Consider the following 115,343-nt stretch of genomic DNA (forward strand, 5'->3'; position numbering starts at 1 on the left):
TCATACCGAAAAGACAGTATATCGAGCATAAGATTAAAAATATCTTTGAATAGTTTGAGTATAAATTATAACTATAAAAAATCTGCTCGAAGTGAGTTAAGCGTATTTCGAGAACTTATGAGTTATACAGATATATTGCAAAAACCGAATTTACCTATAAAGTAATAGATTAACTTGATAGATACTGGAGCCTGAAGATGATTGCTGAATTACAAGGCAGTGAGTTAACCAAAGCAATCTTGGAAAATGTCAGCAACTATGTATGGTGCGCTGTCAGCAACGTTAGCGATGATTATGCTATCGCAACCATAGATAATGGTTACTACGAATTATTGGTTCCTATAGTAGCTTTCAATAACGACCAGTTCGTTTGTGATAAAGGTGATCTATGGGAGTACGCTGTCTCAGTAAAGAGAGTGGCACTTACTCATGATGATGTAGGGCTGTAACTCATTATCAATATAATGACTGTTACGTTCTACATACAGATTAGTTTTACAGCCTATTCATGAAAATCTGCCATCTGTCTACAACTTCTTGTTCTAGCTGACAATACATCTGTACTATCTATTTATAAGCTCATCTGTCTAACCACCAATATTTTGCAACGATAGACAAAACAGGTTCGAAGATGCTCAAGTAATTGCTGTTACAAAACCGCTTGTTTAGCTTACTAATCATTGTCATTGAATAGGAGTAACAACATGGATACGGTAATTGTTGGAAGCGAACTAACTCGTTCAATGCTTGAGGACGGTCATAAAAATATATGGTGTGCTGTAAGTGATGAGAGTGATGAGAATGCTCTAGAAGATCAGGTAGGTAATGACTTCACATCTCGCATTGTGGCTTTTGAAGATGGCCAGTTCTATTGTACGGGCGGTATGCCTTGGAAGTATGCAGTGCCAATTGAGATCGTTGCATTGACGCGATATGACTTTTCTCTTTAGTGAACAATATAACTTAGATAAGTTTGGATAGTCATCGCCGAAAGTAAATCCTAATATTAAGATATTTAGTTAAATAAAATGCGCGACTGACAAGGCCATTCAAGCGATGCAACATAAAGCTTGAATGGCCTTTTGTGTTTTAGAGCCATTTTGAAAGCTATTTATTATTTTAAAAATTCAGGGCGCATAAAGGCTGGGTTTGGATACGTATAAAATCCTTCACCAGTCGCGAATCCTAGTTTGTTTTGATCGATTAATTGCTCTTTTAAATATTGAGCAGCCTTGAATCTCACAGGATTTTGAGTTTTTTCAGCAGATAGTTTTGTGATGTTGTAGGCAGTGTTGATACCGATAGTGTCCAATATGGCAAAGGGGCCTGACGGCGCGCCAGTTACTATCATCCACGTTTTATCTATCGTATGTGGATCGGCAACCTCTTTTGCAACCAATTGCAAAGCTGCATCTATAAAAGGCGCCAACAAACTGTTCATGATATAGCCGGGTTGCTCTTTATCCAGCGGCATTGCCACCATACCGATGGCAGTAGCAAAAGCAACAACCTCATCAAATACGTTAGGATCTGTGCCAGGATGTCCCATGATTTCGGCGACATTATGCATCCAAATTTTATTGGCAAAGTGTAGCGCTAAAAACTGCGCAGGTCGTCCTGTTGATTCTGCAAACTGACTAGGAAGTAAGGTTGAGGTATTGGTCGCAAAGATGGTTTTCTCTGGCGCTAATTTGGCAAGTTTTTCATAAAATTCGATTTTAATTTCAGGAATCTCGGGAATGGCTTCAATCATCAGGTCAGCATCTTTGACCGCTTCTGCTAAGTCTGAGGTATAGCTTAGATTGTCAAAGGCCTTATCCAACTGCTCTTGAGTTGCCCTCAAATCCTTTCGAAAAGCCTTGCACATCAATTGAAATTTTGACTTTGCTTTTTCTAAAACCTCATCATTGATGTCATAGACACTGACATTAAAACCATGAAATGCGGCCTGAAAAGCAATCTGATAGCCTAGGATGCCGCTTCCCGCGACAGTTACATTTTTATACGTCATTGTATTTATTTCCTAATAGTAGTGGATATAAGTTGCTAGATAAATGTCTAGAACTTATAGATCTATTATTAGATGGTTTTACCTTATTATTCAACCTTCATTTTTATAAAAACATTTAAGAGAATCCAAAAATCTCGCTATGCAGGTGTCAGATAAGTCCACACCACTTGACTTATTATATTATTAACTAATTCAACAGCTTGCTAGTAATATTACTAACTTTACACTTAATGATTTTATGATAATTGAAGACTAATTTAATATCATAACGACATTTTTAATGACTGTTGATGTCAAAATCTTGTCGACGAGGTTGTAAAGGAGGGCATAAACAGTGATGTAGGATGAAAGTCGTATTTAACGCATTAAACATGCAAGGCAGGCTATTATCACTATTATTATTCTTACGTATGAATCTGTTGCCACATTCGAAGGTTTACACCTGTATCATGCACCATTTCTCAACTGTGCCATGCGCGTAAGGATTACATTAGTGGAGAAGCAGCTAGAGTGGACAAGCCTATTGGTCTGTCTAAAGGTTATTAGCAGTAATAAGCCTGTTTTTGATGTAATGATTCCCGCAGATGCGCTACAAGCAGTTTTAACTTTTGGTCCGGTTGCCGTGCCTTGGGGTAAACCGCATACATCCCCATTTTCTTTCGTGTAAAGCGCTGCAAAATCTGGGTGAGCGTATTTTGCTGCATCTCTTCATAAACAAGTGCTTGTGGTAAAAAGGCGATACCTAGGTCGCTGAGAGTCGCTTGTTTAATCGCATTAAGATGATTGCTATGAAACCGCCCCTGTACAGGAAGCAATTGCTCTGTACCATCTATATATAGCGGCCATATACCATTCGCCGTATGATCAAACTTATAGACCAAACACTCATGACTCCGTAATTGTTCAGGGGTTTGAGGTGTACCGTGTCGCTCTAAATAGTCTGGTGTTGCACATATGACCCATTGGCTATCTATAAGGCGTCTTGCAATGAGTGATGAGTCTTCAAGCTCTGCTGTCCTTATCGCTAGATCAAACCCTTCTTCTATCAAATCAACCAATCGATTGGTAATCTGTAAATCTACTGATATTTCTGGGTGTTGTTTACAGAATTCGGCAATGGATTCGCTCAATATTAGATTTGCAGAGACCGCTGGCATGGTTATACGTATGTTGCCTTTCATGTCCTCACCATAGCCTGTTACGGCATTTTCAGCTTCCTGAAAGGCAAATTTAGCGATTTTAGCTTTGTTATAAAGCGTCCTTCCTGCATCAGTTAAGCTTAACTTTCTGGTTGTCCTATAAAGCAGCTGTGCATTTAAGCTTTCTTCTAATCTTGCAATGCGTTTGCTTACCACTGAATTCGTTAATGACAGCTTTTCAGCGACCCGAGAAAATGAGCCTTCATCAACCACTTGGACGAATAAAACCATATCGTCAGCTTTGCCCATACTTGTTCCCCAATTGGTGTAATACGTTTTGGATTATAGCAAAAAAAGAAAATAACATTGTCCTTTGATGCAATATATCAATGTATTGACAAGGCGTAGAATATTTTAGGGAATTTTAAGCATTTAATCGATACACTGATGAGCAATGACTGTGTATGGCGGCTTGAAAGGTTCTAATCACTATTTTACCTACCATCTATTATGTGTTGTTCTGCGGGATTATCGTCATGGCTGCCATTTACCTCCTTGGTTTTCAAGGGCCTTTAGCATCATGAGTGACACACAATCACCAAATAAAGAGCGTCATATGCCGTTATTAAATAGAGCTTCATCAAACCTTTTTTCATCAAACATAGTGCATCAAGATCAAGATACACTCCGTCCTGAGCAAGTGTTAGATAAGCTAACCAATTTACTGGGAGCCAGCAATGTACAGGCCGATCCAGAAAAAAACGAACACTATAGAATGGGGTGGCGCTCTGGTGGCGGCAATGCTTTGGCTGTTTTGTTTCCACAAACGTTGCTGGAGATTTGGCGTAGTCTAGAAATATGTGTGGAAGGCGACTGCATTATTATCATGCAAGCAGCAAAAACAGGACTGACTGAAGGTTCAACCCCGAGCGGTAATGACTACGATAGACCGGTGGTTGTGATTAATACCCTTGCAATGAATCAGTTGTATTTGGTGAATGACAACGAGCAAGTGATTAGCTTACCTGGCGCTACGTTACATCAGTTGCAAAGTGAGCTTAAAGCTGTAAATAGAGCGCCTCACTCGGTCATCGGTTCATCGACGTTGGGTGCATCAATTATTGGCGGTGTCTCTAACAATTCAGGTGGGGCACTGGTTAAAAGAGGGCCTGCTTATACCGAGCTTGCTTTGTTTGCCCAAATAGACAAGCACGGTCAACTAGTATTGGTTAATCACCTAGATGTAGAGTTGGGAGATACTCCAGAAGAAATACTCACTAACTTACAAACAGGTAATTTTGATAAAAGAGCATTACCTGATACTGGTAAGATGGCATCTGACAAAGAGTACATTGCTAGAGTAAAAGATGTTGATGCAAGCACACCAAGTCGTTTTAATGCGGATAAGCGAAAACTTTATGAAGCCAGTGGCTGCGCTGGCAAGCTTGCCGTGTTTGCAGTGCGTCTTGATACCTATCCAACGGCTGTAAAAGAGAAAACCTTTTATATAGGTACCAACAGTGTGAGTGAGCTTGCACAGCTCAGAAGGCAAATGTTATCGAGCTTCGATAATATCCCTGAAGTGGGTGAGTATATGCATCGTGATATATTTGATGTATCTGCTAAGTATGGTAAGGACACGTTCCTGAGTATTAAGCATCTCGGTACCAATGCCTTACCTAGATTGTTTTCTATCAAAGGTGCTATGGATGCAAAATTCCATAAATGGTCATGGATGCCAAAGCATTTCACTGACAAAGTCATGCAGTTCGTCGCCAATATATTTCCAAAGCATTTACCGAAGCGAATGCTAGAGTATCGCGACCAATATGAGCATCATCTCATCTTAAAAATGAGTGATGATGGCATAGCAGAAGCACAGGATTTTCTGAAGGTATTTTTCGACGCTTCAAATACGGGTAGCTATTTTGAATGTAGTCAAGAAGAATCGGAAAGCGCTTTTTTACATCGCTTTGCCGCTGCAGGTGCCGCACTAAGGTATGAAGTCATACATGAAAAAGACGTCGGCGATATATTGGCATTGGATATTGCTATACCACGTAACGAATTAGAATGGCTCGAAACGTTACCTAAAGACATTGAACAACATTTGGAAAAGAAACTCTATTATGGACACTTCTTTTGTTATGTATTTCATCAAGACTATATTCTGAAGAAGGGTAGTGATGCACATCTTGTTAAAAAAATGATGTTAGAGCTACTGAGCGCACGCGGAGCCAAATATCCTGCTGAGCATAATGTCGGGCATCTATACGAAGCAGAACCTGATTTGCAAAACTTTTATCAAAGTCTAGACCCAACCAATACCTTTAATCCAGGTATTGGTAAAATGTCGAAAACCAAACGCAATTGCTCGTGTTGTTTATAACTGAACTTTAAAACTGGCAGTGGGCTGATTATTTATCAGTTGCTAAGCTAAGTAGCTAAGTTGCTGGATAGTTCAGTGTTTGTCTATTATAAATTGTTCAATACATCCTCAGAAGCACTGCCGATTGGTAGTGCTTTTTTATTATTTCTCGGTAAATGTATCAGCAGCCTCGAGTTCAGAAGCACATTTATTCAAAATGATTTTGTTATCTATTGTTAAATACCAGTCGATGCTATGTATAATGCAGCACTAGCATAGCTTTCACTCAGTATGGCTTTCACTCATATGCCTTTAATAAGAAGATTACATTATGTCAAACAAGCGTCCTTTATATATTCCTGTTGCTGGACCCGCTCTTTTAGAGACACCTTTATTGAATAAAGGTAGTGCTTTTTCATCAGAAGAACGTAGTAGCTTTAATTTAACGGGGCTATTACCTCATAATATTGAAACGATTGAGGAGCAATCATTACGTGCTTATCATCAACTAAGCTCATTCACTGATGCGATGGATAAGCATATTTACTTGCGTAACATCCAAGATACCAATGAAACCTTATTTCATCATTTAATTGAGCAGCATATCGAAGAAGTGATGCCGCTCATTTATACCCCAACCGTTGGTCAGGCGTGTGAAAAATTCTCGCAAATCTATCGTCGTAAACGGGGTTTGTTTATCTCATATCCTGAGCGTCACAAAATCGACGACATGCTACAAAATGCCACCAAACAAAACGTTAAAGTGATCGTTGTTACTGACGGTGAACGTATATTGGGCCTAGGAGATCAGGGTATTGGCGGTATGGGCATTCCAATCGGTAAGTTGTCTTTATATACGGCTTGTGGTGGTATTAGCCCAGCTTATTGTCTACCTATTTTACTGGATGTCGGCACCAATAACCAACAGTTGCTTGATGATCCTATGTATATGGGCTGGAGAAATCCGCGCATCTCTGGCGATGAATATAATGAATTTGTGGACTTATTTATTCAAGCCGTTAAGCGTCGTTGGCCAGAAGTGTTATTGCAATTTGAAGATTTTGCTCAGGAAAACGCGACCCCGTTATTGAATAAATATCGTGATCAGCTATGCTGCTTTAATGATGATATTCAAGGGACTGCTGCGGTTTCAGTCGGCACTTTGATTGCAGCGTGTCTAAATAAAGGTCAAAAACTTAGTCAACAGAATATCGCATTTTTAGGCGCAGGATCTGCGGGTTGCGGTATTGCTGAGCATATTATTCGCCAAATGCAGCGTGAAGGATTGACTGAAGAGCAAGCTCGTAGTCAAGTATTCATGGTTGACCGTTATGGCTTGCTAACAGATGGCATGACAGAACTGCAAAAATTCCAAGAACCATTAGTACAAAAGGAATCAGCTATTGCCAGCTGGGATAAAAGTAAGAAGCTTGGTTTAGCGCAAGTGGTTAAACAAGCAAAAATCACCGTATTATTTGGTGTTAGCGGACAAAAAGGTCTGTTCACCCAAGAAGTGATCGAATCGCTATGTGCTAATACTGAGCACCCAATTGTACTACCACTTTCAAATCCAACGTCTCGTGTGGAAGCTACGCCGCAAGAAGTCATGAATTGGAGTAAAGGTAAGGCAATTGTTGCGACGGGTAGTCCGTTTCCTCATACCACTTATAACGGTCAGTCTTTTGAGGTTTCTCAGTGTAATAACAGCTATATTTTCCCTGGTATTGGTCTGGGTGTCTTAGCAGCACGTGCGACAGGTATCAGCGATAATATGCTAACGGCAGCAAGCCAAGCCCTTGCAGATATATCAATGGAATACGAAAAGGCACCTGGTGCCATCTTACCGCCGATCAAAGTTATCAGAGAGATCAGTGAAAAAATAGCGTATGCAGTGGCTTTACAAGCGGCTCAAGATAAGCTAGCACTACCTATCACATCGGAGAATTTACAACGCCGATTAAAAGCGAATTTTTGGTTACCTGAATATCGTAACTATCGCCGTACTTCTTTCTAGATTAGATATAAAAATTCCTAATATTAGGTACATTATCTAAATAAAGTACTGAATAAAAGAAGGTTGCTAGCGCTATATTACATATAGTGTTGGCAACCTTTTTTATTTCTATCAAAGTTCATTAGTTTATCAAGTTTACTTCTACCATTCCTTCAGTATAGCTAAGCTTAAGTATTCAAGCATGCATCTGCTTAAAGAAAAAGGTGTTAATTAACCGTTGAAGTTAGAAGTAATCCCAATTATTGATTCAACTTTATACGTAAGATATGGTATGGCTTCACAGAGCCCTCTTCACCTTGATTTAACGCAGGGTTAAGATGTAGTGAGTTTTGAGTGATGTATAAGTAGCCATTTTGAATTGAAAACCCATCAGCCCATGATAGTAGACTGTCATCTTGAGCAAAGGTCTTGAAGCCATCTTTAGTCACGATGCTGACGGCATTTTTTTCAATATCTCCAACGTAGATATCTCCATTATTCGCCATAATCATCCCATCACTAGGACGTTTTTCACCATAAAACTCTATGGTTTTACTCAGTTGGCTGTCTGTTAAATTATCATTAGCAAGTGATGAGGCAGGCAAGCGGTAAATTACACTACCATTCACTGTACCGAAATATACCCATTCATTTTGGGCATCCATAGTGATTGGGTTTAAACTTAGGTAAATTGCATCAGAACTACCATTTTCACGCTTAGTTGCCATTAATGACCCATCAATAATAAGGTCATGCTCAGGTGCTAAAAGTGCTTTATTTGCTTGAAGAACACGGCGAGAGTTACCTGTGTCTAAGTCAACAACTACAAAGGCAGGTGCAGGTGCTCCTGACAAATTACCGAGACTAGTATCAGCTATGTATATTTTATTGCGCTTAGTATCGATCACAAAGTCTTGTAAGAACGAGTTGTCTACAGTAGCATCACTATCGATCTCAATGCGTTTAAAGAGTCTGTTATTTAAGGTATCCCAAGCTACGATTTGAGCAGGCGAATTTTTGCTACCCATATCTAGAATCCAAACCACTCCATCTGGAGTGCTTTCAATACCAATAACTGAAGCAAATCCAACATCTCCTTTATCTGGACCGTCAGCCCAGTCTACGTTTGGAAAAGGTTTAGTTAAGCCATCACTCATCAATTCAACCACACGGTATTCAGGGTTATCTAGGGGTTGCATGGACAAAAATGTTCGTCCTTGTTGAGTTACCGTGATATTACCAGGGCGAGTATCATCTATTTGTGCAACGACCTCAATATTGTTGGCATGAGCTGTGCCTAATATCAATGCAGCACTTATAGCCAGTAGTGACTTTACATATTTCATTTGAATCTCCTGTATTTATTGATGTATATAGGTACTCAAGCATAATATTGAGTGTATGACGTTTAGCACCTAATACTATTTATTCACTAATAGTTATTAATATCTTTTATTTGATGTCAGTTACCCAATAACGATCATTTTATTCAAAGTGAATTTTTCTATTGCACCTTTAGTGGCTTTTGAGTAATCGTCAAAATGTTTATTACTCATATGAGCCTGTCAAAGTTCACGTGACGCCCAATTTTCGTAGAATATAAAATGAGCAGGATTTTTATTATCTTGATGTAAGTCGTAATTGATACACACTTTTTTAGTGCGAGTAACACCAATAAGTTTTATCAATTCTGTTTTGACCGTTTCGATTTGGTTTGGCCATGATATTAGCAACGATGGTTAATCTAGCCATAATAGAATTATTTTTAACCACTAATGTTAAACTTTATCAAGTCAAAAGATATCGTTAGTTAATCGACTGCTTTAAAACGATTATATATAGCTAGTTATAGTAGAGGTAGAGGCTTAACTCAAGAAACACTTTCAATGTTATCTTGAAAGTAGTTGTTTATCATAATTAATGCTGCCAAAATTCTTATTGACCAAACCGCGGTATTGATAACAAGGCCTAGGAAAACTAAACTACATATCTGAGCACTTTATACTTATAGCTAATAGCATTCAGGCGTTGTTGCCTTGATTAAAGCGAAGCTGATATATATGGGTATTATCAATATTGCAAACACTATGATATTGAGAGAGCTATTACCTAAAAAATTACGGTTAAAGTTAATACTTTTCTGCTTGAATTGTCATGAATGTAGTATTAGAAGGATGACTTATATCGTGCTTATTTCTTGAAAAAGCAGTTTCTCAAACCCAAAAAAATCACCTTAACTTGAACAGTTAGGGTGATTTTTTTATCTATGTAGTGATATAAAACTATAAGGTCTGTATGGTCGCTTAGCTTGTTTTAGTTATGTGTAAATCAATATACGTAAAAAAACCCTTGTTGCTCCAGGCTTACAAGGGTTTAAATAATTAATACTCATATCTTAACTGGTGTGCTTACTCAGAGTAAGCTGTGGGCTCAATGGTTTTTTATACCAAGCTATATTTCGTGGAATTGTTGAAAGTTCATTTCGTATACACGTCTATAGTTAGTTCTCTATAATGGCGAACGGTACAATAAAAATGCTGCATCGAACAGTAATATAGCATTTCTGTTTGATGCAGCGTTGTGTTATGTGTCTCTGTACCACTCGTGTTTTAGCTTAGAAACTGATTGATATGCTCACCAATTTCATCAGGTTTCTCATCAATCAACCAATGAGCGACATCTTTAATCCAGACAAGCTCTGCATTTGGAATCGCTTCTGCCAGCTTTGGTGCATATTCCGGTTTTTGGAAAGGGTCTTTATCACCCCACATAATGAACGTCTGATGTGGAAGGTTGCTAAGTTCGTCAGTAATGGCCTGAGTATATTCTTTATTCAACCGTCTGAGATTGCGAAAGAAGGCGTGCTTGCCGTCTTCAGTTGACCAAGGTTCAAGATACATCTCGATAAGCTCATCAGTCATGACACTGTTATCGTATACCCCTTTTGGCAAGAAGCCTCGCATCATGCTTAAAAAGTCCTCTAGACTCATCTCTGACTCAGCACCAGGTTCCTGTAGCGGCTCAAAATCTGGGATAGGCCATGAATCGAAGCAAATGCTATCTATCAAAATAAGCTTTCGAACTTTCTCTGGATAATTGACAGCTATCAACTGAGCAACGCCTCCACCAATATCATGTCCAACAATATCTGCTTGCCGCGCACCTAGGATATCCATGAGTTTTACAATCATGTTGCTTTGCGCATTAATGGACACATCTGCGCTTTTTGGTTTTGCAGATTTCCCATAGTTGAGAAGGTCAGGGGCGATGACCCGATGTGTTTTTGCAAGTTGTGGAATAATATTTCGCCACATGAGGCTATTGGTTGGAATCCCGTGCAGCAGGATTATTGGACTACCTGAACCTTGTTCCAGAAATGCAATCTTATGCCCGTCAATGTAGGTATAATTTTCTGTTATTTGAGTGCTCATAGCATACTCCTAAAGATGAATTTTAATAATCGTGAAATCGTTCTACGGAAAGGGGAGACAGATTTTTCAGTTAAGATAAGGCAGTAACTGACCCAACGTTATAATAGTAATGTGAAGGAATTCTTCAGGAGGTATACGGTCTCAGTGATCAACGTCAACACGTCTATCAAAAATAATACTAACTGTTTATGGATCTTTATTGATGAGAAGCTTATTCTCATCACACTATTTCTTCTGCTCGCTTAGTTAAAAGCCTAATGAGATGGCTTTATTGAAATAACGCGACTGTACCAAAGACTGTTGCATTGAAGGTCGTGCTGAAGCTAGATAAACCAACCTGATGGAAGTGATATTAATCATACATTAATAACAAAATCATTATGGCTTCAGCCGTTATAGGTTTGTAGCTCAACCGTTATTAATCGTTAACTACCGTGTATTAGAAGTAATAAAAAACCCCACAGCGTATAGGCCATGGGGTTTTTTATTACTTCTAATATTGTTTGATGGTGCGCCCACCAAGACTCGAACTCGGATCGATCGCTTAGGAGGCAACTGCTCTATCCTGTTGAGCTATAGGCGCATTATGGAGTGACATTGTAGAAAAAAGCAGTCATAAAAGCAATCAACAAAAGATAAATAAAGACAATTTATCCTTACTCACCATTGCTAAGCGCGTCAGTGACATCTACAGCATGATCACCTGATGCATTTTTTGCCTGTGAGGTTGGTTTAAATAAGTCATTTACACTGTTCTTATAACCACTAATGTTCTCATAATCATATTTTTTTAGTATATCTTGACCTGTGCTCGATAGTAAGAAATTACGGAAGTTAATAGCAGTTGTATCGTCTGTCAGGATGACACCTTCAAGCGCTTGTTCATCTTTTAGCGCATAGTTAAAGGGGTTTAGAGTGCGTATCTTTTTATCTTTATCATGCGTACTATTATCGCTATTTTTATCAGAAGCGCCATTTATACCAGAACCCTCAGTACTCTTCTGATTTTGACCATTTCTATCTTGTGCCTGTTGCAATTCTGACTGTAGGAGTGATACCCGTTCTGTAGATAGGCTATCGTCATTGGTAATAATCATATCTGTATCAAAGACAAAGTCAGAGAGTTTGTCTTTGATAGAACCACTACTTGGTACTGTGAGAAGGTCATTAGAGGGGACATAGCTCGCTAGCACTTGCACGTGCGGATAACGAGATTCAAAGCTCACAATGATATCGTCCAAAGGTATCTGTAACTTCTCCTCTGCTCGAATGTATAAAACACTGTCAGCAATCTCTCTTGATTCATCACCTTTCGTACTAGGGTCTGCTTCACTTTCACTTGCCATGATTGGCAATGGGTCTGTGTTTTTTCGATTACTGGTCCACAACCAAATGAAGACCGCGATAAAGATTGTGAGCAGTAGCAAAATTAGCCCAGCCAGCAGTAGTTTGTAGTCTTTCATATATTACTGCTCTTTTATTATTAGTTGATTCATAGCAAAGTTTATATACAGGGTGGTATCTAGTTTTAAAGCTTTTGTTCTAGTACTTCATCGGTTAATTCAGCCAACATGTCTGCAAAGATATCCGTGTCTGCAGAAGGGGTAGATACTTGTTCTTCATTAACTTCACTACTTTCATCAGTATGGTCATTGGTTTGGCGATTTATTAGAGAATCAGATCGGTCATTTAATACTTTGGCAAGCGTAGTAGTTTGATGCGCTGCTAACGGCGATTCACCGGTTAACAATCTGTCTTTTAACCATCTAAACCCATGTGCCTCCCACCATGCTTCAAAACGTGGCAACGTGCTACCACGTACTGCTACAGGGAGATCTAGCGTTCTCAATTTCTGCGCAAGTGCAGGGTCGCTGATAGCTTGATGAATGCTCAAATAAAGTGAGCTACTATCATCCGTATAGGGTCGTCTGTTTTGCCATGATCTGTCATCGATTTTCATACGTGGCAGTTGCCACAACTCACCGCGATAATACACGACGTATAAGCGTTGTTTTGGATGGACAAAAATGGCATCAATGGGACGCAATGGCATAATATTAAGTAATCCCGTCAATAGAAAGTATTATTTAGATACAGGTTGTAAAGGCCAATTTAAAAACCACAATGAGATTATTTCATAGTAAATATGAATGATAGTATAAAACGACACTAAATGTCGCAAGCTTATTATAATATCGGCATCTACACTAGTAAACGATAACCATCAGTGGCACACTGATAGCAAATTTGGCATGTCAACGTTATCAATGGATATGTAGAGTTTGCTACTATGATTGTTTTTGTTTACGGCCCTCATGCTAGCAGAAATGCATCATAGTAACGACCATCAAACATGGATTGATGAGTATCGATTTTTGTTTTGTCTAGATATTTTATGGTGTTTTTGACATTGGATACAGACATCTCATCTACAAGTGAAGCCTTTTTTATTAATCCTAATACCTCACCTTTATTGCAATCAGATTATTGTCTATGTTCACTATTATTCAGTCGCACCGTACCGAAAACCTCGTTGATCAATTGCTTGTACAATACCAGTCCAAGGATCAGCCGGTTTTTGAACCATTCATTGTCATTGTACCGTCAATGGTATTGGGTGATTGGTTGGATAAAACTATTGCTAGCCGTGCTGGTATTAGTACCTTGGTGCGTACTAAATTTTGGGGTCAGTATCAATGGACGCTGATGCAAGATGTATTGACTCGCCATAATGCATACTTACTGGCGCAAAACCCTGAAGCGACAACTCTAAATGTACCCGAAGTGGCGGTGTTATCACCGACAGTAATGCAGTGGCGATTGTTTGGGTATTTAACTTATTATCAAGAGACAATCGTTGCAGATGAAAAGCATCCAGTTCATCCATTGTTAGCGTCTTTGATTGATGACCCACAGGTAAGTGCTCAACAGGACAGCTTACAACAGGACAGTTTGCGACAAGATAAGGCGCAACAAGATGCGCGTATTTGGCAGTTAGCAAGTGATTTGGCAAGGGTGTTTAACCGCTATTTGACCCATCGTGAGGATTGGTTGGCATTATGGTCACAAAACAAGCCGTTGAACGTAAGTGAGTTGATAGCAGATAAAGACGCCTTATCCCTGCGCTTTGATAAGTATGCGCGCGGCACGCCTGAGTGGTTGGTCGAGCATTATGTTGAGTTAGAAATCGCCCAACGATTCTTATGGTCACATTTGTTTGCCGATGTTCATCTACACCGTGTGGCACTAGAGCGTGCGTTTTGGTCAGCTTTAGAAGGTAACAAGGCGAATGAGCGCGATCAGTTACCCAAAGTATTGCGTATATTTACTATTCAGCAACTGCCACAGACCGAGCTTGATTTTCTACAGCGCTTGTCGCAATACATGAATATCACGCTATTGCACTACAATCCATCAAAGCTGTTTTGGGCGGATATCGTTGATAAATCATGGTTACAGCGTCAGCAGATTATCAACCCTGAGAGTGTGTTCTTGCGTGATTATGGTCATAGTTTGCTATCGCGTTTAGGCAAGCAGTCTCGCGATGCGTTTGCCATGCTTGCCAACTTATCAGGTAATGAGCAATACGACGATGCGCTAGTCGAATGGCAAGATAACTTTGATAATGGTGTAGATAATGCGGTCGTTCAAGGTGTGTATGAAAGCATAGATGCTGCTGATGACGCTGTCAGTACTCAAGATGCGCAAGGTAACCTGAGCTTATTAAAGCGTTTGCAAAATGATGTGTTGATGCTTGATGAGCAATCTACTCAGCAAGCAACGGCTGCTACAGTCTCACAAGCAGTAAGCAAGCAACTAGAGTCAAGCTTTGATGAAGCTAAGCCAGCAACGGCTTGGTATGAAGATGAAGCGTTAGAGAATAAGCGTTTTGAGAAAGACCGTTTTTGGGCAATCTCTTCTCAAGATAATAGCCTAAGCATTCATTCGTGTCATAGTTTGCAGCGTCAGCTTGAAGTGCTGCGTATTATGATTGGTCGTTGGCTGAACGAACCTATCAAACTAGGTGAAAAGAAACGCCATATCTCCGACATTGTTGTACTGCTACCTGATGTTGAACGTCATCATGCATTGATTGGCTCTATCTTCGTCAATGGTAAAGGTCAAGACGGTTTGACTTTGCCTGCTAAAGTGACTGGTGTTGTTGATGCCGACATTCGCCAGTTATGGGAAGCGATTATCGGTTTTTACAAACTATTGGGTAGCCATAGTGCCCGTTTTGAAGCAGCTGAAGTCTTAGACTGGTTGATGTTACCGCCCTTGTTTGAAAGCTTTGGACTGACTCATGAGCAAATGAGCCGTGGCTGTGATTTATTGGTAGAGGCGGGCTTTATTCGCGGTTTTGACGAGCTGCATCTTAAGCAAACTTTAGACAGTAATGACTACGACTATCGCTTCAGCTTTGCACAGGCATTAGACAGATTGACCCTAGGTCTGGTCATGCCAGAGGCTGAGTTGAGCGACTGCTTATATGATCTAAATGACGATGAATGGCCAAGCACTGCGTTACCAGAAATGACCTTGCCGTTACCACAAGTGAGCCTAAATGATGCGTTGATTGTTGAAGCGCTTTGCCGCATTTATACCGGCTTGGTCGCACGACGTGATGATCATACACAAAAAATGAAAGCGGAAGATTGGCTCGATCAGATTGAGACACAAGTTATCCATCGCTACTTTGGCGATGTGGATCAAACGCGTACCATGCGCGCCATCTACAACGCGATGAATGGCTTTAAATCAAGTCTGCGAGCCAATCGTCACTATAGGCAGTACGCTAGTGGTGATGTCGACAACAGAGAAGTAGAGCAGAGGCTGGCAGGTGTGGAGCAGTTGCCGCTTAAGCTGAGCTTTATGCTAGACAGTATTGAAGCAGAGCTTGAAAGTCAGCAGGTCAGTGCCGAGCCGACAGGTGTGATTACCTTTGGTCGATTCGGTGCACTCAGAAACGTGCCGTTTGAGTTGGTGGTGATGCTCAATATGGATCTCTCTGAGTTTCCTGGGCGTGACCGTGATAACCGCTATGATTTGATGAAAGCGACCAATGCCCGCCGTGGTGACAGAGTCAGTGAAGATGATGACAACGGCGCATTTTTAGATGCGCTACTGTGCGCGCGCAGTGCATGCTGGATGTTCTATAACGGTCAAAGCTTGACGGATACCCATGAGCATTTGCCAGCCAACCCAGTGAGTGAGCTATTGCAGTTTTTGCAAGGCGAGGTGCAATGGCAGGTGAACTCGCTTGAGACATTACCTGAGAATATTGATCCCACCACCGAGAGTCTCAAGCGTTACTTACCTAAATTGATTAAGCAGTGGCTAGTGACTGAGCATCCTGCACTGCCTTTTCATGAGAGTCTGTTTGAAACTGCAATCGAAGGCAATGATATTTTTGAGCAAGCGTCTCCTGATATTGATGACAATGCTAATGCCAACATTAATATCAATGCTCAGGATACCAGCCCTGTCGATATGATTGATGAGCTGGATACTTTATTAAATACAGCCATGCGCAAAACCAAACTGGCTCAGAAAAAACAGTTTCCGCCTGCGCCGCTTTGGCAAGCGGTGTTTGACACATTAAAAGGCCGAATATCTAGTGAGCATAAAGAGTTGGTGGGCTTACCTACGAAGGCGCAGTATGAGTCAATCGCTCAGGTGTTGGGTCAAGGCTTGGGTCAGCTAGGTCAAGTAGACAATCAAACCTTGTCTGCAGTGGCTAATATGCTAGCGCTAGATACGGTTGTCGATACTAGCAATGTCAATAGCATGACAGAGGTACTCATCCAAGTGTTATCCGATAGTATATTTAACATCGGAGAGATAGATATTGAAGGATCATTGGCTTACCAAGTACGCCATCCTGCCAAAGCATTCTTACGGTCTCAAAAGGTGCATGTGGTACAAGGTGAAGAGGCGCTATCGCACCAAGAGCCGCTATTCTTAGACAGTTTAACTACCTATCAAATTAAAGATCATTTGATTAAACAGTTGGTTACTGATGAGAATAAGAAGAATGGTAGTGATGCAGCGGATGAAACCACTACACCAATCCTGATGTATCAAAAAATTATGCCTGCTGGTGTCGCTCGCCAAACCACGCTACCCAATCAACAGAAGAAACTGCAACAGCAATGTTTAGAGTTTAAAGAGCAGCTAATTGCTAATGGCTTTGATGAAAGAAGCATTCTCAACAAGAGTGCGGCAGATATCAGCAGTGTATTACAGCTACTGACCCCAACCGCCGAATATCCTGTTCAGATAGAGCTAAAAAATATACTGAATAACACTGATAATGATTCAAAAGACCAGACAGATATAGAGGGTATAGAGACACTGCTTAAGCTGCTGCCGAAAATCATTAAGATCAAAGGCTCAGTACCAATATTAGCACCTATATCAATTATTCAGGCGGGCGTGCCTTATGCTCAGCAATCACCCAAGCAGTGGTTAAACATATTGCCCAATTCTGCCAGTCCTAGGCATTTACTTAAGTTTTGGTTGTCACATTTATATTGGCAAGTGGCTAGACGTACCACTGCCGAGCAAGTAGCCTCAAATGATGGTGTGAGTATTTGGCGTTTTAATAAGCCTAACTCACAAGTTAAAAAGTATGACAAAGCAATCGCATTTAAACTAAGCCCGATCGTGTATGAAGACGCAGTCATTGAGCTGATAAAATGGGCTGTTTTTGGTAAGTTAACGGGTCAAGTGCCTATTACGTTATTACCAGAATATGCACTTAATTACCTTGATAAGTATCTAAAGCCTGAAGAAGATGACGGTAATAGCTACTGGCCAAAACGGGCCGACTTCTCCGACTGGTTAAGACCTAACTATAACTCAGACACGGTATACGATACTTGCTCGCAGCATGCTATTTGGCAATACGTGCTACGTGACCAAGATGCATTCAAAGCGCTATCGGCAGCGTTGACTACATTAGCCCAGCCATTATACGCGCCGATGTTTAATGCGTTAACTAACTTAGATGGTTAGCCCATTATCTAAAGCAGCCCCTAATTAGTTTTTGCTATCTTGTTCTAGGGCGTGTCTTCATTTCAAAAATGGTGATAAAAATGAGATAAATTGCCGTCAAACGAGGAAAATAGTGCAGATAATATCGGGATATTAACCAGCTATTTGACGATGTTTGGCAAAATTTAGCTATTTTTAGCCCATTTAGATAACTATCGAGTGAATTGAAGACACGCCCTAATAAATAATAATTAAAAGTATGCGCCCATATGACAGACCTTAGCGATCCAACCAATACAATTGACTTGTCTACACAACCGAATTTATTTGATGAATATTCAGATGAGCTGCCTTGTTTGTCTGCTATACCTGAACGTAAAGCCGATGTCATACCAGCAGTCGATGTTGACCTAACGGGCAAGCACCTAATTGAAGCCTCAGCCGGTACGGGCAAGACTTGGACGTTGACCGGTATTGTACTACGCCTACTGATCGAAGCGCGACGTGCGCCAGAGCAGATCATTGCCACGACTTTTACTCGAGCTGCCGCTGCCGAAATGCGTCAACGTATTCATGATCGTTTGGTAGATTTTTATCAGCTATTACAATGGGTCAATAGCCTAAGTGCTGATACTGGCAATAAAGAGAGCCTCTATCCCAACATACTGCAAGTTATGCCTGAGGGTAACAATGACGCACAAACAGATAACGACTCAAGTACTGATGCAAATGTTGAAATAGATATTAACGAGTTAAATCAAGACCTTGCTGCTGATAAGCAAGCGGCGGCTGAGAAACGTGAACAAGCAAAAAAAGACCGCGAAGATTGGTTGGTTAATCAGGCCAAATATGTGCGCTTAGACGGCATCATGCAAGATCCTATCAACTTGCATCTTGTCGGTTATTTGCTGGATCACGTGTACAGTTACCCCATGGCGGAAGCTATCAGGCGTACGGCACTGGTACTCACCACATTGGATAAGCTATTTGTAGGTACGCTCGATAGCTTGGCGCAAAAATGGCTGACGGAGTACAGTAGCGAAACTGGTCACCAGCAGGGTATGGGGATTATTGAAGACAGCAGTATTGAGCAGGTTACTGATAGTATTATCCATGATGAGCTGCGTCAGTTTCAAAGCCGTTTGTATTATGAGCAGCCTAAACTTTACGCGCTAATGGATCAGCAAGGTAAGCTGTCTGCGGTAGGCGATCATAAGAAATATGTGACTCGCTCGCTTAATTTTATCTCTGCGCCGATTGATGAGATAAGGATTGAGAAAGGCTTTGACTTTGATGCATACGAAAAGCTAATCAATGAGTTCTCTCAGTTAGATTTAGTAGATATCCAGCCTTACTTAAATCCTGACTATAGAAAGTCTCAAGGGTTTCGTGGTGGTTCTAATCTAACCAAACAGTTTGATGCCATTATTGAGGTTCATCAAAAGATATCAGAGTATCAGCTGACGTTTAATAGCTATTTAAATGAGAGCGAGAATAAGATTTTGACATCATTGCAGGATTCTAGATATCCCGATGAAGATGGCAAAATTAAGAATTTTAATAAGAATAAAGAAAAAGAGCATCAGACGCTTTTTGAGCTAGAAACCATTAGTAAGTTAATGGCTATCTTAGACATGCTTGATAGTTTGAATCAGCATATTTTGTTGGTATTAGCCAATCTTAACCGTCAGATTGTGCTTGCTGTGCGTAACAGGCTACCAGTAATTTTAGAAGAGCGTGGCGAGACGACTTTTAGTCTGCAAATGGTACGCTTAAACCAAGCATTAACTGGTCGTCAAGGGGATAAGCTGGCGCGTTATATTCGTCATCATTATCCAGTGGCGTTGATTGACGAGTCGCAAGATATCAATGGCGAGCAAGCCATTATGATTGAAAGCATTTATTTGCCAAAGAACAAGCGTAAACAGTCGGACAGTGACAAGCAATCAACCACTAAGAAAGCCAATCATGAGTTTCTGCTATTGGTTGGTGATCCGAAACAGGCTATTTATGGGTTTCGTGGTGGCGATGTAGCCAACTACAACTACATGAAAGCCCAGTTTGATAAAAGCGCCCTTTGGACGCTTGATATCAATCGCCGTTCAAATGCCGGTGTGATTAACGCATTGAACTGTTGGTTTGGTATGGCGAATGCAACAACTACTGAGAATAAACTGTCGCAGCTAGGTACTGGTATTCACTACCAACATATCAAAGCAGCAAAACCGGAATATGAGCTGTCTTGGTTTAATGCGTCAAATAGTCTGGATGATGTGCTGGTGACAGAGGTGCTTTCTGCTCAGCCAGTGAGCTTATTGCACCTGCCTTATGACAAGGAAAAAGAGTTTGATTACGATGAGCATGAAATAACAGCTCGCCATATAGTCACTTTGCTTAATAGTGGTCAGACACTTAAAGGTAAGCCGATACAGCCCAGTGATATTGGGGTGCTGGCACGTGCCAAAAAAGATTTGAAGCGAGTTGAAGACGAGCTAGTAAAGCTTAATGTGCCGACTTTGACTACTAGTGATGTCAGTATCTTTGAGACTATTATGGCAGAAGATATGGCAGCATTACTAAGTGCCATACTATATCCATATCGTCATGACATGATTAATCGGGTATTGACCAGTCATCTATATGGACTGAGTATCAAAAACGTCAAAGCCATGATGACGGACCATGAGTCAGGCATTACTGAGGGCAGTAGTACAACAAGCTTTCATTCACAAAACTCTAATTCGAAAGACCTCCCAGCCAATGAAGCTACTGATAATAAAAAGAGCTATCAAGACTTTATTACTTATTTAAAAGAAGGGGCACAGCGTTGGCAGCACTTTGGCATCTTATCAGCGCTACATTATTTATTAGATAAAAGCCCTGTGCAGCCGCAAGGCGTATGGCAAGCCCTAGCTGCTCATCCAGAAGGTGACCGTCATATCATGGACTTGCGTCATGTAATGGACATCTTGGCGCAGTATGGCCTAGGCATGGGTGAGCATGAGCTACTGGCGTGGTTCAGGCAGCATATAGATGCAGCACCCAATAGTGATTGGGCTAAGCAATATCCACTACCGACAGAGTCCGGTGTGCAACTGATGACCATTCATAAGTCAAAAGGGCTTGAGTTCCCTATTGTCTATGTATTGGGAATGGGTGATGCCAGTAGGAAGTCTGGGAATAAGGAAGACTATGGGCTGTATCTATATAACGCGCAACAAGCGCCTTCAGCGCTAGTGCGGCAGTCGATAGAAGTACAGCAGCCGATAGACAGTCAATCGACGGGAAATCAGCGCCGCTTCTCACCACTGCAAGGCTCTGCTACTGTCGAGGATTATTATACTGATATCGAAACACAAGAAGGTTTTGATGAGATAAGACGGCTTGGCTATGTGGCATTTACTCGAGCCAGTGAGCAGCTTTATGTTGTGCTGCAAGATCCGAGCAACAAGACAGGATTTGAGCTAAAGCCAGTGTTCTATTGGTTTGAATCGCCAGAAGCAAAATTTGAGCTGCCGGATAGGCTCAAAGGTATCGTAGGCATGCTTAGAGGTCATAAGGTTAATGAGTTCTATGACAATAATTACGCAAGCAATGATGCTAACTCAGCAGGTATAAATGATAATGTTCAGATGACTGCTACCAAGTCAAATGCTCATAAGCCTACGACAGAGGCTATTGAATACGCGCCCTTTGCCGAGGTTATGAAAACCAATTATTTTTATGGCTGGGCCAAGACCAGTTTTACCGCCTTAGCGCGTCAGCTAGATGAATCTACACAAGCAATGGCGATAGTGGATGAGCGTATTGATGATGCGATAGATTTTGATATGACAGAGTCTTCAGTTTCTGATATTTCGTTACTTAATAACGATGGATCTAGCGAACAAAACAGTGAATTCAGTCCCAAGTTAGAAGATGATATCCGCTTCACCTTTGTAAAGGGTGCCAATGCCGGTACGTTTTTACATGAGATATTTGAACAAATAGACTTTACCAATAAGGCTCAGTGGCCTCAGGTTATTGATAAAGCGATTAGTAGCTATCAATTGCCGCTGATATATAGCAGTGCTGAACAGCAGAGCCGCAGATCACAAGGTAAGAAACAAAGAAATAGCGATGGGTTTGATCTTGATTCAATAGATACAACCAAGCATGAGGCATTAGTTAATTGGATTGAAGAAGTGCTGCATGCGCCACTACTGGCTTCCAATCAACCCTTGATTGCTCTTGATAAAGGTAAGCGATTTGCCGAGTTAGAGTTCAACATGGGATTGTCAGAGAATTTCAAAGCACAGGATATTAGTAAGCTTTTCCAACAGTATTTACCTGACGAGACAGATAAACACGTCACCCTAGTGCCACAAAATAAAGCGCATCTGTATCGTTATTTGCGTGGTGAGATTGACTTGGTGTATGAGCATGCTGGCAAGTATTATGTGGTTGACTATAAGAGTAACTTTTTAGGAAATAGCCTAAGCGATTACAATAAAGATACCCTCAAGAAAGCAATGTCTAAAGCAGGGTATTGGTTACAAGCAGCGATTTATCAAGTAGCATTACATCGATTCCTTGCCATGAGAATCAGTGATTATACAGGCAACGAAGATAAATACTTAGGCGCTGTAGAGTACGTGTTTTTACGCGGTGTATATGACCCGAATGCTCAGACAGCTACTATGCCTACATCGCAAGATAGGGCTCAGTCTAACCACGATAGCTTGAGCAGTAACAGTTGCTATGGATTGGTTACTTGGGATATTCCTATCGACTTTATTAAAGGTTTAGATGCCTTGTTTGGCCTGCCGGACTAATAAACCTTATATAACAATTAGGTAGATAAAAATTGTTATAGCAGTTAATCAGATTGATAAGAGATAAATATACGATGAGTAATAATAACAATAAGAGCAAATCAGCCATTAGTTTACAAGAGAGCTGGGCAAGTAATCTCAGTGATTATATTTTGCTGCGCCGTCAGCAAACGCAGGTAGCATATGACGCGACAGATGCAAAGACAAACGATGAAAATAGAAGAATCGATAAGTCAAAAGATAGCGATTTATTTACGGCTCTATTCGTTATTTTAGCGGCTCATTTGGAAGAAGGGCATACTGTATTAACCATTAATGCAGCCGATCACGAAGCTCCCATGCAAGGTCAGATTAATGGGGAAGTGGTCACGTTATATGCATGGCAGCAGAACTTACTAGAGATACTGGCAACACCAATTTTTGCGCTGATTGATACTCAGATAAAAACGCAACTAGACACGCAACTAGACACGCAACTAGACGATGACACTACAACCGAGACATCGCTATTTGTATTACTGGACACTTTGTTTGGTCAGCGAAATTACCTGTGGGCGCAGCTAGCACTTAGTAATCATGAAAAAGAGACGTTGATCAAACGTTTTGATGCGATAACTACGTTATATCATCGCTTAAAAAATAGCGACTTAAATACTTTCGTTCATTTAATCCATGAACATGCTTTATTTGCTAATGTTAATGCGGACACTAATTGTAACAACAATCAAAATAGCCTAAGCAAAGATAATCAACCAATTATTTATAACATAGCTAAGAATAAAGAAACCCAAGGTTCGAAAATCACATTTTGGCTACACCGCACATGGCAAGCAGAATTTAACTTAGCACAGCATATCAATCATATTTTGAATCAGCAGATAGTACCTTTAGACATTACCATGCCTGAGAACTTAAATGATCAACAGATAGCCGCTATCAATGTGGCGAACAATAATGCATTTAGTATCATTACTGGTGGCCCAGGGACAGGTAAAACCTACACTGTTGCTCAATTGGTTATCGCGTTACAACAGGCGACAGAGAGTAGGGGAGATGAGTCTGAACATATTAGGTTTAGCACAGACAGTGCTAGTCTAGCATTAGCAGCGCCGACGGGTAAGGCAGCCCAGCGTATGCAAGAGTCTCTGCAGGCGGCTTTAGACGACGCAAATGTAGAGCTACAGTTGCAAGAGGCAAAAACCATCCATCGTCTACTAGGTATCGGTCGAACGGGTAGACCGCGCTACGATGCCAATAACCCACTGGGTGAGGATATTATCATCGTTGATGAGGCATCTATGCTCGGAGTTGAGCTGGCTAACTATCTTGTGAGCGCGGTAAAACCAGGTGCTAGGCTGATATTATTAGGCGATGCTAATCAGTTGGCAGCCGTCGATGCAGGAGCAGTATTGGCGGATCTCTGCCGTATTCCACTATTGCAACCCATACATGCAGAACTAACCGAGAGCCGCCGATTTAGCGCCGACTCAGGTATCGGTAAACTGGCCACTCAAATCAATAAAGCAGAGACAAATCTTCAAGCTATTTGGCAACTACTAAGGCAAGACGCTGCTTTGAGTTTTCAATATGTTAATACGTTACAAGCAGAGTCCATATCAAATAACAAGATAGAAAATAGCCTAAGCAAAGAAAAAATTATTTCAAGAATATCAAATAGTTACCAGTCATACGTAAATAAGGTTAAATATATACTAGAGAACCCAATAGAAAAATCCGTGCCAGAATCAGTTAAAAATACTACCTCTTCGTTAATGGAGGTATTTAATCAATTTAGAATCCTCACTGCTGGCCATAATGGTGAATGGGGCGACCACTATATCAATAACTACCTTACTCAATGGCATCTTGCTGAGCTCAAGCTGCCATTGGGTCAAAATACATGGTTCCATGGACGTCCTGTTATGGTGCTACAAAATAACTATGAGCTTGGGCTATTTAATGGGGATATTGGTTTCTGCTTACAAACATCAGATGAAAGGAGCCAATTAGAGGTATTCTTTGAAAATAAGACACAAGGGATAGCTGTTAATTTGCTAAATGAAGAGGTGATAGCCACGGCGTATGCAATGACTATTCATAAGTCGCAAGGATCCGAATTTGATCATGTTGCTATTACTTTTGATAACAGCCATGCACGGTTACTGAGCAAAGAGCTTATCTATACGGCAGTGACTCGTGCTAAGAAGCAGGTAACGATATATAGTACCAAGCACGCCTTAGAAAAAGCAGTTCAAACACCAACTGAGCGGCATACTGGTTTGGCATTACAGTTTTAACGATTCATTCAAGTTGTTGTCGGCACAATAAGTCAGTGCAATAAAAAAGCATCCAAATTGGATGCTTTTTTAGGACTCAACTATTTTAATCAATTAAGTCTAAGAATTAAACTTTGTCTTCTTTGATTGCATAGATACCTGGCAGGTGACGCAAGTAACCATGGAAATCCATACCACAACCGTAAACATAACGATCTGCAACATCAATACCCACAAAATCTACATCGAAATCTGCAACTTTGCGATTATGTTGCTTGTTAAGCAAGACACAAGACTCAAGTGATAGAGGCTTTTCTTTGCTTAATTCTTCAACAACTGCTTTTAGGGTAATACCTTCGTCAAAGATGTCGTCGATTAACAATACGTGCTCACCTTCGATACTAACATCAGGCTTGAATTTCCAATCAAGCTCATTAGTACCTTCGTTATCACGATAACGGGTCGCATGGATATAATGCATACGATGGTAGAACGTAAGGTGTGTCAGTAGTTGACCAGCTGGAATCAATCCGCCGTTCATCACGACCATAACAATTGGGTTCAGACCAGCATAATGTAGATTGAGCTGAGCGGCCAAACGCTCATAAGCAGCAGCTACTTCGATACTGCTAATAAGGCACTCTGAGTTGCGTAAGGTTTTTTCAATTTCTTGGTTACTGATTTGGGTCATCGGGTGCGCCTTTGGTAAAAAGTGCCGCTTATTTTAGCAAATTTTAGTGAATTTGCCCAACGTCATATGACTTTTGGGACAAAATTAATCCAATTTTTGGGGTTATTCTGGCTTTTCTATAATAAATGGACGGTAATAATTGGCCAATCTATTCAATGAGTCATTTGGTAGGTCAGGTAATAGCTTATTAAGTGCCATACTCATGCCTTTATCAATTGCTGATTTGGCAACTGGAACTGACTTACGCTTGATCATGCCTAGCTTTAATGTCTCAGCATAACGACTGATGAAGTGGGTCAATGTTTCTTCGTTCATGGTTTCAAGTGCCGTTTTAAATTTGGCTCTATCTACATGCTCAGGCGTGATAGCAGCAAAACCTTCAGTGATGGTATTGGCATCTTTTTCTGATAGTTTAAAGCCGACACGTTTAACACCTTCATTATCAATAAAGGTTGCATAATCTCTTAGAAAATGAAAACTTGGTAATACGTCTTTGTTGTTTTCTTTATCCAGTAAGATGTTGAGCAGAGTGTCTGTCGCGCGTTCAATCGTTCCAACAATTTTACGCATAGAGGCTTGGCGCTCAGGGTTCGGAATAATATCTACCAAACCAACCAATAAATTATCAGTAAGATCACGCGCTGTCTGATGAGTAAGGGCATCGCGATAAGGGTAGTACTCTACATTCTCATTTGAAGCAACGACTTGTTCGGCCTCACTGATTAAAGCTTTTAGTTTATCTGAGGGTACGAATCCAAAATAATGTGCCATTGCACTTCCTTTATTTGTTGTTTTTTATGTCTTACTTGCGTTACATTTATCACCAAATCGGTTATTATTCAAACAAAGTTTTAGTCTCAGGCTCATCAAACCAAATGCTGATTAGTGACATGCCCTAGTTATAAGATAAATGACTTTGTTGATTGGTAATAATTTTGCAAATTGCTAGAATTTACCTAAACGATAGATGAGCTGAGTCACTCATCGCACACTAATTTAGCATATTTTTCATATTTTAATTCAAAAAGCTTGAACTTATAAGGCTATTGACTACTTGTCTAGGGAGAGATGAGATGAATAGTGCTATCGTACTACTATTCGCCGTTGCCGCTATGCTCTGCGGCTACGTGTTTTATTCAAAATTTATCGCCACCAAAATTTTAGCATTGGACAACAGCCGTCCTACACCCGCACATACGATGAAAGATGGGATCGATTATGTCCCTACCAATAAGTATGTATTGTGGGGGCATCACTTTACGTCAGTGGCAGGGGCTGCACCAATTATCGGTCCTGCAATTGCAGTTATTTGGGGCTGGGTGCCTGCCATTATTTGGGTAGTAGTAGGTACTATCTTTATGGCTGGCGTACATGATATGTCTGCTATTTGGGCAAGTATGCGTAATAGAGGGCAGTCGATTGGCTCTATCGCTGGTACTGTCATGGGCACACGTGTCCGCAGCTTGATGATGGTTGTCATCTTCTTATTGCTACTGATGGTCAATGCTGTATTTGGTGTAGCTATTGCCAATATGATGATTAAGACGCCATCTGCGGTATTGCCAGTATGGGGTGCCTTAGTAGTTGCCTTTATCATCGGACAGTGTATCTATCGCTACAATATGAATCTGGTCTGGGTGTCCATTATCGGGGTAACAGCCTTGTACGGGCTTATTTATCTTGGCCCTATGTTCCCGATTGTGTTACCTGAGACCGTCATGGGTTTGCCTGATAACGCAGTATGGATCTTGATCTTGTTTGCCTATGCAGCGATTGCGTCGTTGTTGCCCGTATGGATGCTGCTTCAACCTCGTGATTATATTAATGGCTTACAGTTATTTGTCGGTTTGATTTTATTATATGCTGCTATTTTTATTGGCACGCCTAATATTGTCGCGCCAGCGGTTAACACTGCATTGCCAGCCGATACGCCGTCACTGCTGCCATTGTTGTTTGTGACAATTGCTTGTGGTGCCATATCAGGTTTCCATGGTTTGGTCGCCACAGGGACTACCTCTAAGCAGATTGATAAAGAAGAAGACGTTCGTTTCGTTGGTTACTTTGGTGCATTGGGTGAGGGTATGCTAGCACTTGGGGCAATCCTTGCAGCAACCGCAGGTTTTGCGACTCTTGGTGATTGGCAAGCGGTCTATCAAAAGTTTGGTGATGGCTCTATCGGTGCGTTCATTGATGGCGGTGCAACCATCTTGAATGCTGGCGTTGGCATCGATATGGTGCTATCACAGACCATGCTTACGGTAATGGCTGCATTGTTTGCTGGTACGACGATGGATACTGGCGTACGTTTACAACGTTATATTTTCCAAGAATTTGGTGAATTTTATAATTTACCTGTACTCAATAAGAGTGTTGTTGCAACGTTACTTGCTGTCGGAAGCTGTTTGTTATTAGCGTTCGGTGCTGGTGGTATCGATGGCGCGGGTGGTATGATTATTTGGCCACTATTTGGTACAACCAACCAGTTAATGGCTGCTTTAACCTTGATGATCGTTACCATTATCTTGTTACGTAAGGGCAAGCCAGTTTGGTACACCTTAGCACCATTGTCGTTCTTGTTGGTTATGACTGTCTTTGCACTATTGATTCAGCTCAAAACCTTCTTTACTGATGGTAATTGGCTACTTATTATTATGGATATTATTATCTTAATCGCGACCATTTTGGTGACGTTTGAGAGTTTGTCTGTACTACGAAAAGAGTGGTCACTACATAAAGGTAAAAACGGTGAGGTTTAAACGTTAACCCATATTGAGTGTCTGTTTAATAAAAAACGCTAGCAGCAATTGCTGGCGTTTTTTGTATCATATAGGCATGATAGATCATAAGAATTAAGTAAAATACGAGCACATTATGGAAAATAAAAACACATCAAATAATATAGAAAATGTTCAACCACTAGAGAACACTCAACCATGGTGGCAACGGTTTAAGAGTGGATTAAATGAATTTTATCATGCGCCTTATCGTCAGACGATGGCACGCGCGGCACGTGATGAAGAAGATTTTTTTATGTTGCTCATGTTTGCTGAGAGCTTGGGTATTGATAATCCCGCCAGCTTTTATACATTAGAATTGCAACCATTATTTTTAGAGAACTTTCATGAGTGGCATACACGTATGGGCATGGATAGATGTCCATTTGACCACGTTGGGTGCTGCTAACCGTAGTGGATTGACTATATAAAAAAGTAGCTAAGCATTTATTAGATAATGAGACAAAATACGAGATAACGATATGGCATTACACCCTTTACATGGATTGGTAGAGCAGTTAGAGACACAACCGATTATATTTATCGGCGGCAAAGGTGGTGTAGGGAAGACCACCACTGCAGCAGCCCTAGCCAGCTACTATGCAAGCCAGCAGCAAAAAACCTTAATTGTCTCAACCGATCCAGCACATAGTTTGGGCGATGTATTGAATGTACGACTCAATAATGAGACAACGGTAATATCACCTTATCTAGATGCGATTGAGTTAAATTCTGACGTGATTGTCGATGAACATTTTGCTCAAGTCGAACGTACAATTAAAGCTTATGCCAACCCAGATATGATGCCAAAAATTCGTGAGCATCTGAGGTTATCTAAGTCGGCACCTGGCGCTCAAGAAGCCGCGATGCTCGAATCCATGTGTCACCATTTAGTCGAAGCGGCAGATGCTGGGTATGAACACATCATCTTTGATACCGCACCGACAGGTCATACTTTGCGATTATTGGTATTACCAGAAATGATGGGAGCATGGACGGATGGGTTGCTTGCACAGCAGCGACGACAGTCTAAGTTGCGCTCCGTGGCAAACCATTTGGACAGTCACAATCAAAAAAATGATAAAAACGATGTGGCAAATCCGTTTGCCGCAAAAAAATCAGATCGCTGGGAGCAAGCTGTATCCGTATTAGAAAAGCGCAAGCAATTGTTCCGCCAAGCAGGGTTGCTACTACATGACCGTACACAAACAGCGATTGTGTTGGTGATGACCGCTGACGTCTTACCATTGGCTGAGACCAAGCGCGCTATCGAGCAATTGGAAGACAGTAAGCTCATGCCAGCAGCAATCGTCATTAATCAGCTGATATCAACCACGCAGTCGGATGAGTTTTGGCGACGCCGTGCTGAGCGTCAGCAGCATTTGCTGCAGGATATCGAACAAAGCTTTACCAAGTACCCGCTGTATCCAATTTACCTGCAACAGACGGATGTACGTGGTACTGATGCATTAAGTGCGTTGTTAAGTGCATAGGGTGCATAGATAGTTCGCTGGTAATTTATGACTCACGCTTGTACGACTGTAGTTTATCTGACAGAGACCATGCCATGTCTGTGCGTAATAACTGAGCTTGTTCGGACTTGCCGCTGCTAAGCGACGACCATTGCGGTTTACCACGCGCTTTTTTGAGCTCACTTGGTAATTTATGTGCTGGCCATACAGTACTTGGATTATTGTCTTCATCTAAATGGTCACTGTCGTTAGTTAACGACGTTTCAAGGCTATTTTTCTCGCCTTTATATAATAACTGAGTGGCATCTGTAGCAGCATGACCACGATGACGAAGGGCAGTTAGCAGGTCTAATGCTCGTGTTGCTAATAGCGTCAATGTTGCAGGGTCGATATATAAGCGTTTTACCCCAGTAATCCTATCGGCAATACTGCTGGTGTTTGATAGTAACCCGCCTGCAATACCACCTATTGCGGCACCCAATCCCAGAGTCGTACCTAGGGCTGCTGCATCGATACCTAATCCTAGAAGCGCGCCAGCAGCTGCACCAGAAGTGGTGCGAATGCCGTAGCTCTTGAGAAGTTCAGGGTCAAATGGGTCTTGTTGATAGGCTTGCAGCTCAAGCGGTGTTGCTGCGACGGCATTGTCATAAAACTTATAAAGGTTAAGTAAGTTATGCTGCATCGCACGCTCACTTTGCCTAACCGCTTCTTGCATTTGTTCTAAGACAGGAAGTGGGTCGTCATCTTCATTGATCTCGCGTACAAAGGCAGCAACATTTAGTAAAAAATCAGCGATGATGATATTGGCCTCATCATACAGCTGAGCCCAGTCTTCCGTTCGACGTTGCATCAGCTGCTCAAGCATCTCAGAGTGGGTGAGCATGGTGGCTAGGTTTTTCCATAGGCGCATCTCATCCTCAAACTCAAACGCGACCGAATCGAAACGCGTTGAAATATGCAGATTGCGTCTTGCCAGCATCGTCTGCCAGTCGTCGATATTGGCATTCTGGCTGTCGGTAAAATTAAAAACAGGCATCACGGGGATAGCAGCCCAAGACAAAATCGCTAGCTCATCTTTGTATTTACCCAATACAGGCTCACGAGCATCTACTACGTAGATGGCCATATCACTTGTCAGCAGCTGACGAATTACTTTGGCTTCTTGACTATAATCATAGGGCAAGTCATAACTGTCTGAACCTTGAGCGACATCCGCCGCCAAAAACTGTTGCAGACGTTCAATACCATCACGGCGACTGGCGGTGTTGTCCTCTAGCCAGTCCATAAGCCCTGAGGCGTCTTCCAGACCAGGCGTATCGTATAGTGCTACCAGCACCTCACCAGTTCGGCTATCTGTCAATTGAGCCTGCTCGACATGCCGTGTGGTCGCAGCTTCGTTTTTGACTTCACCAAAATATACGTCACGCAGTAATGTGCGCAGTATAGAGGTTTTGCCCGTATTGGTATGACCGACAACGGCTAATTTAAGCGGTTCACCACTGGCGATGGTTTTCTTTGTTATCTTTGCCGTTGGTGCTGATGGCTCAGTTGATAAAGGTTGAGAGTCTTGATTTGGAGAATCAGGAGTGGCCTCATAAGCCTTGTCTGCAAAGAGACCAGCAGATTTATTGTTCTCGTGATTATTTTTTTTATTATCATTATTCATAATAGCGTCTTATATTTATTTATGGCAGAAACACATAGTAGCCATTTATTGTAAAACAAATCTGATTGGGTATCGATTATGAATGCGTATTGTCCATATCATAAATCGTAATCTATGCATTTATAATCATGCTCTAGTCGGTTCAATATACTTTGAATACAAGGAAGACGAGTGAAAGCACTACAAGTAGTAGTCTAAGCGAGACTGACACCGTATCCAATTTATAGAGAATTGACTATCTTAGACAGCACTTGGTGGACGCAGCAGTACCTTGATCTTTTTCTTTAACCCTTTGGCACGAAAGAACCGCTGCCACATACGGTAAAAAACCCCAAGTATTAGACTGACGATATTGTCATGGCTGGTTTCTCCAACGGCACCGTATTGGACGGGGTTATTGACGGTATCTTCTTCTACATAAGTGCCAAACCAGCGATCAAAAATAATGAGAACGCCGCCGTAATTTTGATCAATATATTCGTTATTGGTGCCATGATGGGCACGGTGATTGGATGGGGTATCAAAAACATACTCCACCCATTTTGGAAATTTCCCCACGGTTTCGGTATGGATAAAGAACTGATAAATCAAATCTAACGCATAAAAGAAGAATACCCAGACAGGATGTACGCCCAACATCATCAGCGGGACAAAGAATAACCACCAACCCGTCACTGAGTACAGTAGGCTTTGGCGCATGGCGGTGGACAGGTTCATATGGTCATCTGAATGGTGCACGACATGCGCTGACCAAAACCAATTCATACGGTGTGACGCGCGATGGAACCAGTAGTAGCTAAATTCAACCGCGACGAATATAGGTATGGCGGTGAGCCATGTCACCTCAATAGTAAATAAGCGATATTGATATAACCATAAGCAGATAGGTATGACGATAAGCGCTTGGGCAATCAATTCAAACCCTAGATAAGAGCCGCCCAAACTAAAATTGGTCATCGCACGGCGCCAGCTAAAGTTTTTACCATTGCCACGCTTGGACTGATACAGCCATTCTGCTAAAAATAACAAGAAAAATGGACCGCCAGCCAGCGGTAGTAGCCACTCTTGCCAATACGCAGGTAGAATGCTCTCTAGCATTGGCTGCCATGACTCTGGCGCAGCCGTTAAGATACTTTGGTTTAACGCCTCTCGGTAACCATCCAATAGTTGACCATACTGACCTAGGGTCATGAGGGAATTGTCTGCTGCCATCTTGGGCTCCTAGCCACTATAAAACATCCTTGTCGTCTTGATATGACGTCACAGCTATTAAAACGTATCTTAACAACTGTTATATCAATAAGTCTTTAGACCTGCTTAAGGTGATAGACCTATAATATTTATTTATTGTATATCATGCGAGTCATAATGATAAGTTCATACTTGAGTAACAGGTTAAAAATTAGAATGTATTAAGCATCTATATCAACCAAGCCAATTTTTCGTGCAGAGAGCGCTGTTTGCCACTGCTGATAGCGAACTGCTTGTTTGTCTAATAGCTCATCATCGGTACGTGCATCAGTCAAGCCTGTAGAAACGCTGTTATCACCCAGCAGTTGTACGATAAGCCCATCTTTGGCGTGAGCAGCGATTTGATCGAGCTTACGTAGCGTACCGCGGTCAGGTAGCGCTTTGCTATGAATGCCAAGCAAGACCTGTACAGGATGCGCATCTAAATAGTTTTTGAGTCGTGCCATATCATCACGGTCATCGACGATACCAAAATTCTCAATCTCGCTTAATTTTTCAAGACTATGGCTGCTGCCATCAAGCCCTGACTGCCACCATTTGTCCTGATCTGCAGGGTATTCAAGTAGAGCAACTAACTTCTTGCCCGCACTGACCGTCGCTTTTGGAGCGATAGGGGCTGGTGCCTCAGTAAAGTCATCAGCATCCACCACGTGCCGCTGCCAAAAGTTTAGGATTTTTTGATAATAGGGCTGTTTGATATCCAAACGCATTTTTTTGCGGCGGAACATCAATGCACAGAACGCCCATGCTATCGCTCGCGGTACAATCCCGTACATAAGCAAGCTACCAACCAACAATCCTGCCCACTGCCGTGCAACAGACAACGGCATGGCTTCGGTGACAAGCCTGCTCTGTGCGATCGCTGTACTGTCTGGCACACCAAACCCCACCATACTCGGTAACCAACCTAATACCTGAGTCAAGCTCACTAGCGCCTGATCAGAGAGTAGGGTTGACTCCCAGCTAAAGCTATACTGACGTACAACCAACAAGAATATAATCGCAAGCAGCATACCGGTCAATGTCGCGAGCCACAACTGATGGCTAAACCGCCCCAAATACCAACGCATGCCGCTATGCTGCAACTGGCGCTCATACAGATCGACGGCCGCCTTGGTCACATCGTCCTTACCGCGTATGAGATAACTCGGACTGACAAAGCTCGCAAACCAACTGGGCGATTGCTGATCTCGATTGATAAGGGTCATGACGAGCCACCCACCAAGCATAATGGTATGAAAACCAAGTAGGCAGACCAACACATAAAAGAAATTCACAACATTAGACTGCAATAGCGTGAACAGTCCCAAAAATCCGGAGATACACCACACCACGCTCATAACAATCATAATGCCCTTTATACGGCCGTCAATCTTACCCAGTACACGCGCAAGCGCCCCGTTGCTGTCTATACGTGACGCTCGTCGATGCAGCTTTTGGATAGGCGTACCGTCCTCGCCCTGTAGCTTTTCCGTGATTAATAACGGGTCAGTGGCGAAGACGTGCTGATCGGTCTCTAAGGCACGTACCAGCTCGGTCAGTTGATCTTGGGGTGATAGCATAATGCGATAATATCCGTATGAAGGCGTCAATATAATAAATAGCAATCTAAAAACAGTCGCTTTAATCGTTATAGATTATTGTAGCGTATATAGAATGAGGATGACTTGTATTATTTTTATCATAGTAAACGCTTATAAAGTCAGCCAAAATGAATAAATGAGACCCAATCGTGTCAAAAAACGTATCAAAGAAACCTATCAAAAAAAGGAAAATGCCATATGAATAACGAAATGAATAATAAAACCTATCTTATCATCGGTGGAACAGGCGGCATTGGTCAAGCCATGGTACAGCAGCTAATACAAAAAACGACTACTAATCAAACGGACAGTCAATCTAATCAAAGCCATCGCACACAAGTATTTGCTACTTATCATCGAAATAAGCCGAATATTGAAACGGAAAACCTGCACTGGCTGCCAATGAATGTCAGTGATGAGGACAGCATTAAAAAAGCTGCCGATACCATCAAACAGACGGTCGGTCATGTGGATTGGGTAATCAACTGCGTGGGGTTACTACATACAGAGACAGCGCAGCCAGAAAAGGCCTTGCGACAGATGGAGACGGAGTTCTTTTTGCAAAACATGCAAATCAATGCCCTAGCCAGTTTGCTGATAGCCAAACATATCAAACCGTTGCTCGCCAAGGCTAATCGCAGCGCCAATCATCCTGCTATTTTTGCGACCGTATCAGCCCGCGTCGGTAGCATCACTGACAATCAGCTAGGCGGCTGGTATAGCTATAGAATGAGCAAGGCGGCGTTAAACATGGGGATGAAAAACCTGAGTATCGAATGGGGCAGATCACTTAAAGATGTGTGCGTGGTCGTTATGCAACCAGGCACTGTGAATACTCAGCTGTCTGCACCGTTTCAAGGTAACGTCGCTGAAGGACATTTGTTCTCGCCAGCGTACAGCGCGGAATGCTTATTAGAAGTGCTCTCAGGTATGACTGCAGCTCAATCAGGCAGTTTTGTCGATTGGGCTGGAGAGTCGATACCTTGGTAGTAAATAAGTAATGCCATGATAACGTCAAAATACTAGACTAGTGAGCCATAAACAATGCCATAAACTCATTCACAGGTGTTTGCTCCAGTCTTTCTTGATCGTCGCATAGCTCAACGATCTGCTGACAGCGACTTTCGATAAATCGAGTGGCCAGACTGGCGCGGAACTTTGCTTCCAGTACAGGGATGCCCTCAGCTCGCCGGCGTTTGTGGCCAATAGGATACTCTATAGCCACTTTTTCTGTACTGCTACAATCTATAAAAAATACTTGAATGGCGTTGGCAATAGAGCGTTTACTGGGGTCATGATAGTCTTTTGAATACTGCGCGTTTTCCTCTACGACCATTTTTCTACGTAGCTCATCGATTGATAAATGCTGTTCGTGATAGTCATCCTCGTAGTTCTCTGCCATCAGATCACCTGTCAACAACGGCACAGCGACCATATACTGTAAGCAATGATCTCTATCTGCTGGATTGGCAAGCGCACCTTCTTTTGAGATAATTCGAATCGCTGAGTCATGGGTGGTCAGGACGATTTTGTCGATATCGTCAATTCTGTCTTTGATATGCGGGTGCAGAATAACCGCCGCTTCACAAGCAGTTTGCGCATGAAACTCAGCAGGAAAACTTATTTTAAATAAGATATTTTCCATCACGTAACTACCAAAATCTCGCTGGAATTTAAAGCGACGATCGTCTTCAGGCTTTGTCGCTAGATCCTTATTGGTATGGCTAAATAGCACATCATAGAATCCCCACTGCGGTGCGGTTAATGCGCCAGGAATACCCATTTCACCACGTGCCGTTATATCTACCAGACGTACCGCACGACTGGTTGCATCACCTGCTGCCCATGATTTTCGGCTGCCAGCATTGGGTGCATGCCGATAGGTGCGCAGTGCTTGACCATCGACGATGGCTTGTGAAATCGCTGCCATGATGCGCTCACGGGACAGCTGATATAGCTTGGCGACGACGGCTGTTGATGCCAACTTGACCAAAAATACATGATCGAGCCCCACACGGTTAAATGAGTTTTCGAGTGCCAGTACGCCTTGAATTTCATGCGCCATGATCATGGCTTCAAGCACTGCTCTCATGGTTAATGGTGCTTGTCCTTGGCTGATATTTTTTTGACTAATATAGTCGGCGACTGCCAAGATACTACCCAGATTATCAGAAGGATGGCCCCATTCAGCAGCAAGCCACGTATCGTTATAGTCAAGCCAGCGCACCATGCAGCCAATATCAAAAGCGGCCTTGATGGGGTCTAGTCTATAGGAGGTGCCAGGGACGCGAGCGCCATGCGGCGTTATTTGATCGGGGCAATCAGGCCCCAAGTGCTTGGTGCACTCAGGGAAGCGCAGCGCCAATAGACCGCAGCCAAGCGTGTCCATTAGACAGTGGCGCGCGGTATTCCACGCATCAGTAGGGTTTGGGGATTGCTCGTCTATTGAATAGTTGAGAACGTAATCGGCGATTTTTTGAATTTCATTGTCATATTCTGGACGGACATTACTCTCTACCGTCGCATCGTTTGTATTTGAATTGGCTATATCTACATTGGCTGTATTTGAACGGTTATCTAAGTGATTATTTGACATGGTTAGTTCCTCATCCTGAGTGTGCTACTTCCTTGACTGATTATCTCAGCCATCCTTTTAAAGGAATCATTATTTAAAAGTAGCACACTCAATATGGAACAACCAATTTGAATTATGTTAAGAATTAAGACGTTAGCAACGGTCTAAATCATTAAGTACAACAGACCTAAAACAAACAAAGCGGCCATGATAAACAGCAGGAAACTTAAAACTTTGGTCGTGGTTGACGCAGTGTCTGTGCTCTCTTTTTTGATTTTATTTTTCTTAGCAACGTATAGCACCATTTTTACATGCTCGATATTGTCCTCGAGATAATGCTCGCCTTCAGGTACAAAACCTAACGACTCATAAAAACTAAGTAAGTAAACCTGTGCCGAGATGATAATCGGGCGCTTTTTACCGTACTTTTTGCGGCACTGTGCAATAGCCTGATTCATCATTTGCCGTGCTAGACCATCACCTCTATGCTCTGATAGCACAAGCACTCTACCGATAGCAGGCATCGCAGTGTGGTTGGTCTTAATCGCAGGATCAGCTACTGATAGGTTGGATTTTAGCTTATTAAACTCAGGTGGAATGATACGGCAATAGCCCACCAATGCTGCATTTTGATGAGCGATTAGGTGCAAGCAATCAAAATCCACTTCATCCATATCTTGATAGGCACAGTTTTGTTCGACGACAAACACTTGCGAGCGCGCCTTTAAAATATGGTACAAATCAACTGAGGTCAGCTCGTCAAAGGTTTTTAAAGAAAATTCACAAGTCATAGTGGGCTAGCTTCTGGCAATAGGCAGTAAAAGATTGGCATTATAACGATTTAGGCAGGCATTAACCATTCCTAACCGTTTAGGGTCTGGCTGATTTTATCTAAGTTTAGGCTATCAGACATAGCGCTAAAGATTTCAAAGTATTTGCCGCGTTGGGCATAAAGTACCTCATGTGTACCTGTCTCAACCACTTCGCCATTTTCTATCACCACGAGATCGTCGGCATCGATAATTTGGGCGATATTGTGCGAGACCATAATGACGGTACGGTCTTTTTTGATCAGATCTAGGCTTTTTTTGACCTGTTGACTGGCTATAGCATCTAGACTGGCTGTCGGCTCGTCCAAAAACACAATAGGTGGGTCTTTTAAAAACATCCTTGCCAGCGCAATCCGCTGCTGCTGACCGCCTGATAATGACTTAGTAGTGCTCTCATAGCCATCAGCCAGCCCTATGATCTGCTCGTGGATAGAGGCTTTTTTTGCAGCCACGATGATGTCATCTTCGCTAGCATTCATATCGCCATAACGGATGTTTTCACTGATCGTACCCGAAAAAATATGATTACTCTGTAGTACTAGGCCGATGCGCTGACGCAACTCGTGGGTGTCACAGTCAGCCAAATTATGCCCATCTAGGCAAATCGTGCCAGCGTCTGGCGCATAGAACTTGACTAATAGATTGATAATTGTGCTCTTGCCTGCGCCAGAAAGGCCAACCAACGCGGTGATGCGATTGGGCTTGATAGTAAAGCTGACGTTTTTTAGCGCTTGCGTGCCATTAGGATAGGTAAAATCAACGTTTTTAAGCTCGATATGACCTTTGAGGTTTTCGCTACTGATGCCATCGATGTTTTCGACTTGTTTATCGTCTTCTAAAATATCAAAAAAACCTTCGGCATAGGTCAATGCATTATTTATCTGGTCGTAGATGCGGTGTAATTGACGGATAGGGGCGGCGACGTTCTGAAACAGCATGACATGAAATAAAATCATGCCAATGGTCATCTCGCCTTGTAGCACGAAATAAGCGGTGAGAAGGATGATAACCACCACACCAATCTGCTCGATAAAGGTTTTGATGGCATCATAAACAAAACCAATACTGCGAATGCGTAGCTGATTGTCGGTCATTTCCTTTTGAATGGCTAAGTGCTTTTCAGCTTCAATAGACTCTCGGACAAAGGATTTCACTACACTAATCGAATTAATCAAAGAGATTACCAAACCGCTTTTGGCTTCTCGAAACCCGCGCATCTGCCGACGAAAACCTTGCAGACGGCGTGCTTGCTTTTGACTGATAAAAAAGTAAATGGGTATGATAATAAGACCGACCATGCCAACCCAAAAATTGGTCGAAAACATGATGATAAGTGCCACAATTGCATTGGCAAATAGCGGTAGCATATCGATAAAGAAGTTTTGCACCAGGCTGGTAAGACTGCTGACACCGTAATCGATACGGGTTTGCAATTTACCACTGTCATTTTCACTACTGGTATAAAACGCCATGCGATAGGTAAGGATGCGCTCAATGATTTTTTGAGACAAGTCGCGCGACAAGTTGATACGAATCTTTTCACCAAAAAAACGCTGACCAAAAGAGATAAATATCGACAGGACCTCTTTAGTTAGCAAGACCACGCTAATAATACCTAACATACGCAGACCTGCTTGCCATGGCTCGGCAAGCGTAGCAATTTCGGTCAAGGTATCGACGGTATAACGTAGTACAAATGCATTGACCTGTGCGGTAAAGGAGCCTAAGGCCGTCAGCGCCAAGGTAGCGATAATAAGCAAGCGATAAGGTTTAGCAAATACCGCCAGTTTTTTTAGAATATCCCACAGCAGCGCCCGCCGCTCTTTTTTTTCGACTGGAGGCTTTTTATCTAACTGTACGCGGCGGGATTGGGGAGATGTTGACATATGTAAGTTTTATAATTTTATTTCAAGTTTTTCTAAATTTCAGGATAATCGTCTAGAGGACTTTGACAAAGGGTTATGGTATCGTCTTCGAAGTGTATTGCTATCTTCCTTGCTATTAGCCTCATGCGATGGAAACAAATAATTGCTTCAATTAAAGTTACATCATCTGGATGAGCTTCATGAGTCAGTGTATTCCTTCTATTTGAAATATCCTCATATGCTTTTACCCATTCTTCGGGTATAGGTTCTACACCAAGTTTATTCCAATTATTAACTCTGTTTCTTACGCCCATTCTCTCATGCTTATTTTGCTCACGTTCAAGAATTCCCGCAAGTAGCTTGTCTGAACCCCTATTAAGAATGTCTTTTAAAGAAACTTTCTCATCTAGAAAATTTTCCTTATTTTTATCTAATAATTTTTTATACAAGTCGAATTCATAAGCTTCAAGAAGGCAGAAGTTGTATAGAATTATTTGAGTACCTACTATATGTTCAATAGGTGTAAATTCTTTCTCATGACCAAATTTTACACCGCCATGTTCTGAAATATCAGAGGGTTCAGGTTCTCTAAAGATCAAAGAAATAGTTACACTTAACTCATTTGATAAATCATGTACCAACGGTAATAGTTTTTCATCTAAGTCTGGTCTATTAGCTGCAGTAGACAAACAAGGAGAGGTAGACCATGCTTCTTTATCCCAATTCATCATTTTTTTTGCTGAAATTGCTAAATCCGACGTTCTTACTGCTGAAAGTGTAAACAAATTCATTCGTTCAATGACTTCATTAAATACCATATAATTTTAGCCTTTATTTTATCAATCTAGCTATTGGAGGTTTAAAATATGTCAGAGAAAAATATCATCAAAATTAAAACGCATCCGCTGGCACAAAAACCTCACCAACCATGATACGCCTTGCTGAGCGGCTCATCGACACTTTTTTGGCTTGCCAGCGCCCATCGACTAGTTCAGTTTTTCCACCGACGAGCAATGTACCTGATGGATGGCCAAAACGCACCTCTGTCAGCTCATTACCGCCAGCAGCTTCGTTAACAAGCGTACCTTGTGTGGTTGCCGCGGCGGCAATAGCGACTGCGGCTGTACCCATCATGGCATGATGCAGTTGACCCATACTCATAGCACGTACCACTAAATCAATCTCGTCTGCATCGACCGATTTACCACTAGAGGCGGTATAGCTCTGTGCTGCACCTACCCAAGCGACTTTAGGAATGTGTTGGCTAGTCTGTGCTTCAGAAACGTCTTTAAATAATCCCATCGCCACACCGCCTGTGGCACGGATTTTCTCAAGTTTGGCAAGTAGCTCACCATCGCTATTGATGTCGCCTTGTAATTCAGTACCCGTAAAGCCTAAATCTTCTGCTTTCATAAAGATGGTTGGGATACCAGCGCTAATGAAGGTCGCTTTGACGCTATCAGCCTCTAGACCGCAGCCAGTAACATCGAAGTCATCGACTAAGTTACCAGTAGGGAACATGTCGCTAGTGGCATCTACAGGGTCAATAAACTCAATTTTGACTTCAGCAGCAGGGAAGGTGACACCGTCTAATTCAAAGTCTCCTGTTTCTTGAACTTGTACTTTGTTTTGTGCATCTAAATAGACTGGTACATGGGCAATAATCGTCTTACCGATATTTTCTTGCCAAATGCGTACTTCACAAATCCCGCTTTCAGCATCTTCATCGATGCTGTTATTAATTTTGTCGGCATCGACCAAACCCATATTAATGGCACAGGCACCGACGGCCGCGGTTAAGTTGCCACAGTTACCCGCCCAGTCAATCATTGGTTTGGCGATATTGACTTGTCCGAACAGATAATTCACATCGTGATCTGGTCTGTCAGAGGCCGATAAAATAACCGTTTTTGACGTACTAGAACTGCCATTGCCCAAACCATCAATCTGCTTACCGTAAGGATCTGGGCTGCCGATGACACGTAATAGGAAGTTATCACGTGATTCGCCAGCGACTTGGCAGCGCTCAGGTAGCTCAGATAATTTAAAGAACGTACCTTTGGAGGTACCGCCACGCATATAGGTAGCAGGGATTGATAGTTGGGGGGCGGGGGAAGTGGTGACTTGGATCATCTTTAAAGTTCCTTTTTTATGGTATTTTTTAAAATAAAATCAATTGACTATCGCTTTTTTCTGCAATGACCACGCACTCTAGTACCATTTTTTCTTACATAACCGTTTACCCAAGATTCACTTGCAGTACATTGGTTTGTATAACTTCTTTGATTTTGAAAAACCTCACAAGGAGTGCCATCATTATCGGCATCTAAATTATATGGGTCATAATCTGCATTAAATCCATGTTTCTTGAAAAATTGCATTGCTTCAACTTGGCTATCGAAATTTTTACAGCTGTAATTATCAGGTAAAGGTGTTTCTGCCAAAGTTATTTTTGGGATGTCCAGCTTTGTCTTTAGATAGGGAGTAGCGCTATCTGCCAATAAAAAAACATTAGGACTTACACCTATGAAAATTTCTCTATGTGTCTCTGAAGGGTCAAACGCAACCAATATTTTTGTTTCGTTGAAATAGTAGGCTTTACCATAAAAGTCTATTGTTTCCTCGTCATCACGGGAAACAAACCAGTTAGAGTAGGGTGTGAGCTGATATCCAAGAGATTTTACAAAAGATTCCCAATCAACAATAAAGCGTGATTGATCTTCTCCATAACTACCGCATAGCCATTCGGTTTCAGGGTCTTGAAGTGCGTAAGAGTCACAAGTGGCTACCGAGCTGCCCAAGCTGTTTAGCGCTTTTTTTGAGAAATTATAATAAGTAGCTTCCCTATCCATTTCCTTAGCAAAGCATGAACTGCAAAACATGAGTATTATTAAAAGTAGGTACTTCATGCTTGAACCTTAAATGTGAAATTTATATAAAATTAGATAGATTGAGAGGATGAAGCGACTCCCAACGAGTAATCTTTAAACTTAATAATGATAGCGACAAGAGATAATCGTCAGATAGTTATCATCGACGGCATATACCAACCGATTGGCATCATCGATGCGTCGGGACCAAAATCCTGATAGGTTTTCTTTTAGAGGTTCAGGTTTGCCGATGCCTTCAAACGGATTACGCTTACATTCGGTGATGAGTTTGTTAATACGTTTGAGTGTTTTTTTGTCTTGCGTTTGCCAGTACAGGTAGTCTTTCCACGCAGCATCTGTCCATGCTAGTTGCTCACTCATTATTAGACCCTTTGGATTGATTGAAGCCTTTGAGTTTAAGCACTTTCAATATCGCCATCCGTATGCTCATTATTATCGCTGCTACCATCACCTTTATCACTATCTTCTACCGTATCAATTAGCTCACGCGTAACAGTCTTGCCAGCTTTATATTGGGCAATAGAGTCCGCTAAGTGCGCCGCATTGGCAGGAGATTTTAATAGATAGACGGTTTCCATTAGGCTGTTGTAATAATCAAGTGACATCACAACGGCATCATCAGCGTCACGGCGGGTCACGATAGTGGCGTTGGCATCATCGTTTACCGTGTCTAGAACGGACTTTAGGTGCTTTCTGGCTTCTGAAAAACTAATGACTCTCATGGCTTACTCCTTTCATGACATTCTGCATTACTTGTACAATATATAGTACATATTACGCCATTGGTTAAGTAAACTCAATATTTAGCTATTCTCTAGTACTTAGGAGTAAGTGACAAAACTCAGTGTATAGAACGTAAAAGCAAATAAAAGCCGATGTCATATGAGGTTATACAACATCGGCAACTTTCATACTTTGCTGCTTATCACGCTAAAACCTACAGGATAGCCTTAGACGATATCAAGCGTACCTTCGATAAACTCTTTAGCAAAGCGTTGTAGCATACCACCTGCGTTGTACATTTTTACTTCGTCAGCAGTATCTAAACGGCAGATAATTGGCGTCTCAGTGGTACTACCATCGGTACGATGAATCACTAGAGTCATCAACCCGCCAGCCGAGACTTCACCTGTGACATCAAAGGTTTCTGTACCATCGATATTTAGCGTATGGCGAGTCGTGCCTTCTTCGAACTGTAAAGGCAGCGCGCCCATGCCCACTAAGTTTTGACGATGAATACGCTCAAAATCTTCAGCAACGACGGCTTCTACGCCAGCGAGACGCACGCCTTTGGCAGCCCAGTCACGGCTTGAGCCTTGACCATAGCCATCACCTGCAATGATGATCAGCGGCTGCTCACGGTTCATGTAGGTTTCAATCGCTTCCCACATACGCATGACTTGACCTTCTGGCTCCACTTTGGCCAGTGAGCCTTGAATAATATCACCCTTTTCGTCACGTACCATCTCGTTCAATAGTTTAGGGTTGGCAAAGGTGGCACGTTGCGCGGTTAAATGGTCGCCGCGATGGGTTGCGTATGAGTTATAGTCCTCAGCAGGCAAGCCCATAGTATCGAGATACTCGCCAGCTGCTGATGAGCCCAGAATAGCGTTTGAGGGTGACATATGGTCGGTTGTGATGTTATCACCAAGGACTGCAAGCGGGCGTAGGCCTGTCAGTTTATTTTTCTTAGCCATTTTGCCTTCCCAGTACGGCGGACGGCGAATATAAGTGGTCATTTCACGCCAGTCATATAATGGACTTAACGCCTTACCTGTGTCTTTTTTGGCTTCATCAAACATAGGGATATATACGGCATTAAACTGCTCAGGCTTAACAGCAGCAGCAACAATGGCATCAACCTCTTCATCATCAAACCAGATGTCTTTTAGATACACGTCATTGCCGTCTTGGTCTTTGCCCAATGAGTCTTTTTCGATATCAAAACGGATGTTACCAGCGATGGCGTAAGCGATAACCAGTGGCGGCGATGCCAGGAACGCTTGTTTGGCATATGGATGGATACGACCGTCAAAGTTACGGTTACCAGATAGCACTGCCGTGGTAAATAAATCATTATCGATGATTTCTTTTTCGATATCAGGGTCTAGCGCACCGCTCATCCCATTACAAGTGGTACAAGCAAAACCAACCACATCAAAGCCGATCTCTTGTAGCTCAGGCATCAACCCAGCTTCTTCTAAATACATTTTGACCGTTTTTGAGCCGGGTGCTAATGATGACTTCACCCAAGGTTTACGTAATAAGCCTTTGGCATTCGCATTACGAGCGACAAGGCCTGCGGCGACCATGTTGCGTGGGTTTGAAGTATTGGTGCAGCTGGTAATAGCAGCGATAATAACCGCGCCATCTGGCATGAGACCGTCTTTAGGTTCAGGCAATTTTTCGTCAGCGCCATGAGCGATACCTTTGGCTACCAAATCCGTAGTTGATACACGGGCATGTGGACGCGACGGACCTGCCATATTACGTACCACTGATGACAAATCAAACTCAAGGACGCGTGCGTATTCGGCTTTTTCCATGCCGTCAGCCCATAGGCCCGTTTGCTTGGCGTATTGCTCAACCAGTTTAATCTGTTCCTCAGAGCGACCAGTCAAACGCAGATAATCAGTGGTTTGCTCATCGATATAGAACATCGCGGCAGTGGCACCATATTCAGGTGTCATGTTGGAGATAGAAGCGCGGTCACCGACACTTAGCTGGCGTGCACCGTCACCGAAGAATTCGATATAGGTAGAGACCACACCTGCGTCGCGTAAGAACTCAGTCATCGCCAGTACGAGATCCGTACCAGTGATGCCTTTTTGCAATTTGCCTGTTAATTTAACACCCACATAATCAGGTAGGCGCATATACGACGGGTTACCTAGCATGACGCTTTCGGCCTCTAAGCCGCCCACACCGATCGAGATTACACCTAGTGCATCGACCATCGGCGTATGGCTATCAGTACCAACTAAGGTGTCGGCAAACGCGACTTCTTCACCCGCTTTATTGTGCACGACCTGTACGACAGGTGACATTTTCTCTAGGTTAATCTGATGCATGATGCCGTTACCCGGCGGCACGACGTTTACATTGTCAAAGGCATACTGGCACCAGTTAATAAAGTGAAAACGGTCATCGTTGCGGCGCTCTTCAATCGCACGGTTTTTCTCAAATGCGTCATCTTCGAAGCCTGCGTGCTCAACGGCCAATGAATGGTCAACGATAAGCTGAGTTGGCACGATAGGGTTTACCTTAGACGGATCACCGCCTTGCTCAGCGATAGCATCACGCAAGCCTGCCAAATCAACAAAAGCAGTCTGACCCAAGATATCATGACAAACCACGCGGGCAGGGTACCAAGGAAAATCTAGATCTTGCTTGCCTTCGATATGTTGCTTTAGCGCATCGGTTAACTCTTCTGGTGGGCAACGGCGTACTAGGTTTTCACACAAGACTTTTGAGCAAAATGGTAGCTTGTCATACGCGCCAGCTTCGATACTCTCGACAGCCTCGCGGGTGTCAAAGTAATAAAGATCAGTACCGGGAAGTGGCTTTTTGAATTGTTCGTTCATTGGTTGTACTAGGGCGTTGTCCATAAGTCACCTTTGGCTGTTGGCTAATTATAATAAGTAGTTAAGCGTTGATATTGGGTAAAAATTCATTCCTTTAGCAAAATCATCGTTCGTTCTCATAGGCTTTGCTAAAGAAGCGATATTGGAAGTTAAAAGGGCGTGGTCTATAAAAAAGATAGTGTATGACGATTAAACCTGAAAAACTCATAGCAAGGCTCAATCATCATACCTGTATCAGCTAGCACTGCCGCTAGCTGATAAGATTACTTAGCAAAAATCATCTTAATAATTGCTAAATAACAGCCGTTTAACGCGCGCTCATATCTGGTACTGGGCGTAGATCTTCACCCGTATATTCTGCACTCGGGCGAATGATACGGTTGTTAGCACGTTGCTCAAATACGTGAGCAGCCCAACCAGTCAAGCGTGAACAGACAAAGATAGGGGTGAATAGCTTGGTTGGAATACCCATAAAGTGATAGGCAGAAGCATGGAAAAAGTCAGCATTACAGAATAACTTCTTCTCACGCCACATGACTTCTTCACAGCGTACCGATACTGGGTATAGCACTTCATCACCAACGTCCGCAGCTAGCTTCTCAGCCCAACCTTTAATCACCACGTTACGCGGGTCTGACTCGCTATAAATCGCATGACCAAAGCCCATGATTTTGTCTTTACGAGCCAGCATACCCATCATTTTTTCTTCAGCTTCATCAGGTGAGCTAAAGCCTTCAATCATATCCATCGCCGCTTCATTCGCGCCGCCATGCAATGGACCGCGTAGTGAACCGATTGCACCGGTAATACAAGAATGAATATCAGATAAGGTAGATGCACACACACGAGCGGTAAAGGTCGACGCGTTAAACTCATGCTCTGCATAAAGGATAAGCGAGACGTTCATTACTTTCTCGTGTAGCTCGTTTGGTTTTTCGCCTTTGAGCAAATGTAAGAAATGACCGCCAATGGTGGCATCATCTGTATCGGTCTCGATACGTACATTGTCATGGGTGAAGCGATACCAATAGTTGATAATCGACGGGAAGGCCGCTAGCATACGATCAGTTTGATCGTTTTGCTGAGCAAAATCAGTTTCGGTTTCAAGGTTGCCAAGCATAGAGCAGCCAGTACGTAGCACATCCATTGGATGTGCGTCGGCTGGAATACGTTCAAGCACGTCTTTTAACGCTTGTGGTAGGCCGCGTAAGCTTTTTAGTTTGGCTTGATAGGCGTCAAGCTCGCTTTGAGTAGGCAAGTTGCCGTATAACAGCAAATAAGCCACTTCTTCAAAAATACACTTATCTGCCAGTTCTGATACATCATAACCGCGATAGGTCAGACCAGAGCCTGATTTGCCAACGGTAGATAGAGAGGTTTTACCAGCGACTTGTCCACGTAGACCTGCGCCTGAAAGTTCTTTCTGTGCTGCCATGTTTACATTCCTTTTGTTGGTAGCTTTTTTGAGTGAAAACGGTGTTTCTGATAATAAATTTATTGGTTAATGACTATAGCGCTAGTTTAGGGTTATGCAGGCTGTTCAGGCTGTGGACCGTCTAAATCGACGTTACAACGCTCAAATTCAGCTTCAATAGGGACATTTAAGACTTCCATCGCGCTGCCTTCGCCTTCTGCATTGTTGATCTTCATATACTTGGCACCCAGTGGTGACTCCATAAATGTCTGAATTTCAGTCATTTCTTCTGGGGTAGGGTTAGCCATTGGCGTTGCCACCTCTTCGCCATTCATGACACGTAATTGCTCATTGCCAAAAGCAAGCAGTTTTTTACCCACATCCGACGTATAAAAGTCATCTAACTCTTTTAACTCTGCATCGGTAAACTGACTCTTATAAAAACGATCGACTTCGGCTTTACCCAAGTCTTTGTCGCGAGACTCAAGGCAGCTGACTTGCTCTTCGCTGAGCGCACCGCTATTGATAATTGGTGCAAACAATAAGCTGTTGACGGTATCTAACGTAATCGTCGTCATGATCAAGTCGTTTTGAGCATCAGTCTCTGATGGTGCAGCTTCGCTTTCGCCAACCACAGTTTCGCTCGTATCACTGGCAGTATCGTCAACGGTTTCTGGTGTTTTATCACAGCCCGTCATGAACAACAGCGCCGCAAGCGTGCTACTAAGTAGTGAGGATTTGACAACCGTATGAGCAGTAAAAAATGGCATAAATAACCTAAAGGTAAATAAAGACGGGTTTTGAAACGATAAAGTCCACAGAGATGGTTTATCGTTTCGGCGTTGCTACTTGGCAATTATTAGTTATTAACTACTTATTATCAGCAAATAGCTTGTCTAGTGTCTGCTCAAACTCATGGTAGTTCAAGAAATCATAGAGCTCCATGCGAGTCTGCATGGTATCGACGACTTTGTCTTGTGTACCATCATCTAACAAATGCTGATAAACGTTCAATGCTGCTTTGTTCATAGCGCGGAAAGCGGATAGTGGATATAACACCATCTCAACACCCACACTATACAACTGATCAGTGGTATATAGATCTGTTTGACCAAACTCTGTCATGTTTGCCAGTACTGGAATATCGAGTACATCAGTGAACTTACGATACATCTCGATATCGGTCAGCGCTTCTGCAAAGATCATATCTGCACCCGCTTCTTGAAAGGCGACGGCACGTTCAACAGCAGCGTCTAAACCTTCTACTGATAGGGCATCTGTACGAGCCATCACTACAAAGTCAGGGTCAGTCTTGGCATCCAATGCCGCTTTTAGACGATCAACCATCTCTGAGATACTAACGATTTCTTTGTTAGGGCGATGACCACAACGTTTTTGCGCCACTTGATCTTCGATATGTACTGCCGCGACGCCTGCTTTTTCCATCTTTCTGATAGTTTGAGCGATGTTAAATGCGCCACCAAAGCCTGTATCGATATCGACAAGCAGCGGGGTATCGACGGCATCTGTGATACGGCGAGCATCTTCTAAGACGTTATCAAGGCTGGTCATGCCTAGATCAGGTAAACCAAATGACGCATTGGCCACGCCAGCACCAGAGAGATACAACGCTTGATGACCAACTTGGGTTGCCATCATCGCTGTATAGGCATTGATAGCGCCTGCAATCTGTAATGGTTGGTTGTTATCGTTTTTTTGAGCGAGGGCACTGCGAAAGCGCGCGCCTGCTGAAGATGAAGTCATGTGATTGTCCTTACATGGAGGGAAAATATTCTAATTGTTGTAGCTGATTATACTCAATTATTCATGCCTGAAAAGTTTGGATTCTCAATTAATATTTAATTTAAATAATAATTGAATGTAGTATTTTTAATATTATTCATTATTCAAATAGCATTATGCAGTTATTGGTAATTTCTTATGATAAGTATTCATATTGCTTAAAATCACAGCTTTTATAATCTTCTATTTTTTACATTTAGTTACAATTACTAAAGCTGCCTTGCCTTATTGATATAATTACACTCATTAAAAAGCCCCAACAGCTAGGCTATCAGGGCTTATGTTTTGCTTGAATAAGATTGTTAAGTGCTGAGTTTTAAATTAAGCAAAAGCTTAAGCAAATAAACCTGCCATATTGGCCAAGAACAATAATGCGAAACCTGCCAAGAATATCAAGCCCGCGATAGACAGAGCATTCATACCTGCTGACAGTTTCTTATGCTTTTTAACCAATGAGTAGTTTAACCAACCAAAAATAGGCGCAGAGACGAACGCCGATATCATGGCAAACTTAAGCATAGCGCCTAGTTGTCCTGTGAAGAAAGTGATAATTACTAGACCACCACCGATGGCATAGGTCGTCCAAAAAGCGATTTGCTTTTTATTGATTTCGCTTTCACCTTTTAGCAGGCGCCAGCATTCAGCATTAGCGCGTCCATAGCCATCAGCACAGGTGATGGTCGTGCCAAACATACACATAAAGGCGACGAAAGCGACCAGCAATCTCGACCATTCACCAATGGTTGCGGTATACATATTGATTAACTGGTTGATATAAGCACCGCCGACCAATTCAATATCTTGTCCTGATCCGTACTGGACAAACACACCTAACGATAAGAAGAACAACGCCAATATCGCTGAAACTGCATAGCCAACGTTAAAATCTAACAAGCCTTGGCTATGCGTGGTGTGATCTGCTTTGACTTTGGCAGAGGTCCACATAGAGGTAATCGCTGCAAACTCTAGCGGTGCTGGCATCCAGCCCATGAGTGCTACGATGAAGCCCAACGTGGCTAAATTCCAAGGAGAGGCCGCCACAAAATCTACTGCCATAACGGTTGGCTTGCCAGCAGCAATGATAACTGCAGCAACGGTTGCCGTGGTAAGCGCAATCATAATCCACTTAGTCACACCATCGAGCAACTTGTAATGCCCTGCAATCAAAAAGAACCAAGAGACCGCGACGATAATGAGAGATAACGCCATTGTCGACAGACCAAGTGAGGCTGGCAACATAAAGCCCAAAATTACGGCAGCAATAAGTGAAACCGCACCCGTACTAATAACCGCTGACAAGATAGAAAGAATAAAATATACCCAAAGATATACCTTTGAGCGTTTGGCATAGCCTGCAATCAAACTCTCGCCAGTATCGTAGACGTAGTCAGTTGCAAAGCGAAAAAACGGATACTTAAACACGTTGGCTAATACAATCATAATGGCCAGTTGCCAGCCATAGATAGCGCCGGCCTGTGTTGATGAAATCAAATGCGAACCACCAATGGCAGCAGTCGCCATCAAAATACCTGGACCAAAGATGCGCCAGCTAAAGCCCTCTTGTTGCGAGGCAACGCTATCGTCAGGGGCACTTGGGTTGTTGAGTTGTTGTGTGGACATGAATACCTCGAAATGGTTAAAACAGCAAATTATCACTTACCTGTGTCAGCTTGCCAATGATCAGAAAAGAACGTCCTATAAACCGTCTAAATATAAAACGATTTACATCGTATCGACTTTATCACACCAACACTGTCTAGGAGAATGATTATTCTAGTTATTATTACTATTTGTTTGCATTGCTATTCTTGTTAGTTAGCATACTTATAAAATAATATCAATATTTAAAATGAATTATTTTTGGCGGTTCTTTATAACACAATATTCAACGGATATCTGCCCATTTAGGCCTGTGACACAAAATTTTGCTGCCGATAAGTAATGCCGCGCTGTTCATAGACGTGATAAATGGCTGTGAGCAAGTCAGGTATTTTTGGGTGTACAAAGTCTTTGAGGGTGTGTAAATAAATAGGGGAGGTGACATTTTCATGAACCAAACGTTGGTAGCTGATCTGTTCCGTACGTACGGTTTGCAAGCTGGCAGGCACCAATGTAATACCTTCTCCTGCCGCGACCAGTCCCAATGCTACCTGCAAATCACTGACTGTCGTGGTCATAAAAGGTGAGATGCCATACTGGGCAAAAAGATGTAATAAAGGCTCAGTAATAGGCTCGCTAGATGCTGCTTCGTGAGTAGCAGCACGGTTGACTCTACTTGTAGACAGCTTGTCGTTTGCTTGGGTCGCTGTTTCTGTCGTCACCGTGGACGATACTGGCAAATGTGTTTGATGATATAAAATTAAGCGATTGTTCGCTAGGTCTATCAAGCGTTGCTTACGTACATTGGCAAGCGGGTGTGATTTTGGTAATGCCACCACGTAGCGTTCATGACGTAGCAGAATCTGCTGAATCCATGGATCTTGATGGGCAAATCGGCCAAAGCCAATATCAATCTCACCAGACTTGAGTGCATCTATTTGTTGATATGAGCTGATGTCTTTTAAATTAACGTCGATATCAGGGCTGAACTGTTTAAGCGTGGCAATGATTTCAGGCAGTAGGCCATATAGCACTGAAGGCACAAAACCTATATTTAAAACGCTGCTTGGTGCTGATAGACGCTGAGTCATACTGGTCACCGTATCAATCTCGGTCAGGATAGTGCTTATTTTATCGTAGAAAAAACTGCCCGCTTCAGTCAGATGTAGTGGCCTGTGGTAGCGATCAATAAGCACCACGCCCATGTCAGTCTCTAACTGTTTTAGCAAGCGACTCAGGCTCGGCTGTGACAGTCCTGTTTTGGTGGCGGCAGCGCTAAAGCTGCGCAAATCGGCAACCGCGATAAATGCATTGAGCTGTTTTAAATCCATACTATTGAGCCTGTCATAGTCTATGCTATCTATACATAGAACAGTTCTTAAGATTGGTTTATCATATTATTTAGAATAGTTCTTATCAATATTAGCGCTATCCCATAAATTGTGCTTGAAGATAATAGGTCGAGCAACTATATTGTTGGCTAATAACACTGTTACACTATAGTAAGAAAATTCATTCTAGCAATCATTTAACACCAGTAGAAAAACTGGTTTGGTATTATTCTATGAGCGACGAAAAAAAAGACGCTGGCACCGATTTTGATGAAAAATTGGCTAGAATTATTGACCAAAAGTCGCGTAAGCGTAATAACAACGACATCTATGAACGCTTTATTAATCGAGTCCATGGTTCTGAAGAGAACGATCAGGCTGCGTTTGAAACACTAGAAAGTGCAAAGAACCTTGCCGCTTTCGAACCCTTGAGCACAGAAGAGTTGCAGCTTTTTGAAGATCAAAGCAGTGAGCAAGAGTTATTACTAGAAACAGAAGATGCTACAGTAGCAAACATTCCCTCTAAAGCCTCAAATACAAGTACAGTATTTGAAAATTTATCTGAAAATAATGTGTTGAGTATAGCTAACGATAGCGACAGTATTAGTATCGATGTCAATGATGTCAGTTCAGATACAGAGGCCTCAGAATATATAGATCGCAACAATATAGATAGTAGTAATCAAACAGAGTCACCCTCTACGATTGACCATAGTGAATCTGTCATAACTGAGATATCAGATGATGATTCTTTAAACATCCCTTTAAACATCGAGAATGTGTCTGAATCAGCTATCGAAGAGCCAGTCATAGACAATAAAGTGATCAAAAGCAAGAAATCTCTCATGATGGCTATGGCGATTGGTTTAATCGTATTGGTTGCTATTGCATTAATGCTTGTATTTTCAGGAGTCTTATCTACTTCTGCGGTTGATAGTATAGACAACAGCACTGATGGTAATGTAGAGACAGACAGTACACCAGCTGTTAGTGCTGATCCAGTACTGTCTACTGACAGTCAAACAACTACGGATGGCGTTGACCCTGTAAGTACGCAACCAGCCATTACTCAGCAAGATACTTTGGACAACAATAGACAGGACCTGCCAGCTGTTAGTGAATCAGTGTCAACTTCTGAAGCTCCTACATCAGAGAATGATGCCGCAGTTATAGCTACTGAAGAAGCTGCCATAACTTATGAAGATTTTAGACAAGAGTCGCAGACTACCTTGTACCGCGAAACCAATGATTAAATGGTTTACGTTTTATACCATTTCAGACAGTTAGATAACCGTCTATCAATTTATTCGAGGCGTTCGTACTAGAAATTGTTGCAACACAATATAAAATTCGTATCATTATGTAAAAGGCATGGTTCTGTGCCATTGATGATATGAATTATATGGTACGTAACTATGAACGACTCAGAAAACGTGAATAATGATATCGAGCCAAAAAGCATCAGACCCCGTAGTCTTGTTCTTGCTATTATCAGTGTCATCTGTATTGTTCTAATATCTGCCTTCTATATGTCTAACCGTATCTCTTCCACGCTATCTCAAGCGTCGACGACTAATAACGGTTTAGCAGTCAGCAATATTACTAAAGAAGCTAATGCTAATCAGACTGTACAACAGCATTCGGATAGCCAAAATCAACCTAGCAGACCTATAGTTATTGACGGTCATGAAGATGACACCGCCATTAGCTATCATGACTTCAAGCAAGAAGCGCAAAATGTGCTATTTCGTGAGGAAGAAAAGATCATACAAGCTAAGTACAGTGCACATGGTATAACGCCTGCTGTCAGCGCTGCAGACTTTAGGATAGAAGCACATAAAACCTTATATCGTGAATCCAGTTATTAGGGCTGCTATTAGCGCTATGTTATGTTGATAGCTATAAGTCAGTAAGTGAATAATATTAAGCCCCATTTCTCCTCTCTAAACATGAGAGAAGAGTAATGGGGCTTTTTTATGGGCTTAGTGCTCCATGCTTTAGCTAGCTTGCGGGTCGTGTTAAGCCAGTTGCTTTTTAAGCGTTCGTAAACGGCTTTTAAATTCTGAGCGGTCAACATAACAGCCTTTGAGACGACGCTCACCGACGTTTTCATCAAATGCGTTACGCCCATGCAGGACTCGGCGGTTATCAAAAACCACCATTTGACCAGCCGCTAGTTTTAACTCAATCTTATAGCGACTGTCTTTTAATCGAGCCATCAGCTCTCGATAAGCAAGGTAGTAGTCGTACATAACATCACTTGGCAAATCAAAAACATCTGCAAGATGCGCGTTGTATTTGATTTCGACAATATTGCCAAAGTTGTCTAAATTGATGACGGGATGGTGCTCACGGATATCATGGGCAGTGTCATGAAAACGAAAGGGGATGGCATATTCGGCAAGCAAGCGAAAATACTCAGGCTGCTCTTTTCGCAACCCTTCTAACACCTTTAATCCATCCACGAAAGTAGATTCGCCGCCTATGCTTTCATTACTCAAAAAATGCAAAAATTGATAGCCTGGAGGCAATTCCTGATTTGGCAAGTCGGTGTGCAAAGGTAATGAGAGCGAGGTATACGCCAAATTGATTGGTGATTTTTCTGATATGACATCAAAGGTCATACCGAAATTGGTCTGCCGCAGATAATCAACTCGCATTGCTGTCTGCACACCCGCATCAGCGTCATCTGGCATATTATCAATGATAGTAAGCCCATATTTATCCAGCGCACTCATCCACTCATATAAAGCGCTGTCACTGGTCATGATGCTCTGCTGGTCATACATCGGAATGTGGTCAATAAACGTGCCATCCCAACTTTCATAAGGACTGCTATGGTCCTTGGCCAATGCACTAGAATACCCAAACTCATGTAACCAGCTTTGTTCAAAGTGGCTAATATGCGCTTGTTCTGACCATTCAATCGTTAGCGTTGTATCATCAAAAGAGATGGAGAATGGATGGATATCTTTTGAGACACTCAGCAAATCAAAGCTACGCTCGCCAGTGTTCGGATGAAAAGCCGATGGGCAGTTATCACGCAGCCAGATATAGTGATACGTACTGTCGATACCATCATTCCAGCGTATTTGAATGGCGCGGTCAATAAGCGCAACGGATTCTATTTGATAGTTATTTGCTACTAATACGTCTAGAGATGGTGTTGCTTGAGGCGTTTCCATTGGAGCAGACCCTACATATACATGAAGTAAAAATGTATTTTACGGTATCTTGTTCGGATCGGTTATTCAAACAATGAATTACGAATCACCTAATAGGTAATATCAATCAACGCAGTACTAAACTGCGATTGATACCTGGCGAGATATTTTTTGAAGGGTTTTGAATAATATTAAGGCTTCGCGAACGAAGCCTTAATATTTGCGACAATTGGTATAAGCTTTTTATTTAACCGAAAGCTAATTATCGAAAAGCTACCCTAACCAGTATTTCGTAACCCTGCAGCTAGCGCATTGATACTACGGATTAATGGATCTTCTACATTAAGGTCGCCATGTGCCGAATCGTTCAGGGTGTCCTGTTGTCTAGCACGCTTTAATAGCTCGATTTGGATATAGTTAATCGGGTCTAGATAAGCATCTCGCCATTGCAGGGATGAAGCAAGGTTTTGCTGATTGGACAATAAAGAGTCTTGCTCAAGCAGAGAGTTTAATCCTGAATTGGTCAGCGTGTGTTCATCGGTGACCGCTGTCATGATTTTTTCGCGTAAAGGCTCATCGTCACATAGTTGGCTATAGGCCTCTGCAATATTCATATTGGCTTTGGTAAAGGCCATCTCGATATTACTGATAAATACGCTAAAAAACGGCCAGTGCTTATTCATCTCTTTCATCAATGTTTCGTCTTTTTTGACGCTATCTAGCGCACTACCGACGCCATACCAAGCAGGCAGGGTAAAGCGTGCTAACGACCAGCCAAACACCCAAGGAATCGCTCGCAAGGTGGTCTTACTTGGCAGACCTTTTTTGCGATGGGCTGGACGTGAGCCAATGTTTAATAACGAGATTTCTTGTACAGGGGTGACCTCGGAGTAGAATTTATAAAACCCTTCGGTATGATCAGTCAGCTCGCGATAGCGTTGCTCACCTGCGTCTGCTAAGCGTGCAAACAGCGCTTCATACTCTGGCAACTCAGTCGGTTGTACCACAAACCTTGTTGAGCAGGCTTTGAGTGTACCCGTAATCGCCATGGTCAGCTCAAATACAGCGGTATCTGTATTGGCATACTTGGCATAGAGCACTTCGCCTTGCTCAGTTACCTTAATCTGCCCATGCAGCGTGCCTGCTGGCTGTGCCGCAATGGCTTTGTGCGTTGATCCACCACCACGGCTCACAGAACCGCCACGACCATGGAACAAGCGTGTTTTTATACCATATTGTTCAGCAATGTTATTAATGGTTTGCTGTGCACTATAAAGTTGCCATGCTGAAGTGATAATACCGCCGTCTTTTGATGAGTCCGAATAACCTAGCATAATCTCTTGCGTGTTGTTCGTGTTCCGTAGCAGTCCACGATACAGTGGATTGTCTAATACGGCAGGCAAGATTTTATCGATATTTTTGAGATCTTCGATGGTCTCAAACAACGGCGCAACTGGCAAATCAGCAGACAACTGGCCTTCGTCATCAATTCTGCATAAGCCTGCAAACCGCATGAGCAGCAATACTTCTAGTAGCTGGCTAGCATTATTGGTCATCGAGATCACATAGCTACCAAAAGTAGCCTGTCCCACCAGTTTGCGTAGAGTAGCGACCGAATTCATCAGTGACAATTGCTCACGCGTTTTGTCTGTCAGGTTATCAGTATAGATAAGCGGCGTGCCTGGTTTTTCTAGCAAGCGCGTCAACCACTCTTGACGTTCGGTTTCGCTTAGCGTCTGATAATCAGGCAGGTTGGAGGCACTAGCAAAGATATCTGCAATCACTTCGCCATGGTATGACGACTCTTGACGGATATCGAGCGCTGCCAAATGAAAGCCGCAAGTTTTGACCAAACGAATCACATCTAGCAGTAATCCTTCTGCGTGTGCCGTATCGTGTGTATTGACACTTTGACGGATAATGCGCAGGTCTTCTAGTAATTCTTCTGGATTGGCATAGGCATCTTTTTCAGCTTCGATGTCCGTGCCTTTGCTTTGGATGCGGCGATTGGTGGCTTTGACTTTAGTCAGAATAATAGAGAGTAGTCGACGATATGGCTCATTGCTATAGTCATCGAGGTTATAGTCAAACACACGCTGATCGAGCTCATCATAACTTTTGATCTTGGCATATACGTCAGGTGAAACGGTGACAATAGTGTCACTATGAATCAGCTGTCGGCGCAGTTTTTTGAGTAGCACTTGATAGTGACGCAGCACGGTATCAGCATGCATCAATACGGCAAGCTCTGTGGTCTCAAAAGTCACAAAAGGATTGCCATCTCTATCACCACCAATCCATGAACCAAAGCTCATAAATGCAGGCAGTGGATAGTCTGTGAGCTCTGGATAGATATCGACAATGGCTTTTTTGATATTACGATACACTTTAGGAATGGCATTGAACAAACTGGCATTAAAGTAATGCAGACCGTTATTAATCTCGTCATATACCAATGGCTTGCGGGTGCGCACTTCGTCAGACGACCATAATAGATCAATCGTTTGCGCAGTTTGTTCTTTAGCTTGCTCGTAGGCGAAGCTGTTTTCAGACACGTTATTTAAAGCGTCGCTATGCGTGAATAGACTTTGTAAGATATTCATCGTAGTACGGCGGCGCGCTTCGGTAGGATGCGCCGTAAATACAGGTGTAAACTTTAGCTGATCAATCAGCTCTTGCATTTGAGCGGGCTCGATATTGCGTTCACGACACTCAAGTAAGGTACGACGAAATGATCCTTCCCAGCTTTGCTCAGACTGCATACGCTGCGCATGACGCTGCTCACGCAAGTAATTCTCTTCGCTTAGATTGGCTAGGAAAAAATAGATAGAAAAGCCGCGTATGACGTTTTTTAAGGTTTGATTGTCTAAAGAAGCAATAAAATCGATAAGCTGCTGTTTATGCGCCTCATTCGGCTCACGGCGCTGTTGAATAAAGCCTTTGCGCAGCGTCTCAATCGTATCTAGCGTCTGCTCACCAGATTGGCGAGAAATAGCATCGCCTAATAATGAACCCAACAAGCTGGTGCGTTTACGTAGTACGTTGTTATCTAGTGTCATCTTCAACCTTCCTATCAAATGAGTGGATACAATACTATGGTTATCTTATACATAATATCCTTATGGTTTTTTGCAATTTAACATAAATAGGTGAGGCCTGCTTGATGTTGATAGCAACTTTTTTTGCTAATTAACCTTTATGACACTATTACTAATATATGGCGAAGTCTGTTCTTCAGCAGTTATTAGACAAAACTTATTTAGATTATTTCTCTAACGACTCCGAAGATTATCTATATAATCTGCCCAATCTTGCATCATCTGTACCCTAGTATCGATTTCATCAAGTCTGTTATAAGCTCCGCCATGTGTGTCTTTTATCCTGTGACCTAGCTGTAACTCTGTGAGGATGTCAGAATAGCGTAGCTCAGGCTGTTCCATGAGCAAAGTTTTAGCGGATGCTCGAAATCCATGCGCACACTGCACATCTTTGTATCCAAGCCGGTGGAATATCTGTACCAACGTCGCTTTACTAATATAAGCATTGCTTGAACCGCGCATCGACGCAAATACATGCTCTTTATGCCCTGTAATTGACTGAATGTTTCGTAATCGAGAAATCACTTGCGTGGCCAAAGGAACAACTAAGTGCGAGACCATATCGTCACGACCTTCGCCTTTGGTCGGGGAGAATGCCCATGTATTAGTATCCCAATCGATGTCATCCCAACGCATCGAGCGCAGATCGATACTACGTACAAACACATAAGGTAATAAGTTCATTGCCTCTAATGTAATCTTACTTGCACCTTTAAAAGTGGACATATCCTTTAAGAGAGTCGCAAATTGATCTGGTTTGGTGATGGCTGGCAAGTGATTGCCTGAATTGGCAGGTGCAAGCTCACCACGGGTATCAATTGCCACATTTCTATCGCACAACCCTCGAGCAACAGCGAATGAAAATACCTTTTCAGTATACAAACGAGTGCTAGCACCAACGAAAGTTGCTTGATTTTCATTGTTTTGAATCGACTCACACACGCTTAGTATTATCTCACTGGTGATATCGTTCATTCTCAAGTCGCCAATTTCACGACACATGTATCCGAGACATAAATCCCAAAACTTAAGGGTCGACTCACTAAATGATGGTTTTTTAGATTTGCCTTGTTGGCGACCTGATGTTTTGTGATCTCGCCATGCTTTTGCAATCTCAGAAAATGGTGCGTTTTTTAGGTGAGTATATTTATTGGTTTGTTCTTTTTGCTGGATAGCTTTAGGGTCAGAGCCTTTGGCAACCATATCAAGAATGGTGTCTGCTTTATACTTAACCTCATGGAGACTGACATCCTCAATCTTACCCAACATCATCCTAGGGCGTTTGCCCTCGATATGCGGATGGGAATAACGTAAGTAGTATTCCTTTTTGCCATTTGGATAAATACGCAGACTTAGGCCAGCCACACCTGAGACACTGACAGAATAATCTTTGTCTCGGCATTCGAGCTTATTGATATCGTTTGCAGTGTCGATAGCCATAATGTATATCCGTAATATGATAATTAAGGTTAATGATAGGTTTATGATTGATGACTTATAAAAAGTCTCTTCTGTAGAAAAACATAGAAGTATTGGACACTGTCATGGACACTGGTATTCATTAGTGTTTTTAGTAAAATCTTATAGAGTAATAGTTTTAACACTTAATTATCCCCAAGTGAACCTTGGGGATAATTATAACATAGTGGCCAAATAGTGAGTAGGCCATACGCTGAATGGGTTACACGGCATTTCTACCAGTTATTTCGATACATAGTTAAATGCGATTATGGTGTCCATGATTGATTCGGCAAGGAGTTGAGCATATTCTCTACAAAATACATGCTCCTGTACTCGCACAGAATATAAAAATCAGGGTCATAGTGCTGTCCTGTGCAAATTTAGAATGCACCAATTTTGAGAGGTATATAAGAAATACATAACGAAAGACCAAATATTTTAAAAAATATCAATAGATAGCTTATTCATTTCAAAAATGGCTTGATAACAATAAACAGAGGATGGCTTTTTGTGGGTAGATAAAATTTATCGCTACGCAAAAGAAAACAGCGTCAGTTCTAATTATTTAACAATCTGTCTATGAGTTAAATTTGAAAGGTTATACGTGATGACTTGGGCATAGTGATTGAAGGCTAGATAAGATTAGAAATATTCGAAGGAGTTATATCGTTTGGCTGAGTTTTTGCAATTTAATCTGGGTTGGTGATATTAGAGGATATCTAACCATACAAACGATGGTTATCACAGCTTTTCTATATTAAGAATTTAACCAGCGGACATAGGTAATAAATAAACTATCGTAGACGAGCAGCCATGATCATCTCGAATAAAAAGATAAGAACATATTTGGACGTAGCCATTAGTATTTTATCGAAGCATAGAATATTAATGGCCAATCATATAGAGCATTCAAATCTCAACGCCTAATAAATCGTTAGGTGACCAATGTAATAATATGTTTGTGAGAGATGCTTAGAAGTAAAACTGATCAAGCGTGAACTATCATTCAAAAGATTCGGTTTAATTAACAGGACAGAGTTAGTTGGCGAGAGCTAAACAGTTTAGTAGGGTGTTTATACCTAGCAGTATCAGAAATGCATGATCGTCATGATTCTATAGTTAGTAAGACCTGAGCCTACTACTTAATATACTTTATTTAACATAATATACATTATGCGAAAACAAACCAACGGTTTTAGTAGTTAGACTAAAAACCATTTATACCATATCATTCTTATACATTAGAGCAGATTTAATATGAGTTTGAGTTATAGACTTTTACTAACGACAAGTTTCAAGCAAATGCTGACGCAAAGTTTTGTCAGCCTGATCTAAAACCACATCTGCAACTTGGCAATTTTTATCATTATCGTCACATGACAGCTCATAATAAATATCGCTACCTTGTGCCAAGCTAACCTGAACCAATCCTTGGTCAGTTATTGAAAACTTTTTGTCTTGCGTATAGTCAGGATCTTGCGAACTCCAAAGTACATCGTAATCTATATTGCAGGACGTCTGAGTTTTATCAAAATATTCTTGCTCAAGTTGCATCGCTGCTTGCAAGTCAGCATCAGCATATTGCTGCAGCACTATAGGATTACTCATGCCTTGGTCATCAATATCTTGTTGGTACATTTTCGTGATAGTCGCAATCTTTATATCAGCCATGGCATTTTGTTTCTGATCGACTGTTGATACATCCGCTATAGCGTGACCGACAGTCATCAGTCCTATAGTCAATAGTAATATCAGCGATTTATATGTTGGCATCTTATTCTCTGCGAGCTTTTGTCCTATAAGTGTTACCGACTATTACATCACACCTATATTCGGACTCTGCTGTATTATCGTATCATTCAGGTTTACTTACCAAAATATCTATTACATAGCATTTTTATGGTATTTTTTACCGGTTCCCATGACAATTTATAGTGATATTTCTTTCGCTAATAACTGTGCTAAGGATGATTTTATGATGACATTACCTGCTTTTTTTAAGGAAAAATCTGCGACATTAGCCTCTAGCAGCCTTCTGTTACTCACGCTAGCTGCTACGGGTTGTCAGTCTGCTTCTGAGTCCAGTGAAGCCATTGTGTCTCAGCCAACCAGTAGTTCATCAACACCTATTAATGCTGATATCAGTCAGCAAACCCTTAGACAGCAAGCGTTACGTATACAGCGTGCACTGGCAAATAAGGATTTTTCTCGAATCACTAATGATATCCATCCAACACGTGGCGTTCGTTTTTCGATGTACGCTTATGTACGGCCTAAGTCAGATAAAGTCTTTAGTCGTGGGCAATTTGCACAGTATTTACAGCAGTCCAACATTCAATTTACTTGGGGCGAAAAAGACGGTACTGGCGATCTGTTGGTCACGCCGCTGCCTACTTATTTAGATACTTGGGTGGATGGCAAAAAATTCAATAGTGCTAGTATCAATGTCAATGAATTCAAAAATAATGGTAACTCTATCAATAACTTAAAACAGATATACCAAACATCAGATGTTGTAGAATTTTATTATAAAGGCACGGATGAGTATGATGGTATGGACTGGCGTGTTTTGCGCTTGGTATTTGATGAGTATCAAGGCAAGCGATATCTGGTGGCCATTATTAATGATCAATGGACGGTTTAAGGCGTAGAAAAACGATTGCCCGACAACTTCTATAAGACTTGTTTAAATGGGCAGCCTACTCTATCTGGTTATAAGTGCTGTATATATTCAAGTAAATATATACAGCAGCTTGTGCTACATGGTTTTTGTTATCGTTTTTAATGACAAGCTTTGTTAGTTTTAAGATCGGGACTTTGTGCCGGTTTTTTGATTAATTTTAGCGCTTGTTGTAGCTCGCTTGAGTTTTTATAGAAGCGCTGTTGATTGAGCGTATAGCCTTGTACCAAGTATTCACGTAAGCGCTGCGTTGCCCAACGTCTAAATTGCACACCTTCATGAGATTTGATGCGATAACCGACTGATATAATCACATCTAAGTCATAAAAAATCACCGGACAGTCTGAATTTGCATATTGCTTTTTTTAGCGATTTCTTCATCTTTCATGGCATTGGTGATATGACGAAAAATGACTGGTTGATCACGACCAAACAACTCAGTCATTTATGCTTGTGACAGCCAGACAGTCTCTTGCTCAAAACGTACATCTACTTGCACCTTTCCATCAGTACTTTCATAAATTTCTACTTTTGCCACATTATCACTTATAGTGTTAGTCACCTCAGCTTCCCCAATTGCAATATGCTTATGCTATATTAAATACAGCTTACTATCACCATCTCTATAAATATCATTTATAACGGCGTCTGACGAAAGAATTTCACCATAATCTCATAAATATCTGGATAAGCATCAACCAGCTTTTGTGGCGTTTCAAAAAAAACCTCACTGAGGACGGCAAAAAATTCTGCAGGATTGGTTGCGCCATAACGATCAAGCCCTGACTTGCGATGTGTTTGAAAATCTTCAAAATCGCGGCTCATAATCTGTGTCCAGTTTGCAGGATCCATATCAGGTTGCATCGGTGGAAAACCATTGGCGCGGCCGTTCATCATATCGAGCTTATGTACAAATTCATGAATGACAACGTTGTGTCCATCACGTTCGCCTGAGTGCTTGGCATCTTTCCATGAAAGAATAACAGGCCCTCGCAGCCATGCTTCCCCGCTACGGTGTTGACTGCCTTCGTGAACGATACCAAATTCATCTACCGTGGTGCTAGCACTCTTGTACGAGCCAGGATAAATGATGATGGATGACCAACCAGCATACCAGTCAAGACCTAAGTTCAAGATAGGCAAACAGGCTTGTAGTGCAATAGATTGTCTGACAGCATCGGTAATCTCAAAACCTTGTGCACCAGTGATAGATTTATCAGCCAAAAATAACGTTGCTAGCTCAAATAAATGTGTCATCTCGTCAACACTCAATCTATCGAGTATCACAATACGCTCAGCCGCCTGCATCCAGTTAGCTCGAGTAAATTCGCTGTTGTCTAATATACGCTGTTCACGCCAGTCTTTTATGATGCCAAACATAATTTTCTATCCTTAAACCTTACGACATTGAAATAACTCAGCCTAGCATGCACTCACCTGCTACAAATATACCAATATCGTTATTAAGAACACTTTATAGCATCCAACTGTACTTCAACCACACGAAGTGCCATCGTCTTCCAGTCTAGCTCCAGTCCATCGGCGAACACCACATGGTGACTGATACTGACGTACCCATGTACGATTGCCCAGATATCTAACGCTATTTGCCGACGTTGCGTCACGCTAGCCTCTTCTGATAAATAAGAACCTGCCACCCGCACCAATTTTGAAAACGCGCTGTCTCTTGCTGCAATGGCCTCGATTGAGGGCTGATATCCTGCATCAGATTCCCCAAAAATCAGCCGATAGTGCGCCTCATATTTCTCGCCTACATTGAGATACCCTAGGCACGCCTCTAGCACTTGCTCTTTGTTTGCTCTACCCTCTGGAATGACATCCATGGCTTCACGGACGAGATTAAATCCTTCTATGTACAGCGCATCTAGTATGCCTTGCTTACCTTGGAAGTGACTGTATATACCGATGGTGGACAGTCCTGCCCGCTTGGATATAGCGCGTACGCTCAAGGCGTCCCCGCCCCCTTCTAAGAAAAGCTCAGATGCGGCGTTTAGTATTTTGGTTCTGGCATCCATTAGATTCTCACTATGTCTTGACAATTATAACAGTGTTATTCTAGTATATAACACTGTTATACACAAACAATTATGAATTGATTGTGTTGATAGAAACTCAACTTAGAGTAAGGACGCTATGAGTATTCAACAGCTAGAAACGGATTATCTAATCATTGGTAGTGGCGCGGTGGGCATGGCTTTTGCTGATGTGCTGCTCACAGAAACAGATGCTAATATTATTATCGTCGATAAACATCATAAGCCAGGTGGTCATTGGAACGATGCCTATTCGTTTGTCACCTTACATCAGCCGTCGTCTTTTTATGGCGTTAGCTCACGTGAGCTTTGCGGCGGTATGATTGATAAAATTGGTTTAAATAAAGGCTTGTCCGAGCTGGCGTCAGGCGCAGAAGTCATGGCGTACTTTGATAAAGTCATGAAGCACACGTTTTTACCAAGTGGCCGCGTGAAATACTTCCCGATGTGTGAGTACAAAGGCGACGGCAAGTTTTCATCATTGCTGTCTGATACCAGCTATGAGGTTAAGGTCAATAAGAAAATCATTGATGGCACTTATTTTAAAACTTCAGTACCAGCAACCCATACCCCAAACTTTGAGATTGCTGAAGATGTTAAGTTTGGCCCGTTAAATGATTTGCCAAGTCTAACCAAACTCCGTGATGGTTACGTGATTATCGGCGGCGGAAAAACAGGTATAGATGCGGTTTTATGGCTACTAGAAAACCAAATTGATCCAGACCATATCACGTGGATTATGCCAAGAGATGCTTGGCTGATCGATCGTAAAAACACCCAACCCTCTCGTGATTTTTTCACCCATACTATTGGAGCACAGGCCACTCAGGCAGAAGCGATTGCTGAGGCAGAAAACATCGAAGACCTGTTTAATCGTTTAGAAAAAGGCGGCGTATTAATGCGTATTGATCCAAATGTACGCCCGCAAATGTTCCATGGCGCTACCATTAGCAGTGAAGAGCTCAAGCAGTTACGCCGGGTTAAAAATATTGTGCGTAAAGGGCGCGTGACTCGCTTAGATACTGACAAAATTTACTTTGGTGAGGACAGCATTTCTACCACCCCCAACACCATGCATATCGACTGCTCTGCACGGGCAGTACCAGTGACAGAGACGTACGATGTGTTCAAAGGTGATACTGTGGTGGTACAAACCGTACGTACCTATCAGCCTGTATTTAGTGCCGCATTTATCGCCCACATTGAAGCCAGTTATGATGATGAAACTGTCAAAAATGAGCTATGCCAAGTGGTGCCAATCCCAAATCATGATACGGACTTTTTGGTTGGCCTTGTTAAACAAATGCAGAATCAGATACGTTGGTCAAAAGAGCCTGCGCTACGTGAATGGATGATTAACAATCGCTTAGACGGCTTCACAAAATTGGTACGTGCCAGCGAAGACACCCCGCCTGAAGAGTTAGCCATCCTTAAGCGTTTAAAAGAAGCAGGACCAAAAGCCGCTGCAAACATGCCCAAACTCATGGGTGAAATCATGCAAATTACGGCAGCGCGTCAAGCCAAAACTGCTAATGCTTAATCTGATAACTATAAAGTAAAAAAAGAGGAAATAACCATGCAAGAATTTCAGACCAATAAAGCAAACCTAACCCAAGCTCGCCTGCAAGAGACGCCTGTACATACCCTAGGTGATGGCGAAGTACGTGTCAAAGTTGATCGCTTTGCTTTTACTGCAAATAATATTACTTATGCGGTCATGGGTGACCAATTACGCTATTGGCAGTTTTTCCCGCCAAATGGTGACGAGCCTGAGAAATGGGGTATTATTCCAGTATGGGGATTTGGCGATGTTGTAGAGTCTAATAGCGATGCACTACCTATCGGTGAACGGTTATTCGGTTACTTCCCGCCCGCCAATGAATTGATCATAACACCCAAGCGAGTCACGCAGAGCAGTTTACTTGATGGTAGTGTCCATCGTGCCGAGCTACCACCCGGTTATAACCTATATCAGCGCGTCAATCATGAACGAGGCTATGACCGCATCCATGACGATCAGCGCATGCTGCTGTTTGTCTTGCACCTGACCTCATTTTGCTTACATGATCTATTGAAGGGTAATGATTGGTTTGGTGCAGAGCAAGTGGTGATTATCAGTGCCTCTAGTAAGACCAGTACTGGCTTAGCATATGGCCTAGCTGATGATAAAGATGCACCGCACGTTATCGGTCTGACATCAAACCGTCATGTAGATTTTGTTAAGTCAATTGACGCTTATGACAGTGTGCTTAGCTATGACACGCTAGAGCAAATTGATGCAACTAAGCCGACGGTTATTGTCGATATGTCGGCCAATACTGACGTGCTTAGCCGTCTACATAGACACTTAGGCGATAACATGCGCTATACCAGCAATGTCGGCCTCACGCACTGGGACGAGCCACGTCATACCGAAGGTATCATGCAAGAACGTAGCCAGCAGTTTTTTGCACCCAGTCATGTACAGCAACGTATGAAAGAATGGGGCCCTGAAGAGTTCAATAAACGCTCTATGCACTACATCATGAATAGCACTGCAAAAACTAGTGCCTGGTTAAAGATTCAAGAGCTTGATGGAGTCAATGGCTTACTAGAGGTTTATGAAGACATTTGCGAAGGTAAGATAGCTGCTGATGAAGGTTTGGTAGTCGTCATGGGTGACAGTGAATAGATAGAGTGACTGGGTTATCAACGTCTAACTGTAGAGAGTCTTGTCAATAAACTCTCTACTTTTTTTGTGCGTTATACACTGACTACAGACATACGCCCTACTCATAATCTTTAAGCTTAAAAACTTTTAAACTGTGGTTTAAATTTCGGTTTAGCGCACCCACCCTTCGTCTTTTAGATAATTATGTAGCCCTTCAGCGAACTGTCTATAGCCTGCTGCATTGGCATGAATTTTATCAGATTTCAATGCATCATCTGACAGTACAGTTGACCAGCCATCAGAATACAGAGGTATGCCTTCAGCTTCCGCAATATCTTCATACAGTGGATTATCACTTACCTTTCCAAACAAAGCACTAGTACTGAGATGCGGCTCAGCGATTAGGACAATGTCAATATTGTTGGATTGTAAGGTATCTATAGTCGCGACGATATTAGCCCGCGTGGTATCAGGTGCGATGCACTGCAATACATCATTACCTCCCACACCCAGTAAGACCAAATCTGGGTTTTGCTCAGTGACCTCATTCACTCGAGTCAGTACATCTGCAGAAGTGTCACCATTGACTCCCGCATTAACGACGTTCCATTTGCTTAGCTCTGCTAGCACCATAGGATACGCTGTTTTAGGATTTGCGCCGTAACCATAGGTTAATGAGTCGCCAAGTGCGACCACTGTGCTACCAGCAGGTAAGATATCTTGTTGTGGTTCGCTACCACAGCCAGTCACACTGATAGTCGCTGACAACCCTATACCTGTCAGCATTAAGAACTTACCACGTAGCTTCATGTCTTCTCTCCTACTGTTTCTATTGAGTTAAACTTATTGGAATCAGGTTCAGGTTTTTAAAAATCTATTATTTAACTCTTGTTGTATATTGCTCATTAACCGTTGTATAGTCCATACAGGAGATAGACTACCTGTTGGGCGCAGTACAAGTGCTACTCTACTTAGCATAGACAGTGTATTCATCATAAAGTATAACTTTACCAAGGATACGTGAGGTATTTATGAATAAAACAGCATCTCAAAGTCAGTCTAAGGATGGAAACCCAGACAAAGAAAAATCTGCAAATCAAAGCCAGAGTCAGAGTCAATCCATCAAAGTGCTCAATGACAATACTAAAAGTCCCGCGTCAACACCGACCGAAGATACCTTAACGAAAGACACTTCAGAAAAACCTGAGAAAAAACCACAAAGTTTCGATGAATTGCAGATAAGTAAGGGTAAGTATCGCCCAGTGGCACAAGCTGTTGGCCATTGGCTTGACAACATCAACATGGATGCCCTCAATTATCTAAACGAACAAGCAGAAAATATCTTTTACCGTAAAGGGGTCACCTTTACCGTCTATAGCGATGCCAAAAACATCGAGCGTATGATTCCGTTTGATATCATTCCACGCATTATTGCCGCGAGCGAATGGAAACAAATAGAAGCAGGCTGTAAACAGCGTATCACGGCTCTCAATGCATTCTTACATGATATCTACCATGACCAAGCCATCATGAAGGCAGATATCGTCCCTGCCAGCTATGTCTATGCCAGTGGCTGCTATGAGCCGTGGATGATGGGTATTGAGCTCGACAAGCCTATCTATTCGCACATCAGCGGTATTGATTTGATTCGAGACGAGACAGGTAAGTTTTGTGTATTAGAGGATAACCTGCGTACCCCATCAGGCGTCTCATATATGCTTGAGAGTCGCAATATATCAGAAACACTATTAGCTGATATATTTACTGAAACGCCTATTATGGGCATCAGCGATTATCCCAACCGTCTCAAAGCCTGTCTTGCTAGCTCAACATCCAAATATGATCCACAAGTCGTCATTTTAACGCCAGGTCGTTTTAATAGTGCCTATTATGAGCATGCCTTCTTAGCGCATGAGATGAATGTGCCACTCGTTCATGGTTATGATTTGGTCGTTGAGGACAGCAAAGTCTATATGCAAGGCATTCGCGGCAAGGTACAAGTCGATGTGATCTACCGCCGCATTGATGATCCCTATATTGACCCGTTAGCCTTTAAATCTGACTCCATATTGGGTGTATCAGGGCTAATGAGTGCTTATCGTGCTGGTAACGTAGTGATTGTTAACGCCCCAGGTACGGGCGTGGCCGATGATAAGAGTTTATATCCTTTTGTACCGGATATGATTAAATTCTATTTAAATGAAGAGCCTATCCTACCTAATATTGAGACATACCAGTGCCGTAAGCCTGACGAGCTCAAATATGTGCTCGACAATCTAGATAAGCTGGTGGTAAAAGAAACGCAAGGCTCAGGCGGCTACGGGATGCTTATTGGTCCGACATCAACCAAAAAAGAAATCGAAGAATATCGCCTGCGTCTGCTTGAAAACCCAGCCGGCTTTATTGCTCAACCGACTATCTCACTATCTACCAATCCTACTGCCGTAAGCGATGGTATCGCACCGCGTCATATTGACTTGCGTCCCTTTATCCTTAGTCATGGTGATGGCACAGTAGATATTGTACCCGGTGGTCTGACACGAGTGGCCATGGTTGAAGGCTCTTTGGTCGTCAATTCATCACAAGGCGGCGGTATCAAAGACACTTGGATTATTGATGACAGCGATTTAGACAGCCAGCAAACCGACAAGTGCTCGCCTTTATCATCAATAGGTGTCAATGCTTCAGGGCACGCAAACTACTATGATCGCGTCCAACCCTTAGAAACAGGTTACGAGAGTTTAGATGATGCGCCCATGATTCTGCTACTCTCTACCGCCAGTCACTTAATATGGCTAGGCCGATATAGTGAGCGTCTGTATTACTACGACGATGTTATGAAACAACTCATCAAAGGCGATCTCAAAAAATCACAGATCAGACATCTAATTAGTCACTTAGGGTTTGCCGTTGATGGTGAAGTGTCACTGACCACCATGAAAGCACAAATGATGGCTGATTTGGAACAAAACATCATACCCAATATCGTGCAATCGATTGAGGACAATGTCCAAGAGGCCAAAGGTGTCATTGGTAAAGATACTGCTGAGTTATATAACTTGATCAAGCGTTTATCAAGTGCTGGCACGTATCGAGCGGCGACCTTGCAGCTCCACGCGTGTAACGCTGCGATGAAACAAGAGAATCCGACAGTAACTTGCTTCTGGCAATTAGGGCGTCACTTTGAGCAGCTTGAGCGTGCCGTTTTGTTGGGAGAGGATTCAACAGAGATTAGTTTTGAATTCAGACACTGGATTAATGAGTTGCCGGAGAATACGCGCTGGCGTGAACTTATCCGCTTGACCAACCAGATGATCAGGTCAAAGAAATTTAGTGATTTTGCGCTGATTAGCAAAGAGTTCAATCTCATATTGCGTCAAGGTGTATAGAAGGTGTCTAGCCAAAAACCAATAACAACGGCTCATGAGACATATGGAATAAACAGAAAATAGAAAGATGCTATAAGGAAAATGCCATGAAACTTCAAATCAGTCACCAAACCAACTATTATTACGATGAGCTGGCGCAGCGCAGTGTACAGTATATACGCATGACCCCTATGCAAATGCCGCACCAAACCATTCATAAATGGGACGTCATGCTCCCTAAAGTGGCGACCAATCAAAAGGACGGCTTTGGTAATGCATGGCTCACGCTCAGTCGTAACGAGGCACATAACAACTTACAAATGCAGGCGTCGGGTATCGTTGAGATCAACACCGAAACCGAACGTTTAGAGGATATGGATCATGTCCCCTACCTGCTATTTACCGTACAAACTCCGTTAACCAAGTGCTCACAAGAGATGCGAGAATTTGCAGCGCCATACCTAAAAACGCCCACTCATGACAGTCTAAAGGCAATGGCAAATGCCCTTATTATGAAAATGCCTTTTGTTAAAGACGTCACGCATGTGGGTACGACCGCAGCTGAGGCGTTTGCGACAAGTGCCGGTGTGTGCCAAGACCATACACATGTGTTTTTAAGTATCTTGCGCGATCAACAGATTCCAGCGCGTTATGTGTCCGGTTATCTGTATGACGATACCGAAAATCACATGGCCAGTCACGCATGGGCTGAGGTTTGGCTGGATGGTTACTGGTATACTTTTGATATCTCAAATCAGGCATTTACCCCAAGCTCACATGTGTACGTGGCTATTGGGCGAGATTATCTAGATACCGCGCCTGTTCGCGGCGTGCGTATGGGCGGCGGTTACGAAAATCTTTACAGTTTGGTATTAGTCAAAAAGCTATCATAGCGTTTGCTATTTTTTATTACGTCTATTCATCAAGGGTATCTTATGACTTATTGTGCTGCCATTCGTCTAAAAGACGGTATGGTCTTTGCCAGTGACACGCGCACTAATGCCGGTGTTGATCACATATCGACATTCAGAAAGTTGTATCAATACGGCGTTGAGGGCGAGCGCTTTATGGTGTTACAGACAGCTGGCAGCTTAGCGACATCGCAGGCAGTGTTCAATAAACTACAAAACGACATTGACCAGCGTGCTGAGAGTAACCTCAATACAGTAGCGACGTTGTTTGATGCCGCGCAAATGGTTGGCGAATGTATGCGTGATGTTATGAATCATGCAAAAGCAGTCGCTAACTCTAGTCGCGATGGCGCCTTTACCAGCTCGTTTATGCTTGGTGGTCAAATTAAAGGACAGCCACCTGAGCTATACCTGATTTATCCTGAAGGCAATTGCATCAAAGCCACTGAAGATACGCCCTTCTTTCAGTTGGGTGAAAGCAAATATGGCAAGCCTATTTTGGATCGTTCTGTCAGCTATAACACGGATGTAAGACACGCGGCACGTGCGCTGATGCTGTCATTTGATTCCACGATTCACTCAAATCTATCAGTCGGTATGCCAATAGATTTTGTACTTTATGACAATGACAGCCTAGCTCTGCCCAACGGCCGACGTATTGATGAGCGTGACGAGTACTTTAATACGATTCGTCATCAGTGGTCAGATGCGTTACGTCGCACGTTAGTTGAATTGCCTAAATGTCCTGATGGTTATTGGGGATAGTCCTTCCACATTCAAACCCAATTTGAAGACTTGTCGTCACTTCAATAAAATCATACCACTAAAAACGCTGCAGTACGGCTTTCTTTTGATTGGGCAACGTCATATGGCGTACCTTGAGCGACAATTACCCCGCCAGCATCCCCTGCCCCTGGCCCAATATCAATGATCCAATCACTATTGCTCGCCACTTGCATGTCATGTTCAACCATGATGACGGTATTGCCCGCATCGACTAAACCATTTAACTGCGTCATAAGCATAGACACATCAGCAGGATGCAGGCCTGTGGTTGGTTCATCCAATATGTATAGCGTGTCGCCTCGTTGCACACGCTGCAGCTCGGTGGCAAGCTTAATCCGCTGTGCTTCACCGCCTGATAACTCAGTGGCAGGCTGACCCAGACGTAAGTAACCAAGTCCAACTTGTAGCAATGCCTCTAATGCACGCAAAATAGGCGCTTCATCAACAAAAAACTCATGTGCCGCTTCAACCGTTAAGTTCAAGACTTCAGCGATGTTTTTATCTCGATAAGTGATTGCTAGCGTTTCCTCGTCATAGCGTTGGCCATGACATACCTGACAAGGTGCATAAACGCTTGGTAGAAATAACAGCTCAACACTGACAAACCCTAACCCTTCGCAATTTGGGCAGCGGCCTTTGGTAGTATTGAACGAGAATCTGCCAGCATCATAGCCATGAGATTTTGCTTGCTTAGTCGCCGCAAACAGCTTACGCACATCATCAAACAAACCCGTATAGGTTGCCAAGTTAGAACGCGGTGTACGACCAATTGCTTTTTGATTGATATTAATAAGACGACGGACGTGCTTCATACCAGCGACAATTTCACCGCCAGTTACTGACTCAAGCTCTTGCTCAAGTAAATCTGCCTCACCGACAGGCGCTTCTGTGACTGTCTTTTGACCCAAGGCTTCACTGATAAGCTCTACCAACGCTTGGCTGACAAGGCTTGACTTTCCTGAGCCTGAGACACCTGTGACGCTGGTCATGACCCCAAGCGGAAACTCAACATCTAATCCTGTGATGTTATTTCGCTCGATATTTGCAAGCTTGAGCCATGCCGCTGGATGCCTTGTGTTAGATTTTGACTGTGCGTTAGACGTAGCATTGGCAAAGAGATATTGACCAGTATGCGACTGCGTAACCTCACGAAGGCCTTCTATAGGCCCACTATAGACAATCTCGCCTCCATGCGTGCCTGCTTTTGGCCCGACATCGACTATCCAATCAGCATGTCTAATGACACTCACATCATGCTCAACGACAAACACCGAATTACCAGCGGCAATCAGCTCATCCAACGCTCCTAGCAATGCTTGAGTATCAGCGGGATGCAGACCTGCCGATGGCTCATCAAGGACATATACCACGCCAAACAACTGCGAGCGAATTTGAGTGGCTAATCGTAATCGTTGTAGTTCACCAGGAGAGAGAGTCGGTGTGGTACGCTCAAGCGAGAGATAGCCCAACCCTAACCTTGTCAGCGCTTCAACACGAGAGAGAATGTCACTGGCGATACGCTGGGCGACGATGGCTTTTTCGCGGTTTGGTGTGTCATCGGCTACCTTGGTACGAACGGTTACTTCTAATTTTTGTGCCATTTCTGTTAGCGTTAGCTGTGATAGCTCGCCTATATCCAATCCTGCAAACTTAACCGATAGCGATTCTTTCTTTAGTTTTTTGCCATGGCATTCTGGACACTCAGATATCTGCATAAACTGCGAGACGCGCTTTTTGGTACGTGGGCTCTGAGTGGTGGCAAAAGAGTGCAAAATGAAGTTTTTGGCACTGGTAAAAGTACCCATATAGTTTGGCTTTTCGCCTTTTTCGATCGCATCACGCGTTTGCTCAATGTTGTATTCAGGATAGACAGGCACCGTCGGCGTATCATCCGTAAACAAAATCCAGTCACGCGTCTTTTTTGGCAATGTATGCCATGGTTTATCGATATCATAGCCTAATGTAGTCAATATACGGCTCAGGTTTTGACCTTGCCATGCTGGTGGCCAAGCTGCAATCGCACGCTCACGGATTGTCTTGGTGTTATCTGGCACCAGCAGCTCTTCAGTGACCTCAAATACGCGGCCGATACCTGAACAAGTCGGGCAAGCACCATCTGGCGTATTGGGAGAGAATGCATCGGCATATAGTATTCCTTGATCTGCCGGATATTCTCCTGCTCGTGAGTACAGCATGCGTAGACCATTGGATATCGTCGTAATGCTACCCACGGACGAGCGCACTGAAGGTGTACCCCGCTTCTGCTGCAAGGCAACGGCTGGTGGCAACCCTTCTATAGAATCGACATCTGGCTCATCGACCTGATCAATGAGTCGTCTTGCATAAGGGGATACCGAATCAAGATAGCGGCGTTGTGACTCGGCAAACAACGTACCAAATGCCAATGACGACTTCCCTGAGCCTGATATACCGGTAAAGACCACTAATGCATTGCGAGGCAAATCAACATTAACGTTCTTTAAGTTATGTACGCGCGCGCCTCTGACCTGAATATTATCTTGGTCAGGATCATAAAGGGCGTTCTTTACTGTGCTTGTTATACTGGTTTTTTCTTCTAATTTTTTTGGGTTCGCCATAGCGTTATTGTTCCTATCGAATCGTTGTTTATTCCTAACGTGCTTAGTTTTCTTTATTTAATCAGTTGTCTTTATCCAATTAGCAGAAAGGTTAACACGTACTCATGGAAGGCCATGGCTAGGCTTACGTATCAATAGCATAGATAGACAAAACGATAACTCAAGTCACCCAATCATTAATAATAAAAAACCCGCATCAATGCGGGTTTTGTTTAGAAAAAAATACTATTAAATTGCTAAGATACTGACAATTTAGACATTATGACACAACCAAGCGCATTAACTGCGTGCTGATATAACCGCCAAATGTCCCTACTGCGTAACCTAAAATACCCAAGAATACACCAACAGGCGCCAACGACGGATGAAAGGCTGTGGCGACAATTGGCGCTGAGGACGCACCGCCAGTATTGGCATTAGAACCAACTGCCAAAAAGAAAAATGGCGCACGAATGATTCTAGCGACAGCAAAAATAATTACGACATGGATACTCATCCATAAGAAGCCAATTAGTAGTAACCGCCATTGCGAGACAATACCAGCCAAATTAATCTGCATACCGATCGCGGCGATTAATACAAAGATAAATACCGTGCCTATTTTTGATGCGCCAACATGATCTAACCTACGTATCTTAGTAAACGAAAATATAACGCCTATTACCGTAATAATTACCACCATCCAAAAGAACGAGCTGGCAAAGCTATACTGAACAGCCCAACTATAAGGGGCAAAGAACTCTGCAATCTGGCCACCGACAAAGTGCGCCACTCCGACCATTGCAAAGCATAAGCCAAACATCACCATCAAATCATTGATGGTTGCTGGGCGAGCATGATCACGCTCATAGCTCTCGACTGCTTTGACCACTTTATCAATACTACTAGTATCAGCGCGCAAAAAGCGGTCTATCTTATCGCTATGTTTTGCCATGACCAAAATAGCTAGCAGCCACAGTGAGGCATTGGTGGTATCGACCAAAATCATCATACCAAATAGATCATCACTGACTCCAAACAGCTCCTTCATCGCTGCTTGGTTGGCCGCGCCGCCTATCCAACTACCTGCTACAGCAGAAAACCCACGCCATAAAGTATCATCGGTAAACATCGCAGGCGATATCCACTTAGCGACTCCCAAACTGATCGGGCCACTGATGACGATAGCGATACTGGCAGCAAAGAACATAGCAATCGCTTTCCAGCCTAAGCCCAATATTTTGGGCACATCCATGGACAAGGTCATTAATAGCAAACTTGCTGGCAGTAAGTAAGTGGCAGTAAAACCATAAATCTGCGAACCAATACCATCGGCAAACACGCCTAAGCTATTTAGAGTGGCTGGTATAAAGCAGCAAAGCACAATACCAGGCAATACGGCATAAAATCGACGCCAAAATTTACCCGGTAAGCCTTGGGTATAAAAAACCAGACCAATAATGGCCATGATGATGCCAAAGGCTAATGGCAAATTATCAATTGCTAAGTTTGAGGTGGCAGGCATCAAAACGCTCCAAGAGTTACAACGGGCAAAAGTAAATCAGTATAGACAAGGCAAAAAACTCCTGCAAGCAGCCATCGACTATTAGCTAGGATTTGCCGAGTAGTATTTGACGGAATAAATAGTAAGGTAACGGTTAGGCAAGTAAGGGCATAAAGTAATCATGGCGCAATATAAAACAGGTAAACACAAAAAAGCCAGATAACAAGTATCTGGCTTTTTCAATGCTATCTTTAGACGATTAATGAATCAATGATTTTAATCGTCAAATATAGCTGTATTACGAGTTGTTACCACGGTTGCCGCCGTTTGGACGACCTTGGCCACGGCTGTCAGAACGACCAGCTGGACGACCTTGGCTGCCGCTTGGACGACTGCGACCAGTTGCAGCACGCTCACCACGTGGAACGCCATTGCTATCACCGCGGCTTGGGCCACCAGTGCGCTTGCCTTGATACGGCTTGCCACCTGAACGCTCATTTGGTTTGCCTGACGTGTCACGTGGCTTACCTTGATAACCGCTGTCGTTGCTAGCGCGTTGACCAGTTGGAGCGCTGTCGCTTGAACGACCACGACCACCACCGCTAGATTTACCAGCATAGCCACCGCCTGAACGACCACGGCCTTGACCGCCACCGCCGTTAGAACGACCACGACCACGGCCACGACCATTACCTTTGTTTTCGCTAGGTACGTAAGTTTTCTTAGGCTCCATACCTTCGATAACACATACTTCCATTTTGCGATCTAAATAACGGTTGATAGCGTTAAGCTGTGGACGATCATCCATGCTACATAGGCTGATAGCAACACCAGTACGACCAGCACGACCACAACGACCGATACGATGGACGTAATCTTCAGTCTGACGCGGCAAGTCATAGTTGATAACGTGCGAGATAGCTGGAATATCTAGACCACGAGCAGCAACGTCAGTCGCTACTAGAATTTTGACTTTACCATTACGCAAGTCTTGAACGATACGGTTACGCTTGCTCTGTGGCAAGTCACCATGTAGGAAGCTTGCTTTATGGCCCGCTTCTTGTAACTGTTTAGCCAGTTTTTCAGTGCTACGTTTGGTAGCAGCAAAGATAATGATTTGTTCCATATCTTGTTGGCAAACGATTTTGTCAAGTAAACGGTTTTTGTGATCAAAATCATCACAGTAGTACACTTTTTCTTCGATGTGTGCAGATTCTACTTTGATTGATACGCGCTCAGGGTTCTTAGTGAAGCTGGCAGCGATTTTACCTACTGGGCCATCCCAAGTTGCTGAACACATGATCGTTTGACGATCGATTGGTGCTGCACGAAGGATGTCACTGATGTCATCAGCAAAACCCATGTCTAGCATACGGTCAGCTTCGTCAAGTACCAATACTTCTAGGTTTGACAAATCAACACGACCTGCATTGATATGGTCAAGTAGACGACCAGGAGTTGCAACGATTACTTGAACGCCCTTTTTCAAAGCAGTGATCTGACCGTTGTATGGTGCGCCGCCAACTAGTGGTACACAAAATAGACCGCGCATGTCTTTAGAATAAGTGCGAACGCTGTCATGTACTTGCTGAGCAAGTTCACGCGTTGGCGTTAGGATAAGTGCTTTGGTTAGTTTGTCAAAGCTAGTAGCACGGCTCAAACGGTCAAGTACAGGGATAACGAAAGCCGCTGTTTTACCACTACCCGTTTGCGCTGACAATAAAAGGTCACGACCAGCTAGAGCAAAAGGAATGGCTTGTTCTTGAATAGGGGTTGGATTGGTATAGCCACTGCGATCAAGCGCAGTAAGAATTGGCTTAGCAATGCCAAGATCTGTAAAGGTGATTTTGTTTTCTTCAGCAGCGTCAGTAGCAGCCGCTTGAGTATTATTATCAGTATTTGGAGTGTCAGTGTTTTCGATGATGCCGTTTTCAGCGGCGATTGCAGATAAGATGTCAGTCATAAGAATCCTTGGTAAGTATAAGTTGCTGTAAATTCAGCAAACTTGATGCATACCACTGATAACCGTTCACCACGCTGCTCTTATTAGCATTACCGAGCAATATAAAATTGTCGATAATTAGAAACCAAGCCAATAGAGCTTAGCGTCTTTATAATAAATGCGTTCGTGCTGTCTGACGTATTTTGGTGGTAGTGCCGAGTGTCTTATCCTTGCTTGATATACGCTCATTATCAATGCTTTGTCCAAAGCAGATAAAGGCAAACAGCAACCAATCTAGACCCTAGTTATAGGCCAGTAGATAAGATATGAGTCAAAAATAACGGATATTTTTAAAAGGTTATTTAAGTACACAAAATCATCGGCAACAATTACTTATGGTCATCCTAGACCCAAAATCGCAGGCGATGTTATCAATCTCATAATTCACGAAAGCCTAAGCTAACGTGGCGACGCAGTATAGCACAATAAAAAAATATATGTACCTATTTCTTCAATTACTGAGTAAATAAGCACTAACAGTGTTGATAATAAACAAGTTTAGGTGTTTTATTTAATACCTACAGCAAAATTAAATAGCTAAAGCAAATCAACTACTCGCTATTTATCTATCGTACTACTTTAACTTCTGTGACATAGGTAGGTAGCTGCCATGCCCCGCCCGCCTCGATTAAGCGGCATAGTCCAGTAGTGCTTTCATGACTTTTTTCAAATGCACGGCCCGTCCATAGCCAATCGGTTTTGCTCATGCAATCACCGATGCCGCGTCCTTTTTGTACAGAGGTAAGCTTACCTTTATCGTAGCCAGTAGCATTGGTCGTTACCAAAGTTGGCTTATAAGGTTTACTGTCATTGATCACCCAAACTCCTGCTCCAGCGTTATAAGCGCCTGTCCAGCACTCATGCTGTGCCAACAGTTGCGAGCCATTTAGACGACTGATACGCCAAGGTGATTTGTCTGAAAGATTGGGACAAACGCTGTCTGCATCTTTCATTGTGCCCTTTACCAACGATGCCAACTGAGAGGATCTCATCACAAACTTTTTGTCATTACCATCGTCCGATTTGGCGCTTGGCACGACAAACCGTAGTACTGGCGCGGCTTTAGGAGGTAATATACCGCCACTAGATTTAACAGCATCGTCATTTTTAATAAAAGCACTGGATGTACCAACGCGACCTTGGAACTCATCGGCTTTTAGCATGGCAGCACTGGCACCTTTGTCAGAGAGCTGCCAACGTGAATTGCGCAAGGTCAACGTAATCTTGCTAGATTTGGTCAAAGCCTCTAACAATGCAGTTACCTGCGCTTGAGTAAGCTCAGCATTACCTGCAGCAGCTGAATACGGCTTAGTCTCGCCATAATCCTTATCATTAATAAACAACGAGATACGATGACGATTACCGAGCTGCATTAGGGCTTTAGATGAGCTGTCCTTTGCCCCGCCAAGCTTTACTTTACCATCCACGCCAGCATTCGCACCTGCGCGGCGTACGAGCAATACAGAAACCGGGAACTCACTGTTATTCTCTGCTTGATACCCTGCCAGCCGGCACGTACGCGTATTATCACAAGCGACTTGCCAGTCTTGACTAGTAAACTCAGTCGATGTATTGGCCATACTGGTGGTACTAAATAAAGCGGTACTAAGCGCTGCAAGTACAGGCAGTAATATTTTATTTTTTATCATATAGGTGGATTGTTCTTTTATTTTTTTAGGTATGTTTTCTGAATAATACTCTACAGTGATGTTTTTGGGATTTTTATTAGACTGGGCACTGTTTTTATAGCTATTGTCATCATACTTATTATCGTCATAGATAATGCCTGACCTACTAACACCAGTTAAATCAGCGCCTCTTGATAGCGACATATCGTTTATATAATTATTGTCTTTCATAATCATCACCTTTCAGTAGAAGAAGTATAAACACCTGTCTATTGTAATGGTGCTCGGCTATCTTAACGCACTAGTGTTTCTATCTGTTGTACTAATGTATCATTGTGTAAAGACAAAAGAAAGACCTAGCATACATTATATTCATCTTTATGAATATAAATAAAAAGGCTGATAAGCTATTTGCTTATCAGCCTTGCTGCTGTGTTTAAGATTTACTTATGTTTAAACTGTACTGCTAGATCTAAACGGTATTAAGTACTTAGTTTAGTCGATTGGTTTTAGCTCTAGCGCTACTGCACGTTTAACTGCAGGACGTTCAGCGATTTTTTTAGCCCAACGCTGCAAGTGTTTATAGTCTTCTACTTGTAAAAATTCTGCTGCGTCATAGAGCTTACCTAGTGCCAACTGACCATACCAAGACCAGACAATCATATCCGCAATGTTGTAATCAGATTCATCATTGCCGCATAGGTACTCATGGTCTTTTAGATGCGTATCTAATACATCGAGCTGGCGCTTGGTTTCCATCGTATAGCGGTTGATTGGATACTCTAGAGGTTCAGGCGCATACGCATAAAAGTGCCCAAAGCCGCCACCTAAGAAAGGCGCGCTACCCATTTGCCACATAATCCAAGACAAACAATCTGCTCGCGCTTTGCCAGTAGCCAGTGGCAGAAACTTATCAAACTTCTCTGCTAGATACATTAAGATCGCGCCCGACTCAAAGAGTGCTATCGGCTCCCCCGCTGTATCAGTAGAATGATCGACCAAGGCTGGAATCTTTGAATTGGGGTTTATCTCTACAAACCCTGAGCCAAACTGCTCACCTTTAGAGATGTCGATTTTGTATGCATCATATGCTGCCCCGTCAATACCAAGTTCGGCCAGCTCTTCTAGTAGTATGTTGACCTTGACACCATTTGGTGTATTTAACGAATACAGCTGTAACGGAGCATCACCAACAGGCAGCTCTTTATCATAGCGAGCTCCAGACGTTGGACTATTAATACTAGCAAATTTGCCGCCATTATCTTTATCTTGCGTCCAAACTTTTGGTGGTACGTATTTATTATTATCTTGACTCATAATTTATCCTCGGTTTGTATTTATGACTGCCGCGAAGGTTTACTATAACGAGAACTCGTAACGATATTAAAGTCTTCTCTTGTAATCAATGTTGTGTTTCTACTGCTAAAGTAAATAGAGACGAGCTATTAGCACGTATCGAATTTTTTGTCTTATTTCGCCTCTTTAGCTATCTGTTAGCTACCCTTCGCATCGTTGCTCTTATATAAGTTATCTTATATCAGTTACTTTGAGTCACTTTTATTATGAGCCAGGCTTTCTTATACTACTCAGCTTGCATAGTGATCTGTGCGCAAATACGCTATTTTCTTACTTCATAACGAGACGTTCAATGGGACTCACATGGTAACGCTCACCCCGACTCAAGATAAATACTTACCCTATGTGCTAGCAGTCGCGCTGTTTATGCAAATTTTAGACGCTACTATTTTGAACACCTCGTTGCCACAAATGGCGCAGGCACTCGGTGAGTCACCACTAAAGATGCAGTGGGCCGTCATCAGCTACGCATTAACCTTGGCGATTTTTATCCCTATCAGTGGTTTTTTAGCGGATAAATATGGCACACGCCGCGTATTTTTATCGGCGGTCATCATTTTTTGTGTTGGCTCATTACTGTGCGCGGCGTCGCAAACACTAGATTTTTTGGTTGCTTCACGTGTGGTACAGGGTATCGGCGGTGCCATGATGACGCCTGTCGCTCGTTTAATATTGGTCAAGTCTTATCCACGCAATAAGCTGCTCACTGTGATGAATTTTGCCGTGATACCAGCTTTGGTTGCACCACTAGTCGGTCCAGTATTGGGTGGCTATATCGTGCAGTATGCCAGCTGGCATTGGATATTTTTGATTAATATACCGATGGGTGTGGCAGGTTTTATCATGGGCAAAAAACTGGTCCCAGCGCTATTCGAAGATACCAAGCGTCTTGACTGGACAGGGTTTGTATTATTTGCCGCCGCTGCCTGCGGATTCACACTGGCTGTCGAGTTTGGTTCACAGACAGGTCGCGAGGTTTATGGGTTGTTGCTTGGGTTGGGCGCAAGTCTATTGATCGGTGCGTACATCTGGCATGCCAAACGGCGAGCAGCTCCCCTGTTTCCACTCAGCTTGTTTGATATTCGTACCTTTCGAATTGGTATTACAGGCAACTTGTTTACGCGGCTTGGTATCAGTGCAGTACCATTTTTGCTTCCCTTATTACTACAGGTGGTGTTTGAGTACTCACCTTCGCAGGCAGGTTGGCTACTTGCCCCAATTGCGGTGGGTGCTATAGGTATCAAACCTTGGGTTAGCAAGATTATTCAGCGGTTTAGCTATCGCAAAGTACTTGTCTACAATACCTTGTTTATGGGTTCACTTATCATTGTACTAGCGCAGTTTAATGATGCGTCGCAGTGGCTATGGTTTATACCCATCTTGACCGTCATGGGTGCCTGCAACTCTATGCAGTTTAGTGCGATGAATACGATTACGATTGGCGATTTACAGGGCACACAAACCAGTAGCGGTAATAGCTTAATGGCGGTCAATCAGCAGTTGGCGATTAGCTTTGGTATTGCGTTCGGTGCTGCTGTGTTGAATCTACTACGTGAGCGTCTACAGATGGATACACTAGTGGCGTTCCAAACCACTTATTGGATATTGGGCATTTTGACCATTCTCTCGGGGCTGTATTTTTTACGTCTGAAACCTGAAGATGGCCGCGGTTTATACTAGGGCGTGTCTTCAATCAAGACAAGCTTTCTATTGAGTGAGACTTTACATACGACACATCTCTATTCTGTATAGCCGAAATGTTAAAAATAGCTTATCTATAGACAGAAAAAAGCCAGTATGCGACTGGATTATCAATCTCATACTGGCTTCTTTTATTATGACTTACCTCAATAATAAGTACTATTATGCGTCATCATCACTCATTTGCGATTGGATGTAGCGCTCTACACCAATACTCTCAATCAAGTCCTGCTGTGTCTCTAACCAATCTTCATACTCTTCATTGCCATCTTTTAGCGTGACTAATAGCTGGCGAGAGACGTAGTCAGACTTTGTCTCACATAAGGTGATGGCATCAGTAATAATATCGAACTTTTGTCTCTCAAGACGTAGGTTGCACTCAATGATTTCTGGTACATCTTCGCCGACCAATACCTTGCCCAGTTCCTGCAAGTTTGGCAAGCCGCCTAACAGCAAAATACGAGCGATTAGGTCGTCTGACCATTTCATCTCAGCAATAGATTGCTTATATAATGAGTCATTAAGCGCCTCTAGCCCCCAATGACGTGCAATACGTGCATGCAAAAAATACTGGTTGATGGCAATCAATGACTGCCCAAGTACTTTGTTTAACGCGCGAATAACTTCTTTATCCCCTGTCATTACCTTTCTCCCTTAATCTCTATTATTTATGCTAAATACTGTGAATGCTATTCATACGTAGGATGATATCAGACAATATTAGGAGTGACTTCAGCCATTTGGCTTTGTAGGTAATTCGGTAGACCAATCATGTCGATAAGACGGAGCTGCTGCTCAAGCCAATGCGCATGATCTTCTTCGGTGTCTTTCAACTGCTCAACCAGCATCTCACGCGTGACATAGTCATGCTCAGCTTCGCAAAGTGCGATACCTTCTTTTAGATGCTTTTGTACTTGATACTCTAAATCTAGGTCAAACTGCAACATCTCAGGGACAGTCGCACCGATATGGATAGCATCGACAGACATCTTTGGCGTGCCACTCAACATCAAGATACGGCGAATGATGTTCTGTGCATGTAGCGTTTCGTCTTCCATTTCATGATGGATACGGTCGTATAACTTGCCATAGTGCCACTCAGCATACATCTCTGAATGGATAAAATATTGGTCACGAGCGGCAAGCTCACCACCTAGTAAGAAATTCAAATAATCAATGACTTTCTGGCTACCTATCATAACGCGTACTCCCCTATTTATTTTTACCGATCACCATACATCCATAATTTATGATATAAGGATAGCATAATTGGCAAACTGATCAGTAAAAATCAAAATCAATAAAATGGCTTCTAATCTCAGATAAATATAGTAGCATACAGGCGCAGTATAGGGTGTAACGTTATGAACTAAGAATAAGATGCTAATTGAGAATCATAATTAGCTACAACTAGTATTGATATGTGTTATGTAACATGCTGGCGTTTGAGTGAGATTATATGGACGCTTGCACCCAACCCTTTATGTATAATAAATTTAGATGCAGAATATTGAATATATTTTCTCGTATTATATTACAAGGTATATGATTGATAATATTTAAACGGCGTATGCTAGATTATCGAGTTTTGCATGATGTTCGTCTAGGTAGTCATTGACCATCGGCTCACAGCAGCCACAGCACGTTGCTACATCGAGCGTATCTTTTAGACCATCGAGCGTATCAACACCTGCAGCAATAGCTGCTTTGATTTGCTTTTCTTTTACGTTGTTACAGATACATACGTACATGGATTGGCTCCTCGGAATACCACTATTCGATAATGACGGCATACGACACTTGTATAAAAACCTTTGTGATAAGTGTCATTGATAAACGGATAATTTACTGTTTTCTAACAATGAAAAAGTAGTCGTTGAAATCACGTTTATCGCTTGCAGTATAATAACGATAATTATTATCATTTTCAATCACATTCGATATATTTATTCGTTGAGACAGTATCCTTGTATTACAGGCAGTTCATTTATGTAAGTGGATATAAGTGTGCGTGTAACCGAATATTGTCAAAGGTAGTGAATTGACGATGAACTGTAAATTTGCTTATTTTTTAATCGATTTTGTAGATAACTGCTGTTATATTGAACCCCTATTAACGAAGCCCATTGGAATTCTCCTATGTCTGATAATAATTTTACGATACGACCTATCGATTTATTCAAAGTCCTATCTGATCCGACACGTCTAAAAATATTTCAAATTCTTTTCAAAAAAGAAGCACGTTGCGTGGGTGATTTGGTAGATATGCTTGACCAGCCACAACCGACGATATCGCGCCACCTAAACCATTTGAAAAAACTGGGTATTTTGAGCTGTGTGCGTGACGGTACTTGGATGTGGTATGAGGTCGCTGATGATTTACCAGATTGGTGTCAAGATATCTTAGACATCACCTACGAGCAAATCACTCCTAGAGGAACTAGTAGTGATGTATCGGATCTTGCTTAGATACTATTGTCCGCTTAGATTTTTGGTTCTTTGACTGTGCTTTATAAAAAGCGTTTAAGACAATAAATCTGCGGCAATGCTCCAGACAAAAAAAGACCTACTTTCGTAGGTCTTTTTTTTGCTCAACTATTGATAATTCGACCTAAATTGCGCTAGGTCAAATAATTATACAAGATCTAAGAAGTCACTGATAAAGGCGTTGGCTGGCTGATGTATCAGCTCCTCTGACGTGCCCACCTGCTCTACTCGGCCCTGATTCATCACGACGATCTCATCTGATACCGCTCGCGCTTCTTCTTGGTCGTGCGTTACCATGATACTGGTGATACCAAGCTCGTGGTGGATGTTCTTTAGCCATGTGCGCAGTTCTTTACGGACTTTGGCATCTAGTGCACCAAACGGCTCATCTAGCAGCAACAGCTTCGGTTTAACAGCAAGTGCACGTGCTAAGGCAATGCGCTGGCGCTGACCACCTGATAGCTGATGCGGATAAGCATTGGCAACTTGTGGTAGCTGTACGAGGTCTAAGAGCTCTGACACGCGCTTATTGATATCCGCTTTGCTCGGGCGTTCGTTTTTTGGTAACAAGGTCAATCCAAACGCCACATTATCCGCGATGTTCTTATGGCGAAACAAGGCATAATGCTGAAACATAAAGCCAATATGGCGCTTTTGGACTGGAGTATTGGTCACATCCAGCTCATCAAACAATACCTGTCCAGAGTCGGCATACTCTAGACCCGCGATAATACGTAGCAAAGTGGTCTTACCGCAGCCTGACGGGCCTAGTAACGTCGTCAGTTTGCCAGTCGGCACGGTGATATTGATATTGTCTAAAGCCGTAAAATTGCCGAATTTTTTATTAACGTTGCGAATCTCAATGCTCATAATCGTATCTCTTATTATATCTTTTGTCGTATCGTGGCAAGTAGCTGAGTAGCGACTGCATCCGTAGTATTAACATTATTTATTAGCTAATGGCAGTTATACCTTGCCAGTACTGTCCGCACTCGTCGATTCAGTAGTGACCGTTGCGTTAGCACTTACTGGCAGCTCAGGTGCGCTGGCAAGCCGCTCAGACTTGGCAAATTTACGTTCTTGTATCTTGGTCATGACTTGCTGAATCAGTAGCGTCACTAAGGCAAGTGCAGCCAATATGCTCGATAAGGCAAACGCAGCGGTAAAGTTATAATCGTTATAGGCAATCTCAACCAATAGCGGCATGGTGTTGGTCTCGCCGCGAATGTGACCGGAAACCACACTGACTGCACCAAACTCACCCATCGCACGGGCATTGGTCAAAATCAAACCATATAGCAGCGCCCATTTGATGTTAGGCAGTGTCACATGCCAAAAAGTCTGCCAACCAGTAGCGCCTAAGGTTAATGCTGCTTGCTCCTCAGAGTCGCCTTGAGTTTGCATCAATGGGATCAGCTCACGTGCAACAAACGGAAAGGTCACAAATAACGTCGCCAAAATGATACCAGGTACTGCATAGATCACTTGGAAACCCATGCTCTCAAGCCAGCCGCCGATAGTAGAGTTCAGTCCAAACAGCAGTACAAACATCAAACCTGCGACCACTGGTGATACCGAAAATGGCAAATCAAGCAAAGTGGTGACCAGCTGCTTACCTTTAAACTGGTAACGCGTAACCAACCATGCAATTGCGATGCCCATTACCATATTAATCGGTAAGACAATGCCTGCCGTAATAAGCGTCAGCTTGATGGCTTGCAAAGCTTCAGGGTCTACTAATGAAGCGATATATAACTGCCAACCATTTTTAAAGGCTTCGTAAAACACAGCCAGTAATGGAATGACCAACATGACAATCATGAATAGCACTGCAATGGCAATAAAGGTGCGACGTATCCATGGCGTATCTTTGGTCGCAGCGTTGCTTTGGTAGTCGTAGCTATTAGATATTTGCATATTAGCGAGCTCCTACACGGCGCGACAGTTTCCACTGCATGATATTAATGGTCAACAAGATAACAAATGATATGAGTAGCATAAATAATGCCACCGCAGAAGCCCCTTGAATATCAAACTGCTCAAGCTTACTGATAATAATGAGCGGCAAAATCTCAGACTGCATCGGAATATTACCCGCGATAAAGATAACTGAGCCATACTCACCAGTGGCACGGGCAAACATCATACCTGCACCCATTAACAAAGCAGGTAATAGCTCTGGCAAAATTACTTTACGAAAAGTCGTCAGACGATTAGCGCCTAATACCGCAGCAGCTTCTTCAAACTCAACCGATAATTCAGCAAGTACTGGCTGCACCGCACGGACGATAAAGGGAAAGCTCACCACAACCAGTGCTAGCCAAATACCTATCGGCGTAAAGGCAACCTGAATATCGAACTTGGCAAACCATTGACCAATCAAGCCATTAGGTGCATATAAAGTGGCAAGCGAGATACCTGTAACGGCGGTTGGTAGTGCAAATGGTAAATCAACCAAGGCATTAATCAGTGACTTACCCCAAAACTCATAGCGGACAAGCACCCATGCGACTAGTGTGCCAAATACCATATTGGTCAGCATCGCTAAAAATGACATCCATAAGCTTAGCTTGATAGCGGCAGTGACTTGTGGCTGGGTAATGGTTTCCCAAAAGCCAGTCCAACCCATCTGTGTTGTGGTATAGGCCATCATGGCAAACGGTAGAACCACCAATAACGACAAGCTAAAGACAGTAATACCCATGCTCAGACCGAACCCAGGTAGCACATTGCGCTGACGCAAACGGGTCAGCCAACCTTTTTTATTGCCGGGCTTACTGGCAGAAGAAGATGTTGCACTCATAGTGATGTCCTATTGCCTAACTGATGGTACTTAGCGAGGGTGCTCACTGTAAGACCATTATTACCATTGTTATCAAAATTATTATTGGTCGGCTTATGATATAAAGGACATAGTGCATACGACCATGTCCTTTATGGGGTGCTTCATGACTGACTATACGATTAACTAAGTTAATCCGTTTCAGTGGTTAGCGCAGTAGCTGCTCTAAGTACTCAGCAAGTGATTACTGAGGCGCGTTAATTGCCAATTGGTCAAACACACCACCATCGCTGAAGTAAGTGCTCATGATCTCATCCCATGTGCCAAAGGCATCGTTCGGGCGGAAAGTCTCAACTGGCGGTAATTTGTCACCGTTTTTGTCAAGCACGCTCTTAACGCTAGGACGTAGATATAGATTGGCCGCTAGCTGCTGAGCAGGCTCACTCCATAAGTAATCAAGATACGCTTTGGCAGCGTCTGTAGTGCCTTTTTTATCTGTTACCGTCTTCACAACTGCCACAGGGCTTTCTGACTTGATCGAGTATTTTGGATAAACGATGTCTACTTGACCTGCACCAAAATCAGTCGCTGCAAGGTTGGCTTCGTTTTCAAACGTGACCAATACATCACCAATACCGCGCTGTACGAAAGTCGTTGTCGCGGCACGTCCGCCGTTTTCATAGACTTTGACATTTTTTAGCATGTCTTTTACGTAGCCTTTAGCTTTTGTTTCATCTTGATTAAAAGCATGTAGACCATAACCGTATGCACCTAAGAACGCATAACGACCGTTACCCGTCACCTTTGGATTGGCCATGACAATCTCAACACCGTCTTTGGTCAAGTCTTCCCAGTCTTTGATGTTTTTTGGATTGTCTTTACGTACCAAAAATACGATCGTACTAGTAAACGGAACCGCGTTGTCTGGGAATTTACTTTCCCAATCTGACTCAACCAAGCCTTTTTTCTCAAGCAGCTCGATATCAGAACCTTGGTTCATGGTAGCAACATCGGCTTGTAGACCGTTGGCAACAGATAGTGCTTGCTTACTTGAGCCGCCATGTGACTGTTTGATTAAGATATTGCTGTCTGGATTTTCAGCTTTGTAGTGTTCCACAAACAACGGGTTGTAGTCTTTATAAAAATCACGTGCCACATCGTATGAGACATTAAGTAGCTCGATATTTTGCCCTTCTGTCGTCGCTGAACCATCAGCTGCGGCCTCAGTAGTTTCACTGTTGCTACAACCAGATAGACCAAGAGTCAAAGCAACGCCAGCAATACTCAAGGCACTAAGAGTTTTACTTTTCTGTTGATAACGAGCTACGTCTGTCATAAATACCTCAAAGATGTCTGTTGTGTAATGCAAGTATGCTAACAGCGCCATCTTATTATGTTTAATGATGAATATGCGTATGTTATTGCCAAAAGGGAATAACCAGTAAACAAAGCCAGATATATCAATAAGTTGTTAAAAGAATCTATATGTATAACTGACTGTTTGTTTATTGATGGTTTTAATACTGGCATGTCCCCTATCTATCTTGTCCGTGTTTTACTAAAAGCAGCTAGGATAGATAGTTCTATAAACTAAAAATTAACGACTACTTAGTACTTGCCAGCTGATCAAAACGGCCACCATCTACAAAGAAAGCATCCATAATCTCTGCCCATGAGCCAAACACAGCCACAGGTTCAAACGTTTCAATATCAGGCAAAGTATCTTTATGAGCAGCTAGAATCTGCTCATCACTTGGACGCATATACATTTTTGCCATGAGCTCTTGGGCAGGCTTATCCCATAAACCTTTCAGATAAGCACTTGCCGCTTCTGTCTTACCAGATTTCTCAGTCACTGCCGTTACGACTGCTACTGGGTTGGCAATCGTAATCGAATAGCTCGGGTATACGATATCAACGTTACCCTTTGCAAATTGTTGGGCAGTTAAATGTGCTTCGTTTTCGGTTGTGATCAGCACATCACCTAGGCCACGCTGAGTAAAGCTGGTCGTTGCAGCGCGTGCGCCATTGTCATAAGTAACCACATTGGCCAGCAGTTTTTTGATAAAGTCATTGGTTTTTACAGGGTTTTCATTACTGCTTTCTTTGAATTGGTGCAAGCCATAACCATAGGCACCCAAGAAGGCATAACGCGCCGTGCCACTGGTTTTCGGGTTCGGGATGACCACATCGATATCATTACGGGCCAAATCTGACCAGTCTTTGATATTTTTTGGATTACCAGCGCGAACCAGTAATACCATGGTGCTAGTGTACGGCACGGCATTATTTGGTAGTGCTTGCTGCCAGTCAGCAGCGACCAAGCCTTTTTCCACCAATAGATTCATGTCGCTCTCTTGGTTAAAGGTCACCACATCCGCTTGCAGACCATTAGCGACAGAGAGTGCCTGCTTACTAGAGCCGCCATGCGACTGATTGATATTTACTTTGCTATTTGGGTGAGATTTCTGATAGTCGGTACTGAATAAGGTGTTGTAGTCTTTATAAAAGTCGCGAGACACATCATAGGAGACGTTGAGTAGATTAATATCCTGTGTCCCGCCACTGGCATTATTTGCCGCGTCATCTTGAGTCGCTTCTGTTGGACTGCAGCCTGTCATTATCATCGCTGCTGCGAGCATGCCGCTGGTGGCAAGTACACGCGCTTTTACAGACTTATTATTAGTTGATTGAATGCTAGCAATGCTGATTTGTTGGAATTTTTTTTGCATGATGCTCTCGATAAAAGTATTAGAAGCGTTTTGTCAAAATCTTGACCATCATCACAGAGCCTACAATCTTTTGAGTTCGGTTGTCGGGATGATGCAAGCTATGCTAGCAGCATAAATAGCAAACGCTTAGTGACGAATTAGCTTATCGACTAGTGAAGTTGGCATAAGTGATAGGAGCAATCTTTTTGCATTATTAATAATAAAATGGGTTGAGTAGTTGCTGGCAGGTTTATTAAGTAGACTATGATTTGGGTAGGCTGTACCATTGTTTGTACGTCATAAAGCTTGTTGTATTAATGATACTTTCATTATCCCGATACTATGCGAACCTTACTTTTCTACTTGACCAAAGGCCCTTATATGAATACTTCATACCGTCAATTTCATTCTATTGTAGGGCTGATAATAATGACCGCTACCCTAGCGACTTTAACAGGCTGTAATAACGTGTCGCCCACTGTGAACAGCGCTAACCACAGTGCGGTTGAATCAGTCGCCAGTACAACATCTGCTTTGCCAGCTATTGAAAGTAATATCTTAGGTGACAATGTCTCAGCAGACAGATTTTCAACAGATAAAGTTTCAACAAACAAGGTTTCAGCGGATTACGCTACTGCCGACTACGACAAACGAGCACAAGGCTATGATTGGGTTGGCGTGATGGTACGAGCAGATGGTGATCGACAGATTGACATTAAAGTTCGCTCACGCAGCGATATCAAAAAACCTACTTGTCATTTCGATGGTAAGGCAACACTTATGGGGCAAGATACTGCTCATGGTATGATTTTTCAGGCAAAGGTAAATGACAGCACGGCTTTTTTTCAGTTTAAGGATGACACCCTCATCATCGATAGCCCAGACAAATATGCACTGAACTATTTTTGCTCAGGTGGTGGCTCACTTGCTGGAGAATATAAAAAGCTGGCAGTAGGTTTGGAGATTTAATAGACAGCGCTAACATGCGTTAGGGCGTGTTTTTTATTTTAAAATAGTGATAAAAACAAAAAGGTGCCAGACCATAAGTCTGACACCTTTTTTACGACTGGCTTAGTACGAGTTATTTATACTGACGATCTGCCCTTATACCGCAGATGCACCCGTTAATTTAACCTCAGCACGCTCTTCTTTTGCGATACCAGCATAGTAGTCACGCAAAATCTGTAGTACTTCTGGGCGACTAAAGTTATCTGGTACATCTTCGTCTTCTGATAGCGCTTTACGCAGCTTAGTACCTGACACTTTAACGTGCTCAGAGGCGTCATGCGGGCAAGTCTTATCAGAGGCCATCGCATTACAAGCATTACACCAGAACGTCCAGCCAATTTTGAGCGGTTGGGTGATAAGGTCATCTTTACCAACATGTTCAAAAATAGTTTGCGCATCAAACGCACCATAGTAATCGCCGACACCAGCATGATCACGACCAACAATCAGATGACTACAGCCGTAGTTTTGACGGAATAGCGCATGTAATAATGCCTCACGTGGACCAGCATAGCGCATATCCAACGGATAGCCTGCTTGTATAACGGTATCTTGTCTAAAGTAATTATCAATTAGCGTTTTAATGGCTTCTTGACGAACTTCTGCTGGGATGTCGCCAGGTTTCAATGCGCCTAATAATGAATGAATCAATACACCATCACAGATCTCAATCGCAATCTTGGCCAAATACTCATGTGAACGGTGCATTGGGTTGCGCGTTTGGAATGCAGCCACTGTTTTCCAGCCTTTAGCATCCAAAATTGCGCGTGTTTCTGCTGGCGTTTTGTAGATTTCTGGATATAACGTTGGGAACTCGCCTTCACTCAATACTTCAACACTACCGGCAATATTGACGGCTTCTTGGTTCAATACTTGCTGTACGCCTGGATGCTCTGAATCCGTGGTCGTAAATACTTGCTGACACTCATGTTCTTTATCGATGGTATAGGTTTCTTCTACCGTCAAGATACCCATGACTTCACCATCTTGAGCGACCAATGCTACTTTGTCGCCTTGGCTCAAACTATCTGCCGTCTCTTTTGGCGCAGACAAGGTGATAGGGATTGGCCAAAACAAACCTGCGTTTTCACCGCTTTGCAAGCGCATGTTGTCTACCACACCCTGCCAGTCCGCTTGATTCATAAAGCCATTTAACGGAGTGAAACCACCAATACCGAACATGATTAAATCACCACGCTCACGTGAGCTTAGAGTGATGGTCGGCAATGTGCTGGCAAGTTCTAATGCTTGCTCACGTGCTTCGCCTTCTAACAACAGTGGTTTAAGCTCGGCACTGCCATGTGGAGGAACAAGTTTTGATTTGAATTGGGATTGGGTTGGGCTTTGAGTTTGAGACATATAGTTATTAAAACCTCTTATAAAAAGAATGGTTGGAAGAGATGAGCAAAAATGCAAAAGCGATTAAATGTACAAAACTGAGAAGAAAGCCGTCGATAGATAATAAGTAGCGTACTAGCGACTGGGCATTAAATTTGATACGCATAGGCTACCTAACTTTCGTTATGAAAATTTATGCTGTGTTTGGATATGGATATGTCTGAAAGGAATTTATGTTTCTGGGTACAAGCTTATATTATGTATAGCTGAATTATTTACATTGCGAACGGCAATAAAACCTATTACACACGCAAATCATTTTCGTCGCTGATTTTAAGATTAAAAACAAAACTGAGATTACGTCATGTATCAATATAATTACGCTGACCAGACTTTGGTAGAGGAACGAGTTGCCCAATTTCGCGACCAAACCGAGCGGTTTTTGGCAGGTGAGCTGCCAGAAGAGCAGTTTTTGCCATTACGGTTGCAAAATGGCCTATACATCCAGCGTTATGCGCCGATGTTGCGTATCGCCATTCCTTACGGATTGCTTGCCAGCTACCAGTTGCGCAAACTGGCCGAGATTACTCGTAAATATGATAAAGGCTATGGCCACTTCACGACCCGTACCAATATCCAGCTGAACTGGCCAAAACTAGAAGATGTGCCAGATATTTTGGCTGAATTAGCCTCAGTACAGATGCATGCCATCCAAACCTCAGGCAACTGTATCCGTAATACCACCACCGATCCATATGCTGGTATTCATAAAGAAGAAATCGCTGATCCACGTCCTTATTGTGAAATTATTCGTCAGTGGTCAACCTTCCATCCTGAGTTTGCTTTTTTGCCGCGTAAATTTAAGATTGCCGTCATCGGCACCAATGATGACCGTGCAGCAACCCAAGTACATGATGTCGGCCTACACGTAAAAACCAATGATGAAGGTGAGATTGGTTTTGAAGTATTGGTTGGCGGTGGTCTAGGACGTATTCCTGTCCTTGGTAAAGTTATCAATAAATTCTTGCCACGTCAGCATCTGCTGAGTTATTTAGACGCCATCTTGCGTGTCTATAACTTGCATGGTCGCCGTGACAAAGGCAGCAAATACAGATCACGTATCAAGATTTTGGTCGAAAGCATGGGCGGTCCAGCCTTCGCCAAATTGGTCAATGCTGAATGGGAAGCCCACACCAAAGATGGTCCACTTACTTTGACTGATGAGAACTTTGCAACGGCGACTGGTTTCTTTAGTGAGCCTGACTATGTATCGTTTGACGCGCTACAAGTACAGTCTGAGCTACAACAGCAACTGAGCGCTGATAAAGATTTTGCCAACTGGTACAACCAAAATACCGTAGCGCACAAAATAGCTGGCTATCGTGCGGTGGTGATTTCTCTTAAGGCAGGCTTGGTCGATGGCAAATATGTACCATCCGGCGATGTCAGTGAATCACAAATGGATGCACTGGCTGACCTGTCTGACAAATATAGCTTTGGTGAGCTACGTGGTACTTATCAGCAGAATCTAGTATTCGCTGATGTGGAGACCAATAAGCTTTATGAGTTATGGCAGCAGCTATCAGAGTTGCATTTAGCGCGCGCAAACATCAACACCCTAACAGATATGATTGTCTGCCCAGGTTGGGATTATTGCTCGCTTGCCAATGCGACCACCCACAACATCGCTGAACAAATCGAAAAACAGTTCGATGACCTAGACTATCTATATGACTTGGGTGAGATTCGCCTGAACATGTCTGGCTGTATCAATGCTTGTGCGCACCATCATACAGGCGATATTGGTATCTTGGGCGTCGATAAAAAAGGCGAACATTGGTATCAGATTAGCCTTGGCGGCAACTCTAGCGACGATGCCAAACTTGGCAAAATCTTAGGCAAATCTGTGCCTGCCCTTGAGGTTGCTAACACCATACAGCAGATCGTTGATGTCTATGTGGACTTACGTGCCAGCACTGATAACGATGTAGAAAGCTTTGGTCAATTGGTTGAGCGCGTTGGTATTGATCCATTTAAGGAGAAGGTCTATGGCTAATCACCATATTTTGGACAGTCATGGCGTCGATATCGGCAGTCAAGATACATGGCATGTACTTACTACTGATGCACTGCCAGAGAGCATTGTATCGACTAACATTACGTTGCTTGAGCTACTACAAAAACAAGAAAAGCCTGACGTGATCGTGCCACTTGTTGATCTGTTAGATACTACGGGCGCACAGGCTGGCGGTCTGATTAAAGAAGTTTATGAGCTGATCGTACAGCACAGTAGCCGACTTGGATTGTGGGTTACTGCCGATACTGACGCTGATGCACTAGAAGGGCTTAGTGAGTTCTTATCAACGCACGCACTTATCGTGATTGATGTGCCGAAGTTCGCTGATGGTCGTCACTTTAGCTTTGCACGTACGCTGCGCCAAATCGGTTATACAGGCGAGATTCGAGTGGCTGGCGCGTTTGGCCGCGATCAAATTGCTTATATGCTACGCACGGGCGTTGATAGCTTTGTATTGAGCGAGCATGACCTAGAAGCAGATTCTAAGTTTGGTATTGAGCAAGCCTTTACTGCCCTTGCCAGTAGCTATGACGGTCGAAGCGCTTCAGATTTACCGATGTTTGCACAATCGTCAGAGCCTTCAGTCGCATAGCTGTCGCACTGACTATTAATTTTATAGTAATACCCGATATTTTTAATCAACCTTTTTATATTAACAACAATTAAGGAACGTATTATGAGCCAATTACACCCAAACCTAGACCTTGACCAAGCCAACCAAGACCTACAAGGTAAGTCACCTGAGCAAATCGTTGAGTGGGCACTGACTCAAGCAAAAAACCCAATCATCACGACCAACTTCCGTCCGTATGAATCAGCGATTTTGCATTTGGTTGCTAAACAGCGCCCTGATATCACGGTATTGTGGGTAGACTCAGGTTACAACACTGATGCTACTTATCAGTTTGCCAACAAGCTTATCCATGACTTGAACCTAAATGTCGTTACTTATATTCCTAAGCAAACGGCTGCACACCGTGACGCGACGATGAATGGCATCCCAGGTATCGATAACCCACAGCATGACGAGTTCACTGAGCAAGTTAAACTCGAGCCGTTCCGCCGTGCATTAGATGAGCTAAAGCCAGATGTGTGGTTCAATGCTATTCGTAAAGACCAAACTGAGTTCCGCCAAGGTCTTGACGTACTTAGCCTATCAAAAGACGGCGTGCTAAAAGTAGCGCCATTGTTTGAAAAAACAGATGCTGATCTAGACGTATACTTAGATGAGCACAACTTGCCAAACGAGCATGACTACTTTGATCCAACGAAAGTAGAAGAAAGCCGTGAGTGTGGCTTGCATACTCAGCTATAGTAAGGCGCTGACTGTAGCGATTGTTTATTGAACGATGGCTATAGCTATATCAATAAAAAAATCCCGCTTGGCTCTTATAGAGTCGTTAAGCGGGATTTTTTTGTGCTGTTCTATCTATAGTCAAAGAAATCTAATACTAGTTCTCTGACTATATATCGAAAACTTACCGCTATTCCTATTATTAGCGAAAACAGGAATTAATATCTCAAAAACGAATATACTAATGCCAATTCACTAGGTGAGAGTATGCCTGTGATACCTCATAATGGCGGCATTCCTTATATCTTTTCTACCTTTTATAATAAACAATTAAATATATGGTGACATTATGAACACCTTCCCGCTATTTTTTAAATTAGAAGACCGTAAAGTGCTTATCGTGGGCGGCGGCGAAGTGGCACTGCGTAAAGCGGATTTGCTCAGCCGTGCAGGCGCCTGTATCACTATACTTGCACCTGATATCAGCCACGAGCTACAAGCACTGCTAACTGACAGCAAACATGAATTTATCTATGAGAATTATAATAAAACCTATATGTCAGGCGCACGGGTAATCATTGCCGCGACTGATGATGAGACGCTGAATCACCAAATCCATGCAGATGCGACTGAGCTAAACATTCCAGTCAATGTGGTCGATACGCCGCATTTATGTGACTTTATCTTTCCAGCGATTATCGATCGCAATCCTATTGTGATTGGTATCTCATCAAATGGTAAAGCGCCTGTGCTAGCACGCTTATTACGGGCACGCCTTGAGACGTTAATCCCGCAAGGCTACGGAAAATTAGCAAAGTTGGCAGGTGAATTCCGCAGTGAGGTAAAAGCCAAAATACCAACGCTTACTGGCCGTCGTCAGTTTTGGGAACGCGCGTTTGAAGGCCAAGTCAGTCAGCTCATGTTTGCAGGTAATGAAACTGAAGCGACTGCACAACTGAAAGCTGATTTGGATAGTACTGCCGCTGCTATCAGTAAGAAAAGCGATGATGCAAACTCGGTTAGAGAGTCAGATGCCATCAAGAACGTCGCATCGAATGAGTCAGAAAAAAACTTACCAGCCATTGGTGAAGTTTATATTGTTGGCGCAGGCCCGGGTGATCCAGAGCTGTTGACATTTAAAGCCTTGCGTCTAATGCAGCAAGCAGATGTGGTGTTTTACGATGCACTGGTCTCACCGCAGGTGTTGGACTTATGCCGCCGTGACGCTGATAAAGTATTTGTCGGTAAAAAACGCAGCAATCATACAGTTGCGCAACTAGGCATCAATGAGCTACTTGTCAACCATGCCAAACAAGGCCGCCGTGTGGTGCGTTTAAAAGGTGGCGATCCGTTTATCTTTGGACGTGGCGGTGAAGAGATCGAAAGCCTGCGGGCACATAATGTGCCTTATCAAGTCGTACCAGGTATCACCGCTGCCAATGCCGCTGCTAGCTATGCAGGCATTCCTTTAACTCACCGTGACCATTCACAGTCAGTGCGTTTTGTGACTGGGTTTTTGAAAGCTGGTGCACCCAACAGTAACTTTAAAAGCTTCTTAAATACTGATGAGACAGTCGTATTTTACATGGGTCTGCACTCGCTGGCACGTTTGACTGAAGGCTTGGTTGACGCTGGTCGTAGTAGCGAAACGCCCATTGCTATCGTCTCTAATGCGAGTATGCCCAATCAGCAGGTATTGACAGGTACGCTTGCAACGATTGTTGCCAAACAAGAACAAGCACAATTGCCAACGCCTGCCCTCCTAATTATGGGCGACGTGGTCAGCTTGCATCATGATTTGGCTTGGTATAATTTACAAAATCAGCAGCACAGTCAAAATAGCGATGATATAGCTAAAAATTGGTTGCGTGAAGGGTCGAGAGGTAAAGCAGTAAAACAACCGATAGACCAACAAGCGCACGCCCTATCGATGGTCGCCAATCTTGCGACGCAGCAAGGAGATGGTCTGGAGCAATTGATTGTTGACTAGCGATTACTACTGACCTGCAAAACGATGAGTCTTGAATAAGAAGAAAACCCTACCAGTATATTATTGGTAGGGTTTTCTTTTGGCAACAGCGCAAAACGCAACGATTCTTGCTAGAATGAAGACTTTCTACTGCTCATACTTATAGTCTACTTATGCCCATATCTGATGCTAGCTTGCCTTCTTCTTTAACCACGCAAATGAAACCTTTGACCATATTGCATACCTCAGACTGGCACTTGGGGCGACGTCTGTATGGGCGTCTTCGCTATGAAGAGTTTGAGTTATTCCTGCATTGGCTACAAGACACCATCAGCGCGCAAAAAATAGATATATTGATCGTCGCGGGTGATATCTTCGATACCATGACCCCAAGCAATAAAGCCCAAGCGCTGTATTATGAATTTTTGGGTAAGGTCTCGCGCTCCTGCTGTCAGCATGTGGTTATTGTCGCAGGCAATCACGACTCACCAACATTTTTGGACGCACCAAGCAACGTGCTTAAGTTTTTGAACGTACATGTGGTTGGTACTGCTTGTGATGACTTGGACGACGAAGTATTGGTCTTGGGTGATGACGATAACAACCCCCATTGTATTATTGCCGCTGTGCCCTATCTGCGCGATCGGGATGTGCGTAGCAGTAGCGCTGGCGAGTCCGCAGATAGCAAAGACGCCAATGTTATCACTGGTATTTGCGCGCATTATGACAATGTTGCAGCCATTGCGAAGGCTAAGCAAGCCGACTTAATCAAAACGCATCAGCGATATATTCCTATCGTCGCCACAGGGCATCTATTCGCGTCTGGTGGTAAAACAACCGAAGATGATGGTGTACGCGAGCTATATGTCGGCTCACTAGGTAAAATCTCCGCCGATATGTTCAATGATGGCTTCGATTATGTGGCACTTGGCCATTTGCACGTACCGCAGCGCGTTGGCGGTCGTGAGAGTATTCGCTATTCAGGCTCACCCATCGCGATGGGTTTTGGAGAGGCCAAACAGCAAAAGCAAGTATTGCTGGTACAGTTTGGTGCCGCAGAGCATTTTAATAATGGCATCTCAGAGTTGAATGATGCACCTGATAGTATTACTCCTCATGCTATCCGTACAGCTGCTGACATTGAAGTCGCCCAAGTTAAAAAATCAGTAGATAAATTAGCAGAAAAAACCGCTAAAGAAGTGTCTAGTCAGGAACTGCCTTTCATGGATGACTTGTTTGGCTTTGATAAGCCATTAGAAGATGAGGAAGTTAAAAAATCTACTGCCATAGAAAATACTCCTGTTCATCCTGAGCAATATAAAAGCATTCGAGAAACTTCTGCTGACGCCGTGACTAGCAATAAAATCCTACATCGCGATGACGCTAATCAGATGCAAGTAGTGTCCCTGCCCATCCCAAAGTTCCAACAATTGGCGCAAATATCTGGTGACCTAACCACGATTGATCAAACCATTAGAGCGCTTACGCAATCGGACTCTATTTGGCTAGAGATTGTCTATACAGGCGATGAGATTGTCAGTGATTTGCGTGAGCAAGTGCAAGCAATGGTAGAAGGGTTGCCATGTGAAGTGCTTAAGATAAAAAACACTCGTACTTATAACAAAGTGCTTAATCAGCAGCAAACCTCAGAGAACTTGCAGGATTTAAATGAGATGGAGGTTTTTGAGCGCTGCTTGACGATAAATGATGTGGCTGATTCTCAAAAAGACTCATTGCGCGATGCCTATGGTCAGATACTTTATAACTTACGTCATGAAGACAAACAGGCAGAATAATAAAAGCGACATATCATGACCACACTTCCTTATCTTTCTCAGTTTTTCGCAGCTGCGGCTATTACTAATATTAAGACTTATCCATGCGCCTAATCGAACTCAGACTAAAAAACCTCAACTCCCTAAAAGGCGAATGGCATATTGATTTTGCTGATACTGCCTTTACCAATGAAGGCATCTTTGCGATCACAGGACAGACTGGTGCTGGCAAGACCACCATATTGGATGCTATTTGCTTAGCGTTATATGGTGAGACGCCAAGGATTAATAGTATCAGCAAAAGCAGCAATGAGGTGATGACGAGGCAGACGGCAGAGTGTTTCGCTGAAGTAGTGATTGACTTAAATGGCGAGCAATATCGCTGCCGCTGGGGACAGCGCCGTGCTTACAATAAAGCAGATGGCAATCTGCAAGATGCGACTCATGAAATTGCTAAGATAAACATTGATGACTCGTCAAAAGAGGATGAGCTGTTAGAAAGCACCTCAAAACATACCAAAAATAAGATCATTGAACTGACTCGGATGGATTTTCAGCAGTTCACTCGCTCTATATTGCTGGCTCAGGGCAGTTTTTCAGCATTTCTAAAGGCAAAGGCTGATGAACGCGCAGATATTTTAGAGAAAATTACGGGCACTGATATTTACGCGACTATCTCAACACAGGTTCATGATAAGAAACGTACCGAGGAAGAAATTCTCAGTAAGCTGCAATACGGTTTAGATGGTTTGATGCTCTTAAATACCGATGAAGAAAATCAGTTAAAAGCTGACTTGCAGTCATATCAAAGTGCTCAAAGTGAACAGCAGAAAACCATTCAAAATTTGTCCGAAAAGATAAAGTGGCTAGATAGCGTGACAGAGTCAAAAGAAAAACTGAATACTTATCAAAATGATCTAGATCAGGCTCAGCAGGCTCAGCAAGACTTTATCCCTAGTGCCAAACGCTTAATCGCTGCTAATAAAGCGTTGGAGATTGACAGTCAGTTCAGCCAACTTGTGCATAGTCGCGATAATTTAAAACGCTTGCAAGAAGAACAGCAGCAGATCAGCAGCATCCTACCGCAAAAACAAGACGACCTAGAGCAAGCAACCATACATCTAGAAACAGCAAAAACTCATGCGCAAGCTACCCATGAAACTTTGCAAACGGCTCTACCCAATATTGCGCAGGCGCGTAGACTAGATATAGACATTACGCAGAATAAGCATGTCCTAAAAGATATTGAGCAAAGACAGCAAACTCTAACGGGCAGCACTCAACATCTAAATAAAGAGATAGACAACCATAAACGACAGGCTGCACAAAATAAAACCCAACTCGCAAGTGTCGAAAGCTATCTTAATGACGCCCATGAATTAAACGATATCGATAGTGACATAGCGAACTTCAAAAGTCATTGCGGCCGACTAAAAGCCCTATTGCAAGAGAATACCGCCCTATCAGATGATAAAACAAGCCAGCAGCAACAGATCCACCAGTATCGCGCCAATCTTGACGTCTTAAATCAACAGAAAAAGACAAAAGACACCACCATGTTGTCTATACAGGATAAATTAGCCGCTTTACAACAAGAGCAAGCAGCATTAACCCAAGTGCAGTCATTGGCTGATATGCGAGATGAGCAAGAGCAGATTGATGATATCAACCGTCAACTTGACCAAGTGAGCGTTAAGACAAACCAGCTTGATGAGCTTAGTGTACAAGTAGAGAAAATAGTTGCGACCTTGCCAGTAATGAGTAACGACCTCAAGAAGCTGGCAGGCTTAATCGCTGATAATGAATCGGCGCTCGGCGCTGCCAAAGACAAGCGTCAAGACAAACAAACCCAGCTGCATTTACTACAAAAAGTCGCTAAATTAGAAGACTATATCGCTGACCTAAAAGATGGCCATCCCTGCCCGCTTTGTGGGTCGCTAGAGCATCCTTATAGTGCAGACCATCCGCACTTAGCGCAAGAAACGGAAGCAACGCAAACTCAGCGGCAAATAGCAGAGCTGGATACGACTATATCCAATTTAGAAGATACTCTCTCTAAACATCGTATTAATCAAGCAACTGTACGACAGCAGTTTGCGCAAGCGGAAGAGCAACAAGGCCTGCTAAATCACCAAATACAAAAGTTAAAGACAGATATCGACCAGTTAATCAGTTCAGTACTAAATAAAAGCTATTCTCAATTTGTTGCTGAAACATTAAAACCGTTGATGCAGATTGAGACGCATGTAGATGCGCTATCATTATTAGACAGTAGCAAAATCGAGCTAGGTAAGCGTAGGGAGTCTCTTAAAAATACGTTAACTCAATATGAAACGCTTAGCGAGTCGCTCTCTACGATGCGTAATGGCATCGAAGCGTTAGACAAAGAGCAGCGTGAGCTAACCAGCACTATTAACGAGATTGAGAGCAATAGTGAAAAAACAACATGGGCTATAGAAAACTTAGACAAAAAGTATCATGATAATTTTTCTGAATTGACCGTGCTCAAAACCGATATATTAGCTCTGTTAAATAAATATTCCGCTGACAAACATCAGTCAGATGCAAAAACGGCGATACGTTCTTCACTGCAATCATTACAACCGCTGATAACCAGCATTGAAAACCAAACCGTACTAAGCAGTTTTGACGCTCAGGCGCATATCAATACTCTGCGCCAATGTCACAGTGCCCTTTTACAAATCAAGAAACAGTTTAACGACTATAGAGAGGATCAACAAAACCTAAAAACATCACTCGGTCGATTAGAAACACAAATCGAGACCAAGCAGTCTCAGCTCGACAAAGAAGAAAATGAGCTTGTTAAACTAGTTCAACTCGTGGCAGAAAGAACTGAGGCGATTGAGAAATTACAAACAGATAGAAAGTATGTTTTTGCTAATAAAGATCCTGAAGCAGAAGAAAAGCGTTTACGCGATGTCTTAGATCAGGCTAAAACCACGCAGACCTCTACGCAAAGACAGCTAGACAATGCTAAGCACATACTTAGTCAATTGCTTGATAAGCAACGTCAGGTGACTGAGCAAGTGACTACTGTAAGGATTACACTTAGCAGCCAAGAAGATACCTTTAAGTCAGCGCTTGCCGCCTCTGATTTCGCTAATGAAATAGATTTTACTAATGCACGCCTGCCCATAGATGAGCGTAATGCACTTAGACAGCAACAACAGCATATCGATTATGCGCTAAAACAAGCGCAGTCTTTATTGGAAGAAACCAAAAAAGCACTTGAAGCTAAGCAAGCCAATCCGCTGACAGTAGACGATAGAGAAACGCTTGCCCAACAGCAATCACAAGCCCAAGATGAGTCTAATAAAAGAATTGAATCGATTGGTGCCATCAGTCAGCGACTAAAAGACAATGAGGACAAAAAAAATACCCAACAGGCACAGATTGATGCCATCAATACTCAAAAGGATAAGCTTCAAGTGTGGCAACAGCTGCACAAATTGATTGGCTCGTCCGATGGCAAGAAGTACCGCACCTTTGCTCAAGGACTTACTTTTGACCTTATGGTCACTCAAGCCAATACGCAACTGCAAAAAATGAGCGATCGCTACTTGCTGGCTCGTGATGATAATAGTCCACTTGAGCTAAATGTGATTGATAACTATCAAGGTGGTGAAATTCGCAGTACTAAAAACCTCTCAGGCGGCGAAGGTTTTATCATTAGCCTAGCGTTAGCATTAGGACTCTCACAGATGGCCAGTCAAAATATTCGGGTAGATTCGCTATTTTTGGATGAAGGATTTGGTACATTGGATGAGGAATCCTTAGACATTGCGCTTGATACGCTGACCAATTTACAGCAAGAAGGTAAATTAATCGGGGTGATATCCCATGTTCAGGCCCTAAAAGATCGCATTTTAACCCAAATCAAGGTCGAAAAGCTCTCGGGCGGATTTAGTCGAATCAGTGGTCAAGGATGTCATAAGATTGTCAGTGAAAAAGCATCATAAGTTAGGTTAATCACTTTACTACTTAATACTTTTAATTAAACCATTTCTTTTAGACAATAAAAAACCACCGAACATTAAGAACGGTGGTTTTTTTGTGCGACAGTTTGGGAGTGATATTACTTCATTACTTAGTAACTAAACCACTAAGCTCACTCATCAATACTGACAACGTTGAAAGACCGATTTGACCTTCTTCATCATTGCTATGAAGCTCATCTAACTTATTCATCTCTGTGGTGACTGCTGCAAGCTGATCGACGTGTCTTGCTCTCCATTCACTAAATGCTTGCTTAGCATCTGGTTTTGAGAGTACCGCATCCATCAATAGACGCAAGCTGCGTGACAGCTCGTTCACTAACGCATGGCGAGCACGGCGATCCCAATAATCTTGCTGTGGTAGGCTGGCAATATTTTCCATCATCCAGTCTAACTGCAACACTTGGTAGGCTTCAAAGTATAAAGTTGCAATCTCATCAACAGGACGCTCATATTGCTCAGCAAGCAATGCAGCATCAAGCGCATCGACATGGTACGGTAGCATTGCAAATAGCGTAGCGTCATTATCAGACAGCTCTTTTTGCATCAAGCGCTTGGTATCTTCTTGCAGATATTGAGCAAATTGCTGCTCGATAAAACCACTTGGCTTGGTCAGTTTTTCTACGCTTTCACTGAAACGGCTAATCATATCAGCGACTTGCAAGTTTTGACCGAAGGCATTGATGAACCAGACAACACCGCGCTCAAGTGAATCACGTAGACGTAGCTCAAGGTTCAGCAGTAACGTCGCCTCAACTTGATTGTCTAGGGCTTCAAGTGCTTTCCAAGCGCGCGATACGTTGAATACATCACGGCTAATCGCATAACCACGTACGATAGTGGCTAGTGATTGATCGGTTTCCTCAAAGAGACGGAATAGCGCTTCAATACCTAAACGGTTGACCACACTGTTGGTCAAGTAAGTACTGATAATCTCGCGATGCAAACGGTGCTCAGTCATCTCATCAAAGAAGCGTGACGCAAGTTCATCTGGGAAGTACTTACGTAGCTCATTGATAAAGTACGGATCATCTGGTAAATCAGACAATAATAGATTGTCATAAACCCACATCTTGCCATAAGCCAAGACCACTGCTAGCTCAGGGTTGGTCAGACCAGTATCCGCTTTTTGACGCTTCGCAATCTCTTCATCTGATGGCAGATACTCAATCGCACGATCCAGACGCCCTTCACTCTCTAGCATTTGAATAAAGCGCTGATGATCACTCAGATTGGCTGCTGCACGGATATGGCTCAGCTCAATCGCTTGTGGTTGCAAGTAGTTTTGACGTAATACCAATTCTGCTACGGTGTCAGTCATACTCTCCAGCAGCTCATTACGTTGCTTCAGCGTCATATCGCCTTGCTCAACTACTTTACCAAGTAGGATTTTGATATTGACTTCATGGTCCGAGCAGTTAACACCGCCTGAGTTGTCGATTGCATCTGTATAGATACGTCCGCCCGTTTGAGCGTACTCGATACGACCTTGCTGAGTTAGACCTAAGTTACCCCCTTCACCAACAACGGCTGCACGTAGCTCATTACCATCGATACGTAGCGAATCATTCGCACGGTCGCCCACGTCAGCATGCGTTTCGTTTGCACTTTTGACATAAGTACCGATACCACCATTCCAAATAAGATCGACAGGTGCACGTAGTAACGCACTGATCAAATCATTCGGTGCAAGGCTGTCTTCACTGATATCAAATAGCGACTTCATCTCAGGACTGATAGCGATGGTTTTGTCTTGGCGCGAGAATATACCACCACCTTGACTGATTAATGATGCTTCATAATCTGCCCATGAGGAGCGTGGTAGCTCAAACAAGCGTGCACGCTCAGCGTACGAGGCCGCCGTATCTGGATTAGGATCAATAAAGATATGCAAATGGTTAAAGGCAGCAACTAGCTTAGTATGCGTTGATAGCAGCATGCCATTACCGAATACATCCCCACTCATGTCACCAATACCGACAACGGTGAAGTCATCACGGTTTTGGATGTCCATACCGCGCATACGGAAGTGACGTTTGACCGACTCCCAACCACCGCGCGCTGTGATACCCATTGCTTTATGGTCATAACCTACTGAGCCACCTGATGCAAAGGCATCATCTAACCAGAAGTTGTACTCTGCTGCTAGCGCATTGGCTATGTCAGAGAAAGTAGCTGTACCTTTGTCTGCTGCGACAACCAAGTACGGGTCGTCCTCATCATGGCGTACCGTGTTGGCTGGCGGGACGATGTTGCCATCTACAATATTGTCTGTGACATCAAGCATGCCGCGTAAGAATGTCTGATAGCAAGCGATACCTTCTGCTTGGAACGCCTCACGACCATCAGCCATGCTCTTGGTTTTTACAATAAATCCGCCTTTAGAGCCTACAGGGACGATTACTGCGTTTTTGACCATCTGTGCTTTGACAAGGCCAAGTACTTCGGTACGGAAATCTTCCATACGATCTGACCAGCGCAGACCACCACGAGCGACTTTGCCGCCACGTAAATGTACCGCTTCGACGCGCGGTGAATACACAAATATCTCAAACATTGGCTTTGGTTTAGGCAAGTTTGGAATGTCTGCTGCCAAGAACTTAAATGACAGACGATCTTTGCGCTGACCATCGCTATCGACTTGATAGAAGTTGGTACGTACCATCGCATTGATCAAATCTAAGTACCAGCGCAAGATACGATCTTCATCCAGGCTATCAACATCTGCTAACGCCGCTGTGATTTGCTCTTGAATGGTAGCAGCCTTTTCTTGACGTTCTTCTTCGCTATACTTAGGATTCATACGTGCGTCAAACAAACTACCTAACGCGACACTGATATCACTGTTTTTGACCACAGTTTGCTGAATATAAGCACTAGAGAATGGCGCACGTGCTTGCAGCATATAGCGAGACAATGCACGCAATACGACGACATCATAAGTATCGAGCTTGGTCGTTAGTACCAATTCGTTAAATGAATCGCTTTCAACACGACCTGCCCAGATTTGTTTGAGGCTGTCTTCGAACTGACCACGCACGACTTGCATATTGACCGTATCGACATGCTCTAGGGTCAACTCATACTCTTGCATCCAGATAGGTTGCTCTGGCAAGTCAAACTCATAAGTCTGTGCTGAGATAACTGACACACCAAAGTTTTCAAGTATTGGTAGTACTTTTGACAAGATAACCGGCTGCTCGCGACCGTATAACTTTAGGTGGAGCTGGTTACGTGCATCGCCTGTCGACTGGTATAAGTGCCAAAGCATCGGTTGCTCTGCGGTTAGACCCGCCAAACGCTTTGTATCTTCGACTGCGGTACGAGCATCAAAACGCTCTTGGTAGGCAGCAGGGATATAGTTTAAGAAGCGACGATTTAAAGCATTGGCTTGTTGCTCGCCTACATTATCGAGTAGCATTTTTTGATAATTATCATCCCATGACTGCATGAGTGCTGATAATTTGGCTTCAAGTGTGGCGATATTGACGTCATTTACTTGACCAGGCACGGTACGTACGTGGACATGCACACGAGCATGCGCAGATTCATTGAACTCAGTAGTAAACCCTGAGGACATACCGTTATAGGCGTCTTTTAGGACGTTTTGTACTTTAATGCGTAGTTCGGTATTGAACTTATCACGTGGGATATAGACCAAGCACGAAACAAAACGCTGATAATGGTCAATACGGCTAAATAGACGTAAGCTTTTCTTGTCTTGTAGTTGAGTAATACCCGAAACAATTGGGTATAGCTCTTCGACGCTGGCTTGGAACAAATCATCACGCGGTAAGGTATTAATCACATGCATCATCTTATGATGAGCATGACCGTCACGTGGCAAATCTGCCATCGCCATAATTTTATTGGCTTTTTCGCGCAATAGCGGTATTTGCTGTACAGTCAGCTGATAGGCTTGTGACGTAAGCAAACCGATAAAGCGGTATTCACCAATTAGGTTGCCGTTATCATCGAACTTATGAATGCCCAAAAAGTCCATATATACTGAACGATGCACAGGTGATACACGGCTTGATTTAGACAGCATCAACATGCGCGGCTCAGTCAATAATTGCTTTAAACCTCTAGGCAATTGGCTAAAGCTTTCTGATAGCTTGTCTTTCTCAGAACCACGTAATAGACCAAGGCCACTGTTACCAATCGCAAATAAATCCAAATCAGTCGGCTCAGAAGTCACTTCGATAGACTGACCACCTTCCAAGCGGTATTCACGATACCCTAAGAATATGAAGTGATCGTCTAAGATCCAATCTAAAAATGCTTGGATTTCTTGTTGTGAGTAGAATACTTCTGGTAGCGGCTTAGTCGAAAGCTCAGTTTTGATATCATTCAATTGCGCACGCATCTGTTTCCAGTCGCCAACGACCGTATCAAGCGTGTCAATTTTTGACATCAGCATTTTTTGCAGTGCTTCCAAGTCTTCGTTGTCTTGGTAAGCAATTTCGCAATGAATCAATGACATATGTGAAGTGGCACTTTCATGTGCGCCTTCGATATGAGTAATATCACCATTGTCATCACGCTCAACACTGATAATGATGTTGTAAGTACGATGAACATCGATACCTTCAGCTTCCAGGCTCATCAAAATCGTATCAACTAAGAATGGTCTATCATAAGCTGCGATTTGAATGACAGTGTGCGAGCTGTGAAAGTGCTGCTCTTCTGCTGCTGGGTTTAGTACTGTCAGCTGCGGCTTGCTACCGTCGTAAGCTTTGAGTAGTGTAAAGTGATGTAGCGCCATGCCCGCCAAGTCAGCATTACTAATCGCCTCTGCAGCTTCTTGATGCAGCGGCTGATAATAGCTATGAATAAAATGATCAAATAGCGATTTGTCTTTTTGTACATAACTGGTAGCAATATCGCTTATCTGGCTAATGCGCTCTTTTGCGATACTGAGGGAGTTTGGCATTTCCTGCGTCCTTTTTTTATAGATTTGGTTCAACATTTATTTATTTAAGTTTATCGATTTAGATTGACTACTGTTACTGCATATTCATCATTGGTGCAACGGTGCAGTATTTCCATTCACGCGACTTATTTTATTTTTATAACAGTTAGAAATTTTCTCCTTTTTTGCTCTTATTTTTTATTAATATGTAGCCATCAGAATTTAATACTACCAATATAGTGAAGTGTAACGCACATAAGGCGCGAGCTAAAGTGTACAACATCATTTCATGAATCAGCGATGTGTCGATAACCTTTACTAATGAGACAATGCGGTTTTGGACATCGATATGGATGATTCGGTGCTGGCAGGCGGATACTCATGGTAATTGAAGGCGTTTTTTTGTTAGAATATGCCAACATATTTAAGAGCGTACGACTCGCTCACTATTAACTTTAATGCTAAGGGCAAAAGGTATGATGAATATTTTGGTGGTTGGCTCAGGTGGTCGCGAACACGCATTGGCATGGCAATGTGCAAAAGATGACAATGTAAAAAATGTCTACATCGCTCCTGGTAATGCTGGCACCGCCCTTGAGCCTAAATGCCAAAACGTTACGCTAGAGTCTACCGACGCTGACGCAGGCGAGCATAGTGCTGTTATCGCGTTTTGTCAAAATAATGATATCGACATGGTGATTGTTGGTCCAGAAGCACCTTTGGTTACGGGTCTTGTTGATGCTTGTCGTGAAGCAGGTATCAAAGCATGGGGCCCTACAGCGTACTGTGCACAGTTAGAAGGCTCAAAAACTTTTGCTAAAGAGTTCATGGAGCAAAACAACATTCCAACCGCTGCTTATCAAGGTTTTACCAACGCAGTCGCTGCAAAAGCCTATGTCGATGAGCAAGGCGCGCCTATCGTTATCAAAGCAGATGGTCTCGCTGCAGGTAAAGGTGTTATCGTCGCTGAAACGATCGAACAAGCACATGAAGCTATCGACGATATGCTAGCGGACAATAAGTTCGGTGATGCTGGCAGCCGCGTGGTTATCGAGCAGTTTTTACAGGGTGAAGAAGCCAGCTTTATCTGTATGATTGATGGTGACAACATCCTACCAATGGCAACTAGCCAAGATCACAAACGTGCTTTTGAAGGTGATACTGGTCCAAACACTGGCGGTATGGGCGCCTACTCCCCTGCTCCAGTTGTTACCAGCGATGTTCATAACAAAGTCATGCAGCAAGTGATTCAACCAGTAGTCGATGCCATGAAAAACGCAGGCCATACTTATACTGGATTCTTATACGCTGGTCTTATGATTGATAAGGCAGGCGACCCGTATGTTATCGAATTTAACTGCCGTTTTGGTGATCCAGAAACGCAGCCTATCTTAATGCGTTTGCAGTCATCAATGGTCGATTTGGTCGCACAAGGTTTGGCAGGTCAGTTACCTAGTGAAGCAAAATGGGATGCGCGCCCTGCTCTAGGTATCGTCGTTGCATCAAAAGGCTACCCTGAAACTTCGTCTAAAGGTGATGTGATTGCAGGCTTGCCAGAACTAGATCCTAACAACGACAATGCTGTTAAAGTTTTCCATGCTGGCACGGCATTTTCTAACGATAATGATAAAGAAGTCGTTACAAACGGCGGGCGCGTCTTATGTGTAACTGCGCTAGCAGATAGCATTTCTGATGCTCAGCAAGCAGCATTAGCAGTCACTGCTGCTATCAGTTTTGATGGTGCGCAATATCGCCGTGATATTGGTCACCATGCCATCACTCGCGAAAATGCTTAGCAGCTAAGGCGTACTAAAAACATATTGAGTAACGTCTTGGGCAATATTTTAGATAATGCGGAGATTTCGCTCAATATGTTTGATTAATAGTATTTCTGTATTTTATAGCTCTAAATCATTATTTGACCTAGCATTATGCTAGGTCTTATTTTTTAGTATCTTTTTAATACCAATCTATTGGCTATAAATAGATTTTTCTAAGTTTTAACAGTCAGTTAACTTGCTAGAAAAATCTAGCTATTTATAAATCATATTTAAATTAGTAAGCACCTATTTATCAATAGTTACCGCTAGACATTGGCTTACAAAGTAACTATCAATGGCCAGCTTAGGCTCATAAAACCAACGCGCTTTATATGATACAATTTTGTACCTGTGCATCACGTCTCCCTTGTATTGTAGGTTTCGAACCCGCAAATCAATACCAATTGGATGAATGATTATACTTATGGCAAATGATACGTCTAAACCTTTTAGCAACAAGCAGTCAATCGATAGCCTAAAAACCTCAGGGTTTGATCGTCGTATGTCGATTGCAAAAACTTCTTTGAATATTGGTCGTCGTTGGGCGGGTAATAGCGTGTCTGGTATGTTCTTAAATAAAGAAGCACGTACTGCACGTAATCAGGCGTTTATGGAAACTCAGGCAAACTATCTGGCATCAGAGCTGGGTAAACTGAAAGGTTCGGTCGTCAAGATTGGTCAAATGCTAGCGATTTATGGTGAGCACATACTGCCACCAGAGATCACACGCGCTTTGCAAACCCTTAATGATGATACAGCGACATTAACTTGGCCGACGATTGAGCAAACATTACGCCAGTTACTGGGCAACAAACTAAACGAGCTAGACATTGATCCTGTCCCCATCGGAACTGCTTCTCTTGCTCAAGTTCATCGTGCGACCGTGCTCGCCACTGGCGAACAAGTTGTGTTAAAAATTCAGTATCCAGGTGTGGCAGACGCTATTAACTCTGATCTTGCCTTGTTCAAACGATTGTTAAAAGTAAGTAATATCGTTCCCCAAACACGCGCACTCGACGCTTGGTTTGAGGAAATACGTGACCTACTCCATCACGAAGTCGATTATGAAGCGGAAGCGGCTACGACGGAGCGTTTTTACGAGCGTTTAATTGATGATCCGCGCTATATCGTGCCTAAGATTAATCGTACTTATTCTAAAAAACGTCTGCTATGTATGTCATACGAGCCAGGTATCACTGTGGTATCAGAAGCATTGCAATTACTACCTCATGAACGCCGTAATGCCATTGGTCAAGCAGCTATAGAAATCATGATGCAAGAGATTTTTGTATGGGGCGAAATGCAGACCGATCCTAACTTTGGTAATTATCTGGTGCGTGTGAGCGAAAACGAAGAAGATATCGATAGATTGGTTTTGCTAGATTTTGGAGCGATTCGTCAGTTTGATGGTAACTTATTAACGATTGCCCGTGGTTTATTACGCGCAGGATATCGCCATGATCAGCAAGCAATGAGCATTGCTATGAAAGGATACGACTTTTTCGATAGCATGAGTAATAAAGTACGTTCAGATATTGCTTCGTTATTTTTGCTTGCTACCGAGCCTTTTAGTGACCCTGAGAAAAACACCAATATCCCTAGCGAATGTTTAGATGAACAGAACCGCTATATTTGGGCCAATAGTAAACTACATTCACGCCTATCTACTACGGCCACACGTGCAATGCAGTCCTTTGAATTTAATCTGCCACCAAAAGAATTTATGTTTATCAGCCGTAAGTTTATCGGTGCATATACCTTTTTAACTGTTTTAGATGCGCATACCAACTCTAATAGCCTCGTAAAACCTTATTTATAAACCGTGCAAATTTTGAGCCGTCTTTTAGTGACGGCTTTTTAACTTTTCGATTTCATTTGCTTAGGCTATTTTATATCTAATATTACTAACTTTACTGTGTATTACTGACATAAGCCCTATATTTACTTAGGCTATTATTTTTCGCTTATAGCCCTTACCTGCCAATCATCAAATCTTGTTTTATACCACTTCGGCTTACGAATGCTTAGCTCCCAACACACTTCTTGTCGTGCAAGATATTTTACTTCGAAATGAGTGCGCTGACTGGTCGCTGGTACTCGAGAACGTGTTGATGGTAGACACCATACTTTGGTTGCTTGGTGTTCTGCATTGTCCATATAGGATTCAATATTGGTCACTAATACCACTTCTCCGCCCACCTGCAAGCGTGATAAGAGAAACTCAAAAAAAGGCATGTTCAGCCATTGCTGATTTGGATTATGCTGTTCAGGATTGGGATAAAGAATAAATATTTTAGCCAAGCTCTTTGGTTTAATGGCATGCACTGTCCATGCAATCGCATCCGCATGAATCGCATCTAGGTTTGATAAATTTTGTAGAATGGCTAATTTTGAGAATGCTTCAAATTTATTACGCGTGCGTTCAATGGCTATCAGATGCTTATCAGGATTTTGTGCGGCAAAGCTAAGTGCATGCTTACCCTTCCCTGCCCCAATCTCTAGCATCAACGGTTTTTCACTTTTATTGTCATTGATGATAGTTGGAATAATAAAGTCACGCGGTGCTGACAGTTTTTGTGGTTGAAAGGCACGCTCTTGCTGATGCGTGAGATCAATATTGTCGGTCATCTACTATCCTTAAAGCATTTGTCTTTTGTCATTATTCGGCCCCATGCTATTATATAGTCAATCCAATTGAATAGTAATACAGCGATAGCAAGTACGCCTCGTTTCGTCGTAATTTAAATGACGGATGCGTTTTATGCTTGTGCCATATGCAACCAATACTAATAACATTTAGGACATTGCTCTTTTCTTATGACTGACTCTACTGCAAATACGCCCCCAAAGACCTACCCTTGCCCACGTTGCGGTACCCAGACGGCCTGGCAAGACAATAAATATAAGCCGTTTTGTAGCAGTCGCTGCAAGTTGATCGACTTAGGTGCTTGGGCAAACGAAGACTACACCTTACCTGCAGAAACCACGCCTTTTTCTGACGAGCTATAACCCACACTTTTACTCAATTATTATACCAAGGATGCTTTACATGTCTGCTACTTACCTGATGCCCACTTATAATCGTCAACCAATCAGCTTTACACGCGGTACAGGCAGTTGGCTCTATACCAAAGATGACACGCCTTACTTAGATGCTTTGACTGGTATTGCGGTATGCGGCTTAGGACACTGTCATCCACAAGTCACTGACGCGATTCAGCAGCAAGCAGGTATGTTAATTCATACGAGCAACTTGTTTGGCATTGATTGGCAAGAGCGTGCTGGAGAGATACTATGTACCGCCGCCCAAATGGACAGTGTGTTTTTTGCCAATAGTGGCGCCGAAGCCAATGAAGCTGCATTGAAACTGGCACGTTTATACGCGTACAAGCAAGGTTTTAAACGTCCAAAAGTTATCGTAATGGAGCAATCGTTCCATGGTCGTACGTTATTATCTTTGTCAGCTACTGCAAATCCAAAAGCACGTGAAGGGTTTTATACACTAGATGAAGACTTTATTCGTGTGCCATTTGGCGATATTACTGCCGTCAAACAAGCTGCTCAAGAACATGATGACATCTGCGCTATCTTTGTAGAGCCGATTCAAGGCGAAGGTGGCCTAAATACGGCAGCCAATGGCTTCACTTATCTTGAAGAGCTACAAGCAGAATGTGACGCTCATAACTGGCTATTTATGCTGGATGAAGTACAAACAGGTAATGGCCGTACGGGTAAATACTTTGCTTATCAACACAGCAACGCTCGTCCTGATGTGTTGACGACAGCCAAAGGCCTAGGTAATGGTTTCCCAGTCGGTGCGTGCATGGTCCGTGGCCGTGCCAATGGTCTGTTTGG

At 42.8% G+C, this 115,343-nt stretch carries 81 protein-coding genes, 1 tRNA gene and 1 pseudogene (1 of these 83 running past the window's edge); 32 read left to right on the forward strand and 51 right to left on the reverse strand.

What is annotated here, in order from left to right:
• Positions 1–197: 197 nt before the first annotated feature.
• Together IEE84_RS06585 and IEE84_RS06590 are read left to right on the forward strand one after the other, a co-directional pair.
• Positions 198–449: a hypothetical protein gene (locus IEE84_RS06585; RefSeq protein WP_191115314.1), complete on the forward strand. Its 252-nt coding sequence runs from the start codon at positions 198–200 to the stop codon at positions 447–449.
• A 255-nt stretch (positions 450–704) separates the two neighbouring features.
• Entirely contained in the window at positions 705–950 is a 246-nt protein-coding gene (locus tag IEE84_RS06590) for a hypothetical protein (RefSeq protein WP_191115315.1), read from the forward strand.
• 164 nt (positions 951–1,114) lie between these two features.
• Here IEE84_RS06590 and IEE84_RS06595 read toward each other — a convergent pair whose 3' ends face one another.
• Entirely contained in the window at positions 1,115–2,011 is an 897-nt protein-coding gene (locus IEE84_RS06595; protein WP_101205846.1) for a 3-hydroxyacyl-CoA dehydrogenase, read from the reverse strand.
• A gap of 542 nt (positions 2,012–2,553) precedes the next feature.
• Positions 2,554–3,459: a LysR family transcriptional regulator gene (locus IEE84_RS06600; RefSeq protein WP_057760117.1), complete on the reverse strand. Its 906-nt coding sequence runs from the start codon at positions 3,457–3,459 to the stop codon at positions 2,554–2,556.
• Between the two features lie 271 nt (positions 3,460–3,730).
• Here IEE84_RS06600 and dld point away from each other — a divergent pair, with 271 nt between their 5' ends.
• Positions 3,731–5,539 carry a D-lactate dehydrogenase gene (dld, locus tag IEE84_RS06605; protein WP_224737663.1) on the forward strand — a complete coding sequence of 603 codons (1,809 nt, stop codon included), beginning with the start codon at positions 3,731–3,733 and terminating at the stop codon, positions 5,537–5,539.
• A 310-nt stretch (positions 5,540–5,849) separates the two neighbouring features.
• Positions 5,850–7,532 carry an NAD-dependent malic enzyme gene (locus IEE84_RS06610; RefSeq protein ID WP_101205849.1) on the forward strand — a complete coding sequence of 561 codons (1,683 nt, stop codon included), beginning with the start codon at positions 5,850–5,852 and terminating at the stop codon, positions 7,530–7,532.
• Between the two features lie 239 nt (positions 7,533–7,771).
• Here the strand turns inward: IEE84_RS06610 and IEE84_RS06615 are convergent, their stop codons facing one another.
• The 6 genes from IEE84_RS06615 to IEE84_RS06640 all read right to left on the reverse strand — a co-directional run bounded on the left by IEE84_RS06615 (position 7,772) and on the right by IEE84_RS06640 (position 12,995).
• Positions 7,772–8,857: an L-dopachrome tautomerase-related protein gene (locus tag IEE84_RS06615; protein ID WP_191113574.1), complete on the reverse strand. Its 1,086-nt coding sequence runs from the start codon at positions 8,855–8,857 to the stop codon at positions 7,772–7,774.
• Positions 8,858–9,076: 219 nt separating this feature from the next.
• Positions 9,077–9,163, reverse strand: coding sequence for a putative quinol monooxygenase (locus IEE84_RS13260; protein ID WP_416383486.1), 87 nt, complete (start codon positions 9,161–9,163; stop codon positions 9,077–9,079).
• 957 nt (positions 9,164–10,120) lie between these two features.
• The gene (locus IEE84_RS06625) at positions 10,121–10,942 is read right to left on the reverse strand and encodes an alpha/beta fold hydrolase (RefSeq protein WP_191113575.1); all 822 of its coding nucleotides are present in this window, start codon (positions 10,940–10,942) and stop codon (positions 10,121–10,123) included.
• 507 nt (positions 10,943–11,449) lie between these two features.
• Positions 11,450–11,525: transfer RNA gene (locus tag IEE84_RS06630), tRNA-Arg, on the reverse strand.
• A gap of 73 nt (positions 11,526–11,598) precedes the next feature.
• Complete coding sequence (locus IEE84_RS06635; RefSeq protein ID WP_191113576.1) at positions 11,599–12,405, reverse strand: hypothetical protein; 807 nt, start codon at positions 12,403–12,405, stop codon at positions 11,599–11,601.
• Between the two features lie 65 nt (positions 12,406–12,470).
• Entirely contained in the window at positions 12,471–12,995 is a 525-nt protein-coding gene (locus IEE84_RS06640; protein ID WP_191113577.1) for a hypothetical protein, read from the reverse strand.
• Positions 12,996–13,435: 440 nt separating this feature from the next.
• On the opposite strand from IEE84_RS06640, the gene IEE84_RS06645 reads away from it, so the two are divergent.
• The 3 genes from IEE84_RS06645 to recD all read left to right on the forward strand — a co-directional run bounded on the left by IEE84_RS06645 (position 13,436) and on the right by recD (position 25,049).
• On the forward strand, positions 13,436–17,959 hold the full coding sequence (locus IEE84_RS06645; RefSeq protein ID WP_191113578.1) for an exodeoxyribonuclease V subunit gamma: 4,524 nt from the start codon (positions 13,436–13,438) through the stop codon (positions 17,957–17,959).
• A gap of 248 nt (positions 17,960–18,207) precedes the next feature.
• The gene (locus IEE84_RS06650; protein ID WP_191113579.1) at positions 18,208–22,752 is read left to right on the forward strand and encodes a UvrD-helicase domain-containing protein; all 4,545 of its coding nucleotides are present in this window, start codon (positions 18,208–18,210) and stop codon (positions 22,750–22,752) included.
• A 74-nt stretch (positions 22,753–22,826) separates the two neighbouring features.
• Positions 22,827–25,049, forward strand: coding sequence for an exodeoxyribonuclease V subunit alpha (gene recD / locus IEE84_RS06655; RefSeq protein ID WP_191113580.1), 2,223 nt, complete (start codon positions 22,827–22,829; stop codon positions 25,047–25,049).
• Positions 25,050–25,155: 106 nt separating this feature from the next.
• On the opposite strand, the gene IEE84_RS06660 is transcribed toward recD, so the two are convergent.
• Together IEE84_RS06660 and IEE84_RS06665 are read right to left on the reverse strand one after the other, a co-directional pair.
• The gene (locus IEE84_RS06660) at positions 25,156–25,719 is read right to left on the reverse strand and encodes a hypoxanthine-guanine phosphoribosyltransferase (RefSeq protein WP_191113581.1); all 564 of its coding nucleotides are present in this window, start codon (positions 25,717–25,719) and stop codon (positions 25,156–25,158) included.
• A gap of 102 nt (positions 25,720–25,821) precedes the next feature.
• Positions 25,822–26,490, reverse strand: a complete 669-nt coding sequence (locus IEE84_RS06665) for a hypothetical protein (RefSeq protein WP_191113582.1) — start codon at positions 26,488–26,490, stop codon at positions 25,822–25,824.
• A 302-nt stretch (positions 26,491–26,792) separates the two neighbouring features.
• On the opposite strand from IEE84_RS06665, the gene IEE84_RS06670 reads away from it, so the two are divergent.
• The 3 genes from IEE84_RS06670 to IEE84_RS06680 all read left to right on the forward strand — a co-directional run bounded on the left by IEE84_RS06670 (position 26,793) and on the right by IEE84_RS06680 (position 29,986).
• Positions 26,793–28,475 (forward strand): carbon starvation CstA family protein, encoded by a 1,683-nt coding sequence (locus IEE84_RS06670; protein WP_191113583.1) that lies wholly within the window; start codon positions 26,793–26,795, stop codon positions 28,473–28,475.
• 115 nt (positions 28,476–28,590) lie between these two features.
• Positions 28,591–28,902 (forward strand): cory-CC-star protein, encoded by a 312-nt coding sequence (locus IEE84_RS06675; RefSeq protein WP_191113584.1) that lies wholly within the window; start codon positions 28,591–28,593, stop codon positions 28,900–28,902.
• A 73-nt stretch (positions 28,903–28,975) separates the two neighbouring features.
• A complete protein-coding gene (locus IEE84_RS06680) occupies positions 28,976–29,986 on the forward strand; it encodes an ArsA family ATPase (RefSeq protein ID WP_191113585.1) in 1,011 nt (336 codons plus the stop codon).
• A 25-nt stretch (positions 29,987–30,011) separates the two neighbouring features.
• Here IEE84_RS06680 and IEE84_RS06685 read toward each other — a convergent pair whose 3' ends face one another.
• The 3 genes from IEE84_RS06685 to IEE84_RS06695 form a co-directional block, all read right to left on the reverse strand.
• Entirely contained in the window at positions 30,012–31,631 is a 1,620-nt protein-coding gene (locus tag IEE84_RS06685) for a DUF3482 domain-containing protein (protein WP_191113586.1), read from the reverse strand.
• 240 nt (positions 31,632–31,871) lie between these two features.
• Positions 31,872–32,843: a sterol desaturase family protein gene (locus IEE84_RS06690; RefSeq protein WP_224737665.1), complete on the reverse strand. Its 972-nt coding sequence runs from the start codon at positions 32,841–32,843 to the stop codon at positions 31,872–31,874.
• Positions 32,844–33,043: 200 nt separating this feature from the next.
• Positions 33,044–34,444, reverse strand: a complete 1,401-nt coding sequence (locus IEE84_RS06695) for a DUF2868 domain-containing protein (RefSeq protein WP_191113587.1) — start codon at positions 34,442–34,444, stop codon at positions 33,044–33,046.
• Between the two features lie 219 nt (positions 34,445–34,663).
• On the opposite strand from IEE84_RS06695, the gene IEE84_RS06700 reads away from it, so the two are divergent.
• Positions 34,664–35,455 (forward strand): SDR family oxidoreductase, encoded by a 792-nt coding sequence (locus IEE84_RS06700; RefSeq protein WP_224737666.1) that lies wholly within the window; start codon positions 34,664–34,666, stop codon positions 35,453–35,455.
• A gap of 37 nt (positions 35,456–35,492) precedes the next feature.
• Here IEE84_RS06700 and IEE84_RS06705 read toward each other — a convergent pair whose 3' ends face one another.
• The 14 genes and pseudogenes from IEE84_RS06705 to IEE84_RS06770 all read right to left on the reverse strand — a co-directional run bounded on the left by IEE84_RS06705 (position 35,493) and on the right by IEE84_RS06770 (position 52,357).
• On the reverse strand, positions 35,493–37,061 hold the full coding sequence (locus IEE84_RS06705; protein ID WP_191113588.1) for a bifunctional 2-methylcitrate dehydratase/aconitate hydratase: 1,569 nt from the start codon (positions 37,059–37,061) through the stop codon (positions 35,493–35,495).
• A gap of 143 nt (positions 37,062–37,204) precedes the next feature.
• Positions 37,205–37,831 (reverse strand): GNAT family N-acetyltransferase, encoded by a 627-nt coding sequence (locus tag IEE84_RS06710; RefSeq protein ID WP_057760177.1) that lies wholly within the window; start codon positions 37,829–37,831, stop codon positions 37,205–37,207.
• Between the two features lie 71 nt (positions 37,832–37,902).
• A complete protein-coding gene (locus tag IEE84_RS06715; RefSeq protein WP_191113589.1) occupies positions 37,903–39,756 on the reverse strand; it encodes an ABC transporter ATP-binding protein in 1,854 nt (617 codons plus the stop codon).
• Positions 39,757–39,788: 32 nt separating this feature from the next.
• Complete coding sequence (locus tag IEE84_RS06720; RefSeq protein ID WP_114699994.1) at positions 39,789–40,553, reverse strand: hypothetical protein; 765 nt, start codon at positions 40,551–40,553, stop codon at positions 39,789–39,791.
• A gap of 73 nt (positions 40,554–40,626) precedes the next feature.
• Positions 40,627–41,868 (reverse strand): 2-methylaconitate cis-trans isomerase PrpF, encoded by a 1,242-nt coding sequence (gene prpF, locus IEE84_RS06725; RefSeq protein ID WP_191113590.1) that lies wholly within the window; start codon positions 41,866–41,868, stop codon positions 40,627–40,629.
• A 47-nt stretch (positions 41,869–41,915) separates the two neighbouring features.
• Entirely contained in the window at positions 41,916–42,644 is a 729-nt protein-coding gene (locus IEE84_RS06730; RefSeq protein WP_191113591.1) for a hypothetical protein, read from the reverse strand.
• An 81-nt stretch (positions 42,645–42,725) separates the two neighbouring features.
• Positions 42,726–42,986 carry a Txe/YoeB family addiction module toxin gene (locus tag IEE84_RS06735; RefSeq protein WP_037025847.1) on the reverse strand — a complete coding sequence of 87 codons (261 nt, stop codon included), beginning with the start codon at positions 42,984–42,986 and terminating at the stop codon, positions 42,726–42,728.
• A gap of 101 nt (positions 42,987–43,087) precedes the next feature.
• Positions 43,088–43,348: pseudogene (locus IEE84_RS06740) on the reverse strand (type II toxin-antitoxin system Phd/YefM family antitoxin); the annotation flags it as partial.
• 228 nt (positions 43,349–43,576) lie between these two features.
• Entirely contained in the window at positions 43,577–46,210 is a 2,634-nt protein-coding gene (gene acnD / locus IEE84_RS06745) for a Fe/S-dependent 2-methylisocitrate dehydratase AcnD (RefSeq protein ID WP_224737987.1), read from the reverse strand.
• 307 nt (positions 46,211–46,517) lie between these two features.
• Positions 46,518–47,645, reverse strand: coding sequence for a bifunctional 2-methylcitrate synthase/citrate synthase (gene prpC, locus IEE84_RS06750; protein WP_191113594.1), 1,128 nt, complete (start codon positions 47,643–47,645; stop codon positions 46,518–46,520).
• A 92-nt stretch (positions 47,646–47,737) separates the two neighbouring features.
• Positions 47,738–48,394 carry a DUF2059 domain-containing protein gene (locus IEE84_RS06755; RefSeq protein ID WP_191113595.1) on the reverse strand — a complete coding sequence of 219 codons (657 nt, stop codon included), beginning with the start codon at positions 48,392–48,394 and terminating at the stop codon, positions 47,738–47,740.
• 100 nt (positions 48,395–48,494) lie between these two features.
• A complete protein-coding gene (prpB, locus tag IEE84_RS06760; protein WP_191113596.1) occupies positions 48,495–49,388 on the reverse strand; it encodes a methylisocitrate lyase in 894 nt (297 codons plus the stop codon).
• A gap of 372 nt (positions 49,389–49,760) precedes the next feature.
• Positions 49,761–51,047 carry an NRAMP family divalent metal transporter gene (locus IEE84_RS06765; protein ID WP_416383465.1) on the reverse strand — a complete coding sequence of 429 codons (1,287 nt, stop codon included), beginning with the start codon at positions 51,045–51,047 and terminating at the stop codon, positions 49,761–49,763.
• A 284-nt stretch (positions 51,048–51,331) separates the two neighbouring features.
• Entirely contained in the window at positions 51,332–52,357 is a 1,026-nt protein-coding gene (locus IEE84_RS06770) for a LysR family transcriptional regulator (protein WP_191113597.1), read from the reverse strand.
• Between the two features lie 233 nt (positions 52,358–52,590).
• Between IEE84_RS06770 and IEE84_RS06775 the strand changes: the two genes are divergently transcribed.
• Both IEE84_RS06775 and IEE84_RS06780 read left to right on the forward strand, forming a co-directional pair.
• A complete protein-coding gene (locus IEE84_RS06775) occupies positions 52,591–53,610 on the forward strand; it encodes a hypothetical protein (protein WP_191113598.1) in 1,020 nt (339 codons plus the stop codon).
• A 162-nt stretch (positions 53,611–53,772) separates the two neighbouring features.
• Complete coding sequence (locus tag IEE84_RS06780; RefSeq protein WP_191113599.1) at positions 53,773–54,225, forward strand: hypothetical protein; 453 nt, start codon at positions 53,773–53,775, stop codon at positions 54,223–54,225.
• 150 nt (positions 54,226–54,375) lie between these two features.
• Here the strand turns inward: IEE84_RS06780 and IEE84_RS06785 are convergent, their stop codons facing one another.
• The 4 genes from IEE84_RS06785 to IEE84_RS06800 all read right to left on the reverse strand — a co-directional run bounded on the left by IEE84_RS06785 (position 54,376) and on the right by IEE84_RS06800 (position 61,853).
• A complete protein-coding gene (locus IEE84_RS06785; protein WP_191113600.1) occupies positions 54,376–55,542 on the reverse strand; it encodes a TauD/TfdA family dioxygenase in 1,167 nt (388 codons plus the stop codon).
• A gap of 257 nt (positions 55,543–55,799) precedes the next feature.
• Positions 55,800–58,580: a phosphoenolpyruvate carboxylase gene (ppc, locus tag IEE84_RS06790; RefSeq protein ID WP_191113601.1), complete on the reverse strand. Its 2,781-nt coding sequence runs from the start codon at positions 58,578–58,580 to the stop codon at positions 55,800–55,802.
• 213 nt (positions 58,581–58,793) lie between these two features.
• Entirely contained in the window at positions 58,794–60,059 is a 1,266-nt protein-coding gene (locus tag IEE84_RS06795) for a tyrosine-type recombinase/integrase (protein ID WP_191113602.1), read from the reverse strand.
• A gap of 1,302 nt (positions 60,060–61,361) precedes the next feature.
• On the reverse strand, positions 61,362–61,853 hold the full coding sequence (locus tag IEE84_RS06800) for a hypothetical protein (protein WP_224737668.1): 492 nt from the start codon (positions 61,851–61,853) through the stop codon (positions 61,362–61,364).
• Positions 61,854–62,055: 202 nt separating this feature from the next.
• Here IEE84_RS06800 and IEE84_RS06805 point away from each other — a divergent pair, with 202 nt between their 5' ends.
• Entirely contained in the window at positions 62,056–62,724 is a 669-nt protein-coding gene (locus IEE84_RS06805; protein WP_191113603.1) for a hypothetical protein, read from the forward strand.
• A gap of 137 nt (positions 62,725–62,861) precedes the next feature.
• On the opposite strand, the gene rhuM is transcribed toward IEE84_RS06805, so the two are convergent.
• The 3 genes from rhuM to IEE84_RS06820 all read right to left on the reverse strand — a co-directional run bounded on the left by rhuM (position 62,862) and on the right by IEE84_RS06820 (position 64,796).
• Entirely contained in the window at positions 62,862–63,074 is a 213-nt protein-coding gene (gene rhuM, locus IEE84_RS13110) for a RhuM family protein (protein WP_267442783.1), read from the reverse strand.
• A gap of 322 nt (positions 63,075–63,396) precedes the next feature.
• On the reverse strand, positions 63,397–64,140 hold the full coding sequence (locus IEE84_RS06815; protein WP_191113604.1) for a M90 family metallopeptidase: 744 nt from the start codon (positions 64,138–64,140) through the stop codon (positions 63,397–63,399).
• A gap of 83 nt (positions 64,141–64,223) precedes the next feature.
• Positions 64,224–64,796: a TetR/AcrR family transcriptional regulator gene (locus IEE84_RS06820; protein ID WP_191113605.1), complete on the reverse strand. Its 573-nt coding sequence runs from the start codon at positions 64,794–64,796 to the stop codon at positions 64,224–64,226.
• A gap of 118 nt (positions 64,797–64,914) precedes the next feature.
• On the opposite strand from IEE84_RS06820, the gene IEE84_RS06825 reads away from it, so the two are divergent.
• Both IEE84_RS06825 and IEE84_RS06830 read left to right on the forward strand, forming a co-directional pair.
• Positions 64,915–66,354 carry an NAD(P)-binding protein gene (locus tag IEE84_RS06825; protein WP_191113606.1) on the forward strand — a complete coding sequence of 480 codons (1,440 nt, stop codon included), beginning with the start codon at positions 64,915–64,917 and terminating at the stop codon, positions 66,352–66,354.
• A 36-nt stretch (positions 66,355–66,390) separates the two neighbouring features.
• Positions 66,391–67,485: a DUF2855 family protein gene (locus IEE84_RS06830; protein ID WP_191113607.1), complete on the forward strand. Its 1,095-nt coding sequence runs from the start codon at positions 66,391–66,393 to the stop codon at positions 67,483–67,485.
• 150 nt (positions 67,486–67,635) lie between these two features.
• Here IEE84_RS06830 and IEE84_RS06835 read toward each other — a convergent pair whose 3' ends face one another.
• A complete protein-coding gene (locus tag IEE84_RS06835) occupies positions 67,636–68,274 on the reverse strand; it encodes a GDSL-type esterase/lipase family protein (protein ID WP_191113608.1) in 639 nt (212 codons plus the stop codon).
• Positions 68,275–68,495: 221 nt separating this feature from the next.
• Here IEE84_RS06835 and IEE84_RS13155 point away from each other — a divergent pair, with 221 nt between their 5' ends.
• From IEE84_RS13155 to IEE84_RS06850, 3 genes are all read left to right on the forward strand, one after another.
• A complete protein-coding gene (locus tag IEE84_RS13155) occupies positions 68,496–70,853 on the forward strand; it encodes a circularly permuted type 2 ATP-grasp protein (RefSeq protein WP_191113609.1) in 2,358 nt (785 codons plus the stop codon).
• An 86-nt stretch (positions 70,854–70,939) separates the two neighbouring features.
• Positions 70,940–71,725: a transglutaminase family protein gene (locus IEE84_RS06845; RefSeq protein WP_191113610.1), complete on the forward strand. Its 786-nt coding sequence runs from the start codon at positions 70,940–70,942 to the stop codon at positions 71,723–71,725.
• 42 nt (positions 71,726–71,767) lie between these two features.
• Positions 71,768–72,508, forward strand: coding sequence for a proteasome-type protease (locus tag IEE84_RS06850; RefSeq protein WP_191113611.1), 741 nt, complete (start codon positions 71,768–71,770; stop codon positions 72,506–72,508).
• A gap of 50 nt (positions 72,509–72,558) precedes the next feature.
• On the opposite strand, the gene uvrA is transcribed toward IEE84_RS06850, so the two are convergent.
• From uvrA to yghU, 5 genes are all read right to left on the reverse strand, one after another.
• Positions 72,559–75,126 carry an excinuclease ABC subunit UvrA gene (gene uvrA, locus IEE84_RS06855; protein WP_191113612.1) on the reverse strand — a complete coding sequence of 856 codons (2,568 nt, stop codon included), beginning with the start codon at positions 75,124–75,126 and terminating at the stop codon, positions 72,559–72,561.
• Positions 75,127–75,385: 259 nt separating this feature from the next.
• The gene (locus tag IEE84_RS06860; RefSeq protein WP_191113613.1) at positions 75,386–76,630 is read right to left on the reverse strand and encodes a DUF819 family protein; all 1,245 of its coding nucleotides are present in this window, start codon (positions 76,628–76,630) and stop codon (positions 75,386–75,388) included.
• A gap of 277 nt (positions 76,631–76,907) precedes the next feature.
• On the reverse strand, positions 76,908–78,572 hold the full coding sequence (gene csdA / locus IEE84_RS06865; RefSeq protein ID WP_191113614.1) for a DEAD/DEAH box helicase CsdA: 1,665 nt from the start codon (positions 78,570–78,572) through the stop codon (positions 76,908–76,910).
• Between the two features lie 605 nt (positions 78,573–79,177).
• Positions 79,178–80,470 carry a DUF1176 domain-containing protein gene (locus IEE84_RS06870; protein WP_224737672.1) on the reverse strand — a complete coding sequence of 431 codons (1,293 nt, stop codon included), beginning with the start codon at positions 80,468–80,470 and terminating at the stop codon, positions 79,178–79,180.
• 264 nt (positions 80,471–80,734) lie between these two features.
• The gene (gene yghU / locus IEE84_RS06875) at positions 80,735–81,556 is read right to left on the reverse strand and encodes a glutathione-dependent disulfide-bond oxidoreductase (RefSeq protein ID WP_101205897.1); all 822 of its coding nucleotides are present in this window, start codon (positions 81,554–81,556) and stop codon (positions 80,735–80,737) included.
• 342 nt (positions 81,557–81,898) lie between these two features.
• Between yghU and IEE84_RS06880 the strand changes: the two genes are divergently transcribed.
• A complete protein-coding gene (locus IEE84_RS06880; protein WP_191113615.1) occupies positions 81,899–83,275 on the forward strand; it encodes a DHA2 family efflux MFS transporter permease subunit in 1,377 nt (458 codons plus the stop codon).
• Between the two features lie 183 nt (positions 83,276–83,458).
• Here IEE84_RS06880 and bfr (IEE84_RS06885) read toward each other — a convergent pair whose 3' ends face one another.
• The 3 genes from bfr (IEE84_RS06885) to IEE84_RS06895 all read right to left on the reverse strand — a co-directional run bounded on the left by bfr (IEE84_RS06885) (position 83,459) and on the right by IEE84_RS06895 (position 85,047).
• On the reverse strand, positions 83,459–83,938 hold the full coding sequence (gene bfr / locus IEE84_RS06885) for a bacterioferritin (protein ID WP_191113616.1): 480 nt from the start codon (positions 83,936–83,938) through the stop codon (positions 83,459–83,461).
• A 68-nt stretch (positions 83,939–84,006) separates the two neighbouring features.
• The gene (bfr, locus tag IEE84_RS06890; RefSeq protein WP_057760257.1) at positions 84,007–84,495 is read right to left on the reverse strand and encodes a bacterioferritin; all 489 of its coding nucleotides are present in this window, start codon (positions 84,493–84,495) and stop codon (positions 84,007–84,009) included.
• 360 nt (positions 84,496–84,855) lie between these two features.
• Positions 84,856–85,047 carry a (2Fe-2S)-binding protein gene (locus IEE84_RS06895; protein WP_101205900.1) on the reverse strand — a complete coding sequence of 64 codons (192 nt, stop codon included), beginning with the start codon at positions 85,045–85,047 and terminating at the stop codon, positions 84,856–84,858.
• A gap of 388 nt (positions 85,048–85,435) precedes the next feature.
• On the opposite strand from IEE84_RS06895, the gene IEE84_RS06900 reads away from it, so the two are divergent.
• Positions 85,436–85,765 (forward strand): ArsR/SmtB family transcription factor, encoded by a 330-nt coding sequence (locus tag IEE84_RS06900; protein ID WP_191113617.1) that lies wholly within the window; start codon positions 85,436–85,438, stop codon positions 85,763–85,765.
• 165 nt (positions 85,766–85,930) lie between these two features.
• On the opposite strand, the gene IEE84_RS06905 is transcribed toward IEE84_RS06900, so the two are convergent.
• The 5 genes from IEE84_RS06905 to IEE84_RS06925 form a co-directional block, all read right to left on the reverse strand.
• On the reverse strand, positions 85,931–86,653 hold the full coding sequence (locus IEE84_RS06905; RefSeq protein ID WP_191113618.1) for a sulfate/molybdate ABC transporter ATP-binding protein: 723 nt from the start codon (positions 86,651–86,653) through the stop codon (positions 85,931–85,933).
• A 96-nt stretch (positions 86,654–86,749) separates the two neighbouring features.
• Complete coding sequence (gene cysW, locus IEE84_RS06910) at positions 86,750–87,700, reverse strand: sulfate ABC transporter permease subunit CysW (RefSeq protein WP_191113619.1); 951 nt, start codon at positions 87,698–87,700, stop codon at positions 86,750–86,752.
• A 1-nt stretch (position 87,701) separates the two neighbouring features.
• Complete coding sequence (gene cysT / locus IEE84_RS06915; protein WP_057760265.1) at positions 87,702–88,586, reverse strand: sulfate ABC transporter permease subunit CysT; 885 nt, start codon at positions 88,584–88,586, stop codon at positions 87,702–87,704.
• Between the two features lie 223 nt (positions 88,587–88,809).
• On the reverse strand, positions 88,810–89,901 hold the full coding sequence (locus IEE84_RS06920) for a sulfate ABC transporter substrate-binding protein (protein ID WP_191113620.1): 1,092 nt from the start codon (positions 89,899–89,901) through the stop codon (positions 88,810–88,812).
• 268 nt (positions 89,902–90,169) lie between these two features.
• Positions 90,170–91,297 (reverse strand): sulfate ABC transporter substrate-binding protein, encoded by a 1,128-nt coding sequence (locus IEE84_RS06925; protein WP_191113621.1) that lies wholly within the window; start codon positions 91,295–91,297, stop codon positions 90,170–90,172.
• A 408-nt stretch (positions 91,298–91,705) separates the two neighbouring features.
• Between IEE84_RS06925 and IEE84_RS06930 the strand changes: the two genes are divergently transcribed.
• Positions 91,706–92,245, forward strand: coding sequence for a hypothetical protein (locus IEE84_RS06930; protein WP_224737674.1), 540 nt, complete (start codon positions 91,706–91,708; stop codon positions 92,243–92,245).
• Positions 92,246–92,380: 135 nt separating this feature from the next.
• On the opposite strand, the gene sat is transcribed toward IEE84_RS06930, so the two are convergent.
• Positions 92,381–93,643, reverse strand: coding sequence for a sulfate adenylyltransferase (gene sat / locus IEE84_RS06935; protein ID WP_191113623.1), 1,263 nt, complete (start codon positions 93,641–93,643; stop codon positions 92,381–92,383).
• A 343-nt stretch (positions 93,644–93,986) separates the two neighbouring features.
• Between sat and IEE84_RS06940 the strand changes: the two genes are divergently transcribed.
• The 6 genes from IEE84_RS06940 to IEE84_RS06965 all read left to right on the forward strand — a co-directional run bounded on the left by IEE84_RS06940 (position 93,987) and on the right by IEE84_RS06965 (position 104,717).
• Complete coding sequence (locus IEE84_RS06940; RefSeq protein ID WP_191113624.1) at positions 93,987–95,678, forward strand: nitrite/sulfite reductase; 1,692 nt, start codon at positions 93,987–93,989, stop codon at positions 95,676–95,678.
• On the forward strand, positions 95,671–96,291 hold the full coding sequence (locus IEE84_RS06945; RefSeq protein WP_114700030.1) for a DUF934 domain-containing protein: 621 nt from the start codon (positions 95,671–95,673) through the stop codon (positions 96,289–96,291). The genes IEE84_RS06940 and IEE84_RS06945 overlap by 8 nt, the downstream gene beginning before the upstream one ends.
• Positions 96,292–96,375: 84 nt before the next feature.
• Positions 96,376–97,014, forward strand: coding sequence for a phosphoadenosine phosphosulfate reductase domain-containing protein (locus IEE84_RS06950; RefSeq protein ID WP_191113625.1), 639 nt, complete (start codon positions 96,376–96,378; stop codon positions 97,012–97,014).
• 328 nt (positions 97,015–97,342) lie between these two features.
• Positions 97,343–98,983, forward strand: a complete 1,641-nt coding sequence (gene cysG / locus IEE84_RS06955) for a siroheme synthase CysG (RefSeq protein ID WP_191113626.1) — start codon at positions 97,343–97,345, stop codon at positions 98,981–98,983.
• A gap of 152 nt (positions 98,984–99,135) precedes the next feature.
• Positions 99,136–100,758: an exonuclease SbcCD subunit D C-terminal domain-containing protein gene (locus tag IEE84_RS06960; protein ID WP_191113627.1), complete on the forward strand. Its 1,623-nt coding sequence runs from the start codon at positions 99,136–99,138 to the stop codon at positions 100,756–100,758.
• Between the two features lie 83 nt (positions 100,759–100,841).
• The gene (locus IEE84_RS06965) at positions 100,842–104,717 is read left to right on the forward strand and encodes an AAA family ATPase (protein ID WP_191113628.1); all 3,876 of its coding nucleotides are present in this window, start codon (positions 100,842–100,844) and stop codon (positions 104,715–104,717) included.
• Positions 104,718–104,841: 124 nt separating this feature from the next.
• Here the strand turns inward: IEE84_RS06965 and IEE84_RS06970 are convergent, their stop codons facing one another.
• Positions 104,842–109,689: an NAD-glutamate dehydrogenase gene (locus IEE84_RS06970; RefSeq protein ID WP_191113629.1), complete on the reverse strand. Its 4,848-nt coding sequence runs from the start codon at positions 109,687–109,689 to the stop codon at positions 104,842–104,844.
• Positions 109,690–110,147: 458 nt separating this feature from the next.
• On the opposite strand from IEE84_RS06970, the gene purD reads away from it, so the two are divergent.
• Both purD and IEE84_RS06980 read left to right on the forward strand, forming a co-directional pair.
• On the forward strand, positions 110,148–111,464 hold the full coding sequence (purD, locus tag IEE84_RS06975) for a phosphoribosylamine--glycine ligase (protein ID WP_191115413.1): 1,317 nt from the start codon (positions 110,148–110,150) through the stop codon (positions 111,462–111,464).
• 448 nt (positions 111,465–111,912) lie between these two features.
• Positions 111,913–113,307 (forward strand): ABC1 kinase family protein, encoded by a 1,395-nt coding sequence (locus IEE84_RS06980; protein WP_191113630.1) that lies wholly within the window; start codon positions 111,913–111,915, stop codon positions 113,305–113,307.
• A gap of 134 nt (positions 113,308–113,441) precedes the next feature.
• Here the strand turns inward: IEE84_RS06980 and IEE84_RS06985 are convergent, their stop codons facing one another.
• Positions 113,442–114,116, reverse strand: a complete 675-nt coding sequence (locus IEE84_RS06985; RefSeq protein ID WP_191113631.1) for a class I SAM-dependent methyltransferase — start codon at positions 114,114–114,116, stop codon at positions 113,442–113,444.
• Positions 114,117–114,305: 189 nt separating this feature from the next.
• Between IEE84_RS06985 and IEE84_RS06990 the strand changes: the two genes are divergently transcribed.
• Together IEE84_RS06990 and IEE84_RS06995 are read left to right on the forward strand one after the other, a co-directional pair.
• A complete protein-coding gene (locus tag IEE84_RS06990; RefSeq protein ID WP_057760289.1) occupies positions 114,306–114,497 on the forward strand; it encodes a DNA gyrase inhibitor YacG in 192 nt (63 codons plus the stop codon).
• A 40-nt stretch (positions 114,498–114,537) separates the two neighbouring features.
• Positions 114,538–115,343 carry the 5' portion of an aspartate aminotransferase family protein gene (locus IEE84_RS06995; protein WP_191113632.1) on the forward strand. It continues 376 nt past the right edge of the window, so 806 of the gene's 1,182 nt are visible here — the first part of the coding sequence; the start codon lies at positions 114,538–114,540; its stop codon lies beyond the right edge, outside the window.

It is taken from the genome of Psychrobacter sp. 28M-43 (assembly GCF_014770435.1).
Taxonomy (GTDB): Bacteria; Pseudomonadota; Gammaproteobacteria; order Pseudomonadales; family Moraxellaceae; genus Psychrobacter.

Excerpts from the sequence above, each read along its gene's own strand:
- IEE84_RS06585 (WP_191115314.1), top strand. The coding sequence starts at position 198 with ATGATTGCTGAATTACAAGGCAGTGAGTTAACCAAAGCAATCTTGGAA.
- IEE84_RS06590 (WP_191115315.1), top strand. The coding sequence starts at position 705 with ATGGATACGGTAATTGTTGGAAGCGAACTAACTCGTTCAATGCTTGAG.
- IEE84_RS06595 (WP_101205846.1), bottom strand. The coding sequence starts at position 2,011 with ATGACGTATAAAAATGTAACTGTCGCGGGAAGCGGCATCCTAGGCTAT.
- IEE84_RS06600 (WP_057760117.1), bottom strand. The coding sequence starts at position 3,459 with ATGGGCAAAGCTGACGATATGGTTTTATTCGTCCAAGTGGTTGATGAA.
- dld (WP_224737663.1), top strand. The coding sequence starts at position 3,731 with ATGAGTGACACACAATCACCAAATAAAGAGCGTCATATGCCGTTATTA.
- IEE84_RS06610 (WP_101205849.1), top strand. The coding sequence starts at position 5,850 with ATGTCAAACAAGCGTCCTTTATATATTCCTGTTGCTGGACCCGCTCTT.
- IEE84_RS06615 (WP_191113574.1), bottom strand. The coding sequence starts at position 8,857 with ATGAAATATGTAAAGTCACTACTGGCTATAAGTGCTGCATTGATATTA.
- IEE84_RS06625 (WP_191113575.1), bottom strand. The coding sequence starts at position 10,942 with ATGAGCACTCAAATAACAGAAAATTATACCTACATTGACGGGCATAAG.
- IEE84_RS06635 (WP_191113576.1), bottom strand. The coding sequence starts at position 12,405 with ATGAAAGACTACAAACTACTGCTGGCTGGGCTAATTTTGCTACTGCTC.
- IEE84_RS06640 (WP_191113577.1), bottom strand. The coding sequence starts at position 12,995 with ATGCCATTGCGTCCCATTGATGCCATTTTTGTCCATCCAAAACAACGC.
- IEE84_RS06645 (WP_191113578.1), top strand. The coding sequence starts at position 13,436 with ATGTTCACTATTATTCAGTCGCACCGTACCGAAAACCTCGTTGATCAA.
- IEE84_RS06650 (WP_191113579.1), top strand. The coding sequence starts at position 18,208 with ATGACAGACCTTAGCGATCCAACCAATACAATTGACTTGTCTACACAA.
- recD (WP_191113580.1), top strand. The coding sequence starts at position 22,827 with ATGAGTAATAATAACAATAAGAGCAAATCAGCCATTAGTTTACAAGAG.
- IEE84_RS06660 (WP_191113581.1), bottom strand. The coding sequence starts at position 25,719 with ATGACCCAAATCAGTAACCAAGAAATTGAAAAAACCTTACGCAACTCA.
- IEE84_RS06665 (WP_191113582.1), bottom strand. The coding sequence starts at position 26,490 with ATGGCACATTATTTTGGATTCGTACCCTCAGATAAACTAAAAGCTTTA.
- IEE84_RS06670 (WP_191113583.1), top strand. The coding sequence starts at position 26,793 with ATGAATAGTGCTATCGTACTACTATTCGCCGTTGCCGCTATGCTCTGC.
- IEE84_RS06675 (WP_191113584.1), top strand. The coding sequence starts at position 28,591 with ATGGAAAATAAAAACACATCAAATAATATAGAAAATGTTCAACCACTA.
- IEE84_RS06680 (WP_191113585.1), top strand. The coding sequence starts at position 28,976 with ATGGCATTACACCCTTTACATGGATTGGTAGAGCAGTTAGAGACACAA.
- IEE84_RS06685 (WP_191113586.1), bottom strand. The coding sequence starts at position 31,631 with ATGAATAATGATAATAAAAAAAATAATCACGAGAACAATAAATCTGCT.
- IEE84_RS06690 (WP_224737665.1), bottom strand. The coding sequence starts at position 32,843 with ATGGCAGCAGACAATTCCCTCATGACCCTAGGTCAGTATGGTCAACTA.
- IEE84_RS06695 (WP_191113587.1), bottom strand. The coding sequence starts at position 34,444 with ATGCTATCACCCCAAGATCAACTGACCGAGCTGGTACGTGCCTTAGAG.
- IEE84_RS06700 (WP_224737666.1), top strand. The coding sequence starts at position 34,664 with ATGAATAACGAAATGAATAATAAAACCTATCTTATCATCGGTGGAACA.
- IEE84_RS06705 (WP_191113588.1), bottom strand. The coding sequence starts at position 37,061 with ATGTCAAATAATCACTTAGATAACCGTTCAAATACAGCCAATGTAGAT.
- IEE84_RS06710 (WP_057760177.1), bottom strand. The coding sequence starts at position 37,831 with ATGACTTGTGAATTTTCTTTAAAAACCTTTGACGAGCTGACCTCAGTT.
- IEE84_RS06715 (WP_191113589.1), bottom strand. The coding sequence starts at position 39,756 with ATGTCAACATCTCCCCAATCCCGCCGCGTACAGTTAGATAAAAAGCCT.
- IEE84_RS06720 (WP_114699994.1), bottom strand. The coding sequence starts at position 40,553 with ATGGTATTTAATGAAGTCATTGAACGAATGAATTTGTTTACACTTTCA.
- prpF (WP_191113590.1), bottom strand. The coding sequence starts at position 41,868 with ATGATCCAAGTCACCACTTCCCCCGCCCCCCAACTATCAATCCCTGCT.
- IEE84_RS06730 (WP_191113591.1), bottom strand. The coding sequence starts at position 42,644 with ATGAAGTACCTACTTTTAATAATACTCATGTTTTGCAGTTCATGCTTT.
- IEE84_RS06735 (WP_037025847.1), bottom strand. The coding sequence starts at position 42,986 with ATGAGTGAGCAACTAGCATGGACAGATGCTGCGTGGAAAGACTACCTG.
- acnD (WP_224737987.1), bottom strand. The coding sequence starts at position 46,210 with ATGAACGAACAATTCAAAAAGCCACTTCCCGGTACTGATCTTTATTAC.
- prpC (WP_191113594.1), bottom strand. The coding sequence starts at position 47,645 with ATGGCAGCACAGAAAGAACTTTCAGGCGCAGGTCTACGTGGACAAGTC.
- IEE84_RS06755 (WP_191113595.1), bottom strand. The coding sequence starts at position 48,394 with ATGCCATTTTTTACTGCTCATACGGTTGTCAAATCCTCACTACTTAGT.
- prpB (WP_191113596.1), bottom strand. The coding sequence starts at position 49,388 with ATGACTTCATCTTCAGCAGGCGCGCGCTTTCGCAGTGCCCTCGCTCAA.
- IEE84_RS06765 (WP_416383465.1), bottom strand. The coding sequence starts at position 51,047 with ATGTCCACACAACAACTCAACAACCCAAGTGCCCCTGACGATAGCGTT.
- IEE84_RS06770 (WP_191113597.1), bottom strand. The coding sequence starts at position 52,357 with ATGGATTTAAAACAGCTCAATGCATTTATCGCGGTTGCCGATTTGCGC.
- IEE84_RS06775 (WP_191113598.1), top strand. The coding sequence starts at position 52,591 with ATGAGCGACGAAAAAAAAGACGCTGGCACCGATTTTGATGAAAAATTG.
- IEE84_RS06780 (WP_191113599.1), top strand. The coding sequence starts at position 53,773 with ATGAACGACTCAGAAAACGTGAATAATGATATCGAGCCAAAAAGCATC.
- IEE84_RS06785 (WP_191113600.1), bottom strand. The coding sequence starts at position 55,542 with ATGGAAACGCCTCAAGCAACACCATCTCTAGACGTATTAGTAGCAAAT.
- ppc (WP_191113601.1), bottom strand. The coding sequence starts at position 58,580 with ATGACACTAGATAACAACGTACTACGTAAACGCACCAGCTTGTTGGGT.
- IEE84_RS06795 (WP_191113602.1), bottom strand. The coding sequence starts at position 60,059 with ATGGCTATCGACACTGCAAACGATATCAATAAGCTCGAATGCCGAGAC.
- IEE84_RS06800 (WP_224737668.1), bottom strand. The coding sequence starts at position 61,853 with ATGCCAACATATAAATCGCTGATATTACTATTGACTATAGGACTGATG.
- IEE84_RS06805 (WP_191113603.1), top strand. The coding sequence starts at position 62,056 with ATGATGACATTACCTGCTTTTTTTAAGGAAAAATCTGCGACATTAGCC.
- IEE84_RS06815 (WP_191113604.1), bottom strand. The coding sequence starts at position 64,140 with ATGTTTGGCATCATAAAAGACTGGCGTGAACAGCGTATATTAGACAAC.
- IEE84_RS06820 (WP_191113605.1), bottom strand. The coding sequence starts at position 64,796 with ATGGATGCCAGAACCAAAATACTAAACGCCGCATCTGAGCTTTTCTTA.
- IEE84_RS06825 (WP_191113606.1), top strand. The coding sequence starts at position 64,915 with ATGAGTATTCAACAGCTAGAAACGGATTATCTAATCATTGGTAGTGGC.
- IEE84_RS06830 (WP_191113607.1), top strand. The coding sequence starts at position 66,391 with ATGCAAGAATTTCAGACCAATAAAGCAAACCTAACCCAAGCTCGCCTG.
- IEE84_RS06835 (WP_191113608.1), bottom strand. The coding sequence starts at position 68,274 with ATGAAGCTACGTGGTAAGTTCTTAATGCTGACAGGTATAGGGTTGTCA.
- IEE84_RS13155 (WP_191113609.1), top strand. The coding sequence starts at position 68,496 with ATGAATAAAACAGCATCTCAAAGTCAGTCTAAGGATGGAAACCCAGAC.
- IEE84_RS06845 (WP_191113610.1), top strand. The coding sequence starts at position 70,940 with ATGAAACTTCAAATCAGTCACCAAACCAACTATTATTACGATGAGCTG.
- IEE84_RS06850 (WP_191113611.1), top strand. The coding sequence starts at position 71,768 with ATGACTTATTGTGCTGCCATTCGTCTAAAAGACGGTATGGTCTTTGCC.
- uvrA (WP_191113612.1), bottom strand. The coding sequence starts at position 75,126 with ATGGCGAACCCAAAAAAATTAGAAGAAAAAACCAGTATAACAAGCACA.
- IEE84_RS06860 (WP_191113613.1), bottom strand. The coding sequence starts at position 76,630 with ATGCCTGCCACCTCAAACTTAGCAATTGATAATTTGCCATTAGCCTTT.
- csdA (WP_191113614.1), bottom strand. The coding sequence starts at position 78,572 with ATGACTGACATCTTATCTGCAATCGCCGCTGAAAACGGCATCATCGAA.
- IEE84_RS06870 (WP_224737672.1), bottom strand. The coding sequence starts at position 80,470 with ATGAAAGACAATAATTATATAAACGATATGTCGCTATCAAGAGGCGCT.
- yghU (WP_101205897.1), bottom strand. The coding sequence starts at position 81,556 with ATGAGTCAAGATAATAATAAATACGTACCACCAAAAGTTTGGACGCAA.
- IEE84_RS06880 (WP_191113615.1), top strand. The coding sequence starts at position 81,899 with ATGGTAACGCTCACCCCGACTCAAGATAAATACTTACCCTATGTGCTA.
- bfr (WP_191113616.1), bottom strand. The coding sequence starts at position 83,938 with ATGACAGGGGATAAAGAAGTTATTCGCGCGTTAAACAAAGTACTTGGG.
- bfr (WP_057760257.1), bottom strand. The coding sequence starts at position 84,495 with ATGATAGGTAGCCAGAAAGTCATTGATTATTTGAATTTCTTACTAGGT.
- IEE84_RS06895 (WP_101205900.1), bottom strand. The coding sequence starts at position 85,047 with ATGTACGTATGTATCTGTAACAACGTAAAAGAAAAGCAAATCAAAGCA.
- IEE84_RS06900 (WP_191113617.1), top strand. The coding sequence starts at position 85,436 with ATGTCTGATAATAATTTTACGATACGACCTATCGATTTATTCAAAGTC.
- IEE84_RS06905 (WP_191113618.1), bottom strand. The coding sequence starts at position 86,653 with ATGAGCATTGAGATTCGCAACGTTAATAAAAAATTCGGCAATTTTACG.
- cysW (WP_191113619.1), bottom strand. The coding sequence starts at position 87,700 with ATGCAAATATCTAATAGCTACGACTACCAAAGCAACGCTGCGACCAAA.
- cysT (WP_057760265.1), bottom strand. The coding sequence starts at position 88,586 with ATGAGTGCAACATCTTCTTCTGCCAGTAAGCCCGGCAATAAAAAAGGT.
- IEE84_RS06920 (WP_191113620.1), bottom strand. The coding sequence starts at position 89,901 with ATGACAGACGTAGCTCGTTATCAACAGAAAAGTAAAACTCTTAGTGCC.
- IEE84_RS06925 (WP_191113621.1), bottom strand. The coding sequence starts at position 91,297 with ATGCAAAAAAAATTCCAACAAATCAGCATTGCTAGCATTCAATCAACT.
- IEE84_RS06930 (WP_224737674.1), top strand. The coding sequence starts at position 91,706 with ATGACCGCTACCCTAGCGACTTTAACAGGCTGTAATAACGTGTCGCCC.
- sat (WP_191113623.1), bottom strand. The coding sequence starts at position 93,643 with ATGTCTCAAACTCAAAGCCCAACCCAATCCCAATTCAAATCAAAACTT.
- IEE84_RS06940 (WP_191113624.1), top strand. The coding sequence starts at position 93,987 with ATGTATCAATATAATTACGCTGACCAGACTTTGGTAGAGGAACGAGTT.
- IEE84_RS06945 (WP_114700030.1), top strand. The coding sequence starts at position 95,671 with ATGGCTAATCACCATATTTTGGACAGTCATGGCGTCGATATCGGCAGT.
- IEE84_RS06950 (WP_191113625.1), top strand. The coding sequence starts at position 96,376 with ATGAGCCAATTACACCCAAACCTAGACCTTGACCAAGCCAACCAAGAC.
- cysG (WP_191113626.1), top strand. The coding sequence starts at position 97,343 with ATGAACACCTTCCCGCTATTTTTTAAATTAGAAGACCGTAAAGTGCTT.
- IEE84_RS06960 (WP_191113627.1), top strand. The coding sequence starts at position 99,136 with ATGCCCATATCTGATGCTAGCTTGCCTTCTTCTTTAACCACGCAAATG.
- IEE84_RS06965 (WP_191113628.1), top strand. The coding sequence starts at position 100,842 with ATGCGCCTAATCGAACTCAGACTAAAAAACCTCAACTCCCTAAAAGGC.
- IEE84_RS06970 (WP_191113629.1), bottom strand. The coding sequence starts at position 109,689 with ATGCCAAACTCCCTCAGTATCGCAAAAGAGCGCATTAGCCAGATAAGC.
- purD (WP_191115413.1), top strand. The coding sequence starts at position 110,148 with ATGAATATTTTGGTGGTTGGCTCAGGTGGTCGCGAACACGCATTGGCA.
- IEE84_RS06980 (WP_191113630.1), top strand. The coding sequence starts at position 111,913 with ATGGCAAATGATACGTCTAAACCTTTTAGCAACAAGCAGTCAATCGAT.
- IEE84_RS06985 (WP_191113631.1), bottom strand. The coding sequence starts at position 114,116 with ATGACCGACAATATTGATCTCACGCATCAGCAAGAGCGTGCCTTTCAA.
- IEE84_RS06990 (WP_057760289.1), top strand. The coding sequence starts at position 114,306 with ATGACTGACTCTACTGCAAATACGCCCCCAAAGACCTACCCTTGCCCA.